This window comes from Azospirillum endophyticum (assembly GCF_016595245.1).
In the GTDB taxonomy this organism is placed as follows: domain Bacteria; phylum Pseudomonadota; class Alphaproteobacteria; order Azospirillales; family Azospirillaceae; genus Azospirillum; species Azospirillum endophyticum.
In genome coordinates, this window is record NZ_JAENHM010000077.1 from 1 (window position 1) to 111,894 (window position 111,894).

The 111,894-nt window shown below is 66.8% G+C and carries 104 protein-coding genes and 1 tRNA gene; 51 read left to right on the forward strand and 54 right to left on the reverse strand.

What is annotated here, in order from left to right; genetic code table 11:
- Positions 1 to 605: 605 nt before the first annotated feature.
- Positions 606 to 1,064 carry a large conductance mechanosensitive channel protein MscL gene (gene mscL / locus JHL17_RS31615; RefSeq protein WP_200198635.1) on the forward strand — a complete coding sequence of 153 codons (459 nt, stop codon included), beginning with the start codon at positions 606 to 608 and terminating at the stop codon, positions 1,062 to 1,064.
- A gap of 136 nt (positions 1,065 to 1,200) precedes the next feature.
- Positions 1,201 to 3,963: an EAL domain-containing protein gene (locus JHL17_RS31620; protein ID WP_247893957.1), complete on the forward strand. Its 2,763-nt coding sequence runs from the start codon at positions 1,201 to 1,203 to the stop codon at positions 3,961 to 3,963.
- Between the two features lie 168 nt (positions 3,964 to 4,131).
- Here JHL17_RS31620 and JHL17_RS31625 read toward each other — a convergent pair whose 3' ends face one another.
- Both JHL17_RS31625 and JHL17_RS31630 read right to left on the reverse strand, forming a co-directional pair.
- The gene (locus tag JHL17_RS31625) at positions 4,132 to 4,614 is read right to left on the reverse strand and encodes an SRPBCC family protein (RefSeq protein WP_200198636.1); all 483 of its coding nucleotides are present in this window, start codon (positions 4,612 to 4,614) and stop codon (positions 4,132 to 4,134) included.
- 54 nt (positions 4,615 to 4,668) lie between these two features.
- Positions 4,669 to 4,992, reverse strand: a complete 324-nt coding sequence (locus tag JHL17_RS31630; RefSeq protein ID WP_200198637.1) for a DMT family transporter — start codon at positions 4,990 to 4,992, stop codon at positions 4,669 to 4,671.
- Positions 4,993 to 5,205: 213 nt separating this feature from the next.
- Between JHL17_RS31630 and JHL17_RS31635 the strand changes: the two genes are divergently transcribed.
- The 3 genes from JHL17_RS31635 (at position 5,206) to JHL17_RS31645 (ending at position 9,493) form a co-directional block, all read left to right on the forward strand.
- Complete coding sequence (locus tag JHL17_RS31635) at positions 5,206 to 6,774, forward strand: lysine--tRNA ligase (RefSeq protein ID WP_200198638.1); 1,569 nt, start codon at positions 5,206 to 5,208, stop codon at positions 6,772 to 6,774.
- 482 nt (positions 6,775 to 7,256) lie between these two features.
- A complete protein-coding gene (locus JHL17_RS31640; RefSeq protein WP_200198639.1) occupies positions 7,257 to 8,177 on the forward strand; it encodes a hypothetical protein in 921 nt (306 codons plus the stop codon).
- A gap of 188 nt (positions 8,178 to 8,365) precedes the next feature.
- Positions 8,366 to 9,493, forward strand: coding sequence for a DUF2336 domain-containing protein (locus JHL17_RS31645; protein WP_200198640.1), 1,128 nt, complete (start codon positions 8,366 to 8,368; stop codon positions 9,491 to 9,493).
- Between the two features lie 15 nt (positions 9,494 to 9,508).
- On the opposite strand, the gene JHL17_RS31650 is transcribed toward JHL17_RS31645, so the two are convergent.
- A complete protein-coding gene (locus tag JHL17_RS31650; RefSeq protein WP_200198641.1) occupies positions 9,509 to 10,015 on the reverse strand; it encodes a hypothetical protein in 507 nt (168 codons plus the stop codon).
- 270 nt (positions 10,016 to 10,285) lie between these two features.
- Here JHL17_RS31650 and mdh point away from each other — a divergent pair, with 270 nt between their 5' ends.
- The 6 genes from mdh to JHL17_RS31680 all read left to right on the forward strand — a co-directional run bounded on the left by mdh (position 10,286) and on the right by JHL17_RS31680 (position 18,965).
- Positions 10,286 to 11,254 carry a malate dehydrogenase gene (gene mdh / locus JHL17_RS31655; RefSeq protein ID WP_045581684.1) on the forward strand — a complete coding sequence of 323 codons (969 nt, stop codon included), beginning with the start codon at positions 10,286 to 10,288 and terminating at the stop codon, positions 11,252 to 11,254.
- Between the two features lie 140 nt (positions 11,255 to 11,394).
- Positions 11,395 to 12,591, forward strand: a complete 1,197-nt coding sequence (gene sucC / locus JHL17_RS31660) for an ADP-forming succinate--CoA ligase subunit beta (RefSeq protein WP_200198642.1) — start codon at positions 11,395 to 11,397, stop codon at positions 12,589 to 12,591.
- A gap of 1 nt (position 12,592) precedes the next feature.
- Positions 12,593 to 13,468, forward strand: a complete 876-nt coding sequence (gene sucD / locus JHL17_RS31665; protein ID WP_200198643.1) for a succinate--CoA ligase subunit alpha — start codon at positions 12,593 to 12,595, stop codon at positions 13,466 to 13,468.
- 305 nt (positions 13,469 to 13,773) lie between these two features.
- Complete coding sequence (locus tag JHL17_RS31670; protein WP_200198644.1) at positions 13,774 to 16,728, forward strand: 2-oxoglutarate dehydrogenase E1 component; 2,955 nt, start codon at positions 13,774 to 13,776, stop codon at positions 16,726 to 16,728.
- 43 nt (positions 16,729 to 16,771) lie between these two features.
- Positions 16,772 to 18,025, forward strand: coding sequence for a 2-oxoglutarate dehydrogenase complex dihydrolipoyllysine-residue succinyltransferase (odhB, locus tag JHL17_RS31675; protein ID WP_200198645.1), 1,254 nt, complete (start codon positions 16,772 to 16,774; stop codon positions 18,023 to 18,025).
- A 214-nt stretch (positions 18,026 to 18,239) separates the two neighbouring features.
- Positions 18,240 to 18,965, forward strand: coding sequence for a Tle-like phospholipase domain-containing protein (locus tag JHL17_RS31680; RefSeq protein WP_200198646.1), 726 nt, complete (start codon positions 18,240 to 18,242; stop codon positions 18,963 to 18,965).
- A gap of 291 nt (positions 18,966 to 19,256) precedes the next feature.
- Here the strand turns inward: JHL17_RS31680 and JHL17_RS31685 are convergent, their stop codons facing one another.
- Positions 19,257 to 19,928 carry a YopT-type cysteine protease domain-containing protein gene (locus JHL17_RS31685; protein ID WP_200198647.1) on the reverse strand — a complete coding sequence of 224 codons (672 nt, stop codon included), beginning with the start codon at positions 19,926 to 19,928 and terminating at the stop codon, positions 19,257 to 19,259.
- 336 nt (positions 19,929 to 20,264) lie between these two features.
- Between JHL17_RS31685 and JHL17_RS31690 the strand changes: the two genes are divergently transcribed.
- Together JHL17_RS31690 and frc are read left to right on the forward strand one after the other, a co-directional pair.
- Complete coding sequence (locus JHL17_RS31690) at positions 20,265 to 20,726, forward strand: PAS domain-containing protein (protein ID WP_200198648.1); 462 nt, start codon at positions 20,265 to 20,267, stop codon at positions 20,724 to 20,726.
- Between the two features lie 137 nt (positions 20,727 to 20,863).
- A complete protein-coding gene (gene frc / locus JHL17_RS31695; protein ID WP_200198649.1) occupies positions 20,864 to 22,114 on the forward strand; it encodes a formyl-CoA transferase in 1,251 nt (416 codons plus the stop codon).
- A gap of 155 nt (positions 22,115 to 22,269) precedes the next feature.
- On the opposite strand, the gene JHL17_RS31700 is transcribed toward frc, so the two are convergent.
- Complete coding sequence (locus JHL17_RS31700; RefSeq protein WP_200198650.1) at positions 22,270 to 22,491, reverse strand: hypothetical protein; 222 nt, start codon at positions 22,489 to 22,491, stop codon at positions 22,270 to 22,272.
- Between the two features lie 181 nt (positions 22,492 to 22,672).
- Positions 22,673 to 23,089, reverse strand: coding sequence for an HRDC domain-containing protein (locus JHL17_RS31705; protein WP_200198651.1), 417 nt, complete (start codon positions 23,087 to 23,089; stop codon positions 22,673 to 22,675).
- 237 nt (positions 23,090 to 23,326) lie between these two features.
- On the opposite strand from JHL17_RS31705, the gene JHL17_RS31710 reads away from it, so the two are divergent.
- Both JHL17_RS31710 and JHL17_RS31715 read left to right on the forward strand, forming a co-directional pair.
- Positions 23,327 to 24,361 carry a hypothetical protein gene (locus JHL17_RS31710; protein ID WP_200198652.1) on the forward strand — a complete coding sequence of 345 codons (1,035 nt, stop codon included), beginning with the start codon at positions 23,327 to 23,329 and terminating at the stop codon, positions 24,359 to 24,361.
- 98 nt (positions 24,362 to 24,459) lie between these two features.
- Positions 24,460 to 24,672 carry a hypothetical protein gene (locus tag JHL17_RS31715; RefSeq protein ID WP_200198653.1) on the forward strand — a complete coding sequence of 71 codons (213 nt, stop codon included), beginning with the start codon at positions 24,460 to 24,462 and terminating at the stop codon, positions 24,670 to 24,672.
- 173 nt (positions 24,673 to 24,845) lie between these two features.
- Here the strand turns inward: JHL17_RS31715 and JHL17_RS31720 are convergent, their stop codons facing one another.
- Positions 24,846 to 25,319 carry a ferritin-like domain-containing protein gene (locus JHL17_RS31720; RefSeq protein ID WP_200198654.1) on the reverse strand — a complete coding sequence of 158 codons (474 nt, stop codon included), beginning with the start codon at positions 25,317 to 25,319 and terminating at the stop codon, positions 24,846 to 24,848.
- 177 nt (positions 25,320 to 25,496) lie between these two features.
- Between JHL17_RS31720 and hrpB the strand changes: the two genes are divergently transcribed.
- Complete coding sequence (gene hrpB, locus JHL17_RS31725) at positions 25,497 to 28,073, forward strand: ATP-dependent helicase HrpB (protein WP_200198655.1); 2,577 nt, start codon at positions 25,497 to 25,499, stop codon at positions 28,071 to 28,073.
- 194 nt (positions 28,074 to 28,267) lie between these two features.
- Here hrpB and JHL17_RS31730 read toward each other — a convergent pair whose 3' ends face one another.
- Genes JHL17_RS31730 through JHL17_RS31740 form a run of 3 tightly spaced genes read right to left on the reverse strand, consistent with a single transcriptional unit; the run spans position 28,268 to position 31,140 of the window.
- A complete protein-coding gene (locus JHL17_RS31730) occupies positions 28,268 to 29,302 on the reverse strand; it encodes an MBL fold metallo-hydrolase (RefSeq protein ID WP_200198656.1) in 1,035 nt (344 codons plus the stop codon).
- A gap of 2 nt (positions 29,303 to 29,304) precedes the next feature.
- Entirely contained in the window at positions 29,305 to 30,045 is a 741-nt protein-coding gene (locus JHL17_RS31735; protein WP_425599662.1) for a peroxiredoxin, read from the reverse strand.
- A gap of 54 nt (positions 30,046 to 30,099) precedes the next feature.
- Positions 30,100 to 31,140 carry an AraC family transcriptional regulator gene (locus JHL17_RS31740; protein ID WP_200198657.1) on the reverse strand — a complete coding sequence of 347 codons (1,041 nt, stop codon included), beginning with the start codon at positions 31,138 to 31,140 and terminating at the stop codon, positions 30,100 to 30,102.
- 220 nt (positions 31,141 to 31,360) lie between these two features.
- Between JHL17_RS31740 and JHL17_RS31745 the strand changes: the two genes are divergently transcribed.
- Positions 31,361 to 31,756, forward strand: a complete 396-nt coding sequence (locus JHL17_RS31745; protein WP_200198658.1) for a toxin-antitoxin system TumE family protein — start codon at positions 31,361 to 31,363, stop codon at positions 31,754 to 31,756.
- On the opposite strand, the gene JHL17_RS31750 is transcribed toward JHL17_RS31745, so the two are convergent.
- Positions 31,749 to 33,050: an NAD(P)/FAD-dependent oxidoreductase gene (locus tag JHL17_RS31750; RefSeq protein WP_211113646.1), complete on the reverse strand. Its 1,302-nt coding sequence runs from the start codon at positions 33,048 to 33,050 to the stop codon at positions 31,749 to 31,751. The two genes, JHL17_RS31745 and JHL17_RS31750, sit on opposite strands and share 8 nt — an antisense overlap.
- The gene (locus JHL17_RS31755; protein ID WP_200198660.1) at positions 33,047 to 33,673 is read right to left on the reverse strand and encodes a TetR/AcrR family transcriptional regulator; all 627 of its coding nucleotides are present in this window, start codon (positions 33,671 to 33,673) and stop codon (positions 33,047 to 33,049) included. The genes JHL17_RS31750 and JHL17_RS31755 overlap by 4 nt, the downstream gene beginning before the upstream one ends.
- A 259-nt stretch (positions 33,674 to 33,932) precedes the next feature.
- Here JHL17_RS31755 and lepA point away from each other — a divergent pair, with 259 nt between their 5' ends.
- Complete coding sequence (lepA, locus tag JHL17_RS31760) at positions 33,933 to 35,735, forward strand: translation elongation factor 4 (protein ID WP_200198661.1); 1,803 nt, start codon at positions 33,933 to 33,935, stop codon at positions 35,733 to 35,735.
- 57 nt (positions 35,736 to 35,792) lie between these two features.
- Here the strand turns inward: lepA and JHL17_RS31765 are convergent, their stop codons facing one another.
- The gene (locus tag JHL17_RS31765) at positions 35,793 to 36,398 is read right to left on the reverse strand and encodes a hypothetical protein (protein ID WP_200198662.1); all 606 of its coding nucleotides are present in this window, start codon (positions 36,396 to 36,398) and stop codon (positions 35,793 to 35,795) included.
- Between the two features lie 229 nt (positions 36,399 to 36,627).
- On the opposite strand from JHL17_RS31765, the gene JHL17_RS31770 reads away from it, so the two are divergent.
- Entirely contained in the window at positions 36,628 to 37,200 is a 573-nt protein-coding gene (locus JHL17_RS31770) for a hypothetical protein (protein WP_200198663.1), read from the forward strand.
- Positions 37,201 to 37,267: 67 nt separating this feature from the next.
- Here JHL17_RS31770 and JHL17_RS31775 read toward each other — a convergent pair whose 3' ends face one another.
- Together JHL17_RS31775 and JHL17_RS31780 are read right to left on the reverse strand one after the other, a co-directional pair.
- A complete protein-coding gene (locus tag JHL17_RS31775) occupies positions 37,268 to 38,353 on the reverse strand; it encodes an asparaginase (protein ID WP_200198664.1) in 1,086 nt (361 codons plus the stop codon).
- Between the two features lie 51 nt (positions 38,354 to 38,404).
- Positions 38,405 to 38,638, reverse strand: coding sequence for a hypothetical protein (locus JHL17_RS31780; protein WP_200198665.1), 234 nt, complete (start codon positions 38,636 to 38,638; stop codon positions 38,405 to 38,407).
- A 158-nt stretch (positions 38,639 to 38,796) separates the two neighbouring features.
- On the opposite strand from JHL17_RS31780, the gene JHL17_RS31785 reads away from it, so the two are divergent.
- The 3 genes from JHL17_RS31785 (at position 38,797) to JHL17_RS31795 (ending at position 42,549) form a co-directional block, all read left to right on the forward strand.
- Entirely contained in the window at positions 38,797 to 39,723 is a 927-nt protein-coding gene (locus JHL17_RS31785) for a LysR substrate-binding domain-containing protein (RefSeq protein ID WP_200198666.1), read from the forward strand.
- Complete coding sequence (locus JHL17_RS31790) at positions 39,720 to 40,673, forward strand: SH3 domain-containing protein (RefSeq protein WP_200198667.1); 954 nt, start codon at positions 39,720 to 39,722, stop codon at positions 40,671 to 40,673. The genes JHL17_RS31785 and JHL17_RS31790 overlap by 4 nt, the downstream gene beginning before the upstream one ends.
- Before the next feature lie 61 nt (positions 40,674 to 40,734).
- Positions 40,735 to 42,549 (forward strand): DUF3369 domain-containing protein, encoded by a 1,815-nt coding sequence (locus tag JHL17_RS31795; RefSeq protein WP_200198668.1) that lies wholly within the window; start codon positions 40,735 to 40,737, stop codon positions 42,547 to 42,549.
- Between the two features lie 184 nt (positions 42,550 to 42,733).
- Here the strand turns inward: JHL17_RS31795 and JHL17_RS31800 are convergent, their stop codons facing one another.
- The 5 genes from JHL17_RS31800 to rpmI form a co-directional block, all read right to left on the reverse strand.
- On the reverse strand, positions 42,734 to 43,147 hold the full coding sequence (locus JHL17_RS31800; RefSeq protein ID WP_200198669.1) for a response regulator: 414 nt from the start codon (positions 43,145 to 43,147) through the stop codon (positions 42,734 to 42,736).
- A 366-nt stretch (positions 43,148 to 43,513) separates the two neighbouring features.
- Entirely contained in the window at positions 43,514 to 45,925 is a 2,412-nt protein-coding gene (pheT, locus tag JHL17_RS31805) for a phenylalanine--tRNA ligase subunit beta (protein ID WP_200198670.1), read from the reverse strand.
- Between the two features lie 12 nt (positions 45,926 to 45,937).
- Positions 45,938 to 47,005 (reverse strand): phenylalanine--tRNA ligase subunit alpha, encoded by a 1,068-nt coding sequence (pheS, locus tag JHL17_RS31810; RefSeq protein WP_200198671.1) that lies wholly within the window; start codon positions 47,003 to 47,005, stop codon positions 45,938 to 45,940.
- A 135-nt stretch (positions 47,006 to 47,140) separates the two neighbouring features.
- On the reverse strand, positions 47,141 to 47,512 hold the full coding sequence (gene rplT, locus JHL17_RS31815; RefSeq protein ID WP_098740681.1) for a 50S ribosomal protein L20: 372 nt from the start codon (positions 47,510 to 47,512) through the stop codon (positions 47,141 to 47,143).
- Positions 47,513 to 47,547: 35 nt separating this feature from the next.
- On the reverse strand, positions 47,548 to 47,748 hold the full coding sequence (rpmI, locus tag JHL17_RS31820; protein WP_012975158.1) for a 50S ribosomal protein L35: 201 nt from the start codon (positions 47,746 to 47,748) through the stop codon (positions 47,548 to 47,550).
- A gap of 603 nt (positions 47,749 to 48,351) precedes the next feature.
- Here rpmI and JHL17_RS31825 point away from each other — a divergent pair.
- Positions 48,352 to 49,155, forward strand: coding sequence for a class I SAM-dependent methyltransferase (locus JHL17_RS31825; protein WP_247893958.1), 804 nt, complete (start codon positions 48,352 to 48,354; stop codon positions 49,153 to 49,155).
- Between the two features lie 6 nt (positions 49,156 to 49,161).
- Positions 49,162 to 50,700, forward strand: coding sequence for a 2-polyprenylphenol 6-hydroxylase (gene ubiB, locus JHL17_RS31830; protein ID WP_200198673.1), 1,539 nt, complete (start codon positions 49,162 to 49,164; stop codon positions 50,698 to 50,700).
- Positions 50,701 to 50,703: 3 nt separating this feature from the next.
- On the opposite strand, the gene JHL17_RS31835 is transcribed toward ubiB, so the two are convergent.
- Positions 50,704 to 51,630 carry an NAD(P)-dependent oxidoreductase gene (locus JHL17_RS31835; protein WP_200198674.1) on the reverse strand — a complete coding sequence of 309 codons (927 nt, stop codon included), beginning with the start codon at positions 51,628 to 51,630 and terminating at the stop codon, positions 50,704 to 50,706.
- Between the two features lie 79 nt (positions 51,631 to 51,709).
- Here JHL17_RS31835 and JHL17_RS31840 point away from each other — a divergent pair, with 79 nt between their 5' ends.
- A complete protein-coding gene (locus tag JHL17_RS31840; protein ID WP_200198675.1) occupies positions 51,710 to 52,369 on the forward strand; it encodes a pseudouridine synthase in 660 nt (219 codons plus the stop codon).
- Here the strand turns inward: JHL17_RS31840 and JHL17_RS31845 are convergent.
- The 6 genes from JHL17_RS31845 to JHL17_RS31870 form a co-directional block, all read right to left on the reverse strand.
- Positions 52,311 to 54,128, reverse strand: coding sequence for an acyl-CoA dehydrogenase family protein (locus JHL17_RS31845; RefSeq protein WP_200198676.1), 1,818 nt, complete (start codon positions 54,126 to 54,128; stop codon positions 52,311 to 52,313). The genes JHL17_RS31840 and JHL17_RS31845 overlap by 59 nt on opposite strands.
- A 37-nt stretch (positions 54,129 to 54,165) precedes the next feature.
- Positions 54,166 to 55,092: an electron transfer flavoprotein subunit alpha/FixB family protein gene (locus JHL17_RS31850; RefSeq protein WP_200198677.1), complete on the reverse strand. Its 927-nt coding sequence runs from the start codon at positions 55,090 to 55,092 to the stop codon at positions 54,166 to 54,168.
- A gap of 56 nt (positions 55,093 to 55,148) precedes the next feature.
- Positions 55,149 to 55,898, reverse strand: a complete 750-nt coding sequence (locus JHL17_RS31855; protein ID WP_200198678.1) for an electron transfer flavoprotein subunit beta/FixA family protein — start codon at positions 55,896 to 55,898, stop codon at positions 55,149 to 55,151.
- A gap of 184 nt (positions 55,899 to 56,082) precedes the next feature.
- A complete protein-coding gene (locus JHL17_RS31860) occupies positions 56,083 to 57,723 on the reverse strand; it encodes an acyl-CoA synthetase (RefSeq protein WP_200198679.1) in 1,641 nt (546 codons plus the stop codon).
- Positions 57,724 to 57,895: 172 nt separating this feature from the next.
- A complete protein-coding gene (locus JHL17_RS31865) occupies positions 57,896 to 58,618 on the reverse strand; it encodes a response regulator transcription factor (RefSeq protein WP_200198680.1) in 723 nt (240 codons plus the stop codon).
- Between the two features lie 63 nt (positions 58,619 to 58,681).
- Positions 58,682 to 61,516, reverse strand: coding sequence for a cache domain-containing protein (locus JHL17_RS31870; protein ID WP_247893959.1), 2,835 nt, complete (start codon positions 61,514 to 61,516; stop codon positions 58,682 to 58,684).
- A gap of 179 nt (positions 61,517 to 61,695) precedes the next feature.
- On the opposite strand from JHL17_RS31870, the gene JHL17_RS31875 reads away from it, so the two are divergent.
- Positions 61,696 to 62,019 carry a DUF485 domain-containing protein gene (locus JHL17_RS31875; RefSeq protein WP_200198681.1) on the forward strand — a complete coding sequence of 108 codons (324 nt, stop codon included), beginning with the start codon at positions 61,696 to 61,698 and terminating at the stop codon, positions 62,017 to 62,019.
- The gene (locus JHL17_RS31880; protein WP_200198682.1) at positions 62,016 to 63,686 is read left to right on the forward strand and encodes a cation acetate symporter; all 1,671 of its coding nucleotides are present in this window, start codon (positions 62,016 to 62,018) and stop codon (positions 63,684 to 63,686) included. The genes JHL17_RS31875 and JHL17_RS31880 overlap by 4 nt, the downstream gene beginning before the upstream one ends.
- A gap of 62 nt (positions 63,687 to 63,748) precedes the next feature.
- On the opposite strand, the gene JHL17_RS31885 is transcribed toward JHL17_RS31880, so the two are convergent.
- Together JHL17_RS31885 and JHL17_RS31890 are read right to left on the reverse strand one after the other, a co-directional pair.
- The gene (locus JHL17_RS31885; protein ID WP_200198683.1) at positions 63,749 to 63,970 is read right to left on the reverse strand and encodes a hypothetical protein; all 222 of its coding nucleotides are present in this window, start codon (positions 63,968 to 63,970) and stop codon (positions 63,749 to 63,751) included.
- A 38-nt stretch (positions 63,971 to 64,008) separates the two neighbouring features.
- Positions 64,009 to 66,126 carry a sensor histidine kinase gene (locus JHL17_RS31890; protein WP_247893960.1) on the reverse strand — a complete coding sequence of 706 codons (2,118 nt, stop codon included), beginning with the start codon at positions 66,124 to 66,126 and terminating at the stop codon, positions 64,009 to 64,011.
- Between the two features lie 229 nt (positions 66,127 to 66,355).
- Here JHL17_RS31890 and JHL17_RS31895 point away from each other — a divergent pair, with 229 nt between their 5' ends.
- Both JHL17_RS31895 and JHL17_RS31900 read left to right on the forward strand, forming a co-directional pair.
- The gene (locus JHL17_RS31895; RefSeq protein ID WP_200198684.1) at positions 66,356 to 66,598 is read left to right on the forward strand and encodes a hypothetical protein; all 243 of its coding nucleotides are present in this window, start codon (positions 66,356 to 66,358) and stop codon (positions 66,596 to 66,598) included.
- Positions 66,595 to 66,837, forward strand: coding sequence for a hypothetical protein (locus JHL17_RS31900; protein ID WP_200198685.1), 243 nt, complete (start codon positions 66,595 to 66,597; stop codon positions 66,835 to 66,837). Before JHL17_RS31895 ends, JHL17_RS31900 begins: the two co-directional genes overlap by 4 nt.
- A 13-nt stretch (positions 66,838 to 66,850) precedes the next feature.
- Here JHL17_RS31900 and irrA read toward each other — a convergent pair whose 3' ends face one another.
- From irrA to JHL17_RS31915, 3 genes are all read right to left on the reverse strand, one after another.
- A complete protein-coding gene (gene irrA / locus JHL17_RS31905; RefSeq protein ID WP_425599665.1) occupies positions 66,851 to 67,270 on the reverse strand; it encodes an iron response transcriptional regulator IrrA in 420 nt (139 codons plus the stop codon).
- Positions 67,271 to 67,478: 208 nt separating this feature from the next.
- Positions 67,479 to 68,876 (reverse strand): NAD(P)H-dependent flavin oxidoreductase, encoded by a 1,398-nt coding sequence (locus JHL17_RS31910; protein WP_200198687.1) that lies wholly within the window; start codon positions 68,874 to 68,876, stop codon positions 67,479 to 67,481.
- Between the two features lie 268 nt (positions 68,877 to 69,144).
- Complete coding sequence (locus tag JHL17_RS31915) at positions 69,145 to 69,888, reverse strand: glycerophosphoryl diester phosphodiesterase (protein WP_200198688.1); 744 nt, start codon at positions 69,886 to 69,888, stop codon at positions 69,145 to 69,147.
- A gap of 66 nt (positions 69,889 to 69,954) precedes the next feature.
- Between JHL17_RS31915 and JHL17_RS31920 the strand changes: the two genes are divergently transcribed.
- Positions 69,955 to 70,992: a lysine-2,3-aminomutase-like protein gene (locus JHL17_RS31920; RefSeq protein ID WP_200198689.1), complete on the forward strand. Its 1,038-nt coding sequence runs from the start codon at positions 69,955 to 69,957 to the stop codon at positions 70,990 to 70,992.
- Positions 70,993 to 71,002: 10 nt separating this feature from the next.
- On the opposite strand, the gene JHL17_RS31925 is transcribed toward JHL17_RS31920, so the two are convergent.
- From JHL17_RS31925 to JHL17_RS31950, 6 genes are all read right to left on the reverse strand, one after another.
- Positions 71,003 to 71,311 carry a GIY-YIG nuclease family protein gene (locus tag JHL17_RS31925; protein ID WP_247893961.1) on the reverse strand — a complete coding sequence of 103 codons (309 nt, stop codon included), beginning with the start codon at positions 71,309 to 71,311 and terminating at the stop codon, positions 71,003 to 71,005.
- A gap of 113 nt (positions 71,312 to 71,424) precedes the next feature.
- Positions 71,425 to 71,955, reverse strand: coding sequence for a tryptophan-rich sensory protein (locus tag JHL17_RS31930; RefSeq protein WP_200198691.1), 531 nt, complete (start codon positions 71,953 to 71,955; stop codon positions 71,425 to 71,427).
- A gap of 36 nt (positions 71,956 to 71,991) precedes the next feature.
- Positions 71,992 to 73,017, reverse strand: a complete 1,026-nt coding sequence (holA, locus tag JHL17_RS31935) for a DNA polymerase III subunit delta (RefSeq protein WP_200198692.1) — start codon at positions 73,015 to 73,017, stop codon at positions 71,992 to 71,994.
- 18 nt (positions 73,018 to 73,035) lie between these two features.
- Entirely contained in the window at positions 73,036 to 73,593 is a 558-nt protein-coding gene (lptE, locus tag JHL17_RS31940) for an LPS assembly lipoprotein LptE (RefSeq protein WP_200198693.1), read from the reverse strand.
- Positions 73,580 to 76,150, reverse strand: coding sequence for a leucine--tRNA ligase (gene leuS / locus JHL17_RS31945; RefSeq protein ID WP_200198694.1), 2,571 nt, complete (start codon positions 76,148 to 76,150; stop codon positions 73,580 to 73,582). Before leuS ends, lptE begins: the two co-directional genes overlap by 14 nt.
- 84 nt (positions 76,151 to 76,234) lie before the next feature.
- Positions 76,235 to 76,771 (reverse strand): DUF3576 domain-containing protein, encoded by a 537-nt coding sequence (locus JHL17_RS31950; protein WP_200198695.1) that lies wholly within the window; start codon positions 76,769 to 76,771, stop codon positions 76,235 to 76,237.
- 334 nt (positions 76,772 to 77,105) lie between these two features.
- On the opposite strand from JHL17_RS31950, the gene JHL17_RS31955 reads away from it, so the two are divergent.
- The 3 genes from JHL17_RS31955 (at position 77,106) to JHL17_RS31965 (ending at position 81,142) form a co-directional block, all read left to right on the forward strand.
- A complete protein-coding gene (locus JHL17_RS31955; RefSeq protein ID WP_200198696.1) occupies positions 77,106 to 78,269 on the forward strand; it encodes a porin in 1,164 nt (387 codons plus the stop codon).
- A 312-nt stretch (positions 78,270 to 78,581) separates the two neighbouring features.
- Positions 78,582 to 79,682, forward strand: coding sequence for a porin (locus JHL17_RS31960; RefSeq protein ID WP_200198697.1), 1,101 nt, complete (start codon positions 78,582 to 78,584; stop codon positions 79,680 to 79,682).
- 371 nt (positions 79,683 to 80,053) lie between these two features.
- Entirely contained in the window at positions 80,054 to 81,142 is a 1,089-nt protein-coding gene (locus tag JHL17_RS31965) for a porin (RefSeq protein ID WP_200198698.1), read from the forward strand.
- A gap of 72 nt (positions 81,143 to 81,214) precedes the next feature.
- On the opposite strand, the gene JHL17_RS31970 is transcribed toward JHL17_RS31965, so the two are convergent.
- Complete coding sequence (locus JHL17_RS31970) at positions 81,215 to 81,802, reverse strand: hypothetical protein (protein WP_200198699.1); 588 nt, start codon at positions 81,800 to 81,802, stop codon at positions 81,215 to 81,217.
- Between the two features lie 157 nt (positions 81,803 to 81,959).
- Between JHL17_RS31970 and JHL17_RS31975 the strand changes: the two genes are divergently transcribed.
- On the forward strand, positions 81,960 to 82,703 hold the full coding sequence (locus JHL17_RS31975; RefSeq protein WP_211113647.1) for a YggS family pyridoxal phosphate-dependent enzyme: 744 nt from the start codon (positions 81,960 to 81,962) through the stop codon (positions 82,701 to 82,703).
- Positions 82,704 to 82,715: 12 nt separating this feature from the next.
- Here the strand turns inward: JHL17_RS31975 and JHL17_RS31980 are convergent, their stop codons facing one another.
- The 3 genes from JHL17_RS31980 to ribA form a co-directional block, all read right to left on the reverse strand.
- Entirely contained in the window at positions 82,716 to 83,264 is a 549-nt protein-coding gene (locus JHL17_RS31980) for a L,D-transpeptidase family protein (RefSeq protein WP_200198700.1), read from the reverse strand.
- Positions 83,261 to 84,205 carry a hypothetical protein gene (locus tag JHL17_RS31985; protein WP_200198701.1) on the reverse strand — a complete coding sequence of 315 codons (945 nt, stop codon included), beginning with the start codon at positions 84,203 to 84,205 and terminating at the stop codon, positions 83,261 to 83,263. Before JHL17_RS31985 ends, JHL17_RS31980 begins: the two co-directional genes overlap by 4 nt.
- A 212-nt stretch (positions 84,206 to 84,417) precedes the next feature.
- Positions 84,418 to 85,689 (reverse strand): GTP cyclohydrolase II, encoded by a 1,272-nt coding sequence (ribA, locus tag JHL17_RS31990; RefSeq protein ID WP_425599663.1) that lies wholly within the window; start codon positions 85,687 to 85,689, stop codon positions 84,418 to 84,420.
- A gap of 278 nt (positions 85,690 to 85,967) precedes the next feature.
- Between ribA and JHL17_RS31995 the strand changes: the two genes are divergently transcribed.
- Positions 85,968 to 86,504 (forward strand): glycosyl transferase, encoded by a 537-nt coding sequence (locus JHL17_RS31995; protein ID WP_345773921.1) that lies wholly within the window; start codon positions 85,968 to 85,970, stop codon positions 86,502 to 86,504.
- A 128-nt stretch (positions 86,505 to 86,632) separates the two neighbouring features.
- On the forward strand, positions 86,633 to 87,337 hold the full coding sequence (locus tag JHL17_RS32000; RefSeq protein WP_200198702.1) for a response regulator transcription factor: 705 nt from the start codon (positions 86,633 to 86,635) through the stop codon (positions 87,335 to 87,337).
- Between the two features lie 14 nt (positions 87,338 to 87,351).
- On the opposite strand, the gene JHL17_RS32005 is transcribed toward JHL17_RS32000, so the two are convergent.
- Positions 87,352 to 88,131 carry a hypothetical protein gene (locus tag JHL17_RS32005; RefSeq protein ID WP_200198703.1) on the reverse strand — a complete coding sequence of 260 codons (780 nt, stop codon included), beginning with the start codon at positions 88,129 to 88,131 and terminating at the stop codon, positions 87,352 to 87,354.
- Positions 88,132 to 88,473: 342 nt separating this feature from the next.
- On the opposite strand from JHL17_RS32005, the gene JHL17_RS38055 reads away from it, so the two are divergent.
- From JHL17_RS38055 to JHL17_RS32020, 3 genes are read left to right on the forward strand one after another with little or no spacing between them, the layout of a single operon-like run.
- Positions 88,474 to 88,881: an MBL fold metallo-hydrolase gene (locus JHL17_RS38055; RefSeq protein ID WP_425599664.1), complete on the forward strand. Its 408-nt coding sequence runs from the start codon at positions 88,474 to 88,476 to the stop codon at positions 88,879 to 88,881.
- Between the two features lie 30 nt (positions 88,882 to 88,911).
- Positions 88,912 to 89,742 (forward strand): YcbK family protein, encoded by an 831-nt coding sequence (locus JHL17_RS32015; protein WP_247893962.1) that lies wholly within the window; start codon positions 88,912 to 88,914, stop codon positions 89,740 to 89,742.
- A gap of 42 nt (positions 89,743 to 89,784) precedes the next feature.
- Positions 89,785 to 90,366, forward strand: a complete 582-nt coding sequence (locus JHL17_RS32020; protein ID WP_200198705.1) for a histidine phosphatase family protein — start codon at positions 89,785 to 89,787, stop codon at positions 90,364 to 90,366.
- A 39-nt stretch (positions 90,367 to 90,405) separates the two neighbouring features.
- On the opposite strand, the gene xth is transcribed toward JHL17_RS32020, so the two are convergent.
- Complete coding sequence (gene xth, locus JHL17_RS32025) at positions 90,406 to 91,200, reverse strand: exodeoxyribonuclease III (protein WP_200198706.1); 795 nt, start codon at positions 91,198 to 91,200, stop codon at positions 90,406 to 90,408.
- A gap of 10 nt (positions 91,201 to 91,210) precedes the next feature.
- The gene (locus tag JHL17_RS32030; RefSeq protein WP_200198707.1) at positions 91,211 to 91,894 is read right to left on the reverse strand and encodes a fumarylacetoacetate hydrolase family protein; all 684 of its coding nucleotides are present in this window, start codon (positions 91,892 to 91,894) and stop codon (positions 91,211 to 91,213) included.
- A gap of 424 nt (positions 91,895 to 92,318) precedes the next feature.
- Here JHL17_RS32030 and JHL17_RS32035 point away from each other — a divergent pair, with 424 nt between their 5' ends.
- Positions 92,319 to 92,813 (forward strand): MarR family winged helix-turn-helix transcriptional regulator, encoded by a 495-nt coding sequence (locus JHL17_RS32035; RefSeq protein ID WP_345773922.1) that lies wholly within the window; start codon positions 92,319 to 92,321, stop codon positions 92,811 to 92,813.
- Positions 92,814 to 93,019: 206 nt separating this feature from the next.
- On the opposite strand, the gene JHL17_RS32040 is transcribed toward JHL17_RS32035, so the two are convergent.
- Together JHL17_RS32040 and JHL17_RS32045 are read right to left on the reverse strand one after the other, a co-directional pair.
- Positions 93,020 to 93,110 (reverse strand) — tRNA-Ser (locus tag JHL17_RS32040).
- 96 nt (positions 93,111 to 93,206) lie between these two features.
- Positions 93,207 to 94,013, reverse strand: a complete 807-nt coding sequence (locus JHL17_RS32045; RefSeq protein WP_200198709.1) for an alpha/beta hydrolase — start codon at positions 94,011 to 94,013, stop codon at positions 93,207 to 93,209.
- 114 nt (positions 94,014 to 94,127) lie between these two features.
- Here JHL17_RS32045 and JHL17_RS32050 point away from each other — a divergent pair, with 114 nt between their 5' ends.
- Complete coding sequence (locus tag JHL17_RS32050; RefSeq protein ID WP_200198710.1) at positions 94,128 to 95,366, forward strand: glycosyltransferase family 4 protein; 1,239 nt, start codon at positions 94,128 to 94,130, stop codon at positions 95,364 to 95,366.
- Between the two features lie 55 nt (positions 95,367 to 95,421).
- On the forward strand, positions 95,422 to 96,300 hold the full coding sequence (locus tag JHL17_RS32055; RefSeq protein ID WP_200198711.1) for a TIGR01459 family HAD-type hydrolase: 879 nt from the start codon (positions 95,422 to 95,424) through the stop codon (positions 96,298 to 96,300).
- Positions 96,301 to 96,333: 33 nt separating this feature from the next.
- Here the strand turns inward: JHL17_RS32055 and JHL17_RS32060 are convergent, their stop codons facing one another.
- Positions 96,334 to 96,651 (reverse strand): ribbon-helix-helix domain-containing protein, encoded by a 318-nt coding sequence (locus JHL17_RS32060; RefSeq protein WP_200198712.1) that lies wholly within the window; start codon positions 96,649 to 96,651, stop codon positions 96,334 to 96,336.
- Positions 96,652 to 96,935: 284 nt separating this feature from the next.
- Between JHL17_RS32060 and JHL17_RS37795 the strand changes: the two genes are divergently transcribed.
- From JHL17_RS37795 to JHL17_RS32080, 4 genes are all read left to right on the forward strand, one after another.
- Positions 96,936 to 98,111 carry a hypothetical protein gene (locus tag JHL17_RS37795; protein ID WP_200198713.1) on the forward strand — a complete coding sequence of 392 codons (1,176 nt, stop codon included), beginning with the start codon at positions 96,936 to 96,938 and terminating at the stop codon, positions 98,109 to 98,111.
- Between the two features lie 394 nt (positions 98,112 to 98,505).
- Positions 98,506 to 98,997, forward strand: coding sequence for an SH3 domain-containing protein (locus tag JHL17_RS37425; RefSeq protein WP_247893964.1), 492 nt, complete (start codon positions 98,506 to 98,508; stop codon positions 98,995 to 98,997).
- A gap of 194 nt (positions 98,998 to 99,191) precedes the next feature.
- Positions 99,192 to 99,458 (forward strand): hypothetical protein, encoded by a 267-nt coding sequence (locus tag JHL17_RS32075; protein ID WP_063633438.1) that lies wholly within the window; start codon positions 99,192 to 99,194, stop codon positions 99,456 to 99,458.
- Between the two features lie 143 nt (positions 99,459 to 99,601).
- Positions 99,602 to 100,780 (forward strand): TIGR03862 family flavoprotein, encoded by a 1,179-nt coding sequence (locus JHL17_RS32080; RefSeq protein ID WP_247893968.1) that lies wholly within the window; start codon positions 99,602 to 99,604, stop codon positions 100,778 to 100,780.
- A 254-nt stretch (positions 100,781 to 101,034) separates the two neighbouring features.
- On the opposite strand, the gene ahcY is transcribed toward JHL17_RS32080, so the two are convergent.
- On the reverse strand, positions 101,035 to 102,333 hold the full coding sequence (gene ahcY / locus JHL17_RS32085) for an adenosylhomocysteinase (RefSeq protein WP_200198715.1): 1,299 nt from the start codon (positions 102,331 to 102,333) through the stop codon (positions 101,035 to 101,037).
- A 221-nt stretch (positions 102,334 to 102,554) separates the two neighbouring features.
- Here ahcY and JHL17_RS32090 point away from each other — a divergent pair, with 221 nt between their 5' ends.
- On the forward strand, positions 102,555 to 103,646 hold the full coding sequence (locus JHL17_RS32090; RefSeq protein ID WP_200198716.1) for a PA0069 family radical SAM protein: 1,092 nt from the start codon (positions 102,555 to 102,557) through the stop codon (positions 103,644 to 103,646).
- 109 nt (positions 103,647 to 103,755) lie between these two features.
- Here JHL17_RS32090 and JHL17_RS32095 read toward each other — a convergent pair whose 3' ends face one another.
- Positions 103,756 to 104,424, reverse strand: a complete 669-nt coding sequence (locus JHL17_RS32095; protein ID WP_200198717.1) for a hypothetical protein — start codon at positions 104,422 to 104,424, stop codon at positions 103,756 to 103,758.
- Positions 104,425 to 104,636: 212 nt separating this feature from the next.
- On the opposite strand from JHL17_RS32095, the gene JHL17_RS32100 reads away from it, so the two are divergent.
- Positions 104,637 to 104,939, forward strand: coding sequence for a type II toxin-antitoxin system HigB family toxin (locus tag JHL17_RS32100; RefSeq protein WP_200198718.1), 303 nt, complete (start codon positions 104,637 to 104,639; stop codon positions 104,937 to 104,939).
- A 142-nt stretch (positions 104,940 to 105,081) separates the two neighbouring features.
- Positions 105,082 to 105,450 carry a helix-turn-helix domain-containing protein gene (locus tag JHL17_RS32105; RefSeq protein ID WP_247893965.1) on the forward strand — a complete coding sequence of 123 codons (369 nt, stop codon included), beginning with the start codon at positions 105,082 to 105,084 and terminating at the stop codon, positions 105,448 to 105,450.
- A gap of 73 nt (positions 105,451 to 105,523) precedes the next feature.
- On the opposite strand, the gene JHL17_RS32110 is transcribed toward JHL17_RS32105, so the two are convergent.
- From JHL17_RS32110 to JHL17_RS32120, 3 genes are all read right to left on the reverse strand, one after another.
- Positions 105,524 to 105,913, reverse strand: coding sequence for an HVO_A0114 family putative DNA-binding protein (locus tag JHL17_RS32110; protein ID WP_200198720.1), 390 nt, complete (start codon positions 105,911 to 105,913; stop codon positions 105,524 to 105,526).
- A gap of 130 nt (positions 105,914 to 106,043) precedes the next feature.
- The gene (locus JHL17_RS32115; RefSeq protein ID WP_200198721.1) at positions 106,044 to 106,349 is read right to left on the reverse strand and encodes a hypothetical protein; all 306 of its coding nucleotides are present in this window, start codon (positions 106,347 to 106,349) and stop codon (positions 106,044 to 106,046) included.
- Positions 106,350 to 106,553: 204 nt separating this feature from the next.
- Positions 106,554 to 106,751 carry a hypothetical protein gene (locus tag JHL17_RS32120; protein ID WP_200198722.1) on the reverse strand — a complete coding sequence of 66 codons (198 nt, stop codon included), beginning with the start codon at positions 106,749 to 106,751 and terminating at the stop codon, positions 106,554 to 106,556.
- Between the two features lie 444 nt (positions 106,752 to 107,195).
- Here JHL17_RS32120 and JHL17_RS32125 point away from each other — a divergent pair, with 444 nt between their 5' ends.
- Both JHL17_RS32125 and JHL17_RS32130 read left to right on the forward strand, forming a co-directional pair.
- Positions 107,196 to 110,306 carry an N-6 DNA methylase gene (locus tag JHL17_RS32125; RefSeq protein ID WP_200198723.1) on the forward strand — a complete coding sequence of 1,037 codons (3,111 nt, stop codon included), beginning with the start codon at positions 107,196 to 107,198 and terminating at the stop codon, positions 110,304 to 110,306.
- Positions 110,303 to 111,034 carry a hypothetical protein gene (locus JHL17_RS32130; protein WP_200198724.1) on the forward strand — a complete coding sequence of 244 codons (732 nt, stop codon included), beginning with the start codon at positions 110,303 to 110,305 and terminating at the stop codon, positions 111,032 to 111,034. The genes JHL17_RS32125 and JHL17_RS32130 overlap by 4 nt, the downstream gene beginning before the upstream one ends.
- 227 nt (positions 111,035 to 111,261) lie before the next feature.
- Here the strand turns inward: JHL17_RS32130 and JHL17_RS32135 are convergent, their stop codons facing one another.
- Positions 111,262 to 111,792 (reverse strand): IS6 family transposase, encoded by a 531-nt coding sequence (locus tag JHL17_RS32135; RefSeq protein ID WP_200198725.1) that lies wholly within the window; start codon positions 111,790 to 111,792, stop codon positions 111,262 to 111,264.
- Positions 111,793 to 111,894 lie beyond the last annotated feature (102 nt).

Below are 111,894 nucleotides of genomic sequence, written 5' to 3' on the forward strand. Positions count from 1 at the left end.
CCATTCCAGCCAACCCATGAACAAGACAGTTGCTCATCCCGCCCCGCAAGGGGAGAAGGGCCGCTCGCTACCAGAGGATGCATTTCCTTCGCGGATGCGAGATCTGTGAATGCCGTAGCGCGACGGCGGGGATCCAGGAAACTCCGCAATGAAGCGGCTGGAACCGCTGGATTCCCGCCTCCGAGCCTGTGAAGAAATTGGTGACTCACTGAGAGAAGCCCCAAGTTCGAACCACATCGCGTTGGATCGCATCGTGCGCTTTTCTCGGCCGTCATTCCCGCGAAGGCGGGAATCCAGTCTTCACAAGCACTTGTGTTGGAAATCCTGGTTCTCCGCCTCCGCGGGGTGACGAGGGGGAGATGTGCACGCCTGCGAGATTAGGGCTTTCTCATATAAGTTCGATTTCTTCATAGGCTCCTTCGCGGGAATGACGGCCGAATAGATGTCGTTGCTCCAGGGGCTTAATGGCACATGAGTTGTGTGCATCCCGTAGCCGCCCGGTGGAGGGTTAGGGCGAATGCCCGACCCCGCCCCCATTCTCCCAATTGAAACCAACCCCCGTCCCACCCCGTTCCCTCTCCATCATCACGGAAGAACGGGACGCCATGCTCGAAGAGTTCAAGAAATTCATCAGCCGCGGCAACGTCGTGGAGCTGGCGGTCGGCATCATCATCGGTGCGGCCTTTACGGGAATCGTCAATTCCCTGGTCAAGGACGTCCTGATGCCGCCGATCGGCTGGATCATGGGCGGCATCGACTTCTCGAACTATTTCTTCAGCCTGTCCGGCGGCCATTACGACTCGCTCCAGGCGGCCGAGGCGGCAGGAGCGGCCACCGTCAATTACGGCCGCTTCATCAACGCCTGTATCAATTTCCTGATCGTGTCCGGCGCCCTGTTCATGATCGTCCGGCAGGTCAACCGGCTGCACATCCTGCACAAGGAGGTCCCGAAGACCCCGCCGCGGCAGGAGCAGCTGCTGGAGGAGATCCGCGACGCCCTCCGCGCTCAATCGGGCGGCGCCCAATCCGGCACCCGGCCGCCATCCGCCGACCGGACCTCCTGAACGCCAGCTTGGCCCTCTGACCTGCGACGACCGCCTTCCCTCGCTGCGGGAGCTTGTCACAGGACGGAAAGAACCGCTCGTTGCCGCAGCGCATCGAACGGGTTACCTTTTCCGATAAGCTGGCGATGGCGGTGGGATGGCGATGGCCTCGCACGCCTGCGCTGTCCATGACCTCGGCAAGGGCCATGTCCATGTCCGCCAAGCGCTGTCCGCCCCCCGCCCCTGCCGGGGCTTCGCCATGAGCCGCGGCCATGGGCTTTCCGCGGCTTGGATCTCCACCCGCCGGACGCTTGCCATCCTCCTGCCGGCCCTGCTGGCCGGCGCCCCGGCCGCGGCGATCAATCTGTCGGTGCCGGCACCGGCGGCGGGGAGCCCGGACGCCGGACGCCCCCCGGCCGAACTCCGAGTGACGCTGGACGACAATTACCCGCCCTACAGCTTCCGCACCCCGGACGGCGTGCATGTCGGCATCGTGAAGGATCTGTGGGCGCTGTGGTCGCAGAAGACCGGCGTCGCGGTCCAGATGATGCCCACCGACTGGGGCCTCGCCCGCCAGGCGGTCGACAGCGGAGCCGCCGACGTCATCGAGACCATCTTCCGCAACGACGCACGCGACCTGCTCTACGACTTCTCCAAGCCCTATGCCCGCGTCGACGTGCCGATCTGGTTCAGCGCCGACCTCAGCGGCATCACCGGTGTGGAATCCCTGCGCGCCTTCACGGTGGGGGTGAAGGACGGTGATTTCTGCCTCGAATGGCTGACCGATCACGGCATCACCGCGTTCCAGCGCTTTCCCGGCTTCGAGGCGATGGTGGAGGCGGCCTCGCGGCAGGACACCCGGGTCTTCTGCATGGACGACCCCTCGGCCCAGTATTACATGACCAAGCGAGGGGTGCAGGGACGGTTCCGCTACACCGACCCGCTCTATACGGGCGAACTGCACTGGGCGGTGCGCAAGGGCGACGCGAAGCTTTTCCGCCTGATCGCCGACGGCTTCGCCCGCATCACCCCGGAAGAGCGCAAGGCCATTGAGGAGCGTTGGGTCGGCCGCCGCCTCACCGGCATCAGCCCCCATCTGACGGACCTGCTGGTCAAGCTGCTGGCCGGATTGGCGCTGCTGGGCGTGGGCGCCCTGGTCTGGGTCCTGCTGCTGCGCCGGCAGGTGGAAAGCAAGACGGAAAGCCTGCGCGCCGCGGTCACGGCCCTGACCGCCAGCGAGGAGCGGGTCCGCACCATCTTCGACAACGTCACCGACGCCATCGTCATCCACGACCTGGACAGCGGCGCGATCCTGGAGGTGAACCGCCGGATGAGGGAGATGTACCGGGTGGGCGACATGCCGCTGTCGGACATCGATGTCGAGATGCTCAGTTCCGGCGAGCCGTCCTACACGGCGAAAACGGCGGCGGCCTGGCGCCGCAAGGCGGCCGACGGCGAACCGCAACTGCTCGAATGGCATGCCCGGCGGCTGGACGGCACCCAGTTCTGGGGAGAGGTCAGCATGCGGCGCGCCGTCATCGACGGCAACGACCGCCGGCTGCTGGTCCTGGTCCGCGACATCACCGACCGCAAGGCGGCGCAGGAGCGGATGGAGTATCTGTCGCGCCACGACGCGCTGACCCTGCTGCCCAACCGGGTGCTGGTTCAGGACCGCACCGAACAGGCCCTGGCCCGGTCGGAACGCAACGGCCGGCTGGTGGCGCTGGTCGCCTGCGGACTCGACCGCTTCAAGACGGTGAACGACAGTCTCGGCCATGCCGTCGGCGACGCCCTGCTGCGCGCGGTGGCGGAGCGGCTGAAGGCGGTGGTGCGCGATACCGACACGGTCAGCCGCGGCGGCGGCGACGAGTTCATCCTGCTGCTGTCCGGCCGGCCCGACATCGATACGGTGGTGGAGACCGTCGCCTCCCTGCACGAGGCGATGGCCGAGCCCTTCCAGGTGGACGGGCAGGAGCTTACCCTCACCCTGTCCTCCGGGGTGGCGCTGGCCCCGGCCGACGGCGAGGACTTCGCCACCCTGCTGAAGAACGCCGACACCGCCCTGCACCATGCCAAGGCGGCCGGCCGCGACACCCACCGCTTCTATGCCGAGGCGATGAACGCCGAGGCGGTGGCCCACCTCTCCACCCGCAGCGGCCTGCGCCGCGCGCTGGAGCGGGGCGAGTTCCTGATCCACTACCAGCCGCAGGTCAGCCTGGAGACCGGCGCCGTGACGGGGGCGGAGGCGCTCCTGCGCTGGAACCATCCGGAGAAGGGCATGGTCCCGCCCGGCGCCTTCATCCCGATCGCCGAGGATAGCGGCCTGATCGTGCCGATCGGCGCCTGGGTCCTGGCCGAGGCCTGCCGGCAGGCGGCGCGCTGGCGCGACCAGGGGCTCTCGCTGTCGGTGGCGGTCAATCTGTCGGCCCTGCAGCTTCAGCGCAGCGACCTTGTCCCCACGGTGACCCGGGCCCTGGCCGACAGCGGGCTCGACCCGCTGCTGCTGGAGCTGGAGCTGACCGAATCGATGCTGATCCAGAACACGGATCTGGTGATGGAGAATCTGCGCCGGCTGAAGGCGATGGGCGTGCAGATGTCGATCGACGATTTCGGCACCGGCTATTCCAACCTGTCCTACATCGGCCGCCTGGCAGTGGACAAGTTGAAGATCGACCGCAGCTTCGTCGCCGACCTCACCCGCAGCCACGACAGCGCCAAGATCACCGCCGCCGTCATCCAGATGGCCCACAGCCTGAACCTGACCGCGGTGGCGGAGGGCGTCGAGGATGCCGGGACGCTGGAAGCCCTGCGCGTCCTGCGTTGCGACGTCGCCCAGGGCTATTACCTGGGTCGCCCCGGCCCCGCCGAGGCGGTGGAACGCGCCGCCCGGCAGGTGAACCCGTTCAAGGTCGGGGTGTAATACCAGAGCCGAAAAGTTTCGACTTTTCGGCTCTGGTACGGCCGCGACTGCGGCCGCGCGGGCACATGCCCGCGAAGCCAAGGCCCGCGGAAGCGGGCCGCCCGGCGTCTGAGGGGCTGGAAAGTGCCGACCAAAGGTCGGAACTTTCCGGCAATGGTATAAGTCCCCTTACATCGTCTTCGCCAGCGCGACCATCTGGTCGAGCGCGGCGCTCCATCCGTGATGGAAGCCCATCTCCTCGTGCTGCGTCCTGGCGGCTTCGTCCTTGTGCAGCGCGACGGCGGTATAGAGCGTGCCTTCGGCCGTCGCCTCGAAGCTGACCGACGCGGTGAGGAAGCTGTTTCCGGTGGGGCGGTAGCCCGGTCCGAGAGCGGAGGTGAAGACCAGGAGCTTCTCCGGCTCCACCGCGAGATAGCAGCCGACGTTGTCGTTCTTCTCGCCGTTCGGCCCTTCCATCACCGTACGGAACAGGCCGCCGGGCTTCAGGTCGATCTCGCAGGCGGTGGTCCGCCAGGGGGCCGGCGTGAACCACTTCATCAGCAGCTCGGGCTCGGTCCAGGCCCGCCAGAGCAGCGCCGGCGGAACCGGAACCTCGCGCTTCAGTTCGAGGTCGAGCCGCGGATCGAAGGCGGCAGCGGTCGGAACGGTCATGATGTCTCTTCCTCCCATTCGTTCAGGTCCGGCGCCCCGGCCGTCCGAGTTCGTTTACGCCGGCCCGCTCGCCATATGCAGGCTGATGACCCCGGCGACGATCAGGAGGATGCCGACCACCTTCATCACCGTCAGCGTTTCCCCGAACACGAGGACACCGATGGCGGCGATGGCCGCCGTGCCCGTCGCCGACCAGATGGCGTAGGCGATGCCGACCTCCATGCTGCGCAACGCCTTTGACAGCAGCAGGAAGGCGATGCCGTAGCACACCACCACGACCGCCGCCGGGCCGAGCCGCGTCATCCCCTCCGACATCTTCATCGCCGAGGTGCCGACGACCTCGAACAGGATCGCCACCACCAGATACAGCCAGCTCATCGCCCCAAAACCCCGCCAACCCTGCCGATTCCCGCAAGGCCGATCCCGCGGGCCGCGCAGGATGGACCGGGCGACCGGGTGCCGCAAGTGGCCCGGAACACGTACCCCGCCGGATCTCACCGGACGCCCAAGGTTGACGCCACGCCCGGGCGGCCCTAGGGTCTTTGCCCTCATTCCCATATTTTATCTATCTGGTGTCGAAAGGGTCCGACGATGACCGGCGAACGGGATCTGGCGTTGCAGGCGAAGGCATGGCCGTTCGAGGAGGCGCGCAAACTGGTCGCGCGCTTCGCGAAAGCGCCGCCCGCCAAAGGCTATGTCCTGTTCGAGACCGGCTACGGCCCGTCGGGCCTGCCGCATCTCGGCACCTTCGGCGAGGTGGCGCGCACCAGCATGGTGCGCCACGCCTTCCAGACCATGAGCGACTTGCCCACCAAGCTGTTCTGCTTCTCGGACGACATGGACGGGCTGCGCAAGGTCCCCGACAACATCCCCAACAAGGAGATGGTGGCGGCCAGCCTGGGCAAGCCGCTGACGCAGGTGCCCGATCCCTTCGGCACCCATGACAGCTTCGGCGCCCACAACAACGCCCGGCTGCGCGCCTTCCTCGACAGCTTCGGCTTCGAGTACGAGTTCCAGTCCTCCACCGACTGGTACAAGTCCGGCCGCTTCGACGAGGCGCTGCTGGGCGTCCTGCGCCATTACGACGAGGTGATGGCGGTGATGCTGCCCACCCTCGGCGCCGAGCGTCAGGCGACCTACAGCCCCTTCCTGCCGGTCTCCCCCTCCACCGGCCGGGTCCTCCAGGTGCCGATGCTGGAGCGCAACGTCGATGCCGGCACCATCGTCTTCGAGGACGAGGACGGGAAGAAGGTCGAGCTTCCGGTCACCGGCGGCCATGTGAAGCTGCAGTGGAAGCCCGACTGGGGCATGCGCTGGTTCGGGCTCGGCGTCGATTACGAGATGTACGGCAAGGATCTGATCCCGTCGGCCGAGCTGGCCGGCAAGATCTGCAAAATCCTCGGCGGCACCCCGCCGGAAGGCTTCAATTACGAGCTCTTCCTCGACGACAAGGGCCAGAAGATCTCCAAGTCGAAGGGCAACGGCCTGACCATGGAGGAATGGCTGGCCTACGCGCCGCAGGAAAGCCTCGCCCTCTACATGTTCCAGAAGCCGAAGTCGGCCAAGCGCCTGTACTTCGACGTCATCCCGCGCGCCGTCGACGAGTATCTGACCTTCGTCGACAAGGTCCATGGCGAGGAGCCGGCGAAGAAGCTGGAGAACCCGGCCTGGCACATCCACAACGGCAAGCCGCCGGCGGTGCGCTCCGACGTGTCCTTCAACCTGCTGCTCAATCTGGCGGGTGCGGCCAATGCCGAGACCAAGGACAGCATGTGGGGCTTCATCCGCCGCTACGCCCCCGACGCCACGCCGGAGAACAGCCCTTTCCTGGACAGCATGGTCGGCTACGCCGTGCGCTACTACCAGGATCAGGTGAAGCCGACCAAGCGGTTCCGCGCGCCCACCGACGCCGAGCGCGCGGCCTTGCAGGATCTGCTGGCCAAGCTCGACGCCCTGCCGGCCGATTCCCGCGCCGACGTCATCCAGAACGAGGTGTTCGAGGTCGGCAAGGCCCACGGCTTCACCGAACTGCGGGCGTGGTTCCAGGCGCTGTACGAGGTGCTGCTGGGCCAGACCACCGGCCCGCGCATGGGCTCCTTCATCCAGCTCTACGGCGTCGATGAGACCAAGGCGCTGATCCGCGAGAAGCTGGCGGCCTGACGCCCGTCCGATCCGGGAACGAAAAGGGGGGGTGTCGCGAGACATCCCCCTTTTCGTTTGTGTACCCTTGCGAATGCGATGATTTTCGCAAATGATCGTTCGCCTGACCCGCGATCCGGCATCTGCCTGCGAAAAAGGCAAAAAACTGCCTCTCCGCACATCGGTTGGGCAGACCAAGCGATATTCCATACCGCGCTATGCGGGTGTCGCACCGCACCAATTCGAAAACCGTGGTACCGCTAACAGGGCGGCGGGCTTAAACTCCGTCTCGTTACTGCATTTTGCAGTGCGTTTCCTCCCTAGACTAAAGGCCGCGCCCGCTTGGGTCGCGGCCCTTTTTTTGTCTTCACCGACCGGCGCATGGGTCCCACTGTGACAGCCGTCACAGCCGGCATCGATAAAATACCGGATAAATTGATTCGGTAATCGTGGCCGCCCCGGATGGCTGGCCGGCTGGAATGCATCGGGAGGGAGGACATGCGATGACCGCCGATCCGCCGCCGTTCGAACGCCACCATCGCACGGCGCAGGCCCTGGTCAGCACCTTCCAGGAGGCGCTGGAGCCGCAATTCACCGCCAAGGGCGTCCTGTCGCGCGAGGAGTTCACCCGCGCGATGGGGCTGATGATGGCGCATTGGCCGTCAGTGCTGCCGCTGTTCGCCTCGATCTGCCACAGCTGCACCGCCGGTTCCAGTTCCCCATCCTGCCCCTCATCCTGTGGCGGCTGCCACGCACCGGGCGAGGAGCCCCCGCAGGTCCCGACGGATGGACGACGCCGCGATTTCGTCACCCGCCTGATGGTGTCGGCCCTGCGCGCCACGCTGCCCGACAGCATGGACCCGATCACCGGCGCCAGCTTTCCCCAGGTGATCGTCCCCGGCCTGCAATCGACCCTGACCGCCCTGTTCTACGAAAAGGAATGGGAGGCGATGAATGCCGGCGCCATCGCCCTGTTCAACCGGCTGGGGACCGACCGCGATGCCGAGGTCTGGCAGCGGTTGGCGCATGAGGAAACGCTGGCGGTGCTGGCCGACACGCCCTTCATCCGGGTGCTGCTGCGTTTCCGCCAGTTCCACCAGCAGCGCCAGACCTTCATGCGGCGGATGACCGACCGGCTGCGCGACCGGCATTTCGTCTTTGCCGAGGAGCATTTCCAGGTGCTGTTCGATGCGCTGTTCGGCCGCCTGCGCCAGGGCCTGCGCACCGAGCTGGACCGCGCCCGCACCGACATCCAGTATGGCGAGGGCACGGCGGAAGCGCTGCTGCGCATCTTCGACCAGTTCGACAAGCACCGGCTGGAGCAGTCGCTTCCCGTGCGCGTGCTGGGTGGCCGACAGATGCCGCGCCCGATGCTGGCGCAACGCAGCATGCTGGGCGCCACTCCGGCGGCCAAGCGGCGCTGACCGGCGCCTTATTAGGGGGCCGTTAACCAGGGAGGCGCTTCGATGGTCCGCATGACCCCACCACGGCCGCTCCGGCCCTGCCCCTGCGCAACCACGAGGCTTCGGGTCCGGTGACAGCCCGGCCCTCCCCCTCCCGCCCCGCTCCCCCTCTCCCGCCGGAGACGGAGTGCGGAGTTGCGCCCGAACTGATGGACTACCTGTTCGCCGAGTCGCCGGAGCCCCCCCTTTCTCCTCCGCCCAGCCGCGGCGTCGCCCGGCAGGTCGGCGACGCGCTGGTCGAATCGCGGCTGGCCGGGATGGGCGACGCCGACGTGCGCTCCACCCTGGCCCGCAAGCTGTGCCGGCTGCTGCCCGACCTGCCGCCGGGCGGGGCCGACACCGTCAGCGCCGCCACCGTCCGCGCCCTGGAACAGCTTGCCCGCGACCACATCGTCCGCGTGCGCGAGGCGCTGTCGACGGCGATCAAGGACATCGCCTGCGCGCCGCCGTCGGTGGTCGCGACTCTGGCGCGCGACGTCGAACGGTCGGTGGCGGAGCCGGTGCTGCGCTGCTGCGCGGCGCTCGGCGACGAGGATCTGCTGGACATCGTCGCCGCGGCCCCCGCCGGCTGGGCATTGTCGGCCATCGCACGGCGCCACGGCATCGGCGCCGCCCTGTCCGACGCCATCGCCGGCAGCGGCCATGCCGAGGCGACCGGCCTCCTGCTCGACAACAGCGGGGCAGTGATCGCCGAGCCGACCCTTGATCGCTTGGTGGAGCAGTCCGCCCACCATCCGGACTGGCGGGAGAAACTGGCCCGCCGCCCCGCCCTGCCGCGCCGGCTGGCGCTGCGGCTGGCCGATTTCGTCGATCTGGCGGTGATGGAGCATCTGCGCCGCCGTCCCGACTTCGACGACGCCACGGTGGCGGAGATCGCCGCCGCCACCCGCCGCCGCATCGACTGGGCGGAAGCCCCCGACCAGGCCGAACCGCCGGAACGCCGCGCCGTGCGCCTGCACCGGCAGGGCAAGCTGGACGAGACGGCGCTCGGCGATGCGATGTCGTGGAACGAGATGGGCTTCCTGCGGACGGCCCTGACGCTGCGCGCCCGCGTGGCGCCGGAGGTGGTGGACCTGATCCTGGACGCCCACGACCCACAGGCGGTCACCGCGCTGGTCTGGCGCGCCGGCCTGTCGATGCGCTGCGCCATGCAGATCCAGGCCCGCGCCGCCGGCATCCACCCGCGCGCCATGCTGAACGCCCGGCAGGGCAGCGGCTTCCCGCTGTCCCCCGCCGAGATGGCCCGACACCTGGAACGCTACGGCATCGGGCCTTGATACGCCCTTGCCCGGTCAGTAGGGCTGCGGCTGGGCACCGCCGCGCGGCATCGGCTGGCGCGGCGTGGCGCGGCCGGTGTGCGGGACCGGGGCGTCGGGCGAGGGCTCCTTGTAATAGGGGCCGCGGTCGGTCGGACCTTCCATCGCCTCGGCCGGGGTGACGATCTGCTCGCCGGTGCCGGCGTCGAAGGTGATCAGCGCCTGCTGGCGGACCTGCAGGCAGGCGTCGCGCTTGGCGGTCAGCTCCGCCGACTGCGTGCCGTCCAGCGTCACCAGCGGCAGCACCCAGCTCGCCCGCTGGTTCCCGGGGATCGAGGTGTAGACGTAGTTGGTCAGCGTCTGGCAATAGGCGACGCTGGGGGCCGCCACCGCGTCGGTGATCGGGGCGGCGGCCATGGCGGCGGTGTAGTCGCCGACCGTCTGGGCCTGGGCGCCACCGGCCCCAATGACACCGGCAAGGCCGGCGGCAAGCGCCAGCGACAGGGCCGGACCGGAAATGAAACGGGCCATGAGATTGGCCATCAGCGCTCTCCTTCGACCATCTTTGAACAAGGCAGGGACCGGACGCGAACCATACGTATAAAGCCGAACGGTCCGGGCGTTGGAAAGGATCATCGGGGGTGCGACGCAAAGCTGCAATGCCCCGCTGGCGGTCAGGCTTGCCCTCCGCGACAAAACGCGCTACCTACGCTTCCGAAATCTCGGGGCGCTGGATCCCTAAGACGTTAGAATGACCAACGGTTCTAGTCTCCCGCTGAATGGGGGACGCTCAAACGTTTTAGGGAACGCTCCATGGCTCGCAAGAAAATTGCGCTCGTCGGCGCCGGCCAGATCGGCGGCACGCTGGCTCTGCTCGCTGCCCAGAAGGAACTGGGCGACGTCGTCCTGTTCGACATCGCCGAAGGCATGCCGGCCGGCAAGGCGCTGGATCTCGCCGAAACCTCCCCGGTCGAGGGCTTCAACGCCAGCCTGACCGGCGGCAACGACTATTCGGTCATCGAGGGCGCCGACGTCGTGATCGTCACCGCCGGCATCCCGCGCAAGCCGGGCATGAGCCGCGACGACCTGATCGGCATCAACAGCGGCGTCTGCAAGACCGTCGGCGAGGCCATCGGCAAATACGCCCCCAACGCCTTCGTCATCGTCATCACCAACCCGCTCGACGTGATGGTGTGGGTGCTGCAGCAGGCCTCCGGCCTGCCGCCGGAGCGCGTGGTCGGCATGGCCGGCGTGCTCGACTCGGCCCGTTTCCGCTACTTCCTGGCCGAAGAGTTCAAGGTCTCGGTCGAGGACGTCACCGCCTTCGTGCTGGGCGGCCACGGCGACACCATGGTCCCGCTGGTGCGCTACTCCACCGTCGCCGGCATCCCGCTGCCCGATCTGGTCAAGATGGGCTGGACCACGCAGGAGAAGCTGGACGCCATCGTCCAGCGCACCCGTGACGGCGGCGCCGAGATCGTCAAGCTGCTGAAGACCGGTTCGGCCTTCTACGCCCCGGCCGCCTCCGCCATCCAGATGGCCGAGTCCTACCTGAAGGACCAGAAGCGCGTCCTGCCGGTCGCCGCCCACCTGAGCGGCCAGTATGGCCAGGACGACCTCTACGTCGGCGTCCCGACGATCATCGGCGCCGGCGGCGTCGAGAAGATCATCGAGATCGAGCTGAACGACGAAGAGAAGGCGATGTTCCAGAACTCCGTCGACGCGGTGAAGACGCTGGTCGACGTCGTCAAGAAGCTGGACGCCGAGAAGTCCGCTTCCTAAAGAACGAACAGCGCGGTCTCCGGCGCCGTCCCGATCCCCGATCCTCCTGATCGGGTCCGGGAGGGCGCCGGTGGTGCGCCCGTCTCGTCTTTCAGTCGACCCGTTCTCGTCAGCCGAACCAAAAAACAGATGGACGCCCGATGAACATCCATGAGTACCAGGCGAAAAGCCTGCTGAAGAAGTACGGCGTCGCGGTTCCCCGCGGCGGCGTCGCCTACACCCCGCAGGAGGCCGAGACGGTCGCCCGCGAGCTCGGCGGTCCGGTCTGGGTGGTGAAGTCCCAGATCCACGCCGGCGGCCGCGGCGCCGGGCGCTTCAAGAACAACCCCGAGGGCAAGGGCGGCGTCCGCGTCGTCAAGTCGATCGAGGAAGTCGGCAAGAACGCCGCCGAGATGCTGAACAGCGTCCTGGTGACCAAGCAGACCGGCGCGGAAGGCCGCGAGGTCAAGCGCCTCTATGTCGAGGAAGGCGCCGACATCAAGCGCGAGCTGTATCTCGGCATGCTGATCGACCGCGCCACCGGCCGCGTGACGATCATGGCCTCGACCGAAGGCGGAATGGAGATCGAAGAGGTCGCCCACAACACGCCGGAGAAGATCGTCAAGGTCGCCGTCGACCCGGCCACCGGCATCCAGGGCTATCACACCCGCAAGGTCGCCTTCGCGCTCGGCCTGGAAGGCAAGCAGGTCGGTGCCGCCGCCAAGTTCATCCAGGCTGCCTACAAGGCCTTCGTCGATCTGGACTGCGCCATCGTCGAGATCAACCCGCTGATCGTCACCGGTTCGGGCGACATCCTGGCGCTCGACGCCAAGATGAACTTCGACGACAACGCCCTGTTCCGCCACAAGGACGTGGAAGAGCTGCGCGACGAAGCCGAAGAGGATCCGTCGGAGATCGAGGCGGCCAAGCACAGCCTCAACTACGTCAAGCTCGACGGCAACATCGGCTGCATGGTCAACGGCGCCGGCCTGGCGATGGCCACTATGGACATCATCAAGCTGTATGGCGGCGAGCCGGCCAACTTCCTCGACGTCGGCGGCGGCGCCACGAAGGAGCGCGTCACCGCGGCCTTCAAGCTGATCCTGTCCGACAGCAACGTCGAAGGCATCCTGGTCAACATCTTCGGCGGCATCATGCGCTGCGACGTGATCGCCGAGGGCGTGGTCGCCGCGGCGCGCGAAGTGCACCTGCACGTTCCGCTGGTGGTCCGCCTGGAAGGCACCAACGTCGATCTGGGCAAGAAGATCCTGGCCGAATCCGGCCTGCCGATCCTCTCGGCCGACAACCTCGCCGATGCCGCCGAAAAGGTGGTCAAGGCCGTGAAGGAGGCCGCGTGAAATGGCTGTTCTCGTCGATAAGAACACGAAGGTGATCTGTCAGGGCTTCACCGGAGCCCAGGGCACCTTCCACTCCGAGCAGGCCATCGCCTACGGCACCAAGATGGTCGGCGGCGTCACGCCCGGCAAGGGCGGGGCCAAGCACCTCGACCTGCCGATCTTCGACACCGTGTCGGAAGCGGTCGAGAAGACCGGCGCCAACGCCTCCGTGATCTACGTGCCGCCGCCCTTCGCGGCCGACGCGATCCTGGAAGCCATCGACGCCCAGATCCCGCTGGTGGTCTGCATCACCGAAGGCATCCCGGTGCTGGACATGGTCCGCGTCAAGCGCGCCCTGGACGGCTCCGCCACCCGCCTGATCGGCCCGAACTGCCCCGGCATCATCACGCCGGACGAGTGCAAGATCGGCATCATGCCGGGCCACATCCACAAGCGCGGCAAGATCGGCATCGTCTCGCGCTCGGGCACGCTGACCTATGAAGCGGTGGCGCAGACCACGGCGGCCGGTCTGGGCCAGACCACCTGCATCGGCATCGGCGGCGACCCGGTCAACGGCACCAACTTCGTCGACAGCCTGGAGCTGTTCGTGAAGGACCCGGAGACCGAGGGCATCATCATGATCGGCGAGATCGGCGGCGACGCCGAAGTCCGCGGCGCCGAGTTCATCAAGGCGTCGGGCACGAAGAAGCCGGTCGTCGGCTTCATCGCCGGCCGCACCGCCCCTCCGGGCCGCCGCATGGGCCATGCCGGCGCGGTGATCTCCGGCGGCAACGACACCGCCGACTTCAAGATCGACTTCATGAAGTCGGTCGGCATCGCCGTCGCCGACAGCCCCGCCAGCCTGGGCTCCACCATGCTGAAGGTGTTCAAGGGCTGATCGCCTGCGGGCGTCACGGCGACGTGACGCCCTCGGCCTTCTGCCTTTGAAAAGAGGGTGCCTTGCAAGAGGATGACGGGCGGGACGCTACGGCGCCCCGCCCGCCGCCCCTTCGGAGTCCGCTCTTGGACGGATGGTCCTGGGAACCCATATGCAAGCGTCGGCGGTGCGTCCAGCCTCGCGGTCCGCATCCCACCGGCCGTTTCCGCCGGTTCTTGCACATGGGTATCCATCGATCCCCCGCCCTCCTTCGCCACTCGCCATCATCTCCCACAGGGACCCGGGTCCACGCCCGAGGTGAAACCATGTCGGCAAATCTGGAACAGACCTCGTTCCTCTTCGGCTCGAACGCCGGTTACGTCGCCGAGCTCTACGCCAGCTACCTGTCCAACCCGGCCGCCGTCGACCCCAGCTGGAACAGCTTCTTCCAGGATCTGGACGAGGATTCGCGCGCCGTCCTGGACGAGCTGCGCGGCGCGTCCTGGACCGTGTCCGATCTGGAAGACCCCAAGGCCAAGCGCGATCCGGTCGCCGAGAGCTTCATCGTCGGCGTCCCCAACGGCGCTGCCACGAACGGTGCCGCCGCCGCGATGAACGGCCCGGCCAACGGCGCCATGCTGGCCCATGCCCAGCAGGTCTATGGCGGCATCAGCCCGCAGCAGCTGCGCGCCGCCACGCTGGACAGCATCCGCGCCCTGATGCTGATCCGCGTCTACCGCGTCCGCGGCCACATGAACGCGCATTTCGACCCGCTGCGCCTCGAAAAGCGCGAGCCGCACCCGGAACTCGATCCGGCGACCTACGGCTTCGGCCCGGACGACCTCGACCGTCCGATCTTCCTGAACTACTCGCTGGGGCTGGAAACGGCGACCCTGCGCCAGATCCTCGACATCCTGGTCAAGACCTATTGCGGGACGATCGGCGTCGAGTTCATGCACATCCAGGATCCGGAAGAGAAGGCCTGGATCCAGGAGCGCATCGAGGGCGGCCGCAACCACACCGACTTCACGGTGAACGGCAAGCGCGCCATCCTGGAGCGGCTGACCGCGGCCGAGGGCTTCGAGAAGTTCCTGCAGCTGAAATACACCGGCACCAAGCGCTTCGGCCTTGAGGGCGGCGAGTCGATGATCCCCGCGCTGGAGCAGATCCTGAAGCGCGGCGGCCAGCTCGGCCTCAAGGAGGCCGTCGTCGGCATGGCCCACCGCGGCCGCCTGAACATGCTGACCAACTTCATGGGCAAGCCCTTCTCCGCCGTCTTCTCGGAGTTCCAGGGCAACCCGTCGAGCCCGGAGGACGTCCAGGGCTCCGGCGACGTGAAGTACCATCTCGGCACCTCGTCGGACCGCGACTTCAACGGCAACATCGTCCACCTGTCGCTGACCGCCAACCCGTCCCACCTGGAATGGGTCAACCCGGTCGTACTCGGCAAGGTGCGCGCCAAGCAGCAGCAGCGCCGCGATCTCGAGCGCGAGCAGGTGATGGGCGTGCTGATCCACGGCGACGCCGCCTTCGCCGGCCAGGGCATCGTGGCCGAGACGCTGGGCCTGTCGGAGCTTCGCGGCTACCGCACCGGCGGCACCATGCACTTCATCATCAACAACCAGATCGGCTTCACCACCAACCCGACCTATTCGCGGTCGGGCGTGTACTGCTCCGACATGGCCAAGATGGTGCAGGCGCCGATCTTCCACGTGAACGGCGACGATCCCGAAGCCGTCGTCCATATCAGCCGCATCGCCATCGAGTTCCGCCAGAAGTTCAAGCGGGACGTCGTGATCGACATGGTCTGCTACCGCCGCCACGGCCACAACGAGGGCGACGAGCCGGGCTTCACCCAGCCGCTGATGTACAAGAAGATCCGCGCCCACGCGACCACGCGCGAGCTGTATGCCAAGCAGCTGGTCGAGGAGAACGTGATCACCCAGGCCGAGGGCGACCAGATCACCCAGGACTTCATGAAGAAGCTGGAGGGTGAGTTCGAGGCGTCGAGCAGCTACAAGCCGAACAAGGCCGACTGGCTGGAAGGCAAGTGGGCCGGCCTGCAGGCCCAGGCCGCCGACAGCGCCCACCGCGGCGAGACCGGCGTGGACATCGACAGGCTGAAGCAGATCGGCTTCAAGCTCTGCGAATACCCGAAGGACTTCGCGATCAACTCCAAGATCGCGCGCCAGCTGGAAGCCAAGAAGAAGACGCTGGAGACCGGCGAAGGCATCGACTGGGCGACCGCCGAGGCGCTGGCCTACGCCACCCTGGTGGCCGAGGGCACCGGCGTCCGCCTGTCGGGCCAGGATTCCGGCCGCGGCACCTTCTCGCACCGCCATGCGGTGATGTACGACCAGAACACCGAAGAGAAATACGTCCCGCTCTGCCACGTCAGCCCGGATCAGGCGACCTTCGAGGTCCATGACAGCCCGCTGTCGGAAGCCGCCGTCGTCGGTTACGAGTACGGCTATTCGCTGGCCGAGCCGCACAATCTGGTGCTGTGGGAAGCGCAGTTCGGCGACTTCGCCAACACCGCCCAGACCATCATCGACCAGTTCATCTCGTCGGGCGAGTCCAAGTGGCTGCGCATGTCCGGCCTGGTGATGCTGCTGCCGCACGGCTACGAGGGCCAGGGTCCGGAACACTCGTCCGCCCGTCCGGAACGCTTCCTGCAGATGTGCGCCGAGGACAACTGGCAGATCTGCAACGTGACGACGCCGGCCAACCTGTTCCACGTCTTCCGCCGCCAGATCCGCCGCAGCTTCCGCAAGCCGCTGGTCCTGTTCACGCCGAAGTCACTGCTGCGCCACAAGCTGTGCATCTCCGACCTGTCGGAGATGGGTCCGGGCAGCAGCTTCCACCGCGTGCTGGGCGAGACCGCCAACGATCTGGCCGCCAACGACAAGATCCGCCGCATCGTGGTGTGCTCCGGCAAGGTCTATTACGACCTGCTGCAGGAGCGCATGAGCCGCGGCATCAAGGACGTGGTCATCCTGCGCCTGGAACAGCTCTACCCGTTCCCGAAGGACGCGCTGGCGGCCGAGTTCGCCAAGTATCCGAACGCCGAGCTGGTCTGGTGCCAGGAAGAGCCGGAGAACCAGGGCGCCTGGTTCTTCGCCGACCGCCGCCTGGAAGCGGTGCTGAAGGACGTCGGCCACAAGGCCGGCCGCCCGTCCTATGTCGGCCGCCCGGCCACCGCCTCGCCGGCGACCGGCCTGCTGAAGCGCCACAACAAGGAGCAGGCCAAGCTCCTGGACGAAGCCCTGACGGTCCGCTGACCCTCTCGCCCAAGCGAACAAGAAGACGAACGAGGAATAAGAAATGGCTACCGAAATCAAGGTCCCCACGCTGGGTGAGTCCGTCTCCGAGGCGACGGTCGCCCGCTGGCTGAAGAAGGCCGGCGATGCCGTCGCCATGGACGAGGCGCTGGTCGAGCTGGAGACCGACAAGGTCACGCTTGAGGTGAATGCGTCGGCCGCCGGCGTGCTGGCCGAGATCGTCGCTCCGGAAGGGGCGAACGTCGAGGTCGGCGCCCTGCTGGGCGTCCTCACCGAGGGCGGCGCCGGTGCCGCTCCGGCTGCCCCGGCCGCTGCTCCGGCCCCGGCCGCTCCCGCCGCCGCTCCGGCTCCGGCCGCCGCCGCCGCCACCACGACTCCGGGGGGCAACATCGCCGCTTCCGGCCCGGCCGCCCGCAAGCTGGCCGACGAGAAGGGCGTCGACACGTCCGCCATCGCCGGTTCGGGCAAGGACGGCCGCATCACCAAGGGCGACGTCATCGCCGCCCCGGCTGCCGCTCCCGCCGCCAAGCCCGCCGCTCCGGCTCCGGCGCCGAAGGTCCAGTGGGCCGCCGGCACCCAGGGCGACCGTCCGCGCGCCGCTCAGGAAGAGCGCGTCCGCATGACCCGCCTGCGCCAGCGCATCGCCGAGCGCCTGAAGGAGGCCCAGAACTCGGCCGCCATGCTGACCACCTTCAACGAGGTGGACATGTCGGCGGCGATGGCTCTCCGTGCCGAGTACAAGGATTATTTCGAGAAGCGCCACAAGGTGCGGCTCGGCTTCATGTCCTTCTTCGTCAAGGCCGCCGTCCAGGCCCTGAAGGAGATCCCGGCCGTCAACGCCGAGATCGACGGCACCGACCTCATCTACAAGAACTACTATGACATCGGCGTCGCCGTCGGCACGCCGCAGGGTCTGGTGGTTCCGGTGGTGCGCAACGCCGACCAGCTCGACTTCGCCGGCGTCGAGGGCACCATCGCCGCGCTGGGCAAGAAGGGCCGCGACGGCAAGCTGTCGATGGATGAGCTCACGGGGGGCACCTTCACCATCTCCAACGGCGGCGTCTACGGCTCGCTGATGTCGACCCCGATCATCAACCCGCCGCAGTCCGCCATCCTCGGCATGCACAAGACGATGGACCGCGCGGTCGTCATCGGCGGCAAGGTCGAAGTCCGCCCGATGATGTATCTGGCGCTGTCCTACGACCACCGCATCATCGACGGCAAGGAGGCGGTCACCTTCCTCGTCCGCATCAAGGAGCTGATCGAGGATCCGCGCCGTCTGCTGCTGGACGTCTGATCGAAAAGAACGGGCTTACCGCCCGTTCGATGAAGCAGGGAAGGGCGCCGCAAGGCGCCCTTTTCTTTTGCCGCCGCAGAAACCGCAACAGCTGTCGAAAGAGCAACACAACCCGGATTAAGACGCGGAAGCCGATAACAATCGTTCCGGTTCGTTGACAGCCCTGGCGTGCCAGTATTGTCTCAGGCTCCCGCTTACGACGAAGGGCGCCACCATGCCGGTCAACATTCTCGATTTGGCCGTTGCCGCGAACACCGTCTACAATTTCCAGAAGGGCCGCGGCAACGACGAGTCCGCCTTCAGCAAGGCGGAGGGGGCAAGACGGTCCCCGCCCGGCTTCCAGGTGCTCTTCACCCACGAGGATACCGACGTCGGCTTCTTCGGCGCCGTCTATCAGGAAAAGCATTCCGACCAGTACATCGTCGCCTATCGCGGCACGGCGGTCGGCAGCAGCACCTCCGGCCAGATGGCCGGCGGCAAGAACCTGAAGACCGACATCGCCCTCTACACCATCGAAAGCCTGCCTGCCGGCATCCGCGCCGCGCATCTTCTGCTGGAACAGGCGAAGATGATGCTGGGGGCCGACCGGCCGATCCTCTGCGGCCATTCGCTGGGCGGCGCCATCGCCACCATCGTCGCGGTCGAGGCCGGCCTGCCCTGCTGCGCCTTCAACGCGCCGACCGTGTCGAAGATGGTGCGCGGCGGCATCATCCACGGCCCCTATGTGCGGGTGACCAAGGAAGACCTGCCGGCCATCGAGAAGCAGATCGTCAACTTCAACCTGCAATGGGACCCGATCAGCAAATCGTCGAAGGCGGTCGGCAAGGTGATCAAGCTGCCGGCGACGATGATGACCGGCGGCCATTCGCAGGACAAGGTGGTCGCCAACATCAAATCCAGCAAATACGCCTCGATGCCCTTCTTCGACCTGGTCGGGTAGGTCGGGCTTTTCGGCGGTCGTCCCCGCCCCCCAAGAATCCCCCTCTCCCCCGGGGAGACTACGGGATGCACAGATCTCGCGCTTGCAACAATGCATGCAGTCTGGCGTTGAGCAAAGCCCCTCTCCCCTCGCGGGAGAGGGGTTGGGGTGAGGGGGATGCACGGCGTGGATTTTCGGTGAAGGGCTGCCGCGCAACCCTCTCCCCGCTTTCGGCTGACCGCAGGTCTACCCAGCGCGTCGGCGCAAACTCCGTGAGCGGGGGGATTCCCCCGCAGGTGCCGTGCAGCAGCCTCAGTTGAAGGAAATGCTCTGCACCACGAACTCCTTGACCTTGTAGTCGATCACCGACCCGTCCCGCTTCTTGAAGTTGCGGTATTGGCCGATCAGGCCGGAGAACAGGTCGGAGACGCTGCCGCTCGACGCCTTGTATTCGCCGAAGTTGGGATCGAAGAAATACAGGTGCGACCCCAGCCCGAAGGCCTTGCCGCCCGACTTGTAGCAGCAGGTGGCGTGCGCCATGCCGCGCTGTTCGAAGATCATGGTGACGACGTGATAGGTGTGGGGACCGGCGGTGGCGGTGGTGATCGCCTTCAGCACGTCCTTGACGCTTTCCTCACTGCTGACGCTCACCCACTCCGTCCTGGTCGCCGCGATCTTGAACCCGGCCTGCGCCATCGCCTGATTGCGTGATCCCAGCTGCTCGGACGAGGTGTCCACGTCATTGCTCAACTCGGCGCCGTAGAGGCGCTGCTTGATGCTGGCGTGCAGGATCGTGTTGTCCAGGTCGATGTAGGCGATGCGCGCCTTCGACGTCTCGCCCTTGCGCGAACGGTGGCGCGCGATCCACTCCAGGCTGAGACCGAAGCAAATCCCGCTGTTCACCTCGTGGTCGCTGGGAAACAGCCGCTGGATCGGCAGGCGCTGCTTGAAAGGCGCCACACAATAGCTGTCGAACGCGGCCATCCCATTCCCCATCGATTCCGGGTGATTGCAGGCTGTCGGCACCGTCCCGGGTCGGTACCGCCCTTGCACACTATGCCGGATAATCATTCGATTACAATTAATCGAAACTCCTGAACATCCCCGCAGACCTTTGCGGCGACTGGAAAATCCCCGGTCGCCCCAGCCCCGATCTGTTCGCATTCACGACAGTTCGCACCGCTCTCAAATTCCCTTGCATGGTCGATGGTATCTGGTATACCGTATCGATAATGTCAGTGCGGCACGGTTCACGGGCCACCGCCGCACCGGCTCCCCCGGCGCCCAATCCAAGAGGGGGCGGGCGCCAAGGAGATCGACATGGAAAAGACAGCAGCAGCGGGCACCCCCGCGGTTGTGGATTGCGAACAGTTGGTGGCGGTGATCGGCGATGCCGTCATCGTGTCCGACCCGACCGGCGCCATCATCCTGTGGAACGCGGCGGCGGAGCGGATGTTCGGCTTCACCGCCGACGAGGCGATGGGCAAGTCGCTCGACATCATCATTCCCGAACGCCAGCGCCAGCGCCACTGGGACGGCTACGCGAACACCATGGCGACGGGCGAGACCCGCTACGGCCACGACCTGCTGCGCGTGCCGGCGGTCCACAAGGACGGGCACAGCCTGTCGATCGCCTTCACCGTCGCGCTTTTGCGGGGGGCCGACGGTGCGGTGACCGGGATCGTCGCCGTGGTGCGGGACGAAACCGCCCGCTGGACCGAAGAGCGGAAATTGCGCCGCCGCCTCACCGAACTCGAAACGGCGACCGCGTCAGCCGGCTGACGCCGTCCGGCGGCGAAAATCGAATACCGGCCGGTTCCCGACCTTGATGCCCCCGATCTCCGGGCATGGGCCGGCCGGACTGATGAGCAGTCCAAGAGACGAACTGAAACAACGTGAATAAGGGAGTGTTTGCAGTCATGACCAAGCCGCTCGAAGGCATCAAGATCATCGACTTCACCCATGTGCAGGCCGGCCCCGCCTGCACCCAGCTTCTGGCCTGGTACGGTGCGGACGTCATCAAGGTCGAGCGTCCGGGCGCCGGCGACGTCACCCGCAGCCAGCTGCGCGACATTCCGGATGCCGACGCGCTCTACTTCACGATGCTCAACAGCAACAAGCGCTCGTTGACGCTGGACACCAAGACCGCCGAGGGTAAGGAAGTCCTGACCCGTCTGATCAAGGAATCGGACGTGCTGGTCGAGAATTTCGGCCCCGGCGCGCTGGACCGCATGGGCTTCAGCTGGGACAAGATCAAGGAACTGAACCCCGGCATGATCGTCGCCTCGGTCAAGGGCTTCAGCGACGGCCACCATTACCAGGACCTGAAGGTCTATGAGAACGTCGCCCAGTGCGCCGGCGGCGCCGCGTCGACCACCGGCTTCTGGGACGGCCCGCCGACCGTGTCGGCCGCCGCGCTCGGCGACAGCAACACCGGCATGCACCTCGCCATCGGCATCCTGACCGCCCTGATGGCCCGCACCAAGACCGGCAAGGGCCAGAAGGTCGCCGTGTCGATGCAGGACAGCGTGCTGAACCTCTGCCGCGTCAAGCTGCGCGACCAGCAGCGCCTGGACCGCGTCGGCTATCTGGAGGAATACCCGCAGTACCCGCACGGCAAGTTCACCGACGTGGTTCCGCGCGGCGGCAATGCCGGCGGCGGCGGCCAGCCGGGCTGGGTGCTGAAGTGCAAGGGCTGGGAAACCGATCCCAACGCCTACATCTACTTCACCATCCAGGGCCATGCCTGGGCGCCGATCTGCAAGGCTCTCGGCCGCGAGGAGTGGATCGACGATCCGGCCTACAACACGGCGCTGGCCCGTCAGGACAAGATCTTCGACATCTTCGCGATCATCGAGGATTGGCTGAAGGACAAGACCAAGTTCGAGGCCGTCGACATCCTGCGCAAGTTCGACATCCCGTGCTCGCCGGTGCTGTCGATGAAGGAGATCGCCAACGACCCGTCGCTGCGCGCCAGCGGCACCGTCGTCGAGGTCGACCACAAGCAGCGCGGCAAGTACCTGACCGTCGGCAGCCCGATCAAGTTCTCGGACATGACGGTCGAGGTCACCGGCTCCCCGCTGCTCGGCGAGCACACCGACGAGGTCCTGGGCCAGCTCGGCTACAACAAGGACCAGATCGCCGCCATGCACGACGCCAAGGTGGTCTGATCACCCGATCCCTCCGTCCCCCGCCTTCGACGGACCTTCGGTCGGCCGAAAGCGGGGGACAGGGTCGGGACAGGACCGGTCGACACTCCCCGGAAAACGACAACGGCGCCCCACCCGGGCGCCGTTTCCTTTTTACCGTCACCCTGCTCCCGCCCTCACATCGTCCCGCCGCGGTCGAGGTCGCTGAGGATTTCCCCCGCCCGGCTGGTCAGGGTACGGGCCAGCCGGTCGTATTTGCCGTTGCCGGTCACGCGGGCGCGTTGCGCAGCCTCGGCGGCCAGCCGGGCCAGTTCAAGCGCCATCTTGCGATAGTCGGGAACGTCTGCCCACGCCATGTCCGCGGCGACATGACTCTTCGGATGCTGCTTCGAAGCCACGACCGCCTCATCCACCGCTGCGACTGAAGGGCGCAATCCTGGCACGCCGTGGTGCCGGAACCAACTGACGCTTACGGCAGCGTCAGCACAGCTTTTGGATGCGGATCGCTCCGCCGAACCGGATAGGACATTTCCGCCGGCTCCCTTGCCAGCTCCCGCGGCGGTTTCCCGTGCGGCCCGATCAGTCGATCAGCAGGTCGAGCGTCGAGCGGACGACCTGCACGATCTCCCCGCCATAGGGCGAGGCGGCCTGACCGCGGGCGTTGACGATGATCGACAGCTCATGTTCCGTCGTCGGCGCGAACCGGGCGATTTCCGACAGCAGGTCGTCCTGCAGAACGGCGTCGCGCGTCACGCCGGCCTGGGTGGCGGCCTTCTCGCGCCAGCCGTTCAGCGCGGCGGCGATGGCCGCCTCGATCTGCTGCGACTCCTCCTTGCGGCGAAGGTCGGTGAACAGCACCAGCACCCGCCACGCCCCGTCGGCATAGGCGGTCTCGATGCGCTGGACCTCGACCGTCCGCAGGAAGGCGGAGAGCTGCGTCTGCGCCTCTTCGGCGGCGGCGTCGGGAATGCTGAAACTGCGGATCTCGGTGCTCATCGCCAACCCTGCTGTGAGGCCTTCCTGGGTGGTTGGAGCCTACACACAAACGGCGCTTTCGGCAAACCGGGACCCTACGGCGGAGGTGCATCGGGACCTTGGGGATACCCCCAATTTCCGCCTGTCGATTCGCCTCCCCCGCGCGTTGTGGGAGAAGGCGTGAACGCGCCCGCGCCTTTCCGCTGCCTTCCGACCACCTCCCGACCGCCCCCGTCTTGACCGCTTGGAGACCCGCCGATGTCCAATCCCGAGCCGCAGGAGCCGCTGTCCGCCACCCCGTCCGACCGGATCGGGTCGGTCCATCGGGACTCCGCCCAGGACGACCCCGTTGCGCCGCGCAGCGGCCGGCGGCGCTGGTGGAGGCTGGGGATCGGGTTGCTGATGGCACCGCTGGCCCTGGCCGGGCTGGCGGCGCTTGCGGTGCTGTGGACCGGCTCCATGCTCTACGACCAGCCCTTCGCCTGGTACAACCTGAACCGCATCAACGTGGTCGCCGAGCGGGCGGCCCGGCATCCCGATTCGGTGCTGGTGGTGGCGCTGGGCGACACCGGGCTGCGCGACGCCACGCTGGACGAGCGCGGCATGTCCCGGATCGCCGCCGAGCGCGGCGTACCGAACCTTGAATTCCTGCGCATCGTCCACCGGCAGGCCCAGTTCGCCGATTTCGAGCCGTTGCTGGACCGGCTGATCGCCGTCAAGCCGACGTTGATTCTGCTCGACCGCAACCTGCTGACCGCCAGCCGCGGCCCGCTGGACGAGCTGCAGCGCTACGGCCACGGCCTGATGCGCCTCTATCGCGGCCAGACCTACGTCCAGGATCAGGTGGCCCTGCAATACCGGCGCGGCTGCAGCCCGACGCCGTCCGCTTGGCTGACCGGCGGCGCGCCCGGTGCCGCCGGCGGCTCCACCGCCACCGCGCGGCAGGTGAACGCCTTCATCGACCGTGCCTGGGCCGCCGGCATCCGCATCGCCCTGATCGAGGTCCACAGCCGCCCGGCCCCGCGCTCCCCCGGCCTGATCGCCACCGCGTCGGCCGCGGAACCGTCCGCCGCCAACATGCCGCTGTGGAACTACGAAAACACCGCCGCCGCCCAGGACGACGACGAGGATGCCGGTTCCCTCCCCGTCGCCGCCTGCGGTCAAGCCAGCGCCGACGGGCGCAGCGCCTTCTCGGCCTGGCTGACCGGCGGCATCGCCGGGGCGCTGGCCGGCGCCCAGCCCGATCGCATGCCGGGCGGCGCCCGGGTGACCGAGGCCGCGGCACTGCCCTGACGCCCCCCTGCATCCGTCCCCGTTCTTTCCGCCTTCCGGTTAAACCACTTTTTGTTTATGGTTTTGCCGTCGGGCGAGTCGCAACAGGAGACGGATGCATGGCTTCCATCATGATCAAGAAGGCCGGCGAAGGGTTGGTCTCGCAGGCCCACCGCAACGCCGACGTCGGCCCGACCAGCGGCAGCTCGGTCGTCTACGAAATCCAGAACGTGCCGGGCGGCGTCAGCGTCGACGACGTGATCGCCGCCTTCAGGACCTACCAGCCGGCCGACAAGGTGTACGAGATCGACTGGGCTTCGCTGTCGAAGTAAGCGGCCGCCTCCCCCCGCCAGAGATCCCCTCTCCCCCCCCGGGGAGAGGGTTAGGGTGAGGGGGACGCGCAGCGAGGATCTTCAAGAGTCGCGCACTGCCCGCTCCCCACCAAATTCTCGCTTTGCATCCCCCTCACCTCGACCCTCTCCCCGGGGGAAGAGGGGGAAGCCCCCTATCCCTGCAAAGCCGGATAGCGCTTGGCCCAGACCTCCAGTTGGGCGACGTGCTCGGCCTCTTCGGCGGCGAACTCCTCGGCCATCATGCGGACCTCGGCGTCGGTGGTGGTCTTCGCCACCTCGGCGTAGAAGGCCTGCCCGCGCCGCTCGCTGTCGAGCGCCAGTTCCAGCGCGTATTCCACTGTCATCAGATAATGCGAGCCTTCCATCGAGGCCGCTTCCGGGCTGTCGCCGTCCGGCCATTGGAAGTCTTCCGGCGCCAGATCGGGGATCTTGCGGAAGCCCGACCGTTCCCGCGCCTCGGCCAGATGCAGGCGCGAGAATTTCGCCATCTGGCCGAAGAAGGCCGCGACCTCCTGGTTGCCATAGGTCTTCATCGCCTCCGACAGGTCGGCGAAGCGGTTGGCGGCGTCCTCCTCCAGCGCGCAGGCGTGGGCGAGGAACAGGGCGGCGTCGTGGATATCGGTCATGGATCCCTGCGAAATACGAATGAGCCCGACGACGGCAAAACCATACAGCCTATACGGTCATCGGTCCCGCCCCGCCGTGCCCGTCCCCGTCCCTGCGACCTTTTGGCGCGTGCCACTCCGCCGGCCTCGCGAAAACCATTGCCTTTCCCAGCGGTTCACGGCAGCAGACTTCCCCTCATGAGCAAGCCCGCCTTCCCTGCCCTTCCCATCGACCCCGTCCTGCCCGCCCTCTTGGAGGCGTTGGACCGCCGCGGCACCGCCGTGCTGCAAGCCCCGCCCGGCGCCGGCAAGACCACGCGGGTACCGCTGGCCCTGCTCGACGCCGCTTGGGCAAAGGGCCGCAAGATCCTGGTGCTGGAGCCGCGGCGCCTCGCCGCCCGCGCCGCCGCCCGCCGGATGGCGTCGATGCTGGGGGAGGCGGTGGGCGAGACCGTCGGCTACCGCGTCCGCCTCGACACGAAAATCGGCCCGAAGACCCGGATCGAAGTGGTGACCGACGGCCTGTTCCTGCGCCAGCTTCAGGAGGACCCGGAGCTTCCCGCCGTCGGCGCCGTCCTGTTCGACGAGTTCCACGAGCGCGGCATCGACAGCGACCTCGCCCTCGCCCTGGTGCAGGAGGCGCGCGGCGCTCTGCGCGACGATTTGCGCCTCGTCGTCATGTCGGCGACGCTGGACGCCGCCCCGGTCGCCGCCCTGCTGACAGACTCCCATGGTCCCGCCCCGATGGTGACCAGCGAAGGCCGCGCCTACCCGGTCGAAACCCGCCACCTCGACGCTCCGACCCAGGGCACCCGCATCGAGGACGCGGTGGCCGCCGCAATCCGCCGCGCCCTGCGCGAGGAGCCCGGCAACGCCCTGGTCTTCCTGCCCGGCGTCGGCGAGATCCGCCGTGTCCAGTCGCTGCTCGACCAGTCCGACCTCGGCCCGAACACCATCATCGCCCCGCTCTATGGCGACCTGTCGGCCGAGGCGCAGGACCGCGCCATCGGCCCCGCCCCGCCCGGCCAGCGCAAGATCGTGCTGGCGACCTCGATCGCCGAGACCAGCCTGACCATCGAGGGCATCCGCATCGTGGTCGACAGCGGGTTGATGCGGGTTCCGCGCTTCGACCCGCGCGGCGGCATGACCCGTCTGGCGACGGTGAAGGTCAGCCAGGCCTCGGCCGAGCAACGCCGTGGCCGCGCCGGCCGTCTGGAACCGGGCGTCTGCTACCGCCTGTGGCCGGAGGCGACGCACAAGGCGCTGGCCCCCTTCACCACGCCGGAGATCGCCGACGCCGACCTCGCCCCGCTGGCGCTGGAGCTTGCGGTGTGGGGAGTCTCCGACCCCGCCAGCCTGTCCTGGCTCGACCAGCCGCCCCCTGCGGCGATGGCCCAGGCACGCGAGCTGCTGACCGGCCTCGGCGCTCTCGACGGGGCCGGCGCCATCACCCCGCACGGCCGCCGCATGGCCGGTTTCGGCGTGCATCCGCGTCTGGCCCACATGATGCTGGCCGGCAAGGCGATGGGCCAGGGCGCGCTCGCCTGTCTGGTCGCGGCCCTGCTGGGCGAGCGCGACATCGTCCGCGCGCAACCGGGCTTCCGCGACGCCGACCTGCGCCTGCGCGTCGATCTGCTGCGCGGCGAGGAGCGTGGCGGCCAGGGCGCGGCGCGTGGCCTCAGCGTCGACCGCGGCGGGGCGCAGCAGGCGGTGAAGCAGGCCCGGCAGTGGCGCCGCCAACTCGGCGTGCGCGACGACGACGCGATGGACTCGCATGCCGTCGGCCTTCTGGTGGCGCTGGCCTATCCCGACCGCATCGGCCAGCGCCGCCCCGGTAGCCAGGGGGGCGGCCAGCCCGGCGGAGTCGCGGCGCAGTACCGCCTGTCGGGCGGGCGCGGCGCCTATTTCCAGCAGGCCGAGCCGCTGTCGGCCGAGGAGTGGCTCGCCATCGCCGACCTCGACGGCGCCGCCCGCGAATCGCGCATCTTCCTGGCAGCCCCGGTGACGCTGGCCGATCTGGAGGAGAGCTTCGCCGACGACATCCGCAGCGAGACCATCGTCGCCTGGGACGCGCGCGAGCAGACGGTCCTGGCGCGGCGGCGCCGCATGCTGTTCGCCCTGATCCTGAAGGACGAGAAGCTGGCCAAGCCGCCGGCCGAGGCAATGACCGCCGCGATGATCGAGGGCATCCGTGCGCTCGGCCCGACCTGCCTGCCCTGGACCGACGAGCTGCGCAAATGGCGCACCCGCGTGATGTTCCTGCGCAGCCGCGAGGGCGACGCTTACGACTGGCCCGACCTGTCCGACGCCGCCCTGATGGACAGCCTGGAGGACTGGCTGGTCCCCTTCCTCGACGGCGTGTCGCGCCGCGCCCATCTGGAGCGCATCGACCTGTCGAGCGCCTTGCGCGCCCTGCTGCCCTGGGAGTTGAAGACCCGCCTGGACGCCGAGGCCCCGACCCACGTCGAGGTGCCGAGCGGCTCCCGCATCCCCATCGACTATGACGGCGAGGAGCCGGTGCTGGCGGTTCGCCTGCAGGAGATGTTCGGCCTGGCCGAGACCCCGCGCATCGCCGGCGGCCGGGTGCCGTTGCTTCTACACCTTCTGTCCCCCGCCCGCCGCCCGGTCCAGGTCACCCGCGACCTCGCGAGCTTCTGGGCCAACGCCTACAGGGCGGTGAAGGCGGATTTGAAGGGCCAGTACCCGAAACACTACTGGCCCGACAACCCGCTGGAAGCCGAACCGACCGCCAGGGCAAAGCCGAGGGGACGGTAACGGCCCGTCCCTCGGTAAGGCTCAATCCCCTCTCCCCCCTGGGGAGAGGGTCGGGGTGAGGGGGAGCAAAGGCGCCAGCCTTTGNCCAGCCTTTGCCAGGGGATCGCGAAGGGGCAGCATGCCCCTTGGCGGCGCGCCGAAGCGCGCCCGTCACCCTCTCCCGCCCCGGGAGAGGGCAAGGAGCCTGCACTGGGTCAGCCACTTGCCTCCAGGGCGCGTCCCGCCTCCCGCCACGCTGCGATGCCGCCGTCGAGTGCCGCTGCCCGCATATAGCCGAGTTCGCGCAGGGTGGCGGCGGCGAGGATCGATATCTTGCCGAATTCGCAGCAGGTGATGATCCGCACCGTCGGGTCGGGCAGCTCGGTATTGACGCGAAGCTCCAGCTGTCCCCGCGGTAGATGCTTCGCGCTGCTGATGTGCCCTGCCTCGTAGGCGTCTTTCTCGCGAAGGTCGATCACCACGAAATCGCGACTGTTGTCGCCCAGCCGGCTTTCCAGCTCATCCATCGACATGAAGGGTACGCCGGACGCCGCCTCGGACAGGAGCTGTGCCACGGTCTTGCCGCCGCTCATGTTGGTGCGCAGCGCTTCGGTCAGATGGGTGGGCGCCGCCAGATCGAGAGAACGCATCATCGCCACAAAGGCAGTCCGCTCGGTCTTCTGCAGGCGGGGATTCGATGCGATCTCGTCGGCGATGGTCGAATGATCGCGGCCCTTGTAGTCATGGCCCGGGTAAACCAGGGTCTCGCCCGGCAGTTTGAGCACCTTGCCGAACAGACTTTCATGGAGGTCGTGCGGATCGCCCGTCGGCAGATCCGTCCGCCCCGTCCCGCCGATCAACAGCGTATCGCCGGTGAAGATCCGGTCCTCCATGACAAGGCAAAGGGAGTCGCGCGTATGCCCCGGCGTGTGCATCGCCTTGATCTTGAGGCGGCCCGCGATCAGCATGTCGCCATCGTCAAGCCGCAGTCCTGCATGAGGCGCAGGGCTCAGCCGGTGCATCACCACCGGCACGTCGAGCGCCTTGCCAAGTTGACGGGTGGCCGAGAAATGGTCCGCGTGCGTGTGCGTGTCGATCAGATAGCGAAGCGTCAGCCCATGCTTCGACAAATACCCGCGATAGCGGTGGGCGAGGCTGAGTTCCGGATCGATCACCACGGCGGCACAGGAGCTTTCGCAGCCGATGAGGTAGGAGCGGCATCCGCCCGCCGCAAAGGTCTCGAACAACATGGCTATTGCGGCTGCGGCACGAGCCGCAGATAGGGGCGCGGCGCTTCCCAGCCGTCCGGATAAATGGTCCTGGCTTCCTCGTCCGAGACGGAGCCGGCAATGATGACCTTGTCCCCTCGCTGCCAGTTCACAGGGGTCGCCACACGGTGCTTCGCGGTCAGTTGAAGCGAATCGAGCACCCGCAGGATCTCGTCGAAATTGCGGCCCGTGGTCATCGGATAGCTGATCATCAACTTGATCCGCTTGTCGGGCCCGATGATGAAGACCGTGCGGACTGTCGCGTTGTCCGCCGCCGTGCGACCGTCGGAACCGCCTTCGATCTCGGCCGGCAGCATGTTGTAGAGCTTGGCCACGGCGAGGTCGGTATCGCCGATCATCGGATAATTGGGGGCGGTCCCTTGCGTCTCGGCGATGTCCTGCGCCCATTTGGCATGGTTGGCGACCGGGTCGACGCTGAGACCGATGATCTTGGCGTTGCGCTTGTCGAATTCCGGCTTCAGCTTCGCCATGTAGCCGAGTTCGGTGGTGCAGACCGGCGTGAAGTCCTTGGGGTGGGAAAACAGGACCGCCCAGCCATTGCCGATCCATTCGTGAAAATTGATCGTTCCCTCGGTGGTCTCGGCTGTGAAGTTCGGCGCCTCGGCGTTGATGCGCAGTGTCATTCCCCGGTTCCTTTCATTGTGCTTGAGCCGGGGCGGATGTCTTCGACGGGCATCCCCGGCCGGATCGCGCCGGCGCGCCAAGACGGTGGGCGGGTAGGCGCATGCCGTGATCCTAGGAACCGTTCCGGTGACTGACTATGCGATTCCGGCATGAATGGAGCGATCCATCCTTCTGCCCTGCCCGGCGCCGCGCCGCAGGGTTTCGGACGGGCGTTCTCCAAAGCGGATCCGATAGGCCTGGGCAAAGCGGCCGAGTTCCCAAAAACCGTAATGCATGGCGACCCCGGTGACGTTGGTTTCCGCCGGGTCGGACGTCAGCAACGTCTGGCGGACGAGATCGAGGCGACGCCCGCGCGCATAGTGCATGGCGCTCTGCCCGAGAAACTCCTGGCAGGCAAGATTGAGCGTTCTCTGAGCCACGCCGGTCGCGGCGCAGATGGCCGACAACGACAGCATCTCCTCGGGACACTCCCGCAAGGCCTGCTCGAAGCGTGCCACGATCTGGCGGTGGCGCCCGAGAGCACCCCTGTCCTGCCTGAGATTGCCCTGGGTCAGGCAGGTCAGCAGGGTTTCCATGATGGATCCGGCCAATGCGATCACCGGTTTCGGCGTTTCGAGAATCCAGGGGGCATCCCTCGCCAGGCGTGCCGTGTCCCTCATCAGGGCGATGAGCCGGGCCATCGCCGTTTCGGGCACCTGGAACATCCGGTCGTCATTCAGCGGCACATCAGGGTCGAATCCCGTCATCTGCCGGCTCTGCGTGGCGAGCACATCGAACGGGAGCGCGATGATCCCGAACGCCCAGGGCATTCCCGGTGGGGAGGAGGTGGCGGTCTTCTCGTTGGGACGGAAATGGAAGATCTGCTGCCAACCGAGAGTCCAGCCCGAGACGCGGCGAACGATGGCAGGCTCGGTGGCGAACATGAATGTGTGAACGTTCGCGATCCCGGCGGTCTGCGGAATCCCTTGGGCGAAACAACCGATTCCGATGCTGAGCCGGTCGAGCGTCGCCCGTGCGAACGTTCCGTGAAAAGTCTTTCGAACCGTCCTGATGGGATAGGGGCCGACGGTGCCGGGGTCGATGGCTCCCACGGCCCGCGCCATTGCGGCCGGATCGGAGAAGGTGCCGAAATAGCTTCGGCGATGGGCGGAAACGGTTTCCGGATCCGGCCTCATGACGGCACTGGCATCGCAAGGCCCTCCCCATATCGCCGAGGGCGATTCTGAACGCTCGGCAATGCGCGGCTTTGGTGCGCGAGAGGAGAATCGCGCCCGATGACATCCTCAGCTTTGGCAGAGAATTTCCTGCGGAGCGTACGATGATCGGCGACGTCTGCCTAGGTATCGCGCGGAAGTACCACTCCGGCGGGAAACGGCCACAAAAGTCGCAGAGTGGATGGAAGCCGGACAGATCATCGCCTGGAACCGCAAGACAGGTTCTTGGCGATGGTTTGGCCATGATGTTGGTGAGCGATATATGGTCGATGAATCGATTGAGCGCCTTCTCGGGTATCACCGCCGGAGCTACTGGCTGGAAAATGGTTGGAGCCTGCGGTTTCTCGTCTGGCGAACACCGGTCACTGCGGAAAAGCCCCACGGCATGCGCTATTCGCTGACCCTGCACGATGTGGACGGCACCCGCCTGATGGGTTTCGACAACGCGCATGGGATCGGCCGGGAAACGCGGTTCGACCATGAATACCGTTATGGCCGCGTGAGCATCGCCGGCTACCGGTCTCATCCACCGCTCGCCATGCCCACTTCGGGACTGCGCAAAGTCCGGTTCAGGTGATGCGGATCGAGGGCTGGGTGAGGGCATTGAGGCGTTCGGCCATCCACAGCAGCCCCGCATGCGCCGGACCATGCAGGGCCAGTTGATGCCGCCGGTACAGGGCTGCGTGGCTCAACTGCGCGAAGCGCCCTTCGACGAAGCCGCCGGGGAAGAGGCCGAAGCGGCCCAAGGTGCCGAAGGCATTGTATTCGCCAAGCGACACCAGGGCGCCCAGATCCCGGAAGACGAAGGGGGGAACCGGCCGACCCTCACCCACCCAGGACGGCAGGTGCCCGACGAGATGCAGCGCCTGCTGATTGGCGACCTGCGCCGTCGATGGCAAGGGACGCTCGGCCCCCTCCGGGATGAGGCTGCTGCAATCCCCGACGGCGAATATGGCCTCGTCGTTCCGGGCCTGGAGGTTGGGCGCCACCACGATCTGGCGTGCACGGTTGAGGTCGAGGCCGCAATCTCCGACCGCCTCGGACGCACGGATGCCGGCGGCCCAGACCTTCAAATCCGCCTCGATCCTTTCCCCGCTTTCCAAACGATAGCCGCCGGCGTCGGCACCGACGATCTTGACGCCGACACGGACATCGACGCCAAGTCCGCGCAGTTGCTCGGTGGCGGAAGCGGCGACCCGCTCGGGAAAAGCCGCGAGGATGCGCGGTCCGCTTTCCAGCAGGGTGATGCGCAGGCGGCTCCGGATGTCCACCTCGCCATACCCCCCGGCCAGCTCGACCATCCTGGTCAGTTCCGCCGCCAGTTCGACCCCGGTCGCCCCGCCGCCGCCGATGGCGATGCGGATCTCGTCGCCATGCAGGAAGCTGCGGCCGACATGGGTGCGCAGTTTGTCGTTGAAGGCGTCGGCTTCCCTTTGGCTGTCGATGAAATGGCAATGCTCGGCGACGCCGGGGATGGCGAAATCATTGGCGCGGCTGCCCGTCGCAAGGATCAGAAGGTCGTAATCGAGATCCCGCGCATCGGCGATCGTCTCGCCGTTCGCCTGCAGCGGCGCCAACCGGAGTCGTCGCCCCTCGCGATCGAGGCCCGCCATCTCTCCGGGGATATATTTGAAGTGATGCGAACCGGCATGGACGAGGAACTGGACCTGCTGCTGGTAGATGTTCCAGGTGCCGGCCGCGAAGGTGTGCAGCATCGGCTTCCAGACATGGGTCGGGCTGCGGTCGATCAGGCTGATCCGCGCGGTTCCCCGCCTGCCCATGACATGGCCGAGGCGCGTCGCCAGGATCAGCCCGGCGACGCCCCCGCCGACGATGCGGATGTGGGGAGTGGCGGAAGACGACGGCTTCATGCGGTGGGTCTCCACAGGATGGTAAGGACCGCCTTGATGGATCGTGCGATCCGCGGCCGATCGATCGCCGGGCTGTAGACCGAACGCAGGGTCAGGCCGGAGAGCAGCAGGGCAAAGATTTCCAGGCGCACGCGGCTCTCCGGGTCGTCGACGGCCGCAATCGCCGTCTCCCCCCGCGCCTCGGCCAGGGCGGCGAACTGCTGGACCAGCCGACGGTCGCTCTCCTGCAGCATCGCCGCGACCCGCGGATTTCTTGCGGCTTCCGAGGCGATCTCAAGCATCAGTGCGACCCGTTGAGGGTCGAGGATACGGTTCAGGAGGTCATCCATGAGCCGATACAGCGTATCCAGGAAGTCCCCGTCCGCCTCATCCCGTGCAAGCAACTGCAGAAGCTCGGAGAAGTCGCCCTCCTCCTGCTTGACGATCGCCTCGACGATCGTCTCCTTGCTGTCGAAATAGTGATAGATGTGGCCTGAACTCATGCCGGCCGCCTGCGAGATGCGGGCGATGCTCGTGCCATGGAACCCTTCCCGGCGGAAACACTCCGCTGCCGCATCGATAACCTGGCGGCGGCGCATGTCGGCCTTCGGTTCGGCCCTGGGTTCGGCTTTCTGCAGCCTCATCACGATGCCCTTCCTGACGTGGTCCGTTGCCCGACAAAGTTAGAGTGTTCATTCTAGAATGAACGGTCAACCTAATTTTCCGGAGTATTGGGAGGCTGAACACCCCACCGAAAGACGTTCCATCCCGTTCCACCCGCCCCCCGCCGCGCCGTTCCGCAACCGCCCGTACGCCCTCCACGGCGCCGGCCGACACACCATCATTGCGCCCATCCCCCGTCCGCCCTATGTTCCCGGCAAACTCTCGCTTGTTTGGGCCCCGATGACTGACCTCTCGCACATCCGCAATTTCTCGATCATCGCCCACATCGACCATGGCAAGTCGACCCTTGCCGACCGGTTGATCCAGCAGTGCGGCGGCCTCGACGCGCGCGAGATGCGCGAACAGGTGCTCGACAGCATGGACATCGAGCGCGAGCGCGGCATCACCATCAAGGCCCAGACCGTCCGCCTGCTCTACAAGGCGGAGGACGGCAAGCAGTACACGCTGAACCTGATGGACACCCCCGGCCACGTCGACTTCGCCTATGAGGTCAGCCGCAGCTTGGCCGCCTGCGAGGGCTCGATCCTGGTGGTCGACGCCTCCCAGGGAGTGGAGGCGCAGACGCTCGCCAACGTCTATCAGGCGATCGACAATAACCACGAGATCATCCCGGTCCTCAACAAGATCGACCTGCCCGCCGCCGAGCCGGAGCGGATCAAGCAGCAGATCGAGGACGTGATCGGCCTCGACGCCTCCGACGCGGTGGAGATCTCGGCCAAGTCCGGCCTCAACATCGGCGCGGTGCTGGAGGCGGTGGTCAAGCGGCTGCCGCCGCCCAAGGGCGATGCCGACGCCCCGCTGAAGGCGCTGCTGGTCGACAGCTGGTACGACCCCTATCTCGGCGTCGTCATCCTGGTGCGCGTGGTCGACGGCGTGCTGAAGGTCGGGCAGAAGGTGCGCTTCATGGCCGCCGGCTCGGCCCATGACGTCGACCGCGTCGGCGTCTTCACCCCGAAGGCGCTGCTGACCGGCGAGCTGCGGCCGGGCGAGATGGGCTTCATCACCGCCGCGATCAAGGACATCACCCAGACCAAGGTCGGCGACACCATCACCGACGAGCGCAAGCCGGCGGCCCAGGCGCTGGAGGGCTTCAAGCCGTCCATCCCCGTGGTGTGGTGCGGCCTGTTCCCGGTCGACGCCGCCGATTTCGAGCGGCTGCGCGACAGCTTGGGCAAGCTGAAGCTGAACGACGCCAGCTTCCATTACGAGGCGGAGACGTCGGCGGCGCTGGGCTTCGGCTTCCGCTGCGGCTTCCTCGGCCTGCTGCATCTGGAGATCATCCAGGAGCGGCTGGAACGCGAGTTCAACCTCGACCTGATCACCACCGCCCCTTCGGTGGTCTACAAGCTGACGATGACCGACGGGACGGTGCGGGACCTGCACAACCCGGCCGACATGCCCGATGTGATGCGGATCGACCACATCGACGAGCCGTGGATCAAGGCCACCATCATGCTGCCCGACGAGTATCTCGGCGGCGTCCTCCAGCTGTGCACCGAGCGGCGCGGCCAGCAGATCGAGCTGACCTATGCCGGCGCCCGCGCCATGCTGGTCTACCGCCTGCCGTTGAACGAGGTGGTGTTCGACTTCTACGACCGGCTGAAGTCGATCAGCCGCGGCTATGCCAGCTTCGACTACCAGATGGACAGCTATGAGGAAGGCGACCTCGTGAAGCTGTCGATCCTGGTGAATGCCGAGCCGGTCGACGCCCTGTCGATGATCGTTCACCGCAGCCAGTCCGAACGCCGCGGCCGCCAGCTCTGCGAACGGCTGAAGGAGTTGATCCCGCGCCAGCTGTTCAAGATCGCCGTGCAGGCCGCCATCGGCGGTAAGGTCATCGCCCGCGAGAGCATCAGCGCCATGCGCAAGGACGTGACCGCCAAGTGCTACGGCGGCGACATCAGCCGCAAGCGCAAGCTGCTGGACAAGCAGAAGGAAGGCAAGAAGCGCATGCGCCAGTTCGGGCAGGTCGAAATCCCGCAGAGCGCCTTCATCGCGGCGCTCAAGATGGGCGACGAATAAGACCGGAAAAGGCGGGCTTCGGCCCGCCTTTTTCTTGCCGGTGATCCCCGCCGCCGGTCACGGCGGAAAATCGCCCTCTTCCCAATGGGTCGAGTTCTTCCGCAGATACTCGCGCAGGTGCTTCGGGTAGCTGTGCTTGGCATCCAGATTGATGAACAGCGGATTGGTCTGCTTGGTCTTCTGCGCATCGTCCATGAAGGCCAGCTGGTAGCAGAGAATCACGAATTCCGAACAGAAGACGTTCTTCACCACGCCCTGATGTTCGGTATGGGACAGGCGCTCCTTGTATTTCTGCAGCCGCCCGAACGCCCCTGTGCCGAAGCTGGTCGAGCCGGCCCAGGCGAAGACCGCCCGGGCAGTGCCGTAGGAGGACGAGGCCAGCTGCAGCCGCAGGGCGGTGGCCTGCAGGGCTTCGGCCTGGGGGTCGGTCATCGTGCGCGACCGGAACAGGCGCCCCCGGCCCATGTTGGTCAATTCCCCCTTCTTGATGCCGTCGCGCGGATGCTCGCTGCCGAAACCGGTGGCGTGAAGCGTCGCCCAGTCGGTCCGGAACCGGCCCGGCATGTATTTCACCTTCTCCCCAATCACCAGGGCACAGTGCGAGATGGTTCCGTCACTGATGATGATGTCGCCCGGACGGTATGCCGGAGAAAGAGAAGCCATGGGAACGATCCGTCGGTTTGCGCCAAGATGCCGGCAGTATCAGTCCGGTTCCGCTTAAGCTCAAAACGAACAATGATGTCCTGGTTGTAATCCGGCCGGGATTTTGCCTTCACGCTGGAAAAATCCCGGTCCGGGCGAAACAAACCGGCCTCCCGCGTGTCATCAAGCAGGGGCGCGGGCGTGCGACGGCACGCGGCACCCCTCTTCGAGTTCACTCCGGGAGGATGACATGCGCAAGTTTCTCGCCGCCGCGGTTCCGGCCCTGCTGCTGATGGCCGTCGCTGCGCCCGGCCACGCCCAGAGCGGCGGCTCCGCCAAGTCCAACGCGGTCGCCAACGGCACGATGGACACCGGCGCCCGCGACGTCCAGGCCAGCCGCGACATGATCGGCAAGCGGGTGGTCCACCGTCATGGCGGCCCCATCGCCGGCACCATCCAGAACGTCACCACCGGCGCCGACGGCCAGGCGATGGTCGAGCTGAAGCTCGCCAAGTCCGGCCAGACCGTCCTGCTTCCGCCCGCCTCCTTCGAACGGCGCGGCAAGCAGGTCGTCGTCATGCAGGATCAGACGGAGCTGCAGCAGCTCGCCCAGTACAGCAGCCAGGCCAATACCGGCTACGGCAGCTCGACCGGCGGCGCCATGGGCGGCCAGATGGGCGGCTCCATGGGCGGTATGGGCTCCGGCTCGATGAGCAACTCGACCGGCACCATGAACCAGGGCACGATGGGCAACGGCACCATGGGCAGCGGCACGATGAACCGCGGCACGATGGCACCGAACCAGCCCGTCATGGGCCAGTGATCCGCTGCCGGAGGCGGAAGGCTCTCGGCCCCCGCCTCCGGACCGTCGCGTCACCCCTCGATCACCGTCAGTCGATCACCGTCAGCTCGCCGGCCTGCGGCACCGGCATCGCCGCCTTGACCGCGGTGGCGTCGAGCCCGCCGGCGAGCAGGCAGACCAGCTTGGCGTAGCTGGCCTCCGGCGTCATGTCATAGGCGCCGATGGCTCCCACGGCGCCCAGCCCGGTGGAGTAGGCGCCGGGCAGCACCGCGCCGCGCTGCACCTGGGTGTTGTCCATCAGCACGACCCCGGCGGTCACCGCCGCCGACAGCGCGGCGAGGAAGTCGGGATCGGTCGGCCCGTTGCCCTCGCCGAAGGCCAGCAGCACCGCCCCCTTCGCCGCCGGGCTGGTGGCGGTCAGCATCGCCGACACCGTGCTGGCGCGGATGCCGGGATAGAGCCACAGCATGACGACGGAGAAATCCGCCAGCGCCGCCGGCAGGGCGTCCAGTGCCGCCAGCCGCTTGGCCCGGTTGTCCGGATCGGCCAGCGAGACCGCGGCATCCGGCATCGGCAGCCAATAAGGCTCGTTGCGGGCGATCACGCTGCCGACGCTGGCCAGCGGCGGGAAGTTCGGCGAATCGAAACCGGCGAAGCGGTTGGCGTCGACCTTGGACGAGCGGTTGCCGCGCAGCAGCTTGGTGTCGAAATAGACGCAGACCTCCGGCACCGGCAGGGTTCCCGCCACCACGACGGCACCGACCAGATTGGCCGGCGCGTCGCTCAGGGTGAAGGACAGCGGCACCTGCGATCCGCTGAAGATCACCGGCTTCGACAGGCCGGGCAGCAGGAAGGACAGGGCCGACGCGCTGTAGGCCATGCTGTCGGTGCCGTGCAGCACGACGAAGCCGTCATACTGGTCATAGACCGACAGCAGCCGCCGGGCGATGGCGACCCAGTCCGCCGGCGTCATGTTGGAACTGTCGAGCGTGCGGTCGAACCAGCCCATGGTCCAGCTCAGATCCGGATAATCCTGCACCCGGTGGTCCGACAGGCCGGGCGTCGCCAGCACCCGCCGCTCGAACGCCGCGCCCGGCACCGGGGCCAGCGCCCCGTCGGGATTGGTCACGCACCCGATGGTGCCCCCGGTGTACAGAACATAGACCCGCGCCATCGCCCATTCCTCCCGGCTTTCCTGTCGGCGGCAGGATAGGCCGCTCTCCGCCTACTTCTCAAGACGCAGCCGGCCGCCCCTCGACGACGGGGGGATGCGGGCCGAGGCCAAGGCCGGCTCCGCCACCGGACCGGCGCGGCGGGCCGGGGCGGACGGCGTCGGGAGGACCGGATTGTAGGCGAGGCGGAAACGCCGCGGCTCCGGCGCCGCGGGCGGGCGGGCGGCGGGCTGGTCGAGGCGGGCGGCCCCGAGAACCGTGCTGCTCCAGGCGGCGAACAGGGACATGACCGGAAACTCCAAGGGGATCGGAGACCGACAATGGGACGGGCGCCATTCCCTTGGAAATGAATAGGCATTATGCCGTCATCACGATTCGTAATGACCGGAACGTTGCGGACCGGCCGGCGCTCTGCTTGAATAAGCGGCAACTTCCGGTTCCCGTCATGCCCACCAATCTCGATACCGACCTGCTGCGCGCTTTCGTCGCCGTGGCCGACAGCGCCAGCTTCACCCGTGCCGGCGAAAGGCTGGGCCGCACCCAGGCGGCGGTCAGCCAGCAGGTGCGCCGGCTGGAGGACACGGTGGGCAAGCGCGTCTTCGAACGCGACACCCACGGCGTGCGCATGACCCGCGACGGCGAGGTGCTGCTGGCCTATGCGCGGCGCATGCTGACGCTGAACGACGAGGTTCTGGCCCTGATGCACCGCAGTCCGACGGTGGCCAGCGTGCGCATCGGCACACCCGACGACTACGCCACCATGCTGCTGCCCGAGGTGCTGGCCCGCTTCAACGCCGCCTATCCCGACGTGATGGTGGAGGTGGTCTGCGACAACAGCCCCGACCTCGTGGCGGAGATCGAGAAGGGCCGCTACGACCTGGCGCTGGTCACCCGCAAGGCCGGCGAGGCCGGCGGTGAACTGGTGCGGCAGGAGCCGGTGTCCTGGGTTGCGCCGCCGCCCTATCCTTTGCCCCCGCCGGGGCACCGGCCGGTGGAAAGCCTGGACCCGCTGCCACTGGCGTTGTTCCCCAAGGGCTGCGTGGTGCGCGACCTCGCGGTGGCGGCGCTGGACGGGATCGGCCGCGACTGGCGCGTCGCCTTCACCAGCAAGAGCGTCGTCGCCGTCCATGGCGCGGTGATGGGCGGGCTGGGGGTGACGGCGATGGAGGCCTGCACCGTCCCGCCCAGCCTGCGCCGCCTCGGTGCGGCGGAGGGGTTCCCCGACCTGCCGGATGTCGACATCGCCCTCCACCGCGCCCGCGGCACGGCGCCGAAGCCGGTGCGGCTGCTGGGCGACGCCATCCACGACCTCGTCGGCCGGCAGATGCTGGGCCGCAGGAGACCGGTGGCCGCCGGGGAGGCCAGAGCATGACCGCCGCACCCGCCCTCCGCCGCCTGCTGCCGGCGCTGGCCGCCGTTGTCCTGTCGCTCGCAGGCGCCGTCGCCGCCCCCGCCCGGGCGCAGAGTCCCGTCGCCATCGGCGCTCCGCTGACCGGCGAGGTGGTGCTGAACCGTGATATCGAGGTGCGGATCGGCCCCAGCGAGGATGCCCGCATCGTCATGACCCTCAAGCAGGGCAAGGCGCTGAACGCGCTGGGAACCCCGCGCGGCACCTATTGGACGGAGGTCGCCATCGGCGGCCAGCCCATCGGCTATGTCCCCGCCGATTCGCTGGACCCGGCGCTGATGGTGACAGGCCGGCCGGCGGTGGGCGGCGAGGGGCCGCGGTCTTCCAAGCCGAGTTCCCCCGCCAACCAGCCGGCGGACGCTCCCCCACCCCACCGCAGTGCCGCCGTCGTCCCGCGCGCGGCCTGGGACAAGGCGGCCCAAACCCCGGCGGAGGGCTATGTCGTCGCCGCCGGCCCGATTTCCGCGACCGAGCTCCTGACCAACCGCAAGCGGCGCGGCTTCACCCTGCGCAAGGGCGACGTGGTGGCGCTGATCGGTGCCGCGAACGGCGAGGCGACGCTGGCCCTGCCCGCCGGTACCCGCGCCCTGGCCCCGGTCCAGGGGCTGGTCGGGGTGGTGGCACCCTATCCGCTGCCGGGCATGCCGCCGGTCGAACCGGGCATGCTCTACGGCATCAAGCTCGGCGAATATGTCAGCTACGCCGAAGGCCTGCGTGCCTGGAAGGAGTTCACCGCCGGACCGGGCAGCGCCTATCGCGACCTGCCGCCGATGGTCTGGCCGGTGTTCCGCAAGGGACGGCTGCTCTACGAAGTGGGGGTGGCTCCGTTCTCGCGGTTGCAGGTTGACACCGCCTGCGGCACGCTGGCGCAACGCGGACTCGATTGCACGGTGATCGAGTTGGATACGTTTTGACAGGTTTGCACCACGCGGGCCGGCCGTGCCCGTCTCATGACCCTTTCACCACCGAAGAGCCATGACCGACGCCGACCCGAATGGACCCCAGGACGAAGCCCGAACCGATCCGGCCCCGGAGAGCCCCCCGGAGGACACCGACGACGAGGATCTGGTGTTCCTGGACGATGCGGATCCGGAAGACGGCCCCGCGGATGGCGCCAAGGACGGCCGGACCGCGGAGGAACCGCCCGGCAGCCGCTGGACCATGCTGATCGTCGACGACGAGCCGGAGATCCATTCGATCACCAAGCTCGTCCTGTCCGACTTCGTCTACAAGGGCCGCAAGGCGCGCTTCCTGTCCGCCCATTCGGCAGCGGAGGCGCGGCGGATCCTGGCGCGGGAACCCGACATCGCGCTGATCCTGCTGGACGTGGTGATGGAGACGGAGGACGCCGGCCTGCGGCTGGTCCACCACATCCGCGAAGAGCTGCAGAACCGCAACGTCCGCATCATCCTGCGCACCGGCCAGCCGGGGCAGGCGCCGGAACGGGCGGTGATCCTCGATTACGACATCAACGACTACAAGGCGAAGACCCAACTGACCGCCCAGCAGCTGTTCACCACCACGGTCGCCGCCCTGCGCTCCTACGAGGACATCGTGGCGATCGACGCCAACCGCCGCGGTCTGGAAAAGATCATCGAGGCGTCGTCGTCGCTGTTCCGCGTCCGCTCGATGAAGCTGTTCGCGGCGGGCGTGTTGACGCAACTGTCGGGCCTGCTGGGGGTGGGACCGGACGCCATCCTGTGTGTGCAGCGCGGCGGCACCGGCGGCACCGGCGGCAGTCAGGCCGATGGTTCGGTTGATGGTTCCGCCGGTGGATCGGGTAGATGCAACGGAGAGGGTAGCTGCAACGGCCTGTATGTGCTGGCGGGATCGGGCCGCTTCGAATCGCTGATCAACGAGCCGGTCGCCGGCCATGTCGATCCGGCGGTGCTGGCGGCCATGACCGCCTGCCTGGAAAAGCGGGCGCATGTCTATGCCGGGGACCATTGCACGCTCTACATCCAGCCGCCGAACGACCGCGAGACGGTGGTCTATCTGCGCTCCAATCGGCCTCTTTCCGATCTGGACCGCAAGCTGATCGAGGTGTTCTGCGGCAAGATCTCCGTCGGGTTCGACAATCTGCACCACTACGAGCAGCTCTACCGCGCCCAGCAGGGCACGCTGGCGGCCCTGGCCGATCTGGCCGAGCGCGGCTGCGGCACGCTCATCGACGCCACTCCGCCGGCGGCGGCGCCGATGGAGCGGGAGCGTTTAAGCCGGTCGCTGCGGATCGCCGCAATCACCGAGCGGATCGCCCGCCGCCTGCATGCCGACGGGCTTTTCCCCGATGCGCTGGATGTGACGACCCTGGAGGTCATCGGACTGGCGGCCATTCTGCACGACATCGGCAACGCCGCCGTCGATCCGGTGATGCTGTCCAAGCCCGGCCCGCTCGACCCGGCGGAACGCAGCGCGATGCAGACCCACACGGTTGCCGGCGCCAATCTGCTGAACCAGGCGAGCCACCTTGCGGACGGTCTCACCCACCTGCATCTGGGGGCGACGGTGGCGCGCTGGCATCACGAGAATTGGGACGGTACCGGTTATCCCGACGGTCGCGCCGGGGCGGCGATTCCGCTGTGCGCCCGCATCGTCGCCGTCGCCGACGCCTATGACGCGATGACCCGGGACCGGCCCTATCGTCCGGCACTGGACAGCGGGAAGGCCGTGGATGAGATCCGGCGGCTGGCCGGGCGGCGCTTCGACCCGACGGTGGTCGAAGCCTTTCTTTCCATCCTGCCGGATATCGAGCGGCCCGTCGAAAGCGACGGTGGCGGGATAGCGATCTAGGCGGTCTGCCGGAGCAGGTCTTCCGAAGCGGCAGGCTTGCGAGCCGACCCTTCCCCAGGGAGCAAGCCTCGGCTACGTGGCTCCCGAGTCCATCAGATGCCTATCGAAGCGTCCGATGGACCTTAAGTTTTTGATCTTCCATGCGAGTCACGCTTCAGCCGATTCCGCCTGAACCGATCGGGCCCTATCGGCTGCACAGCGCCTCGACGGCCTCGCGCAGCGGCCCGACCTGCACCGGCTTCAGCAGCAGTTGGCAGCCCAGCAATTCGGCTTCGTCCCGGCGTTCGGGCGTGCTGTCACCGGTCAGGATGATGGCAGGGGTCTGCTGCCCGGTTTCGGCACGGACGCGCTCCACCACCTCGCGCCCGGTGCGTCCGGCCGGCAGGTAATGATCGGCGATGATCAGGTTCGGCGCCCGGTCGAGGCCACCGAGCTGCGCTTCCAGGGCGGCGGCGCTGAGCGCCTTCACCACCTCGTATCCCCAGCCATCCAACAGGATCGCCAGCCCTTCGACGATCGAACGGTCGTCGTCCACCACCAGGATAAGCGGCCTGACAGACTCCGGTTTGGTTGCCTGATCGTCTGTTGGCTCAGCCATCGATTTCCCCCGTTCCGTCATTTGCAATGTGATGGACATCGGACCTGCCGAGGCAATGCAAGCACCGCCTGTGCCGTAGTCGTGACATCGAGTGCGTCGTGGGCTTGCCAGGGACAAACGATCCCGGAACCCAATCTTCCCACAAAACAACGTGCTGCCGTCAAACGTTGAATTGCAACAAACAGCACAGGGTTTTCCCTTAGCGAATGCACTCCAGATCCTTCAATCAGCGATTCAGCATATGATTGTGCGTTCGTTATCCGGGAAGCACCCTTTCGTGACTCTTTGGATGCGCACAAAAAAGCCTCCGCCGAAGCGGAGGCTCTGTGCTGACGCAACAAAAATTTCAACTTCCAGAGGTTTTTCTCACGCGCGAAGCGTGCCGCCGGTCGCCTTGACAACCGAAGCGACGATTTTCTGGCCGACGGCCTCGATCGCCTCGTCGGTCAAGGTTGCGGTGGTCGGCTGGTAGGTGACCGATACCGCGACCGACTTCCGCCCGTCTTCCACGCCCGGTCCTTCGTAGACGTCGAAGACTGCGACATCCTTGACCAGCGCCTTGTCGGCGCCCTTGACGGCACGGAGGATCTTGTCGGCCTCGACCTTGTGGTCGACGACGAAGGCGAAATCGCGCTCCACCGGCTGGAAGGCGGAGAGTTGCACCATCGGCTTGGCGGTGCCGCCCTTCTTCTTGGGCATCGGCACGGCGTCGAGCATCACCTCGAAGCCGACGACCGGCCCCTTGACGCCCAAAGTCTCCAGAACCGACGGGTGGATCTCGCCGAAGCGGGCCATCACGGTGGGCCCGAGTCGCAGCACGCCGGAGCGGCCGGGATGGTACCAGCCCGGCGCGTCGGTGGTGACCTGCAGGTTGGCGGCGGGGGCGCCGACCGCCTCCAGCACCGCCAGCGCGTCGGCCTTGGCGTCGAACAGGTCGACGCCGCGCGCCTTCTCCGCCCAATGGCGCGGCACCGCCGCACCGGTACGGATGCCGGCGGCGACGGTGTCCTGCCCGTCCGGCGCCGGGGTGCGGAAGGCCGCCCCGACCTCGAACAGCCGGACATCGGCATAGCCGCGGTCGGCGTTGCGGCCGGCAGCCTGGATCAGGTTGGGCAGGATCGACGGGCGCATGACGTCGAGGTCGCTGCTGATCGGGTTGACCAGCCGCAGGCCGGGCTGGCCGCCGCCGAACAGCTCGGCGACCGGACCGGCCAGGAAGGACCAGGTCACCGCCTCCGACAGGCCGCGGGCGGCCAGCGTGCGCTTGGCCAGCGCGACGCGGCGCTGCTTCAGCGTCAGGGCCGGACGGGTCAGCACCGTCTCGCGCGGCAGCGGCGTCGCCGGGATGGCGTCGAAGCCGTGGACGCGCAGCACCTCCTCGACCAGATCGGCCTCGCCATGGACATCGGCACGCCAGGACGGAACGCCGACGACCAGCCGGCCCTCGGCATCCTCGCCTTCCATGGTGAAGCCCAGATCCGTCAGGATCCGGACCTGACGCTCGCTCGGCAGATCGACGCCCCCCAGCGCCGCGACCCGGCCCGGACGCAGGGTCAGGCTGCGCTTCCAGTCCGGCTCAGCCCCTGCCACCACCAACTCGGACGGCTCGCCGCCGCACAGCTCCAGGATCAGGCGGGTGGCGCGTTCCATCCCGGCGGAGACCGCGGCCGGATCGACGCCGCGCTCGAAGCGATAGCGGGCGTCGGAGTCGATGCCCAGCCGGCGGCCGGTCTGCGCCGTGCGCACCGGGTCGAACAGCGCGGCCTCGACGAAGACGTTGACGGTCGACTCGGTGCAGCCGGTCGGCTCGCCGCCGACGATGCCGGCCAGAGCCTCCGCCCGCTCGTCGTCGGCCACCACGGTCATGGCGCCATCCAGCGCGTATTCCTTGCCGTTCAGCGCCGCCAGCGTCTCCCCCTCGCGGCCCATACGGACGGTGATGTTGCCCGTCACCGTGTCGGCATCGAAGACATGCAGCGGACGGGCGGCGTCGAAGGTCAGGTAGTTGGTGATGTCGACCAGCGCCGAGATCGGGCGCAGGCCGATGGACACCAGCTTGTCCTGCAGCCACTTCGGCGACGGGCCGTTCTTCACGCCGCGGATATAGCGGCCGACGAACAGCGGGCAGGCCTCGGGCGCCGCAATGCTCACGCCGATCGGGCTGGCGAAGCGGCCTTCGACCGGGGTGGTGTCGAGATGCCCCGCGGTCAGCGGCTTCAGCGTGCCGAGCCCGGATGCTGCGAGGTCGCGGGCGATGCCGCGCACCCCGGCGCAGTCGGCACGGTCGGGCGTCAGGTTGATGTCGATGACCGGATCGTTCAGCCCGGCATAGTCGGCGAAACCGGCGCCCACGGGAGCGTCGTCCGGCAGCTCGATGATGCCCTCATGCTCGTCCGACAGCTTCAGCTCGCGCTTGGAGCACATCATGCCGTTCGACTCGACGCCGCGGATGACGCCCTTCTTCAGCGTGATGTCGGAACCCGGGACATAGGTCCCCTCCGGCGCGAAGACGCCCTTCATGCCGGCGCGCGCGTTGGGGGCGCCGCAGACCACCTGCAGGGTGCCGGCGCCGGTGTCGACCATCAGCACGCGCAGCTTGTCGGCGTCCGGGTGCTTCTCGGCCGAGACGACATGGGCGACGCGGAAGGGTGCCAGCTCCTTCGACCGGTCGTGGACGCCTTCCACCTCCAGGCCGAGGGCGGTCAGCTTCTCCGTGATCTGGTCGAGCGAAGCCTCGGTCTCCAGATGGTCCTTCAGCCAGGACAGCGTGAACTTCATGGGTCCGGCTCCTTAGCGCGTCAGGCCGTGGGCGATGTTGGGAATGTCGAGCGGGACGAAGCCGTAATGCTTCAGCCAGCGCAGGTCGGCGTCGAAGAAGGTGCGCAGGTCGGGGATGCCGTATTTCAGCATGGCGACGCGCTCCACCCCCATGCCGAAGGCGAAGCCCTGGTACTTGGTGCTGTCGATGCCGCAGGCTTCCAGCACATTGGGATGGACCATGCCGCAGCCGAGGATCTCCAGCCAGTCGCCGTAATTGCCCAGCTTCAGCTCGCCGCCCTTGCGCGAGCAGCCGATATCGACCTCCGCCGACGGTTCGGTGAAGGGGAAGAAGCTGGGGCGGAAGCGCAGCGGCAGGTCGTCCACGTCGAAGAAGGCGCGGCAGAACTCGACGAGGCAGCCCTTCAGGTGCCCCATGTTGGTCGCCTCGTCGATGACCAGCCCCTCGATCTGGTGGAACATCGGGGTATGGGTCATGTCGTAGTCGGAGCGGTAGGTCCGTCCCGGCGCGATGATGCGGATCGGCGGCTTGTTGTTCAGCATGGTGCGGACCTGCACCGGGCTGGTGTGGGTGCGCAGCAGCATCTTCTTGTCGGCCGAATCCGGCAGATAGAAGGTGTCGTGCATGTCGCGCGCCGGATGGCCGGGCGGGAAGTTCAGGGCGGTGAAGTTGTGGAAATCATCCTCGATGTCCGGCCCTTCGGCGACCGAGAAGCCCATCTCGGCGAAGATGGCGACCATCTCGTCCATCGTCTGGCTGATCGGGTGGATGCGCCCCTCCGTCTCGGGGCGGACCGGCAGGGTGACGTCGACCCGCTCGGCCTCCAGCCGCGCCTTCAGGTGGGCGGCGGCGAGGTCGGCCTTGCGCGCGTCGATGGCGGCGGCGATCTCGTCCTTCAGCGCGTTCAGCGCCTGGCCGCGCTCCTTGCGCTCGTCCGGCGTGAGGGTCCCCAGCTCCTTCATGAAGCCGGTGATGCGCCCCTTCTTGCCGAGCGCGGAGACCCGCACCTCGTCCAGCGCCGAAAGGTCGGCGGCGGCGTTGACCTGCGACAGAAGTTCGTCTTTCAGCGCGTCGAGCATGGCGGTTCCCGGCAAGCGTGGGGAAGAAAACGGTGCAAAAAGAAAAAGGGAGCCGGCCCAGCGGCCCGGCTCCCTTCTCTTACAACTGACGCCGTGACGGCAAGCGTTCCCTGAACTCAGGAAACGCGAGGCGCGTTACGCGGCGGCCTTGGAGGCGAGCGCGGCCTGGGCCTGGTCCACCAAGGTCTTAAAGGCCTCCGGCTCGCGTGCGGCCAGATCGGACAGGACCTTGCGGTCGATCTCGATGCCGGCCAGCTTGATGCCGTTGATGAAGCGCGAGTAGGTCAGGCCGTACTGACGGACGCCGGCGTTGATGCGCTGGATCCACAGGCCGCGGAAATCGCGCTTCTTGTTGCGGCGATCGCGATAGGCATAACGAAGCGCCTTCTCGACCTTCTCGACCGCAATGCGGAAATTCTTGGAGTTGCGACCCCGGTAGCCCTTGGCGAGCTTCAGGATCTTGCGGTGACGGGCGTGCGTCGTGACGCCGCGCTTAACACGAGCCATGGTTCAGTCCTTCCGAAATTCTAGATGTGCCGAGATCAGGCGTTGCGCAGCCAGTTCTTCAGCACCGTGCGGGCGTTGGAGTCGCACAGGGTCATCATGCCGCGCGCGTTGCGCTTCATGTTCGGGGACTTCTGTTCCAGGCAGTGGCGCTTGTAGGCGGCCTGAGCGCGGACCTTACCCGTGGCGGTCACCTTGAAGCGCTTCTTGGCGCCGCTCTTCGTCTTCAGCTTGGGCATTTTCGTTTCCTGGGTGGAAATGAGGCGGAATTCCAGCGGACGGGTGGGCATGCCCTGAGCCATACGGCCCAGCCTCGCCGCCCGTGGAAGGCTGGGCTTATACGCGCGGGAGCGGCGCGATGCAAGGGGGATGTGGCGGAAAGGCCCTTTGCAACGCAGCGGACCCACGGCGCCTCTTCGGTCGTCATTCCCGAGAAGGCGGGAATCCAGTCCGCTCGGCAACGGAACCATAACGTTTCCCGGAGCCCCTCCCCACCCGCTCGTCCCTCATGTTAGGATTTCAGACCCAGTCCACGTCATGGAGTGTCGGATGGAACATCGGCGGAAAACTGTTTCACCCCGTTGCATCCCGTCCCGAACCGCAGTCACAACCCTGAACCGCACCCGATGGAACAGCCTCCCGAGGAGCGTTTCACCCTGTTCCAGGCTGCATCGAACCGCAGACGCACTGCCGGGCCGCACCCCATGGAACAGACTGCGGAAAGTGTTTCGCTGTGTTCCATCTCCCGGCCGGAGATACTCCCCTATGCCAATCGACGCAGCGCCTCCCGCGGCGCACGCCCCCGCTGGCGCATGGCCCCTGCCCGCGCTATGTTCCCGGCCATGAGCGACCGCACCCCCCCATCCTCCGCCGATCCGCAGCAGCCCGCGTCCGGTGCCGCCCCCTCGGGTGCCGAAGGCAACTGGTTCGGCTTCACCCCCGTCGATCCGTCCGCCAAGTCCGGGCTGGTCCGCGCCGTCTTCGACAGCGTGGCGACCAACTACGACCTGATGAACGACCTGATGTCGGGCGGCATCCATCGGCTGTGGAAGGACACGCTGATGGATCTGGTGGCGCCCAAGCCGGACATGACCCTGCTGGACGTGGCGGGCGGCACCGGCGACATCGCCTTCCGCTTCCTGAAGCGTGGCGGCGGGGCGGCGGTGGTCTGCGACATCACCGAGGCGATGGTCCGGGTCGGCCGCGACCGCGCCGTCGACCGCAACATCCTGTCCGGCGTGCAGTGGACGGTCGGCGATGCGGAACGCCTGCCCATCGCCTCGCGCTCGGTCGACGCCTACACCATCGCTTTCGGGCTGCGCAACGTGACGCGCATCGACGAGGCGATCAAGGAGGCCCACCGCGTCCTGAAACCCGGCGGCAAGTTCTATTGCCTGGAGTTCAGCCACGTCGTGCTGCCGGTGCTGCGCAAGCTGTACGACGTCTATTCCTTCCAGGTGCTGCCCTTCATGGGCCGCATGGTGGCGAAGGACGAGGCGAGCTACCGCTATCTGGCCGAGAGCATCCGCCGCTTCCCGCCGCAGGCCGATCTGGCGAAGCGGATCGAGGCGGCCGGCTTCGGCGCGGTGCGGGTGCGCAACCTGTCGGGCGGGATCGCCGCCATCCATTCCGGCTGGCGGATCTAAGGTCCCGTGTTCCGCATCCTGCGCAACCTGATCCGGATGGCCGTCATCGGCCGGACGGTCGCCCGTCACGACGCTCTGCCCATCAGCCTGCTCGGCACCGCCCCCGGCCTGCTGTGGCTGTGGCGCCGCGTCGCCCGCAAGGACGTGCCCGGCCGCGAGGGCGAGCGGCTGGCCCGTGCGCTGGCCGAACTCGGTCCAACCTACATCAAGCTGGGCCAGCTTCTCTCCACCCGCTCCGATCTGGTCGGCGAGCGGATGGCCGTCGATCTGGCCGAGCTGCAGGACAAGCTGCCGCCCTTCCCCGCCCATCAGGCCCGCGCCATCATCGAGGCGGAGTTCGGCCAGCCGGTCCATGCCCTGTTCCAGAGCTTCGACGACAAGCCGGTCGCCGCCGCTTCCATCGCCCAGGTCCATTTCGCCGTCACCGCCGATGGGCAGGAGGTGGCGGTCAAGGTGCTGCGTCCGGGCATCGAGCAGGCCTTCGAGCGCGACATCGACCTGTTCTACCGGCTGGCGGCGCTCGCCCAATGGGTCCTGCCCAGGCTGAAGCGGCTGCGTCTGACCGAAATCGTCGACACCTTCGCCCGCACCTCGCGGCTGGAGATGGATTTGCGCATGGAGGCGGCCGCCGCGTCGGAGCTGGCGTCGAACTTCAAGGACGACGACACCTTCAACGTGCCGAAGGTCGATTGGGAGCGCACCGGCGGCCGGGTGCTGACGCTGGAGCGCATCCGCGGCTTCAAGGTCGACGAGCCGGCCCGCATCTCCGCCGCCGGTTTCGACCGCGACGAGATCCTGGCGATGGCCTCGGCCAGCTTCTTCAACCAGGTCTTCCGCGACGGCTTCTTCCACGCCGACCTGCATCCCGGCAACCTGTTCATCAACGAACAGGGCACCATCACCGCCGTCGATTTCGGCATCATGGGCCGGCTGGACCGCGAGACCCGCTATTACCTCGCCGACATGCTGATCGGCTTCCTGACCGGCGACTACCGCCGCGTCGCCGTCGTGCATTTCGAGGCCGGCTACGTCCCGCGCCACCAGTCGATCGAGATCTTCACCCAGGCCTGCCGCGCCATCGGCGAGCCGTTGCAGAACAAGCCGCTTGCCGACATCTCGGTCGGCCGGCTGCTGGCCCAGTTGTTCGCCGTCACCGAACAGTTCGAGATGGAGACCCAGCCGCAGCTGCTGCTCCTGCAGAAGAGCATGCTGACGGCCGAGGGCGTCGGCCGGCTGCTGAACCCCAACATCAACATGTGGGAGTTGGCCCGGCCGCTGATCGAGGAGTGGATGCGCGAGAATCGCGGGCCGGAGGCGCAGTTCATCAACGATGCCGGCGCCATCCTGTCCACCGTCCGCCGCATCCCCGCCCTGGTCAGCGAGGCGGAGCGGGTCACCCGCGACATGGCGGAGGGGGGGGTGCGCCTGCACCCGCAGACCGTCCGCCAGATGCTGAACGGCTGGGAAACCCGCCGCCGCTCGGACCGCGCCGCCCTGTGGGTGATCGCGGCCCTGCTGGCGGTGATCGCGCTCCAGATGCTGTGAGGCTCAATAGCCCCGGCTGCGGTCCACCAGATTGGGCAGCGGCCGGCCTTCGCGGAGCGCCTTCACCGCGGTGGCCACCTGATCGGCGCAGCGCGACGGGTGGGTGACCCCGGCGACATGGGGAGTGACGCGGACCCGCGGATGGCGCCAGAGCGGATGGTCCGCCGGCAGTGGCTCCGTCGCGAAGACGTCAAGGCTGGCGCCGTGCAGATGGCCGCTTTCTAGCGCGCCGAGCAGGTCGGATTCGACCAGATGGCCGCCACGCGCGGCATTGATGACCACAGCCCCCTTGGGCAGGGCGGCGAACAGCGCCCCACTCATGATGCCGCGGGTTTCGTCGGTCAGCGGCAGCAGGCAGACCAGGACATCGCAGTGCGGCAGCATCGCCGCCAGCCCGTCGGGACCGGAGAAGCTCTCCACCCCCTCGATGCTCTTGGGGCTGCGGCTCCAGCCCATCAGCCGGTACTCCAGCGTCCTCAGCGTGCGGGCCGAAGCCGCTCCCAATTCACCCATGCCCAGGAAGCCGACGGTCACCTCGGAGGCCGGGCGATGGTCCAATTGCTCCCACCGCGCCTCGGCCTGGAGGGCGGCATAGTCGTTCATCAACCGGTGCCAGTACAGAACCTGGAAGACCACATAGCCGGCCATGTCGACCGTCAGACCGTCCGACACCATACGCACCAGCGGCACGTCCGGCAGGGTCGGGTCCTGTAGGATCGGCTCCACCCCGGCGCCCAGCGACACGATCAGCTTCAGGTTGGGCAGGGTCGCCAGCATGCCGGCCGGCGGCTTCCACACCACCGCCACCTCGATGTCGGCGACATCGCCGGTCTCGGGCCAGACGCGCATCTCCAGCCCAGGAAGATGGCGGGCGATTTCCCGGCGCCAATCCTCGGCGCTGTCGCTGGCGGAGCAGAACAGAAGCGTCACGGCCGAACCCCTGCTATCTAGATCAATGTTGGGGTGCGAACGATAGCGCCTTTCCCGAACTCCGCAAGGAAGCAAGCCAGTGCCACGCCTGATCCTGCTGAACAAGCCCTATGGCGTGCTGCCGCAATTCACCGACGACCAGGGCCGCCCGACTCTGGCGGAGCTGGTTCCGGTGAAGGGGGTCTATGCCGCCGGCCGGCTCGACCGCGACAGCGAGGGGCTGCTGGCGCTGAGCGACGACGGTCCCCTGATCGCCCGCATCGCCTCGCCCGCCAACAAGATGCCCAAGACCTATTGGGTGCAGGTGGAAGGCGTGCCGACCGACGAGGCGCTGGAGGCGCTGCGCCGCGGCGTGACGCTGAAGGACGGCCCCACCCTGCCGACCGAGGTGCGGCGGATGGAGGAACCCGAGTCGCTGTGGCCGCGCGACCCGCCGGTGCGCTACCGCGCCGCCATCCCCACCAGTTGGATCGCGCTCACCATCCGCGAGGGACGCAACCGGCAGGTCCGCCGCATGACCGCGGCGGTCGGCTTTCCCACCCTGCGGCTGATCCGCTGGGCCATCGGCGACTGGACATTGGACGGGCTGGCGCCGGGGCAGTGGCGGGAGGTCCCCCAACCGCCCGCGACACCCACTGCGGGGCCAAAGGCCCCGGCACCGGCCCGTGGACGCGGCCCCGTCAAGCCGCGCCGAACAGTTGCTCCTCGCTCAACGCCATCACGCTCGCGGAGCCGTTGATCACGGTCGCCCGCAGCGCCGCCGCCTTCGGCAGTACATGGGTGGCATAGAAGTGGGCGGTCAGCGGTTTGGCCGACAGGAAGGCGGTGTCGGCATCGCCCTCCGCCAGCCGCCCCACCGCCACCTTGGCGGCACGGGCAAGCTGCCAGCCGCCGGCGACCACGCCCATCAGTTCCAGCAGCGTGACCGATGCCGCGGCCGGCAGGCGCGGGTCCTGCTTCGCCGCGGTCAGCACCCAGGCAATCGCCTGCCTAGCCTCATGGACCGCGCTGACCAGTTCGGCACCGGTGACGCGCAGTGCATCGTCGGCATGGCCGGACAGCTCGCCGCCCAGCGCCGCGATCTCGTCCAGCAGCCTGTTGGCCGTTACCCCGCCGTCACGCAGGATCTTGCGGTTGATCAGGTCGTTGGCCTGGATGGCGGTGGTGCCCTCGTAGATCGTGGTGATGCGGGCATCGCGCAGGTGCTGGGCGGCGCCGGTTTCCTCGATGAAACCCATGCCGCCATGGACTTGCACGCTGTCCGAGGCCAGCTGCTGGCCGGTCTCGGTGCACCAGCCCTTGGCGATGGGTGTCAGCAGGTCGACCAGCAGGGCTGCGCGGTCGCGGGCGGCTTCATCGGCATGGTGGTGCGCAACGTCGACGGCGGCGGCGGCGGTGTAGAGGATGCCGCGCATCGCCTCGATCCGCGCCTTCATGCCCATCAGCAGGCGGCGGACGTCGGGATGGTTGACGATGCCCTTGGACTGGCCCTCGCTCCAGCCCAGCGGCTTGCCCTGCACGCGGTCGCGGGCATAAGCCAAAGCCTGCTGATAGGCGCGCTCGGCGATCGCCAGACCCTGCATGGCGACGTTCAGCCGGGCGTGGTTCATCATCGTGAACATGTATTCCAGGCCACGGTTCGGCTCGCCGACCAGGAAGCCGGCCGCTCCGCCCTCGTCGCCGAAGGACAGCACGGCGGTCGGGCTGCCGTGGATGCCCAGCTTGTGCTCCAGCGACACGCACTTCACCTGGTTGCGGGCGCCCAGGCTGCCGTCGGGCTCGACCAGGAACTTCGGCACCACGAACAGGCTGATGCCCTTCACGCCCGCAGGCGCATCGGGCAGGCGGGCCAGCACCAGATGGACGATGTTCTCCGTCAGGTCATGGTCGCCGTAGGTGATGAAGATCTTCTGCCCGGTGACGAGGTAATGGTCGCCGTTCGGCACCGCCCGCGACCGCGTCGCGGCGAGGTCGCTGCCCGCCTGCGGCTCGGTGATGTTCATGGTGCCGGTCCACTCGCCCGAGATCATCCGGGGCAAATAGAGGTCCTTCAGCGCCTCCGAGCCATAGAGCTGAACCGCGTTCACCGCCCCCTGCGTCAGCATCGGGCAGAGCGCGAAGGCCATGTTGGCGGAATGCCACATCTCCTGCACCGCGGTGTTCAGCAGGTTCGGCAGTCCCATGCCACCGTGCGCCGGGTCGAAGGGCAGCCCGTTCCAGCCGCCCTCCACCAGCGCCTGCCACGCCACACCCCAGCCTTCCGCCGTGTGGGCGACGCCATCGGTGCCGAGCTTGGCGCCCTGTATGTCACCGATCCGGTTCAGCGGCGCCAGGACGTTCTCGGCGATCTTCGCCGCCTCACCCAGGATGCTGTCCACCATGTCGGGGCTCGCATCCTCGAAGCCCGGCAGCGCGGCCACATCGGCCATGCCGGCGAGGTGGTCGAGGACGAAGCGGATCTCTTTCTGCGGCGGGGTGTAGGGGGTCGCGGCGGTCATGGGGGACCTCTTCGGGGAACGGAGGGGATGAACGGTGTCAGACGGCCTGCTGCAACTCGGGCAGCGCCTTGAACAGGTCGGCGACGAGGCCGTAATCGGCGACCTGGAAGATCGGCGCCTCCTCGTCCTTGTTGATCGCGACGATGACCTTGCTGTCCTTCATGCCGGCGAGGTGCTGGATCGCACCGGAGATGCCGACGGCGATATAGAGCTCCGGCGCCACGATCTTGCCGGTCTGTCCGACCTGGTAATCGTTCGGCACGAACCCCGCGTCCACGGCGGCGCGGCTGGCGCCCACCGCGGCGCCCAGCTTGTCGGCCAGCGCCTCCAGCAACGGGAAATTCTCGCCCGACTGCATGCCGCGGCCGCCGGAGATGACGATGCGGGCGGCGGTCAGCTCGGGACGCTCCGACTTGGTCAGTTCGGCCGAGACGAAGCTCGACGGTCCAGGGGCGGCCGGAGTGGTGACGCTCTCGACCGCGGCGCAGTTGCCGGCGGCGGCGGCCTCGAAGGCGGTGGTGCGAATGGTGACGATTTTGACCGGGTCGGCCGACTGCACGGTAGCGATGGCATTGCCGGCGTAGATCGGCCGCTCGAAGCTGTCGGCGGAGACCACGGCGGTGATCTCGGAGATCATCGCCACGTCGAGCAGCGCCGCGACGCGCGGCAGCACGTTCTTGCCCACCGAGGTGGCGGCGGCGAGGATATGGCTGTAGCCGGGGGCGAGCGACACCAGCAGGGCGGCGACCGGCTCCGCCAGGGCATGCTCGTAGGATGCATCGTCGGCGAGCAGCACCTTGGCGACGCCAGCAAGCTTGGCGGCCTCTTCGGCAGCGGGGGTGGCGCCGCGGCCGGCGACCAGGACATGGATGTCGGTGCCAAGTTTGGTGGCGGCGGTCACCGTATGGGCCGTGGCGGGCTTGAGGCTGGCGTTGTCGTGGTCGGCGAGGATCAGGATGGGCATGACGGAGTCCTCTGTCGGGCGGAGTGTGGAGAGTACAGGCGCGGACCGGCGCTTCGTCAGATCACCCGCGCCTCGTTCTTCAGCTTGTCCACCAGCACGGCGACGTCCGGCACCTTGATGCCGGCCTCACGCTTCGGCGGCTCCGCAACCTTCAGCGTCTTCAGCCGCGGCGTGACGTCGACACCGAGCGCGTCCGGCGTGACGGTCTCCAACGGCTTCTTCTTCGCCTTCATGATGTTGGGCAGCGAGGCATAGCGCGGCTCGTTGAGACGCAGGTCGGCCGTCACCACCGCCGGCAGCGTCAGCGACACGACTTCGAGCCCGCCGTCGATCTCGCGCGTCACCGCGACCTTGCCGTCGCCGGCGACGACCTTCGAGGCGAAGGTGCCCTGGGCCCAGCCGAGCAGAGCCGCCAGCATCTGGCCGGTCTGGTTGCAGTCGTCGTCGATCGCCTGCTTGCCGAGGATCACCATCCCCGGCGCTTCCTTCTCGACCAGGGCCTTCAGGACCTTGGCGACGGCCAGCGGTTCGGTCGCCCCGTCGGTCTGCACCAGGATGGCGCGGTCGGCGCCCATGGCCAGCGCGGTGCGCAGCGTTTCCTGCGCCTGGGCCGGGCCGATGGAGACCACGACGATCTCGGTCGCGGCACCGGCCTCCTTCAGGCGGACGGCTTCCTCGACGGCGATCTCGTCGAAGGGGTTCATCGAGAACTTCACGTTGGACGTCTCGACACCGGACTGGTCGGTCTTCACCCGGATCTTGACGTTGTAGTCGACGACGCGCTTCACGGCGCAGAGGATCTTCATGGCGCGGGTCCCTTGGAAAATGGGCGGCGTGCGGGCATGGCGGGGCGTTTGCCCCCACCCCATCCCTCCCCCGCTTCGCGGGAGAGGGGGCAGGACGCTTGCGGAAGTTTCGCAGAAGAGCGGCGGTGGTTCCCTCCCCCGCCCAGCGGGGGCGGGTTAGGGCCGGGGGTGGCGGCCGAGGCTGTTACAGCCCCTCGGTCTGCTTGCGCAGGACGTATTTCTGGATCTTGCCGGTGGAGGTCTTCGGCAGCGGACCGAACACCACCGTGCGCGGGCACTTGAAATGGGCCATGTGCGACCGGCAGAAGGCGATGATGTTGGCCTCGGTCGCAGTGGCTCCGTCCTTCAGGGTGACGAAGGCACAGGGCGTCTCGCCCCACTTCTCGTCATGGCGGGCGACGACCGCGGCCTCCAGCACGTCGGGATGCTTGTAGAGGACATCCTCCACCTCGATGGAGGAGATGTTCTCGCCGCCGGAAATGATGATGTCCTTCGACCGGTCCTTGATCTCGACATAGCCGTCCTCATGCCAGACGGCGAGGTCGCCGGTGTGGAACCAGCCGCCGGCGAAGGCCTCTTCCGTCGCCTTCGGGTTCTTCAGGTAGCCCTTCATGACGTTGTTGCCGCGCATCATGATCTCGCCCATGCTGCGGCCGTCTTTCGGCACCGGCTCCAGCGTGACCGGATCGGCGACGATCACCGCCTCCAGCATCGGGCCGCGCACGCCTTGGCGGGCCTTGATCGCTGCCTTCTCGTCCAGCGACAGCCCGTCCCAGCGGTCGTGCCAGACGCAGACCACGGTCGGGCCGTAGCATTCGGTCAGGCCGTAGACATGAGTGACGTCCCAGCCCATGCGCTCCATCCCGGCGATGACGGCGGCGGGTGGGGCGGCGCCGGCGACCATCACCTTCACCCTCTGCTCGATGCCCTGCTTCAACTCGGCAGGCGCATTGTTCAGCATGTTCAGCACGATCGGCGCGCCGCAGAAATTGGTCACCTTCTCGTCGCGGATCAGCGACAGCACGGTGTCGGGTCGGACCTGACGCAGGCAGACGGCGGTGCCGGCGGCGACCGCGATGGTCCAGGGGAAGCACCAGCCGTTGCAGTGAAACATCGGCAGCGTCCACAGATACACGGGCGCGTCGCCCATGTTCCAGGACAGCGCGTTCGACACCGCGTTCAGATAGGCGCCGCGATGGTGATAGACGACGCCCTTCGGGTTACCGGTGGTGCCGGAGGTGTAGTTCAGCGCGATGGCCTGCCACTCGTCGGCCGGCAAGCTCCAGGCATGTTCGGCCCCGACGTCGCCGATGAAGGCCTCATAGTCGCGGTCGCCGATCAGTTCGCCGCCGGTGTAGCTCGGGTCGTCGATGTCCACCACCGGGATCGGCGCATCGAGCAGCGCCAACGCCTTCTTGGCCACGCCGGAGAACTCGCGGTCGACGATCAGGATCTTCGCCTCGCCATGCTTCAGGATGAAGGCGATGGCCTCGGCGTCCAGGCGGGTATTGACGGCGTTCAGGACGGCACCGGCCAGCGGCACGCCGAAATGCGCCTCGAACAGTTCCGGCGTGTTGGCGGCCAGCATGGCGACGGTGTCGCCCGTGCCGATGCCCAGCGTCACCAGGGCCGCAGCCAGACGGCGCACGCGGCCGAAGGTCTCGGCCCAGGTCCGGCGGACCCCGCCATGGACGACGGCGAGCCGGTCCGGCCAGACGGAAGCGGCACGCTCCAGAAAGGTCAGCGGCGTCAACGCGACGAAGTTGGCGGGGTTGCGGTCGAGGTTGAGGTCATACGGATTGACCGCGACGGCAGAGTCACTCATCGGACCGTTCTCCCTAGAGTTCTTTGTTGTGCGCCGGCAATAGGCGCTGCGGTATTGGAAACAGCCTTTACCGGATCAGCTTTGCGCAAGTTTCTCAGGATTATGACCAATTGTTATCGGCGCCGTCGGGACGCGGGCGTGGTGCCGCCTCCCCTTTTTTCCCCGGCGGCGGTCACCGCACCCACGTCACGTCGCCGGCAAACAGGTATCCGGCGCCGTAAACCGTCTTGATCAGCCGCGGCGCGCGCGGATCTTCCTCGATCTTCTTGCGGATGCGCGAGACGCGAACGTCGATGCTGCGGTCATAGGGGAAATCGTCGCGGTCCTGGTCCGGACCCTGAAGATGCTCGCGCGACAGCACGCGCTTGGGCGCCTTCAGCAGCATCAGCAGAAGCGAAGCCTCCGCCGCGGTCAGGCTTTCCTGGCGACCGTCGTCGGCGGTCAGCGTCAGGTTGCCGAGGTCGAAGACCCAGGGGCCGAAACGCGCCCGGGCGGTCTCCGCGGTCGCCGTCGCGCTGGACAGCTGTTCGCGGCGGCGAATGGCGCTGTTGACCCGGGCAACCAGTTCCCGCGGCTCGAAGGGCTTGACGATATAGTCGTCGGCTCCCAGTTCCAGCCCGAGCACACGGTCGGAGGTCCCGCCGCGCCCGGACAGGATGATGACGCCGAAACGCACATCCTCCCACAACTCGCGCACCAGGGTCAGCCCGTCCATATCCGGCAGACCAAGATCCACCAGACACAGGTCGGGGGCTTGGCGCTGGATGGCCGCCCGTGCCTCGCGCCCACTGGCCCAGCCGGTCACCTGATAGCCGTAGCTCTCCAGCACCTCCGTCACCAGACGGCGGATGTCGGCCTCGTCCTCGATCACATAGATGCGCTTCTTCTGTCCCATGCGCGTTTCCCCTCAGCACGCGTCGCCCTGTTTTCCCAGGTGCGTCCTCTTGGCCCGACGATATCAGGCGGGCGCCGGTTCGGCGGCGTGGCCGATGGCCGCCACCAAGTCCCGCTTGTCCCATGGCTTGCGCAGTATGGCGGCATCGGCGGGAACGTCGCCATATTCCACGGCGAAACCACTGACCAGGACCACCCGCATGGCCGGGCGCAGCGACCGGGCGCGCCGCGCCAACTCCACCCCCGACAGGCCCGGCATGACGATGTCGGAGACCAGCAGGGACAGCCCGTCGATCTGTTCCACCAACTCCGCCGCCTCGTCACCGCTCGCGGCCTCGACCACCGAGAAGCCGAGGTCGACCAACTGCTGGCGCATCACCTGCCGGACATCGTCATTGTCCTCCGCCACCAGCGCCAACTGGCCGGACCAACCGCCTGAAGGCGGTTCGGCCTCCGCCGGGCCGGTATCCTGCAGGCGGGGCACCGGTTCGGCACGCGGCAGCAGCAGAGTGACGACAGTCCCGTCTCCCGGCCGGCTGTCGATGCGCAGATAGCCGTGCGACTGTTTGACGAAACCATAGACCATCGACAGCCCAAGCCCCGATCCCAAGGACTTAGTCGTGAAGAAAGGCTCCACCGCGCGGGCCAGCGCCTCCGGGGTGAAGCCGCAGCCGGTGTCGCTGACGCGGATTTCCAGGTAATCGTCCGGGCGGACCGGCTCGTCGAAGGATTGGTCGCCCACCAGCTTGCGGATGCCGACCGCGATGTCGAGCCGGCCGCCGCCGGGCATGGAGTCGCGCGCATTGATGGAAAGGTTGACCAGCGCATTCTCCAGCTGGGTCTGGTCGGCAATGGTCCAGCATTCGCGCCCCTCTTCGGGCACGCCGATGGCGATGGAACTGGGGAAGGACCGGCGCAGCAGCACCGCCATGTCGCGCAATAGGCCGCGCAACTCGACCGGCTCCGGCTTCAGCGGCTGCTGGCGGGAGAAGGCGAGCAGCCGGGCCGTGATGTCGGCACCGCGGCGGCCGGCGCGCTGGGCAGGCTCCAGATAGGCGTCCAGCCCCTCCACCTCGGCATAGCGGTCGCGCGCCGCCGACAAATTGCCGATGATGATCGACAGCAGATTGTTGAAGTCGTGTGCCAGCCCGCCGGACAGCTGGCCGACCGCCTTCAGCCGCTGCGCCTCCACCAGTTGGCGTTCGGTCCGCTTCTCGTCGGTGATGTCCAGGGTCAGCACGAACAGGCCGGTGACTGCGCCATCCTCCGCCCGCCCCTCGCCGCGATGGGGGATCAGCGTGGTCTTGGTCACCATGTCGTGGCCGTCGCGCGGGAATGCGTATTCGAATGTCACCACCTCTCCCGATAGGCAGCGGTCGAGATGGGGGCCGAGTGCCGTCATCGCCCGGCGGCCGACGATGGCGGCAAGCTCGCGGCCGATCACCTCAGCCTTGTCGCGGCCGACCAGTTCGGCCCAGCGCAGGTTGGCGAAGGTCAATCGGCCGTCGCGGTCCAACTCGGCGATACAAGCGGGGATGGCGTCGAGGATCACGCGCTGCCGGGTCTCCGCCTCCGCCAAGGCCGCCGTGCGGTCGCGCACCCGGCTGTCCAGCGTGGCGACGGTGTCGCGCAGCTGCCGGACCATGCCGTCGAAGGCGGCGGCGAGCAGTCCGATCTCGTCGCCACGGCGGATGCCGCTCCGGGCGTCGAGGTCGCCGGTCTTCACCTGCACCGCGGTGTCGGCCAGCCGGCGCAACGGCCGGACCAATCGCCCGACCGCGATGTAGCCCAGCAGGCTGCCGGCCGCCATCAGCACCATGCCGATGGCGAGGATGCGGTTTCCCAGCACCACCGACGACCGCCGCAGCTCCTCGACATAGACCGACGAGGCGATGTACCAGTCGAACCCCTCGAAATGCCGGACCCAGCTGATCTTCTCGTACGCATAGTTGCCGGGGTCGTCGGGCTTGTCCCACAGATAGGTCAGCGGAACCCCATTGGCCGCCGCGGCCTTCAGATCCTCGGCGATCGGGCGCCCGCTGGCCGGGTTGAGCCGGTCGCCGAAGGCCGTGCCCTCGATGTTCGCGTTCGGATGGATGATCATCCGGTTCGCCGAATCGAAGATGTACAGATAGCCGGTGCGGGCGATGCGCAGCTTGCGCAGGGCTTGGCGCAAATCGTCGATGGCTTCGGCCTTGCGCCGCTCCACCTCGGCGTCGACGTCGGCCAGATAGGCGCCGGTGCCGACGATGATCCCGCGCTTGGGCAAATCCTTGAAGAAGCTGAGCTTCGGTGCCCGCTCGTCCCCGTTCGGCCGCCACCACGGATAGGTTTGGAACCCTTCCCCCTCACGCTTGGCGGTGGCGATGATGGTGGGCAGGATGTGTCGGCCCAGATTGTCGCGCAGGTCGGACGCCTGCCGCCCCTGATAATCGGGCGAGGGGTGGGACAGGATCACCGAGTCGTAGTCGGTCGCCCAGACATAGTCGCCATTGCCGTAGCGGAAGGCCTGAAGCCCCTCCATCGCCTCGCGCCGCGCCTGCTCCATGGTGATTTCACCGCGGTCGGCACGGGCATAGACGTGCTCGATATAGCCGATCGCCAATTCCAGCACGTCCCGCAGGCGGGTCTTGTAGGAGTCCACCGTCGCCACACGCTGTTCCTCCAGACCGCCGCGAATGCGGCTGACCAGTTCGAACACGTTGTCGAGGATGGTGCGGCTGGCGTCGCGTTCGATCTCGTAGGCCTTCTCCTCGATGAAGGGAACCGAGAAGACATAGGCCGCCGCGGAGAACAGCCCGAGCGAAATCAGGATCGCCGAGAACAGTCGAAGGAACAGGGGCGAGCGGATCATTTCCGGGCGGAGCGGCGGATGAAGGATCGGGGAAAGGGTCATCATCCCAGCTTCTCCGCCATGGCTCAACGCGAATCGCGTGGGATTGTTACCGAAATCGCACTGAAACAATTCGTCATATTTCCGGGAAAATCCCGAAACAGTGTTTTGTTAGGTGAAAGACCATAAGCCCAGCCAGGGCATCACCCAAGGCATAACAAGGACGTCCAGCGTCCGGAGGAAACATGCACTCCCCTGCCCACAATCCGGTTTACGAGAGGGTCCGCCGGAACCCCAAATTCCAAGAGCTGGTGCGCCAACGCAGCCGGCTCGCCCTGATCCTGTCGGCCGTGGTGCTGGTCGGGTACTACAGCTTCATGATGGTGGTCGCCTTCGCGCCCGGCCTGCTGCAGACGCCGCTGTCCGACGACTCGTCGCTCAGCGTCGGCTTTCCCATCGGGGCCGGGATCATCATCCTGTCCTGGCTGCTGACCGGCGTCTATTCCCATTTCGCCAACGGCCGCTTCCAGGAGCTGACCGACGAGATCACGCGGGAGACGCTGCAATGACCACCCGCCGGATTCTCCTTGTCGTGGCTGCCGCCTCCCTGTTCGCCCTGCCGGCACTGGCTGCCGGCGACGTCGGGCAGGTTGAAAAGCAACCGGTCAACCTATCGGCCATCGGCATGTTCATCGCCTTCGTGGTGATGACGCTGGGCATCACCTATTGGGCGGCCAGCCGCACCCGCTCCACCTCCGACTTCTACACCGCGGGCGGCGGCATCACCGGCTTCCAGAACGGCCTGGCGATCGCCGGCGACTATATGTCGGCGGCAACGCTGCTGGGCCTGTCGAGCCTGGTGTTCGCCAAGGGCTATGACGGCTTCGTCTATACCATCAGCTTCTTCGTCGGCTGGCCGATCATCCTGTTCCTGCTGGCGGAACGGCTGCGCAACCTCGGCCACTTCACCTTCGCCGACATCGCCTCATACCGGCTGGACCAGGGTAAGATCCGTACCTTCGCGGCCATCGGCTCGCTGACCGTGGTGTGCTTCTACCTGATCGTCCAGATGGTCGGCGCCGGCCAACTGATCAAGCTGCTGTTCGGGCTGGACTACAACGTCGCGGTGATCGTGGTCGGCGTGCTGATGGTGGTCTACGTCACCTTCGGCGGCATGATCGCCACCACCTGGGTGCAGATCATCAAGGCGGTGCTGCTGCTGGGCGGCGGCGTCGTGCTGACGTTCCTGGCGCTGAAGCACTTCGGCTTCAGCCTGGAGGCCATCGCCAGGAGCGCCATCTCCTCGCACAAGGACGGCGTGAAGATCATGGGGCCGGGCACGCTGCTGGCCGACCCGGTGTCGGCGGTCTCGCTGTCGCTGGGCCTGCTGTTCGGCACGGCCGCCCTGCCGCACATCATGATGCGCTTCTTCACCGTCCCCAACGCACGCGAGGCCCGCAAGTCGGTCTTCTACGCCTCCGGTTTCATCGGCTTCTTCTTCCTGCTCGTCTGCATCCTCGGCATGGCGGCGATCACCATCGTCGGCACCGACCCGCAATTCTTCGAAGGGGGCAAGGTCGGCGGCAAGCTGATCGGCGGCGGCAACATGCCGGTGATGCATCTGGCCAAGGCGCTGGGGGGCGACCTGTTCCTGGGCTTCCTGTCGGCGGTCGCCTTCGCCACCATCCTGGCGGTGGTGTCGGGGCTGGCGCTGGCCGGTGCGTCCGCCATCGCCCACGACCTCTATGCCCGCGTCATCCGCAAGGGCGAGGTGACGGAACGCGAGGAGATGCGCGTCTCCAAGATCGCGTCGCTGGTCCTGGGCGTGCTGGCCGTCGTGCTGGGCATCGCCTTCGAGAAGCAGAACGTCGCCTTCCTGGTCGGCCTGACCTTCGGCGTCGCGGCGTCGGTGAACTTCCCGGTGCTGATCCTGTCAATGTACTGGAAAGGGCTGACCACCCGCGGCGCGCTGGCGGGCGGCATCGCCGGCCTGATCTCCGCGGTCACGCTGGTGGTCCTGTCGAACGCGGTGTGGGTCGTGGTGCTGAACAACCCGGCGCCCATCTTCCCCTACGAGCAGCCGGCCCTGTTCTCGATGACGCTGGCCTTCATCGTCACCATCGTCGTGTCGAAGCTGGACGGCAGCGCTGCCGCCCGTGCCGAGCGCGAGGCCTTCGAGGACCAGTTCGTCCGCTCGCAGACCGGCATCGGCGCCGCGGCTGCGGCAAAGCACTGACAATCCGACCCTTCGGCGGACGGCGCCCTTTCCCATCCCCGGGGGAAGGGCGTTCCCCTTTTTCACCCCGCCGAAACGCTGTTGTCCTTGCGGCGGGACAGTTGCACCTGACCGTCCAGGCATTTGACATATCTGGTCTTTCCCGGCTTCAGCCCATCCAGGATGGTCACCAGCGCGCGGGGGATCGCCGCGAATTCCTTGGAACCGCGCGACTGGCCGTTGTAGGCGGCGATGTGCTTGCGCAACTCCTCCTTGGACACCGGCTTCCCGTCATTCCCGATCATCTCCTGCGCCTTTCGATCCGTCCTACCGCCGACAAGGCTTACGCCGGCAAGCCGTCTGCCGCAACCGGCCGGCCGGTACGGGCAGCGGGAAAATGGATGGTGACGGCGGTACCGCGGCCCGGTTCGCTGTCGACGGACAGGCTGCCGTCATGCAGGGCCATCAGGTCGCGGCAGATCGACAGGCCCAGCCCGGTGCCGCCAAACCGGCCGGAAATGCTGCTGTCGGCCTGCTGGAAGGGTTCCAGGATTCGGGCCAGCGCGTCGGCGGCGATGCCGATGCCGGTGTCGCGCACGGTGATGGCGATCCCGCCGCCGGCTTCCTGCACCGCGCTTACCGTCACCCGGCCGCCCTGCGGGGTGAATTTTACCGCATTCGACAACAGGTTCAGCAACACCTGCCGCAACGCCCGTTCGTCGGCCAGCAGGTCGGGCAGGCCTGAGGGGCAATCGACCGTCAGCACAACCCCGCCGGCATCGGCCGGCACCGCGGCCAGCGCACGGCAATTCTCGATGGCGATGAGCGGCTCCAGCCAACTCTCATCCAGCGTGTAACGCCCGGCCTCCAGCTTCGACATGTCGAGGACGTCGTTGATGAGGTCGAGCAGGTGGCGACCGCTGTTCTGCACATGGCGGGCATAGTCGCGATAACGCGGACTGCCCAGCGGGCCGAACAGCTCATGCAGCATGATGTCCGAAAAGCCGATGATGGCGTTCAGCGGCGTGCGCAGCTCATGGCTCATGGTCGCCAGAAAGGCGCTCTTGGCACGGTTGGCGGCCTCCGCCTGGTCGAGCGCGGTGGCGAGCCGTTCGGCCGCCTCGACCCGCTCGGTGATGTCACGCGCCTCGACCACCAGCACCGTCACGGTCCCCCGATCATCGAACACTGGCTTGATCGTCACGTCCATCACCCGGGTGACGCCGTCGGCGACCACGTCGGTCTCATAGCGGACGAGGCGTCCCGAAGCGGCCTTTTCGATGGACTGGCGAAAGGCTTCGGCCAGTTCGTCCGTGCGGGCCCAGCCGCGGAACTCCCAGGCACGGTGCCCGACCAACGCCTCGATCGGCAGGCCGGCCAGGGCGCAGGCCGGCCGATTGAGCGCCAGCACCCGGCCGTCGGGAGACAGCAGGCCCATGATCTGGAAACTGCTGTCGAACAGCGCTTGCGATCGCCGTTCGCTGGCCCGCAATGCCTGCGTCGTCGTCTCGAGCCGTCCGAGCTGACGCAGCGCCAGCAGAGCCAGCAGCGTCATCACCACCGACACCGCCGCGGTTTCCAGAATGCGCTTCCAGCGGTCGTCGTACCAGCCAGCCAGTACGTCGTCGGTTCTGATGCGGACATAGACGTAAAGCGGCAACCCCGCCACGCGCCGGACCGTTCCGATGCGGTCCCGCCCCTCCGCCGGATCGAAACCGGACAGCGTGCGTGCGGCCTCCCCGGCGGGCAGACGAGGCAGGATCGCGGCAAAGGCGGCACGGTCCTGGTCCAGACGCAGGCCGGCCCGCGAATAGGCCAGAACCACCCCGTCTTCGCCATAGAACAGGATGATGCTGAGCGGTCCGATATCCTGGGTCGCATAGAGCCGGGCGAAACGGTCGAGATCGAGCACCGCCACCGCCACGCCGCTTCCATCGGCCAGTGGCCGGACCATGGCGCTGCGCCAGCCGCCTCCTGCTTCACGGTAGGGCCTTATCAATCCTCCCGCTCCGGCGCGCGCGGCATCGGCCAGCAAGGATTCCGCCGCTGACGCGGAGCCGTTCATGCCGGCTGTCTGCCGCACCCTCCCGTCGCGCTCCAAGATCAGCAAGGTTCGCAAAGCCTGCCCCGGACCGCCGTCCATACCCGGCGCCTCAGCCGTGTCGTCCAGGAGGTGGTCGGGGATCCGCCCGCCCTCCGCCATCGCATGAAGGGCATGGCCGGCCACGACCATGGCGCGGCGGGCATCCTCTTCCAGCAGGCTGGACAGATTGGCGGTCTGGCGCAGCCCGTCCTGGATCGCCCTGTCCCGAGCGCGTTCGAGGTCGGCATAGGCCACCAGCCAGAAGCCGGCGATCACCGCCACCAACAGGCCGATGCGGATCGCGGCGACGGGCGGCAGGGAGGATAAGCGCCACCATCTTTTGTGTGCGCCATCGTCCGGTTCGGAGAGATCCGTCAAAGGAAATGGCCCGCCGCAGCTGAATTCCGGGAATGCGTCAAGCCGCTTTGGCCGGACGTGGCAAACTGTAGCATGCCGGAATGAACCTTTTCACGTTCGCATACTCCTGAATCGGGTCGGACCGGGGAGGCGGCGGCCCCTCTTCCGCCGCGGGAAAAGTTTGGCTCGACAAAGCCGTCCACCCGCGCTTCTCTGCCCCGCGACGATGTGGAGGAAGGTCCGGACCGGCATGCCGCAGGATTTAATCGATACCCTGTCTCAAGGACCGCTCCTGGGGCTGATGCTGTTCCAGGTCGCCATCGTCTGGCCGATGTCGCGCATCCTGCGGCGGGCCGGATTCTCGCCGCTGTGGGCCCTGTTCTCGCTGGTGCCGCTCGGTCACGTGGTCCCCATCGGTGTGATGGCGCACAGCCGCTGGCCGGTTCTGCCGGCGCGTCAGACACGCAAGGTCAAGGCACGGAGGACGGCATGACCGAGTCCATCATCCATCTGGGCTTCTGGGAACTGCTGATCGGATCGGTCGTCACGACGTACATGCTGATCGCCGGTGGCTGGGTTCTGGCCAAGGCCGGACGCAGCCCACTGTGGATCCTGCTGCTGCTGTTCCCTTACCTCAACATCCTGGCAGTCTGGACCTTCGCCTTCATCCGCTGGCCCTTCGTTGACCGCAGGCCCGCCTCTACCGAGACGACGCCAGCCGACGGGAGCTGAGCGCGGAACGAAATCAGGCGTCCTCGATCAGGCGCACGATCACGTCGACTCGGGCGACGCGGGTGCCGGCGGGAGCCGCCGGCAGGTTCTGCACCGTCAGCCGGTCGGCGGGAATGTCCTCCAGCCGGCCGGTGGATTCGACGAAGAAATGGTGATGGTCGCTGGTGTTGGTGTCGAAGTAGGACTTGCCCGCCTCCACCACCACCTCGCGCAGCAGGCCAGCGGCGGTGAACTGGTTCAGCGTGTTGTAGACGGTGGCCAACGACACGGGCATGTCGGCGGACAAAGCCTCTCCATGCAGTTGCTCCGCGGTGACGTGCCGGTCGCAGCCTTCGAACAGCAGCCGGGCGAGGCCGAGGCGCTGACGGGTCGGGCGCAGCCCCACACCGTTCAGCCGATCGAGGGCTCGCTTGAAGGGGCGTTCGGCGGTCATCATGGGCAATGCCCCCGTACTGTCGGCATCAGGAGCGGACACAAGGTCCGAGACAGTGCCGCGGCACTAGGCCGCAGTCCGTTCAACTGTAAAACCATTCGGAAAGGCGGTGCAAGTCATTGTCGCACCGGCGTCAACCATTTCGGCGAAATGCAAAGGCCACCGGCAGTCTCCCGCCGGCGGCCTTTGCGTCGAACGGTGCACCCGGTCAATAACCGGTGGCAATCCGTTCGACCAGTTGCTTCACCGTGGGGATGAAGCCGTCGTTGTAATAGGGATCGCTGGCGAAGCGGTAGGCATTGTGCCCCGCGAACATCAGCTGGTTTTCACAGTCATCAGTGTGGCTGACCGCCTGGAGCGTCTTCTGGATGCAGAAGGATCGCGGATCGGCGCGCTTGCCCGTCGTCCCCGCCTCGTTCTCCATCCAGTTCGAGAATCCGCAAGCCGACAGGCAACCCATGCAGTCGACCTGATCGTGCAGGATCCGGTCGGACTGCTGAGGCGTGACGAAGACCAGCGTGCTGTCCGGGGTCTTCAGCGCGGTGGTGAAGCCCTGGGACAGCCAGCCTTCGGCGCGCTGCTTGTCGCTTTCGGTGACATAGACCGGGCGGCCGCGCGGCCCGACCGGGAATTCGGCCGAATGCTCGCCGACCGGCTTGGACAGATAGGCGACTTGGCGTTCCGACCGGGCCATCAGGTCCAGCAGGAAGGGGTTCTTCACCGCCGACGAATAGAAACCGGTGGGGGAGAAGCGGTTCAGGAAGACGTCACCCGGCTGCAGCGCGACCAGCTTGCGTTTCCACGCCATGGAGATCGGGCTTTCCTGCGTCAGCAGCGGACGGGTGCCGAACTGGAAGGCGATCGGCCCCAGGTCGGGGTTGTCGAGCCAGTCCTCCCACTCCGACAGCCACCAGACGCCGCCCGCCATCACGATGGGGGTGTCGTTCAGACCGAAGCTGTTCATCATCTGGCGCAGGGCCAGCACGCGGGGGAACGGATCTTCCGGCTTCTGCGGGTCTTCGGAGTTGGACAGCCCGTTATGGCCGCCGGCCAGCCACGGATCCTCGTAGACCACGCCGCCCAGATGGTCGCGGAACTTGTGGTAGGCGCGCAGCCAAAGCGCACGGAAGGCGCGGGCCGACGACACGATCGGGTAGTAGTGGACGCCGTAGCTCACCGCGATCTCGGCAACCTTGTAGGGCATGCCGGCGCCGCAGGTGACGCCGTGGATCAGGCCCTGGGCCCCTTCCAGCACACCGTGCAGGATGTGCTCGGCCCCGCCCATTTCCCACAGGACGTTCATGTGGATGCGGCCGTTGCCGTTCGACGTCTCGTGCGCGATGCGCGCCTGGGCGATGCCGCCCTGGATGCCGAAGGCGATCAGTTCGTTGTGGCGCTCGCGCCGGGTCTTGCCCTTGTAGATCTGCGGCAGAAGGTTGCCGTTCTCATCATAGCTGTCGGCGTTGACACCCGAAAAGGTGCCAATCCCGCCGGCAGCCGCCCAGGCGCCGGAGCTTTCGCCGTTGGACACGGCAATACCCTTGCCACCCTCGACGAGCGGCAGAACCTCCCGGCCGGACATCGGCAACGGCTTCAACGCCTTCAACGAACCCTCCAAAGACCGAACGTGGCATCCCGTGGGACGCCGGACCAAAGCGGCGGACAATCAGACGACGAAAAGCTCCACCGGAATCCGCTAGGGTTCCGGCGGGATCGCCAATGCGGTTCTATATATGAGGAATTGGCCCGCCCTACGAGCGGATTCATCCCCCCGCGCAAAAAACGTTCACGATTTGCCGCAGTCGCGAACGGAAGCGTCAGCGTATGGGCCGGCGTCTCCGCCGATCATCGGACATCTCCATCGGTCCCCGTCGTCAAAGGGCCGCACCCAATTCCCGTGCCATGCGGCCGGGCGCGTCGGTGAAGACCGCCGACACGCCCCAGCCGAACAAGGTCCGGGCGCGCGCCGCATCGTTGACGGTATAGGCCAGAACCGGCCGTCCGGTAGCGCGGTATTCGGCCACGCTTTCGGCAGTCTGGCGGCCATGGTCGACGTTCAGGGTGGTCGCTCCGATCCGATCGGCGATCGCCGCCCAATCGGCTGGAGGCTCCCACAGCAAATAGCCGCGCGGGATCTCCGGCCACAGGCGCTGCGCCACTTCCAGGCAGGGCACCTCGAAGCTGGAAAGCAGGAGCGGCAAGTTCGACGGCCAGAGCGGCCGCAACCTGTCCAGCGTGACCTCCGCCGTGATCTCCTCCTGCCCCGGATAGGGCTTGATCTCCAGGTTCAGGCCAAGACCCAGTTCTTGGATCAGCGCCATCGCCTCCTCCAGAGTCGGCACCCGTTCGCCGACGAAGGCGGCATCGAACCAGCGTCCGGCATCCAGACCCTGCAGTTCGGCCAGATCAAGCAGAGGAACGGGACCGGTGCCGGTGGTGGTGCGGTCCAGCGTATCGTCATGGATCAGCACCGGCTGCTGGTCGCGGGTCAGCATGACATCCACCTCCACCCAGCGGGCGCCCTGGCGGGCGGCTTCGCGGATCGAGGCGAGGGTGTTTTCCGGAGCGCTTTCCTTGGCGCCGCGGTGGCCGATCAGGCGGGGAAGAGTCGACAGCATGGGTCTCGCAGGAGTAAGAGCGGTCGCTTTCCTACATGACCCATTCCGTCGAGACGGGAAAGAGCGATGAAGGCCCTGCACAGCGTTTCCGATCTGGTGGCCGCCGGGCTGATGACGCCGGAGGCCGGCGACGCCGTGCGTACGGTGGCCGACCGTTACGCCGTGGCGCTGACCCCGTATCTGCGCGAGACGCTGGCCGGACGTACGGATCCGCGAGACCCGCTCTATGCCCAGTACGTTCCCTCCCCCGCCGAGGCATACAGCACGCCGGAGGAGCGCGAGGATCCGATCGGCGATGCGGCGCGCAGCCCGGTGAAGGGCATCGTCCACCGCTATCCAGACCGGGTGCTGTTGAAGCCGCTGCATGCCTGTGCGGTCTATTGCCGCTTCTGCTTCCGCCGCGAGATGGTCGGCCCGGGGGGCGAGGCGCTGACCGCCGACGAACTGGAAGGGGCGCTGGCCTATATCCGCGAGCATCAGGAGGTCTGGGAAGTCGTCATCACTGGCGGCGATCCGCTGCTGCTGTCGCCGCGCCGGCTGCGCGGGATCATCCAGGCGCTATCGGCCATGCCCCATGTCGGCGTCGTCCGCCTGCACAGCCGCATTCCCGCCGCCGACCCCGACCGCATGACGCCGGACTTGGTGGAGGCGCTGATCGCCCCCGACCTCGCCACCTGGGTTGCGGTCCACATCAACCATGCCGACGAGCTGACCCCGCCGGTGCGGACCGCCCTTGCCCGGCTCGTCGAGGCCGGGATTCCGCTGGTCGGCCAGACCGTTCTGCTGAAGGGGATCAACGACAGCCATGCGGCGCTGGAAGCGCTGTTCCGCGGAATGGTCCGCAACCGTGTGAAGCCCTATTACCTTCACCACCCCGACCTTGCCGCCGGAACCAGCCATTTCCGCCCGACCCTGGCGGAGGGGCAGGCGCTGGTGACCGGTCTGCGCGGCCGACTGTCCGGCCTGTGCCAGCCCACCTACGTCCTCGACATTCCCGGCGGCTACGGCAAGGCCCCTGCCGCACCGGCCTGGATCGAAGCGGAGGGCGAAGACCACTACCGCGTGACCGACTTCACCGGCCGGGCTCACGACTACCAGGGCTGAGCGTTCCCGGTCAGATACCCTCTGCCCCCAGCACCGCGACCCAATGGGCAACCCGCGCCTTGAGAGCAGCGGCGCGGGCGAAGGCAAGCCTCTCGTCCTCCAGCCGCTCGACGATTTCAAAGGACAGCGACTCGGCGCCATGAACGTTCCATGCCGCCTGCAGGCTGCGGTGCGGACAGCCGCCCAACTTCATCTGGAACCAAAGGCGATTCTGGATCTTGTCGAGATCAGGCGCGCCGCCCACCCACACCGCTCCGCCAGATGCGCAGCGGACGGCGAACACCCCGGCCACGCTCTTGCGCTCCTTGTAGGCCGCCATCGCCGCCTTGCGATCCTCTTTCCCAACCACGTTCGCCGCCCTCCTCCGCATGGATCCTCGATCCCGGCTTATTATACCCGGGTGATATTCTGCGCAAGGTTTTTATCCGGGTTTTATCCCCAGAGTGCCGGGATGCCGAACAGTGGATCGGGATTGATGAGCGCGTTGTGGATGCCGACCACCGAGGCGAAGCCGGTCCATAGGATCAGCGGCGTCCAGATCAGCGCGATGCCGCGGTCATCCCGCACCACCAACGCGATGCAGATCGACGTGATGATGAAGAAGGACACCGTCCAGGCCGCGGCAAGGATCGAGCTTCCCAGCGTGAAGTAGACGAGACTGAACGTGGCGTAGATCACCCAGGTCACCCCTTGGAGCCCAATCAGCAGAGCACGGCTGCGGACTCGCCGCGCCGGGTCGAGCAGGCGGATGTCGCCCCAGATCTGGAAGACGTTCAGGGTGAACCACATCACCGGGAATACCCAGCCGGGCGGCTGCAGAGGCGACGGCTGGTGCCCTGGGAAGGGTTGGCCGCCGCGTTCGACGAAGCCCCAGGCATTGACGATGACCCAGAACAGCAGAGGTTGCCACCAGCGCACCCGGAAGGGGGCGGGCGCTGGTGACGTGCGTGTGGCGTCGTTCATGCCCCGCCAGATAGCGCGCGGCCCCGAACGGTCAAGTCAGCGCCGCGCACCCAGCGAAGCGAGTTGGAAGAGCACGCGGGCACACAGGGTCTCGTCCGGCATATTGGTACGCTTGCAGTCGGCCTCGGCATCGACCAGCCGCTCCAGCGCCTGGCGGACATGGCCGGGCGACCAGTGGCGGGCCTGTTTGACCAGCCGGGTCTTCAGCTTGAAGAAGGCGGGCGGGCGCAGCGACTCGACGGCGGCCTCCGCCGACTTGCCGGCGGCGACCTGGGCGGTGAGCAGTTGCAGGCGCTGGAAATGGCGCTGGGCACCGCGCAGGATCGGCACCGGCGAGGTTCCCTCGGCGAACAGCCGTGCCAGCGAGCGGTCGAGCGTGGCGAAATCGCCCTCCGCCGCCGCCCACACCGGCTCGTCCATCGACAGGGCGGCGCTGTCGCCGATGCAGGCTTGGGCATCCTCCAGCCGCACGCGCTTGCCGTCGCCCATGTAGAGCGCCAGCTTCTCCGCCTCGCCACGGGCGACCATGCGGTCGCCGACGAGGTTGGCGGCCAGGAAGCTCAGCACGTCGGGGTCGGCGGTCAGCCCGTGGCCATGCAGGATGTCGGCGATGACACGGCCGAGCGACGCCTCTTCCTCCACATAGCAGGGAATGGCGGCGCCGGCATCCGCGCCCTCGAACAGAAGCCGCAATTTCGAGCGGGCCGACAGGTCGCCCGCTTCGACCACCACGAGGCTGTCGCCCGGCGGCGGATCGTCGAGGAAGGCGGCGAAGGCAGCGGTGCAGTTGTCCTCGGCGTCGCGGACACGGATCAGGCGCCGGCCGCCGGTGAAGGAGATCGCCGCAGCTTCGTCCGCCAGCCGCGCCGGGTCGTCGGCCAGCGCACGGCCCAGGAATTCGGCGACTCGGAAGGGATCGGACAGGTCGGGCACCACCGTCTTGCCCAGCGTCTGGGCGCGGTCGCGCACGAGCCCCGAGTCGGGGCCATAAAGCAGCACCGCCCGAACCTTGCGGTCCGGGCTGCGCAGGAAACCGTCGATCGCCTTGGGCTGAAGCTTCACTGGAGCATCCCCGGACGATCAGGACCCGCGGCCGAGATGCATGGCGACGCGGGTGGTGATGTCGTTGGAGATGTCCTCCAGCGCCCGATCATAGGCGTTCTGCATCGTCACGATGGCGGCGTAATGCTGTTCCAGCGTGTTGTAACTGATCATCGAGCGCGAGCTGGACTGGAACACCACCTGTCCCGTCTGGGTGTCGGTCAGCCGGTAGGGCGCGTTGACCAGCAGCTGGGCGCGCACCGCGGTGGCGTCCTTCTGCAGGGCCAGCTTCTGTTCCGACGCCGACAACGCCACGTCCAGCCTGTAGCGCGGGTTGCTCGGCCGCTCCGACGGATAGAAATTGTCGATCAGCAGGTTGCGGAGCTTCTGCCCCTCCCGGTCGGGGATCGACGCGATGTCGACCTCCATCAGCCGGTCCGCCGCAGCGACCCCGACACCCTTGCCGCCATAGAGCGGCTGGAAACCGCAACCCGACAGGGAGACCGCCGACAGGCCGAGCGCAAGGGCGAACAGCCCTCGCGCCGTGGCCTGACGGAGCTGACTCCGGCGGAACGATCTGGGATCAGACGACGACATTGATCACCCGGTTCGGGACGACGATGACCTTGCGGGCCGGCTTGCCGTCCATGACGCGCTGGACGTTGGCATCGGCCAGCGCCGCCTGCTCCGCCGCATCCTTGTCCATGTCGCGCGGCAGTTCCAGCGTGGCGCGCAGCTTGCCGTTGACCTGGACCGCGACCTTGACGCTGTCCTCCACCACCAGGGCGGGATCGGCGTCCGGCCAGGGCTGGTCGGCCAGCAGGGTCGAGTGCCCCAGCTGCGCCCACAGCTCCTCGCCCAGATGCGGCATCATCGGGCCGACGAGACGGACCAACGACTCGAAGCCCTCGCGCAGGACCCAGGACTCGCCCTCGCCCTTGCCGTCCAGTTCGCCCAGTGCGTTGGACAGCTCGCGGACGCGGGCCACCGCCTTGTTGAAGCGGAACTTGTCGAGATCCTCCGACACGCCGGCGATGGTCTTGTGGACCAGACGGCGCGCCGCCTCGGCCTTCGGGCCGAACGATTCGGGCTGGGACGTCCCCGCGGGGGGCAACTCCACCGGCGCCTCGGTCACCATCCGCCACAGACGGTTGATGTAGCGCCAGGCGCCGTCGATGCCGGACTCGGTCCATTCCAGGTCGCGTTCCGGCGGGCTGTCGGACAGCATGAACAGGCGGGCGGCGTCGGCGCCGTAGGTGCCGATGATGTGCGCCGGGTCCACCACGTTCTTCTTGGACTTCGACATCTTCTCGACGCGGCCGACATTGACCGGCGCGCCGCTGTCGGCGCGGACCCAGTCGCCCTTGTCGTTCTTGGTCAGATCCGTCGGGGCCAGCCAGGCGCCGGTGCCGGCATCCCTGTAGGTCTCGTGGTTGACCATGCCCTGGGTGAACAGGCCGGTGAAGGGCTCGTCCAGGTTCAGGTAGCCGCAGGTCTTCAGCGCGCGCGTCCAGAAGCGGCTGTAGAGCAGGTGCAGGACCGCATGCTCGATGCCGCCGATATACTGGTCGACGCCCAGCCAGTAATCGACCGAGTCGCGGGTGAAGGCCGCATCCTCGGTCTTCGGCGAGCAGAAGCGGGCGAAATACCAGGACGACTCGATGAAGGTGTCGAAGGTGTCCGTCTCGCGCAGCGCCGGCTTGCCGCAGCTGGGGCAGCTGGCGTGCTTCCAGGTCGGGTGGTGGTCCAGCGGGTTGCCGGGCTTGTCGAAGGTCACGTCCTCCGGCAGCACGACCGGCAGCTGGTTGTCCGGAACCGGAACGATGCCGCAGGACTCGCAATGGATGACCGGGATCGGACAGCCCCAATAACGCTGGCGCGACACGCCCCAGTCGCGCAGGCGGTACTGGGTGGTGCGCTCGCCCTGCTTTACCGCCTCCAGCCGCTTGCCCGCCTCCTCCTTGGCCGACTCGGTGTCGAGTCCGTCGAGGAAGGCGGAGTTCCGCAGCACGCCGGGACCGGTATAGGCTTCTGTCCCGACGTCGAAGCTCGCCGGATCGGCATCGGCCGGAATCACCACCGGACGCACCGGCAGGCCGTATTTGCGGGCGAAATCCAGGTCGCGCTGGTCATGGGCCGGGCAGGCGAAGATGGCGCCCGTGCCGTATTCCATCAGCACGAAGTTGGCGACGTAGACCGGCAGCTCCCACGACGGGTCGAAGGGATGCACGACCTTCAGGCCGGTGTCGAAGCCGCGCTTCTCCGCCGTCTCGATCGCTTCCTCGCTGGTGCCCAGCCGGTTGCACTCGGCGATGAACTCGGCCAGTTCCGGGCTGGACGCAGCCAATTCGGCCGCCAGTGGATGATTCGGGGAGATCGCGGCGAAGGACGCGCCGAACAGCGTGTCCGGGCGGGTGGTGAAGACCTCCAGCTCGTCCTCGCGTCCCTTGATGCGGAAACGGAAGCGGACGCCGGTGGACTTGCCGATCCAGTTCTCCTGCATGATGCGGACGCGCTCGGGCCAGCGGTCCAGCGTCTCCAGCCCCTTCAGCAGGTCTTCGGCATAGGCGGTGATCTTCAGGAACCACTGCGACAGCTTGCGCTTCTCGACCAGCGCGCCGGTGCGCCAGCCGCGACCGTCGATCACCTGCTCGTTGGCGAGAACGGTGTTGTCCACCGGATCCCAGTTCACCCAGGATTCCTTGCGGTAGGCCAGGTCGGCCTTCAGGAAATCCAGGAACATCTTCTGCTCGTGGCGGTAGTACTCCACGTCGCAGGTGGCGAGCTCGCGATCCCAGTCGATCGACAGGCCCATCGTCTTCAGCTGCCCGCGCATCGTCGCGATGTTCTCGCGCGTCCAGGCGGCGGGATGGACCTTCTTCTCCAGCGCGGCGTTCTCCGCCGGCAAGCCGAAGGCGTCCCAGCCCATCGGGTGCAGGACGTTGAAGCCCTTGGCGCGCTTGAAGCGCGCGATCACGTCGCCGATGGTGTAGTTGCGGACGTGGCCCATGTGGATGCGCCCCGACGGATAGGGGAACATCTCAAGCACATAGTATTTGGGCCGGGAGGCGTCCTCGCGCGCGGTGAAACAGCCCTTGCCGTCCCACACGCCCTGCCACTTCGCCTCGGTTTCCTTGACATTGTAACGCGACATGAGCGCGACGCCGTTTTCCGTTGTACCAGATGCTCGAAAGCCCGGAGGACCGCCTGGGGGCCGTCCGAGGGGCGGGTCGCCGCCTCAGCGGGCGGCGGCGTTCTGCGACACGCGGATCTGGCGGGCGCGGGTCAGCACCGCATCCTCCAGGGTGCCGGCGGTCTCCGGCCCGACATTGATGTCGCGCCAGTCGTTGCCGGTCCGCTGCTGCTTGAACACCGACACCCGGACGCCGTCTGCGCGCAGCTGGCGGTCCATGATGTAGAGGTTGACCTTGAACCGCTCGTTCGGCGAATCGGGCGGGGTGTACCAGTCGGTCAGGATCACGCCGCCGAACGGATCGGCCGAGGCGATCGGCATGAAGGACAGCGTGTCGAGCGAGGCGCGCCACAGGAAACTGTTGACGCCGATGCCGCCGGCGTTGTCCTGGTCGCCGCGCTTGTTCTTGCCGAACAGGTTCAGACCGCCCTCGGTGCCGAGCAGGCTGCCGAACTTGTAGTCCTTGTTCTTCATCTGCTCTTCGACGGTTTCGGTCTTGCCGCCCCAGCTCGCGCAGCCGGCGATCGAGACGGAAGCCGCGAGCAGTACAGGAACAAGGCGAAGGGCGGTCGAACGGCGCATGGTCGGGAACCCGGTTTAGAAAAGGGATTGCCGCGCGCGAGTCACGCGCGGAATGCCGGTGAACAGACCATAAGTCGACGGCACCACGCAACAGCGGAAGCGTCTTTGCCCCGCCTCCCGACGACAGCATGACAACAGACGGGACCTTCCGGCTTCGACTGTGATCGGCCGTGCAGGCGACCCTTCTTGGTGTGCCCCGTGCGACACACTGTCCCCCCAATGCAGCAATCGGGGAGATTTGCCGCTTGCTGGCAACGGCGGGGGTGCGTACGAAAGTCTCAGCCAGGACGTCAACCAGGCTGAAACATCTGCTGCCAGGATGGAGGCAAAAATCATGACCCGTTATCTGCTGGCCGGCGCTGCCGCCGCTGCTCTCGCCCTCGGCGCTGGCGCCGCCAACGCCCAGGCCAAGTTCGAAGTCAAGGTCGGCGGCGACGCCTACTTCGAAGCCGGCTACGTCGATCAGGATCTGGACTCCGGCCTGCGTTCGACCGAATTCCGCAACCGCATGCGCATCAACATCATCCCGTCCGCCAAGGCCGACAACGGCCTGGAGTACGGTGCCCGCATGCGTCTGCGCGCCAATGCCGGCGCCAACAACGGCCGCAGCACCGACGCCGACCGCGCCTATATCTTCGCGCAGGGCTCCTTCGGTCAGGTGCGCCTCGGCGTGACCAACTCGTTCAACGACGAGACCTACACGACCGCCCCGCTCGACTACCTGCCGCTGGGCATCTATGACGCCCTGCCGACCTGGATCGGCAGCGCCGCCAACGGCGTGACCGGCGGCGCCGCCAACGTCGTCACCAACGGCAACACGATCATCACCCCGTCGCTGGTGGCCGAAGCCAATTCGACGAAGATCGTGTACTTCTCGCCGCGCTTCGCCGGCCTGCAGGTTGGCGCCAGCTACACCCCGCGCAACGACAGCTCGGCCACCGACGTCAACCGCGTCAAGCCGGTCGGCACGTTCGCCGGCGCCGCCGCGGGCACCTACACCGACATCGTCGAAGTCGGCGCCAACTACAACAACACCTTCGGCGGCGTGACGGTGAAGGCCAGCGCCGGCTACAACTGGGGCCGCGCCGTCGACGACGTCGCCGGCTCGAACTACAAGGACCTGAACGCCTGGCAGGCCGGTGCTCAGGTCGGCTACGCCGGCTTCAGCCTGGGCGGCGGCTACATCGACTACGGCAAGTCGGGCCAGAACAAGCGTCCGGGCATCTTCACCGAGAACACCCGCAACTGGGTTGTCGGCGCTCAGTACACCGCCGGCCCGATCGTGGTTGGTGCCAACTACAAGAACGGCAAGGACGCCGGTTCGTTCTTCGCCACCGGCGACCGCGAGCTGCAGGTCTACGAAATCGGTGTCGGTTACACCGTCGCTCCGGGCCTGACCATGCAGGCTCAGTACGACTACTTCAAGGTCAACAACGACTCCTCGCTGCAGGACGACAAGGGCAACGTTGTCCTGGTCCGTTCGGTCCTGGCGTTCTAATCGATCTTTCGATCGGACGTCCGGCAACGGACGAACTGGGCGGTGGCTTCGGCCACCGCCTTTTTTCTTGTCCACTTTCCAGGCACAAAGTCCAACTTTCGCCCCCGAATTGAGCCAAGAATTAGGCATCCTTGATTTTCTCTTTTAATTCAACTGGTTAGCTGTGTGTTTTTGTTGCAACTGTGTTGCGAATGCGAAAAGCCACCGCAGTTTGCCTCTTGTCGGAGTAATTGGTAAGCGGTTAAGTCTTGGGTACAAAGACAACCGATCGCTCCCGGCAAAAGGGAACGTACGCATAAGGATGGACAATCCATGAAGCGCTCTCTCGTCATCGGCTGCGCCGCCGTCGCTCTCGCCGCCGGGTGCGGCACCGCCTCGGCCCAGTCCAAGTTCGACGTCATCCTGGGTGGCGACGCCTTCTTCCAGGGCGCCTATGTCGACCAGGACAATGACAACAACCTGCGCAAGACTGAATTCGCCAACCGCTTCCGCCTGACCGTCACCCCGACGGCCAAGGCCGACAATGGCCTGGAGTATGGCGCCCGCCTGCGCCTGCGTGCGGCCGGCACCACCAGCAGCGGCAACAACCGCACCACCGACGCCGATCGTGCCTATATCTTCGTGAACGGCACCTTCGGTTCGGTGCAGGCCGGCGTGACCAACGGCCCGTCGGACGACACGGGCGTCATCAGCCCGAACGTCGACGGCATCTCGGGCAGCCCGGACGGCTTCTACGCCAACTACTACGGCGTGACCTCGCTGCCGTATGTCACCGGCTCGCTGCGCACGCTGGAATCGGGCGACGCCAGCACCAAGATCGTCTACTCGACCCCCAGCTTCGCCGGCTTCAAGCTGTCCGCCGCCTATACCCCGACCTACGGCAGCAGCAACACCGACGTGAACCGCCGCAAGAACGTCACCTACAACGACATGGGTGAAGTCCAGGCCTACTATAAGGGCGCCTTCAGCGGCGTCGGCCTGGAAGCCAGCGTCGCCTATCAGTTCGCTCAGGCTCCGACCGGCTTCGAAGACCTGTCGTCGGTCCACACCGGTGCCACCGTCAGCTTCGGTCCCTTCGCCATCGGCGGCAGCTATGCCTTCAGCGGCGACAGCGGCTACCGCAAGGGCCACACCGGCGTCGACGACAACCAGGTCTGGCTGGTTGGCGCCCAGTACACCGTCGGCCCGCTCATCCTGGCCGCCACCTACACCGACGCCAAGGGCGCCAATGTCGGCACCGGTGCCTTCACTGCCGCCGACTATGCCCGTGCCCACATCTACCAGGGCGGCGTGACCTACACCGTCGCCCCGGGCCTGACCACGGGTCTGGAATACAGCTATGTCGACAACAAGTCGGGCGGCGTGAACAACGACGCCAACATCGTTCTGTGGGACACCCGCTTCTCCTTCTAAGGGACGGGCTTCCTGGCAGCAAACGTGAAGGCGGCGGAGAAATCCGCCGCCTCTTTTTATGCGCGCCGTTATCTTGATTGGACCAAGGATTTCTACAGAGTGACGGAGCAACCCTGCCCCAATTGATTAATCATTTCGGATAAATTTCTTAGCGTGACTGTCCAAGACGGTCACAGAACCATCGATTGCTTAGTATCCGAAGATATACAATCCGAGAGTCCGTGCTTTCGTTGCTACTGTCCCCGGAATGCAATGACTTCTACCCTTTCCGGCCTCTTGCCCATGTGAAGGATGCGAGATTAATTCATGGTGCACGAAGATTCCGCGACCACCCCGCGCCAATAGGGGTGCACGCCTCAAGGATGACCCCCATGAAGCATTCTCTCGTCATCGGCTGCGCCGCCATTGCCCTCGCCACCGGCTGCGGCACCGCCTCGGCCCAATCCAAGTTCGACGTGCTGCTGGGTGGCGATGCTTATTTCCAGGGAGCCTATGTCGACCAGGATGACAATACCGGTCTGCGCAAGACCGAGTTCGCCAACCGCTTCCGCCTGACCGTCACCCCGACGGCCAAGGCCGACAACGGCCTGGAATACGGCGCCCGCCTGCGCCTGCGTGCCGCCGGCGGCACCGGCAACAACCGCAGCACCGACAGCGACCGCGCCTACATGTTCGTGAACGGCGGCTTCGGCACCGTCCAGGCCGGCGTGATCAATGGCTTGTCGGATGAATACGGCATCATCGGCCCGAACGTCGAAGGCATCGAAGGATCGCCGGACGCGCAGTTCCTGAACTACTACGCGAATGCCAATGGCGCTCCCTATGCCCTGGGCAGCCTGCGCACGCTGGAGTCGGGCGACGCCAGCACCAAGATCATCTACCTGACGCCGAGTTTCGCGGGCTTCCAGGTCGGTGCCGCCTACACCCCGGTATACGGCAGCAGCAACACCGACGTGAACCGCCGCAAGAACACCACGGCCTATCGCGACATGGCCGAGGTCCAGGCCACCTACAAGGGCGAATTCGGCGGTTTCGGCCTGGAAGCGAGCGCCGCCTACCAGTTCGCCAAGGCGGCCAGCGGGCTGGAGGATCTGTCCTCCGTCCATGTCGGTGCCAATGTGTCCTATGCCGGCTTCAAGCTCGGCGGCAGCTATGCCTTCAGCGGCGACAGCGGATATGCCACCGGCACCCGCGGCGTGGACGACCAGCAGGTCTGGATCGTCGGCGCCAACTACACCCTGGGTCAGGTGACCCTTGCCGCCAACTACACCGATGCCAAAGGCATCGACAGTAACTTCGCCGGCCTGAACTCTCGCGCCCATGTCTGGCAGGCCGGTGTGACCTACACCGTGGCACCGGGGCTGACCACGGGCCTGGAATACAGCTATCTGGACAACAAGGTCGGTGGCGTGAACAACGACGCCAACATCGTCCTGTGGGATACCCGCTTCGCCTTTTGAGCGAGGCCTCCGGCAGCGGAGCCAGCAAGGGCGGCGGAGGACTCCGCCGCCTTTCCCATTGTTCGGTCCGCCTTACTTCTTCGGAACGGATTTGGGCTGGTCGGCCTTGGCATCCTTGGGCGCCGTATCGCACATCATGAACAGAACCGACGATTCCAAGGGTGTCCAGGCCAGCAGGTAACGTTCCTTCTCGCGGTCGGCGAGGAAGACGATCGTTTCGGGATCGGTGACCGACTTGGGATGGATTTCGCCAAGCAGATAATCCATCCGGCCATAATTGGCCATCGTCCCTTGGAAGATGTAATCGAGCCGCTCCTGGTCGTCCTTCGCGACCTCCCAGCCGAACTGCTCCTGCCGCACGCAGCGGCGGCCGTACTCATCCAGGACCTTGTCCATGAAGGCGCGATAGGTGCCGTCATCGGTCAACGGGAAGGCGGGCTCGCTGAAACGCACCTTGGTCATCGGCGACCCGAGCATGACCTTGGCCTTGCCCTGCTTGCTGCCGGGCTTCGCCTGGGCCGTGGCCTTGGGGGCCGGCTTCGCATGCTCTTCGGCATGGGTGGGGCCGGCGACGGAGCAGACGGCGACCGCAGCGGCGAGCAGGCCGGCGGGAGCTGACGACCTCAGGACCGAAAGCAGGGAACGAAACGGACTCCGCATGCGGAGGTCTCCTCGATATGCAGAACGATGACGATACCCGCGCCGATGATCCGGGTTCAGCGGGCATGGTCGCTTGGGGCGCTTGCGTTTCCGCGGACCGTCCGCTAACACGCCGCGGAAGCGCTGTACACCCGCAGCGACCGGATTGGGGGCGGCCATGACGACGACGCAGGGCACTGGCAAAGATGCGGAAACCGGCGCCGAACCAAGCGGTGCCGCAATTGCGGACAGCGTGACGGCACGGCTCGACTCGGTGCGGCGCGCCATCGCGGAGACGGCATCCGCCTGTGGGCGCGGCGATGGCGCCGTGACACTGGTCGCGGTTTCGAAGACCCATCCGGCCGAAGCGGTGGAGGAGGCGCTCGCCGCAGGCCAACGCGTGTTCGGCGAAAACCGGGTGCAGGAAGCCAAGGCCAAGTTCCCGGCGCTGAAGGACCGCTTTCCCGACCTGGAACTGCATCTGATCGGTCCGCTGCAAACCAACAAGGTCAGGGACGCCGTCGCCCTGTTCGACGTGATCCAGACGCTGGACCGCCTCAAGCTGGCCGAAGCACTGGCGGAGGAGATGGCGAAGAGCGGCCACCGCCCACGCTGCCTCATCGAGGTCAACACCGGCGAGGAGCCGCAGAAGGCCGGGCTCGCCCCGGCGGAGGTGGAGGCCTTCCTGACCGACTGCCGTGACCGGCTGGGGCTGCCCGTCACCGGGCTGATGTGCATTCCGCCGGTGGACGAGGAGCCGGCGATGCATTTCGCCCTGCTGGCGGAGATGGCGGGCCGGCTGGGGCTGTCGGAGATCAGCATGGGCATGAGCGGTGATTACGAGACCGCCGTCCACTTCGGCGCCACCCATGTGCGGGTCGGCACGGCGATCTTCGGCGCACGCCCTTACCCAGCCCAATAGCTGGCCACGGCATCAAATGGTCGGGGCGGCGACGCCCAGCACGCTGCCCGGCTCACAGTCCTTCAGCAGGCGAAGCATGTCGTCAGGCGCCAATGCGACGCAGCCGGCAGTCGGCATACGGTCGGGACGGACGAGATGCAGAAAAACCGCGCTGCCCAGCCCGGGCACCACGGGTGCGTCGTTGTGCCCCAAGACCACGACGATGTCGTAGACATGGTCCTCCCGCCACATCTCCTCATGGCTGGCCGGATAAGGCAGAACGACCGGATGGTTGTAGGCGGGATCCTCCGGCGCATCGCACCAACCGTCATGCTCGGCGATGGGGTGGAGCGGCAACCCGGTTTCCGGCGGCGGCAGCCGGTCGGCGCGCCATAGCACACGGCGCAACGGAAACCGGCCGACGGGGGTGGCGCCGTCGCCTTCGCGCTTGTCGATACGGACGCCGCCACGGCCCAGCATGCAGGGCACCTCCCCGCCCGGCCATCGCAACCGTCCACCGGTGACCGGTCCGTCATCATCAGGATTGCCGGGATCCGGTGTCACGATGATGTCGATGGTCATCCCGAAATCCGCGTGGTGCCGGTGGCGGTCTGCGCCGCTTTGCGCGACTGCTCATACTTGGCCAGATTGCGCATCATCGTTTCCGACAGCATGTCCGGCGCGACCGCAGCCGGCCCGGAAGAGGATGCCGTGTCGGCCGGCTGGGAAGCCGGCTGGCCGGCGCCGAGTTGGGGTTGGGGTTGGGCGCCGTTGGCCGCCGCGCCGGCGCTGCGTGCATTGGCCGTCACTGTTCCCGGAACCGCCGCCGGAAAATGGGGAACGCTGTGTTTTGCCAGCGCGGAACTGGCCAGCGGCGTGTCGCGCGCCGGCATCTTGCTGGGATGCGGAGCGCCGCCGGCCGTAAGCTGCGCGCCCGGGATCGGCGAGGCATCGGCAGCGGAGATGGCCGCCGCAAGCCGGACCGGCTGCCCGGCGACAGGGTTCGATGACGATGCCGGCGCAAGAGCGGTGGGCTTGGCTGCGGCCAGCGCGGCGGCAAGCCCAGCGCCGGGCGCCTGTTGCAGGGAAGACGGCTCCCCGGGGGAGCCGGATGCCGCCGCCCCCCCCGAGGCGTCCGCGACGGCCGTGGGAGTTGCGGGATGGTCGCCTCCCCCAAAGCCGAGCGAGGCCATGACCGTTTCACCGACATCCTGACCGGTCGCCTGTTCGATCACCGCGTTGGCGATGGACGCCATGCCCCCGATGACGCCGCCGTACAGCATGTCCCCCATGATCCGCATGGATGGCTGGATGGTGTCGCCGGTGATCTCGCGATAGACGGTGCTGACGATCGGGATGTGCTGCAGCGGGTTGATGATGTCCAGAAAGTCCCAGAAAGACATGTCGCCCTGGATTTCCACCGGGCCGCCATTGTGACCGTCGCTGATGACCGGCGACGCCTTTTCGCGCGGCGCCGGACGCTGGACGGCGCTGCTGTCGATGGTGGTCGCGTCGATGGCCATGGGCGGTCTTCCGGCTCGGTGGTCATGACAGGGCGCAGCAAGTATCGTGCCAAAATCCTGCGCCCGATCCCGCAGGAAACACCCCAAGTCGCCGGGATCAGAACGGCCCGCACCCGGAATCCGATTCCCAGCACTGCGCAGGCGGCAAGAACTGCCGGGCCGACGGGACGATTCCTGCCTCGCGCCGCTTCAGCGTCATGATGCGGGGCGGGTCAAAACATGTGGCCGCTGCGTTCCGCCTTGGTGCGGAGATAGGCCTCATTGTGGCCGTTGGCGGGGAAGATATGGGCCACCCGCTCCACCACCGCGATGCCGCAACGGGCGAGCTGCCGCAGCTTCTCCGGGTTGTTGGTCATCAGCCGCACGGCTTCGAAGCCGAGCTGCCGCAGCATCTCCGCCGCCGGCAGATAGACGCGCTCGTCGGCTTCGAAGCCAAGGATCTCGTTGGCATCCACCGTATCGAAGCCGCGGTCCTGGATGCGGTAAGCGCGCAGCTTGTTGACCAACCCGATGCCGCGCCCTTCCTGCGCCAGATACAGCAGCACGCCGCTGCCCTGCCGCGCGATTTCGGCGATGGCGCCGCGAAGCTGGTCGCCGCAGTCACAGCGCAGGGAACCCAGCAGGTCCCCGGTGAAGCATTCCGAATGCAGGCGGGCCAGCACCGGCTGCTTCGGATCGGGATCGCCGATGACGATGGCCAGATGCTCCGGTCCGCCGTCGGCCGGGCGGAAGGCATAGATGCGCGTATTCTCAGAGCCCACCAACGGCACCCGCGCGTCGGCGACACGGCGCAGGGTCCGCACCACATGGACGCGGTAATCGGCGACGTCCGATGCCCGCACCAGCAACAGGTCATGCTTCGCCGCCCATTCCATGGCGCTGATCGCAGGCGATGACGGCAGGTCTGCTGTGATGGCGGCGGGCAGCAGCCGGGCCAGCCGGGCGAGGTCCACCGCGGCGGCCTCGCGGCTACCGGGACAGGCTTCGGAAGCGCTCAGGCCGGCCGGCAACGCATCCTGCGCCTGCGGATGCTGTTCGGGATCGGCCAGCGCATGGGACTGATCGGCGGTCAGCCCGCCGGGCCGATCGAGCGTCATGGCACCGAATGCCTCGGCAGCAGCGCCGGGGGCCTGATCGTCGGCGATGTCGCTCACCGGCCGCGCCGCATCGGCGGCCGCCAGCCCAAGCACGACGGCGCGGCGGCGGGTAACCGCCAGACGGGGAGTACCGCCGGTCAGCGCCTTCAATCGCTCCACCGCGTCGAGCGTCACCGACTCCACCGACACTGCGGCACCGACGGTACCGTCGGCGGTCTCGATCGCCACCACCTCTCCCCGGCGCAGGGCGGCCAGCACGCGGTCGACGGCGCGTACGGCGGCCTCGTCAATGGGGGCCGCTGCTGGCGTGACCTTCGCCGCCGGAGCCCCCGAGGGCTTGGGCGGGGCGGCCATGATGGTGGTGGAGGAGGGGCGTTCGGCTTGCATCGTCAGCGGCTTTGCGTAGCGGGAGCGCCGGATCCGGCGCGAAAACGGGACATGGTGCGTTCGGCGGGCGAAGCAAAGCGCAGGTGGCGCGCCCCTGTCCAGCAATTCCCGCGCGTCACACCGTTGCCCAGGGCGCAACGATCCCCCGCCTTGTCGGCCCAGGGCCTATCAGGGACCGCCGTCCGGCCGTGTCGCCCCCTCCGACGAGTTGCTCCGACATCTGGGGTCGGACGCGCTAAGATACGAACAATAGTCTTTTATCCGGGAGCATTTCCTCCGTGACGATCCCCCCGACACCTTCATTCTCAGATCAGGGGCAGGAGCTGCATGGATCCCTGCATCTGCTGATGCCGGCCGACCTTCCGGCCGATGCCTACGGCCGTCAGATGATCGAGGCATTGCGCGCAGCCGGGGTCGGCATCACGCTTCATGCCCTGCCCGGCCCGCACCCACAGGTGGACGCATCGGCGATTCTAGCCGCCGACGTCGCGCTGACACGACTGCCCGACGGTGCCCCGGTCCTGCTGGACGGCAATGCCCTGCCCAATCTCGCCGCAGGCCTTGCGGCGGACAGCCGCCGCCTGCACTTCACGGCCCTGGTCGAACATCTGACCTGGACCGAGCCTGGACGGCCCGCCGACCAGGCGGCAGTGCAGCGCAGCCTGGAACAGGGTGCGCTGGCCCTGATGCGCCGCGTCGTGGTTCCGGACGCCGCTACCGCCGCCGCCGTGCGGGACCTGGGCGTGCAGGCCGACCGAATCGTCCACGCCGCCGCGGATACGAGCGGGGTGGCGGTGCTGCTGGCCAATCTGTAGAGGAACCGCGCCGTGTCGCCCCCGGCCGTCACCACAAGCCATCACGACAATCCGCCGGTGCCATGCTACTAAGGCGCGGCCCCGGTCAGCCGCCGGGCCTCCGCCTCCCGACCCAGTGCCGCAAGCCCATGACCATCGCAAAGCGCATCCTCCTGGTCGACGACGACACCGCCCTGCGCCAGTCGCTGGCGGAACAGCTTCGGCTGCTGGAGGAGGTGGAGACGGAGGAGGCCGGTGATGGCGCCGGAGCGTTGAACGCGGTCCGGACAGCCGGCATGGCGGGGATGGGGTTCTCCGCCATCCTGCTCGATGTCGGGCTGCCGGATATGGACGGGCGCGACGTGTGCAAGCTGCTGCGGCGCGAGGGGGTGCGCTGCCCCGTCATCATGCTGACCGCATCCGCCAGCGATGCCGATACCATCCTGGGACTGGAATCCGGCGCCAACGACTATGTGACCAAGCCTTTCCGCCTGGGGGTGCTGATCGCCCGCCTGCGCGCTCAACTGCGCCAGTACGAGCAGACGGAGGACGCAGTCTTCGCCATCGGTCCCTACAGCTTCCGCCCCGGCGCCAAACTGCTGCTGGACGAAGCCGCCAACCGCAAGATCCGCTTGACCGAGAAGGAAACCGCCATCCTGAGATACCTGTACCGGGCCGGCGATCTGGTGGTCGGACGGGAAACCCTGCTGGGGGAAGTCTGGGGATATAACGCCGCGGTCACCACTCACACGCTGGAGACTCACGTTTACCGGCTGCGCCAGAAAATCGAGGCCGACCCGTCCAACGCCCGCATCCTGGTGACGGAGCCCGGCGGCTATCGTCTGGTGCCTTGAGAGACATGCCTTGATCAGCGCCTGCCGAAGGGTGTCAGTCCCCGTCGGCTCCCCCGTTCGGCGATGGTGACCTCGCCAGCGAAGCCCAACCATCGCTTGCGCTCCTCTGCCTGGGGCTTGGCCGGGTGCTTGCCCAATCGGGCCGCGCCCAGGCCGCTGGCGGAGGGTCCACCCCACAGGCCGCGCCCACGCGGCACCACCGGCAGCAGCCGCAGCTTGCGCCCGACGATCGCCATCCGGCGGCGCCAGTGGCCAACGTCATGCGGCGACACGCCGACACGCCGCGCGATTTCACGGTCGGACAACAGCGCGCTGCCGGGATCCTGCAGCAATTCCAACACGGCACGGCGCTTGTCGGTGTCGGCATGGCGGGAGTGCTTGCGTTCCAGGGCCTTGCCCATGTCCCACAGCTTCTCCGCGGTTTCGCGCGCCAGGGTGCGCCAGCGGTCGGCCTCCTCGCGCTGGCGATCCGCATCGCCCGCCGCCTTGTCGAACTGCCGACGCAGGGTGGCGAGTTCCAGCTCAAGGTCCTTCACCTGCCGGCGCAGGCCACGGACCAGTTCGTCCGGTGGAGGCTGCGGGGCAGGCGCGCCGGCGGGGGCGGCGGAAGGCTGAGCAACGGGCGGTGGTTCGGGTACGGGAGGCACCGGCATGCGCGCCCGCTCCGCCAAGTCGCGGAAGGACAGTCCGGCCCGGGACAGCATGATACGGGCGGCGCGCAGTGCGGACAGCGCCTCGCCCTGATGTTCCGACTCGGCCATGGCGAGGACTTTGGCGAGCTTGTCAGGATCCATCCGCGTCGGGTTCCGCCGGAGCCGGTCCCCACCCGCGCGGGGACCCTTGGGGGGTCGTGCCACGCTATGCGCGACGAGCTCCAACTTACCACATCTTATGGGTTTGGACAGGTGCCCTTCGTAGGGCGCCGACTCGCGCCGTGCCGCTTTCAAAAGTCTTGCCCTGTAGCCTTGGGCTTCGCCCGGAAGGAATCGGCATGGGAGAGATTTGCCAGACTCGGAAAAGCGGGATCGCCACCATGGCGCCGTCATGACCATCCGTTCCACCATCAATTCCATGCAAGCGCCTGTCCCGGACGCGGCCGGCGGGTCTCCCATCACCGGCTGCGCAATGCCGACGTGATGGTGTATGACAGCACCTCCACCGACGCCGAATACCCATCGCGCGTCGGCTGGGTCCACTCGACCTGGCAGGAATGCCTGCGGTTGGCCGAAGTCGCAGGGGTTGGCCGCGCGGTGATCTTCCACCACGACCCGGCCCGCACCGACGATGCGCCGGACGCCACCGCGGCGGAAGCGGAAGCGATGCGCCCCGGCTCGCTGGTGACTTGGAAAGGGATGAAACTTTCCCTTCAGAACCGGAACGCCTCCGCACCGGTTGAACACGCAACAATCCGGTCTACCGATCAAAAGCGCTTGTGCGTGTTCAATGCGCCACAGGTTGCTTTGTCGCACTGGCCTCTTGTGACATTCTTGGTATTAGATCGGTGTGCAACCCCGCCACGGTTGGGGCGGGCGGGGGTCGTTTAAGCGTGCAAAGCTCGGGGGAAAGCGATGCGCATGACCGGTCGTGCCTTGGGGATGCTTGCCGTCCTGACCGTCGCGACGCAGCTCGGCGGCTGCGCCACCACGCCACCGCTGGAAGGCGCCAAGCTGGACGGCGAGCCGCGCAGCGTGATCCTGCAACATCCTGCCAGCGGCGAAACGGCGTCCGTCACCTATTGGCGCCCTGGCGACGGCTATGACCCGGCCGCGATGCGGCAGCTGGCCGTCCTGTTCCGCGACCGCCGCAGCGACGAGGTGATACCGGTCGATCCGGCCCTGATCGACATGCTGGTGGAACTGCGCCAGCGCGTCGGCGCTCCCCCTGAGTCGCCAATCCGAATCACCTCGGGGTACCGGTCGAGCATCACCAACGCAAGCCTCGCCCGGACGAACCCGAACGTCGCCGAGAACTCCTACCATATGCGCGGCCAGGCGGCGGACTTCTCCATCGCCGGCATCCCGCCCTCCCGGTTGGCAGAGGAAGCGGCGGCGATGCAGCGCGGCGGTTACGCGATGTACGCCCACACCGGTCATGTCCATGTCGACACCGGCCCCTTCCGCACCTGGACACCGAAGACCGGCGAACCACGCGCTCCGCAGATCCTCGAGGCGCAGGCCCGCGCCCGTACGAGGATTCAGGCATTGGCGCTTGCCCAGAAGACCACCGGCACCAAGGGCCGCGTGCAGGTGGCCGACGCCGCCGCCAAACCGGGCAAGCCATCGGCAAAGCCGGCCAAGGCTCCAGCCAAATCTGCCGCGAAGGCACCATCGCCCGATCTGTCGCGCGTCCGTGTGGCCCTGGCCCAGGTAAAGGAAATGCCGGTGCAGAAGACGGCGAAGCGCTAAACTCCGGGCGCATCGCCGCTCACGAGCATTGTCCGATCGTCCATGACCACTCTGCTGATCCTCCGCCACGGACCGACCGCCTGGAATGCCGAAGGGCGCATCCAGGGCAGCATCGACGAGCCACTGTCCGACGCCGGCCGCGCGCGGGTCGCCCGCTATCGCCTGCCCCCCGAGTCGGCCAGCTTGCGTTGGGTGGCCAGCCCCAAGCGCCGGGCCTGGGAGACCGCGCTGCTGCTCGGCCTCGCCCCCACGCCGGAACCGCGGATCGTCGAAATGGATTGGGGCGAGTGGGAAGGCCGGCGCACCGAGGATCTGCGTGCCGACGGCAGCATGCCGGCCCGTCACGACCGGCTGGGCCTGGATTTCAAGGCTCCCGGCGGAGAAAGCCCGCGCGAGGTGCAGGTCCGCCTGCGCTCCTGGATCGCCGATCTGGCGAAGGAGGGCCGCCCGACCGGCGCCGTCGCCCACAATGGCATCCTGCGGGCTCTCTATTCGCTCGCCACCGGCTGGGACATGCTCGACGATCCCGCGGAGGAACTGCGCAACGGCTGCGCTCACCTGTTCCGGCTGGCGAAGGACGGCAGAGCGGAGGTGGTGCGGATGAATATCGGCTTGCTTGAGTGAGGTTTTCTGGAACAGGGGGCGCAAAGGCCCCCTCCCCCATCAGACATCCAGATCGACGATCACCGGCACATGGTCCGACGGCTTGGGTTCCCAGCCGCGGGCATCGCGCAGGATCTTGATGCCCTGCAGCGCGCTTTCCAGCGGCGGGGTCACCCAGATATGGTCTAGGCGCCGGCCGCGGTTGGAGGCGGCCCAGTCCTTCGCCCGGTAGCTCCACCAAGTGTAGAGCTTCTCCTCCGGCGGCACGAAGCGGCGCATGGCATCGACCCAGCCGGCGGAGGTCTGCATCGCCGCCAGCTTCTCCACTTCGATGGGCGTATGGGAAACCACCGACAGCAGTTCCTTATGGCTCCAGACGTCCTGCTCCAGCGGCGCGATGTTCAGGTCACCGACCAGAACCATCGGGCGGTCGGCGGTACGCTCGGTGCCAAGCCAGTGGGTCATCTCGTCCAGGAACTGGAGCTTATGGGCGAACTTGTCGTTCACCGCCGGGTCCGGGACGTCGCCGCCGGCCGGAATGTAGACGCAGTGCAGTTCGATCCCGTCCGGAAGATGGGCCAAGGCGTGACGGCAATCCTGCTTGCCGCACCAGTGTTGGACGTCGTGCGAAGAGAAGGGCAGGCGCGACAGAATGGCGACGCCGTTGTAGCCTTTCATTCCGTGGATATGGGCGTGGACATAGCCCCGCTCGGCCAACGGGCCAAGCGGGAAGTCGGCGTCCACCACCTTGGTTTCCTGCAGGCAGATCACGTCCGGCCGCTCCTCCTCCATCAGGCGGAGGAGAAGGTCCAGACGCATGCGGACCGAATTGATGTTCCAGGTCGCGATGCGCATTGCCGGCGGCTCAGGCGATGGTCAGGGTCAGGGTGCCGACGCCTTCGACCTCTCCGGCCAGCACGTCTCCGGTCACCACCGGGCCGACGCCTTCCGGCGTGCCGGTGTAGATCAGATCGCCCGGCTGCAGGTCCACCAACCCGGACAGGTAGGAGATCGTCTCCGCCACCGACCAGATCAAATCGGACAGGTCGCCCTTCTGCCGCAGGTCGCCATTCACCTGCAGGGTGACGGCACCCTTGGCCGGATGCCCGATGTCGGCAACGGTGCGGATGGCGGAGCAAGGTGCGGATTGGTCGAAACCCTTGCCCATGTCCCAGGGCTTGCCTTCCTTCTTGGCGGCGTTCTGCAAGTCGCGCCGGGTCATGTCGAGCCCGACGGCATAACCGAACACATGTTCCAGCGCCCGATCGACCGGAATCTCGTGCCCACCGGTGCCGACCGCCACCACCAGTTCGATCTCGTGGTGCAGATTGGCGGTCTTGGGCGGGTAGGGAACGGTGGCGCCGTCGGCGACGATGGCGTCTGCCGGCTTCATGAAGAAGAAGGGCGGCTCACGATCGGGGTCCGCGCCCATCTCGCGCGCATGGGCGGCATAGTTGCGGCCGACGCAATAGATGCGGCGTACCGGGAAAGGATCGCCGCCCACGACGGGGACGGCCGGCTGGGACCACAGGGGAATGGCGAAGGCCATGGCATCGGCTCTCTGCTTGGGACAGTCTCGAACAGCTAACCCGAAAGCCGGTGACAGACCAAGCGCCCAACCATCCGCCCTGCCCTGCAAGACAACGCGGATTTTCCGGCTGGTCCGGGGGGACCGGAGATTTAACGGAGGCCGGAGACGAAGACGCCCGGTCTGGGGGGGGACCGGGCGTCGGAAGCTCCGATTCGGGAGCCCGCGCGCGGCAGGGGAAACCGCGGGGCGGGCGATCGGCGTCGAATCGGCGTCGATCACTTCTTGCCTCTTCAAGATGGAATTTGCGGGCCTTCCCACCAATACGCTTCACGCATATCTGATATGCATATCTTTTCGAGCGTGCAGTTCTTGCTGACAAATGGATGCCTTACCCGCATTTTATCCGTTCATCCGATAATTCATCCAAAATATGGCATCCACGGTGACTGACAACGAGCGCTCCACCCCCGCCGACCGGCGGTCGCGTCTGCGGCCCGGCAAGAACGGCAAGCTCGCCCTTGGCCCCCTTCCCGAACTCGTGGGTTACAACCTGCGCAAGGCTCAGGTCGCGGTGTTCCAAAGCTTTCAGAATGCGGTCGCTCCGCATGACATCACGCCCGGCCAGTTCGGCGTGCTGATCATGATCCGGGAGAACGAGGGCCTGTCGCAGTCCGACCTGGGCACGGCGGTCGGCATCGACCGGTCGACCATGGTCGCGGTGATCGACCGGCTCGAGTCGCGCGGCCTTGTCGTTCGCGCTCCCTCGCCCAACGACCGTCGCTCCTACGCGTTGCGCCTGTCGCCGGAAGGCCGGTCCCTGATGGACGAGTTGATCCCGCGCGTCCAGGCCCACGACCAGGGCATGGTCAAGGATCTGTCCCCGGAAGAGCAGGGGCAATTCATCGACTTCCTGCGCCGCGTGTCGCGGTCGAAGTAAGGAGGGGCGGCGCCCTCCCTGTTCCAGGCACCGAAAACCGACTGACAGCCCGCTCCACACCGGCATGCGCCGATATGGAGCGGGCTTTTCTATTTTGGGTGTTGAATGAGCGCGCGGCTTCGGATGCTCTGCTGCAGAACAGCGCAAATAGAAAAGGCTCAGCCGGTCAGCTGAGCCTTTTAGCCGGGAGATATCCCGGAAATTGATGGCGGAGGGAGAGGGATTCGAACCCTCGATACGCTTTTGACGTATACACACTTTCCAGGCGTGCGCCTTCAACCGCTCGGCCACCCCTCCGTAGAGGCCCGCGTTATAGCCAGAGGTTCGCGGCTATGCAAGCCTCCGTTTCACACGAGCGACGTTTTTTTGGCAGCCGGTCGAACCGGCCCGATTTCAACCACCAATCTCGTCCACAAGGGCGCCGACGGTGCGGCACAGCAGGTCCAGATCCTGGGGACGCGACAGGCGGTGGTCACCATCCTTCACCAGGGTGACGCGGACATCGTCGCCGGTCAGCGCCTCGGCGATGCGCAGGCTGAGCTGCCAGGGGACGTCGAGGTCGCGCTGGCCGTGCAGCAGACGGACGGGCCCGTCGAAGGCGATGGGCCCGCGCAGCAGCAGATGGTTGCGGCCGTCCTCGATCAGGGCGCGGGTGATCGGCTGCGGTTCGGGGCCGTATTCCGACGGGCGGTTCCAGACGCCCTCCTCCATGATCAGCCGGCGGACATCGGCATCGAAGATGTCCCACATCAGGTCTTCGGTGAAGTCGGGCGCAGGGGCGATGCCGACCAGCCCGGCGACCCGCTCCGGCCGGCGGAGCGCGGTCAGCAGCATCATCCAGCCGCCCATCGAGGAGCCGACCAGGATCTGCGGCCCTGTCGTCACCTGGTCCAGCACCGCCAGCGCGTCGTCGGCCCACAGGCCGATGGTGCCGTCGGCGAATCGCCCGCTGGAGGCGCCATGGCCCTGATAGTCGAAGCGGGTGAAGGACAGGCCGCGCTCCACTGCCCAGGCCTCCAGCGTCGTCGCCTTGCCGCCGGTCATGTCGGACATGAAGCCGCCCAAAAACATCACCCCTGGCATCACCCCCGGCTTGTCCTGCCCGGACGGGCCGGCAGGGGTGTGGTGATAGGCTATGGTCGTGGCACCGCGCGTTAGGCTATGGTGCGCGCCGCCCGGACGGGCTGCGGTTTCGGTCATACGGTCACCTTCGACAACGGACACCGGCACGCGGTCGGGCACCGAGCTCGACGGACGCCGGCATGCCGGGGCTCGCGGCCGCTCCCGGGCCGCCCCTTGCGAGCAGCCGGCATCATGGATTTCGACTCCCACCTTACCACCGAGCAATCCCCGCGCAATGCGGACGCCCATGGCACCAGTCCGGCCTTTCCCTGGCCGGGCGGGCGGGCGCCGACGGTGCTTCAAGTGGTGCCAACGCTGGTCACCGGCGGAGCGGAGCGTGGCTGCATCGACATGGCGCTCGCCTTGCAGGCCGCCGGCGGCACGCCCTTGGTGGCGTCGGAGGGCGGGCCGATGGTGCGCGAGCTGGACCGTGCCCGCATCCCCCACCTGACGCTGCCGCTGGCCTCCAAGAACCTGCTGACCATCCGCCGCAACGCCCGCCGGCTGGCCGCCATCATCCGCGAGCGCAAGGTGGACATCGTCCATGCCCGGTCCCGCGCACCGGCCTGGAGCGCGTGGCTGGCCTGCCGGGAGACCGGCGCGCGCTACATGACCACCTTCCACGCGCCCTACAATTTCGGCTCCGGACCGGTCCGCGGGCGGCTGAAGCGCTGGTACAACTCGGTGATGGCACGCGGCGAACGGGTGATCGCCATCTCCGGCTTCATCCGCGACCATGTGCTGGGCAACTACCCGGTCGATCCGCAGCGCGTGCGCGTCATCCATCGCGGCATCGACCGCGGCGTCTTCGCCCCCGACCGGGTCAGCCCGACCCGGCTGGTCACGCTCGCCAAGCAATGGAACCTGCCGGACGACCGGCCGGTGATCCTGCTGCCCGGCCGGCTGACCCGCTGGAAAGGCCAGATCGTGCTGATCGACGCGCTTGCCAAGCTGGGGCGCAAGGACGTGCTGGCGCTGCTGGTCGGCTCCGACCAGGGCCGCACCGGCTACCGGGAAGAGCTGGAGAACCGCATCGCCAGCACCGGCCTGCGCGGCGTGGTGCGGATGACCGACCATTGCAGCGACATGGCCGCGGCCTACCTGTTGTCGACGGTCGTCGTCTCCGCTTCGCGCGAACCGGAAGCCTTCGGGCGGGTGATCGTGGAGGCGCAGGCGATGGGCAAGCCGGTGATCGTCTCGGCCATCGGCGCCTACCAGGAGACCGTCGTTCCCGGCGAGACCGCCTGGGTGGTGCCGCCGGACGATCCCGATGCGCTGGCCCGGGCCCTGGACGAGGCGCTGTCGCTGACGCCGGACCAGCGCGAGGCGATCGGCGCCCGTGCCATGGCCTTCGTCGCCGACCGCTACACCAAGGACCGCATGTGCGCCGACACGCTGGCGGTCTATGCGGAGCTGCTGCAACCACGCTGAGACCGGCTTGTCGATGCAATCCGATCCCACCCTTCCATCAAACCGACCGGACACCATGGCCGATATCCGACAGATTTCCGGCATCGCCGAGGTCATCGACCGCTATGACGGGTTCATCCTGGACCTGTGGGGGGTCCTGCATGACGGCGAGCAGCCTTACTCCGGGGTGCCCGACTGCCTGGACCGCATGCGCGCCGCCGGCAAGACGCTCTGCCTGCTGTCCAATGCGCCGCGCCGCACCCCCGGCGTGATCGAGAAGCTGGACGGCATGGGGCTGGGGCGCGAGCGCTACCACCATGTCATGACGTCGGGCGAGGCGACCTACGAGGCGCTGCGCGACCGTGACGATCCCTGGCACGCCGCACTCGGCCGGCGGCTCTACCACATCGGGCCGGAGCGCGACACCGACGTCTATGACGGGCTCGGCTACGAGATCGCCGCGACTCCGGCGGAAGGCGATTTCGTCGTCAACACCGGCATCGTCACCTTCGGCGAGACGGTGGCGGACTATCAGCCGCAGCTGGACGCCTGTCTGGCCGCCGGCCTGCCGATGATCTGCGCCAACCCCGATCTGGTGGTGATGGTCGGGCCGATGCTGGTGATCTGCGCCGGCACGCTGGCCGCCCGCTACGAGGAGATGGGCGGCGACGTGCGCTGGCACGGCAAGCCCCATGCCCCCGTCTACGAGCGCTGCTTCAAACTGCTGGGCATCGCCGACAAGAGCCGCATCCTGGCGGTCGGCGACAGCCTGCGCACCGACGTCGCCGGCGCCAACGCCGCCGGGATCGACGTGGCGCTGGTCACCGCCGGCATCCATCAGGAGGAGCTGGGCGGTGCCGCCTGGGGTGCCGCGGTCGATCCGGTCAACCTGCGCGCCCTGGCCGACGCCTCGGGCCACTTGCCCAGCTACGCGCTGCCCAGCCTGCGCTGGTGAGACGCCGGAACGGGAGCGGCAGCCCCGCTCCCGTCAGTCCAGCGGCACGGCGTCGTCCATCGCCCTCTGCAGCAGGGGCGACATGCCGCCCTCGGAAAAGCCGCGGTTGCCGATCGCGGTGCGGTAATAGCTGACGATGAAGACGCGGATTGAGGCGGTCAGGTTCGACTCGCCGCGCCGCTCGTCGATCTGGGTGCAGATCTCATTCAGGCTCAGCCGTTCGCGCTCGCAGATTTCCTTCAGCGAATCCCAGATATACGGCTCCATCCTCAGGCTTGTCCGGCGCCCGCTCACCTTCACGTTGCGGCAGAGCAGTCCCGGTCCGTCCTTACCTCCGCCCGTGCCCCCCATCGGAAACCCCGTTCCCCATCCGTTGCGCGTCCCGATCTCTCGATGCGGGCCAATACATCCATTTGTGTGACCATATTGCAAGTGGCGTGTGCCATCCAAGTCCAATTCGACCCATGGCTGCGGCTGGCCGCGACGTTCCGGCGCAGGCGGGTATTGCGCCCGGCTGCCGATCGGCAGGTTGCCGGGAAAAGCCGCTTCCCTTGGCTCGTGCCTTCGCTGTACCAGTGCCGTGTCGCTGCGGCACGGATCGGCCGGACGGCAAGGAAATGGGAGAAGGATCGGCGATGACGCGACCGGGAAAGGGACGATTCGCGGCGCGCGGCGCGCGCCTGCTGGCCGCCTGGATCGCAGTCGCCATACCGGTCGGGAACCTCCTGGCCGCAGAGCCCCCGGAGCCCCTCAAGGTCCTTCCCGCCGAGACGATCCCCGACTCCATCCTCCGCCCCCGCATCGAAGCGCTGCTGCCGGCCCCCTGGCGCATCGAGTCGCTGACCGTGGAGCCATTGGCCGGCGCCGCTCCGCCGTCTCCGGACCCCCAGGTGGCGGTGCGGGTGACCGCGGCGGTGGTGCTGGCAGCCCCGACCTATCTGGTGGACAGCCGCGAGGGGCCGGTCACCTTCCTGCGCCCGGCGGCGGAAGCCGGGCTGGGCAAGAGCTGGGTCGCGACGGCGCTCGCCACCCGCGGCAGCGGCGGTTGGACGCTGGCGCTGACGGCGCAGAGCCCCGGCCTGCTCGACGGCATCGGCAAGCCCGCCGCCGAATTGCCCGGCCGGACGGTCGTGCTGGGCACGCCGGAGGCCAAAAACCTGCGCGAACAGCTGGACCGCGACGCCGCCCGGCGGCTGGCCGAGGATGGCGAACGCCGCCGGCGCGAAGAAGAGCGGCTGGCCCAGCAGACCGCCGCCGCCAAGGCCGAAGCCGCCCGCGCCGAGACCGAACGCCGGGCGGTCGAGGCGCGCATCGCCCAGATCGCCGACCTGCGCGGCAAGCTGGCCGGTCCGGACCGCGCGGCGCGGCTGGCCGCCTTCGAGGCGGCGCTGGGCGGCAACGACCCGGCGCTGCGCCAGACGGCGATGGAGGCGGCGCTGCAGAGCCGCGATCCGGTCGTCGCCAATCTGGCGCTGAAAGACTGGATCGCCCGCCACCGGGCGGTCCCGGTCCAGCTCTACGCCACCAAGGAGGATCCCAGTTCCGAGGTGGTGGTGCAGAATCTGGGGCCGATGACGCTGGAGATTGACGGCTTCAGCCCGGTCAGCGGCGCGCTGGCCGGCAAGCTGGGCGCCCCCGGCTACAGCATCGCCCGGCCGTCCAGCGTCGTCGGCACCCTGGCGCAGACCGAACTGGCGGTGAACGCCTTCGGCTGCGCGCTGACCCTGCGGCTGGCCGAGCACCAGACGATGGACGGGCTGCTGCGCTGCCAGACGCTGCCGACGCTGATCGCCCGCATCACGCTCGACTGAGGGGAAGGCGATGGGCCGAGCGCGGCGAAAAGCGCCCTTGCGGATCGCAGTGCCGGCCCTGCTGCTAGGCGCCCTGCTCCTCCTCCCGCCGGCGGGGGCGTACGCCGAATCTCCGGCCGATCGCCTGACGCCATCCGCCTCTCCCATCGTCTCCCTCCCGCGTCTGACACCGACGGGATCCGTCTCGCCGCCGCTGGCTCCCGGCGTCGTCTGGGAGCATCCGCCGGAGGCGCCGGCGCCATTGTCGCCACTTGGGCCACAAGCCGCCCCGGTCCGGCCTGCGGAGTCTCCACCAGCCGTCGTCGCCCTTCCGCCCCTGCCGCCGGCCAAGCCGCGAAGCGAGCCGCCGCCCCAGCCGGCCGCCAAACCGCCGAGTGCCGGTCCGGCGCAACGGATGGTGACCGCCACCGCCGGCATCTATCTGCGGGCGACCCCCGACGCCAAGGGCCGGGTCCTCGATACGGTGGAGAAGGGCGACCGGCTGACGGCCTTCGGCACGCCGGCCGATGGCTGGCAGCGGGTCGGCCGCACCGGGAAGCCGCAGGGCTACGTCACCGCCGCCTATCTGGCGGAGACCGCCCCGGAGACCAAGTCCACGCCCGGCCGCTACGCCAAGGCCGATCCGGGGGACCGCGGCTGCGCCCTGCCCGACGACCTGCCGGAGCGGGCGCGGCCCCCCCGCCTGTCCGAAGGGACCGTCGCCCGGCTGCGTGCCGCCGGCAACCTGCGCGTCGCCCCGGTCTGCGACGCCAAGGTCCTGGACGTGCTGGAGACCGGCGAGCGCGTCACCGTGCTGGAGGCCGCCGGCGGCTGGTACAAGGTCGGGCGGAAGGGCAAGGCGCCGGGCTATGTCGGCGCCGCCCTGCTTACCCCCGTCAAGCGGTGAAGGGGCAAGCCGTGAAGGGGGCTTGTTCGGCCGTGAAAAAGGATTCTACAACAAGGGGGAGGCCGAACCTTCGCAGGCGAACGGAGTCCCCGACGCACCCGTCCCGTCCGACGGTTCGACCACCCCCGCCGGCCATGCGGCGCCGGTCCGGCCGGGCGGGGACGCGAAGCACGACCGGGACAAGGATCCTCACGATGTCGACCCAACACAAACAAGCCATGGACGCGGTCCTGCAGGCCGCCGCGCACGACATCGTCGCCACCCTCCAGGAGCGGGACATCACCGACCGCCACAGCGAGGAAGGGGACCTCGTCGTCCTCGACGTCGCCATCCTGCACGCCTACCGCATCTTCATGCGCATCTGCGAGGAGAACGGGCTGGACGTCGACGCCGGCTATTTCGCCGACCTCGCCGCCGACCTTGCCGAGGAAGTGGCGCAGGACCAGGATTACGAGGATTAAGTCAGGGGACCGAGCCCGCATGCCCCCGTCCTTCCCCGTGCAGCCTGGGAGAGACGGGGGCAATTCCTTTTTTTTGAAAGCGTTTCCAAGTGTCCCATTCCACCCCTGACGTGGCGATCGTCGGCGCCGGCCCCGCCGGCTTGATGGCGGCGGAGATCGCCGCAGCCGCCGGCCTGCGGGTCGCCGTCTTCGACCACATGCCCAGCCCGGCGCGCAAGCTGCTGCTGGCCGGGCGCGGCGGGCTGAACCTGACCCATTCGGAGCCGCTCGACCGTTTCCTGCCGCGCTATGGCGCCGCCGAGCCGCTGTTCCGCCGCCTGCTCGCCGGCTTCTCGCCCGAGGACCTGCGCAGCTGGGCGGCCGGGCTGGGCATCGAAACCTTCGTCGGCAGCAGCGGCCGCATCTTCCCGGTGCAGATGAAGGCCTCCACCCTGGTGCGGGCGTGGCTGCGGCGACTGGACGGGCTGGGCGTCACCCTGCACAGCCGCCATCGCTGGACCGGCTGGGACGGGACCGGCGCCCTAACCTTCCGCCATGGCGAGGAGACCATCACCGTCGCCCCGCGCGCCACCCTGCTGGCGCTGGGCGGGGCGAGTTGGCCGCGCACCGGGTCCGACGGCGGCTGGGTGCCGCTGCTGGAGGGGCTGGGGGTGGAGGTGGCGCCACTGACGCCGTCCAACATGGGCTTCGAGGTGCCGTGGTCCGATCACCTGCGGGACCGCTTCGCCGGCCAGCCGGTGAAGAGCGTCGGACTGTCGGCTGCCGGCCGCCGCTTGAAGGGCGAGTTCGTCATCACCGAGACCGGGATCGAGGGCGGTGCCGTCTATGCGCTGAGCGCCCCCTTGCGCGACGCCATCGCGGCGGAGGGCTGGGCGACCCTGACGCTGGACCTGCTGCCGGACATGGCCGAGGCCGAACTGGTCCGGCGCCTGCGCCGCCGCGGTGCGGAGTCGCTGTCCACCTTCCTGAAGAAGTCGCTGTCCCTGACCGGCCCGCGCGCCGCCCTGCTGCGCGAGTTCGCCCCCGCCGCCGACCTGTCCGACCCGGTGGCGCTGGCCCGGCACATCAAGGGGCTGGCGGTGGTGCTGACCGGCGTCCGCCCGATCGAGCGGGCGATCTCCTCGGCCGGCGGGGTCCGGCTGCCCGAGCTGGACGAGCGGCTGATGCTGACCCGCCGTCCCGGCCTGTTCCTGGCCGGCGAGATGCTGGACTGGGAGGCGCCGACCGGCGGCTATCTGCTGCAGGGCTGCTTCGCCATGGGCATGGCGGCCGGCAAGGGTATGGTGGAGTGGCTGGGGACGAAGACCCCAGGCGCAGATTGACTTCGGCTTCGAGGGTGATCCGGCGTACCGAGGCAACATTTACACGGATGTCACGGATTTAGACACGGATTACACGGATTTTTCTTATGGCTTGCCAGCGCCGATGTCTTTTGGCCGGCGCAGTCTCGCCAGACGACATCCGTGAAATCCGTGTCGATCTTGCCTGACATCCCTGCTCCTCCCAAGAAACCGGCACCGCAAAGAAAAAGGGCCGCCCCACCGGAACGGCCCTTCTTTCTCAACCCCACATCCGATCAGTAGCGGTAGTGGTCCGGCTTGTAGGGGCCGGCGGCGTTGACGCCGATATATTCGGACTGCTTGGCGGTCAGGGTGGTCAGCTTGGCGCCGATCTTGTCCAGATGCAGGCGGGCCACCTTCTCGTCCAGGTGCTTGGGCAGGACGTAGACCTTGCGCTCGTAATTGGCGGCGTTGGTCCACAGCTCGATCTGGGCCAGCACCTGGTTGGTGAAGCTGGCGCTCATCACGAAGCTGGGGTGGCCGGTGGCGCAGCCCAGATTGACCAGACGGCCCTGGGCGAGCACGATCAGGCGCTTGCCGTCGGGGAACACCACCTCGTCGACCTGCGGCTTGACCTCTTCCCAGGTCAGGTTGCGCAGGGCGTCGATCTGGATCTCGCTGTCGAAGTGACCGATGTTGCAGACGATGGCGCGGTCCTTCATCGCGCGCATGTGGTCGATCGTGATGACGTCGACGTTGCCGGTCGCCGTGACGAAGATGTCGCCCAGCGGCGCGGCCTCGTCCATGGTGATGACCTGATAGCCTTCCATCGCGGCCTGGAGCGCGTTGATCGGGTCGATCTCCGTCACCATGACGCGGGCGCCCTGCGAGCGCAGGCTGGCGGCCGAACCCTTGCCGACGTCGCCATAGCCGGCGACGACGGCGACCTTGCCGGCGACCATCACGTCGGTGGCGCGCTTGATGCCGTCGACCAGCGACTCGCGGCAGCCATAGAGGTTGTCGAACTTCGACTTGGTGACGCTGTCGTTCACGTTGATGGCCGGGACCTTCAGCGTGCCCTTCTTCATCATCTCATAGAGACGGTGGACGCCGGTGGTGGTCTCCTCCGACAGGCCGCGGACCTCGTCCAGCATCGCCGGATACTTGTCGTGCATGATCTGGGTGACGTCGCCGCCATCGTCCAGGATCATGTTCGGCGTCCAGCCGTCCGGACCGCGCAGGGTCTGCTCGATGCACCACCAGAACTCCTCCTCCGTCTCGCCCTTCCAGGCGAAGACCGGGATGCCGGCGGCGGCGATGGCGGCGGCGGCCTGGTCCTGGGTCGAGAAGATGTTGCAGGACGACCAGCGCACGGTGGCGCCGAGCGCCGTCAGCGTCTCGATCAGCACGGCGGTCTGGATGGTCATGTGCAGGCAGCCGACGATGCGGGCGCCGGCCAGCGGCTTGGCATCACCGAACTCGGACCGCAGGGCCATCAGGCCCGGCATCTCGGTCTCGGCGATGGTGATCTCCTTGCGGCCCCAGTTCGCGAGGCTGATGTCCTTGACCTTGTAGTCCGTGAATTCGGCGGCCATGAGGGATGACTCCTGGTGGGCGGTGATGGTTCGGGCAACGGTGTTTCAGGCGTGCCGGATCCCCGGCCCTGCCGCTGTGATTGGCCAAGGGTGTACCAGCGGCATCGGAACCATGCAAGCATAAAGATATCTTTATGTTTGTTTGGTAGAGGGAGCGATGGGTCCGGACCCGCCCCGTTTGTTCCCTTTACGTTCCTATCAGCCACGGCTAAGCTGCGGCCATGGACGAGATAAAGCGATCCCCGATCAAGGGCCGCGGCGCGGTCAGCAACGCCACCGGGCGGTACGAACGCGAGACCCGCGTCCTGACCGACGACGGCTGGACCGGCTATGCGGAGAGCGGCAACGAGGCGCTGTCCGACCCGGTACGCACCACCGTCTCCCCGGCCTCGGCCAAGTCGATCATCGCCCGCAACCAGTCGCCCGACGTCGCCTTCGACCAGTCGGTGAACCCGTACCAGGGCTGCGAGCATGCCTGCATCTACTGCTTCGCCCGGCCGACCCACGCCTATCTCAACCTGTCGCCCGGGCTGGATTTCGAGACGAAGCTGTTCGCCAAGCGCAACGCGGCGGAGCTGCTGGCGAAGGAGCTGCGGGCGAAATCCTATGCCTGCCGGCCGCTGGCGCTGGGGGCCAACACCGATCCCTACCAGCCGGTCGAGCGGACGGAGGGCATCACGCGGCGCGTGCTGGAGGTCTGCCGCGCCTTCAACCAGCCGGTCAGCATCATCACCAAGTCGGCGCTGGTGCTGCGCGACCTCGACATCCTGGCGCCGATGGCGGCGCAGGGATTGGCCTCGGTCGCCGTCTCCGTCACCACGCTGGACCGCGACCTCGCCCGGGTGATGGAGCCGCGGGCCAGCACCCCGCCGCGCCGGCTGGAGGCGATCCGCGCCCTGGCCGGAGCGGGCGTGCCGGTGGCGGTCCTCGCCAGCCCGATGATCCCCGCCCTGAACGACCATGAGCTGGAGGCGATCCTGGAGGCGGCGGCCGGCGCCGGGGCGAGCGCGGCCAGCACCATCCTGCTGCGGCTGCCGCTGGAGATCGCCGGCCTGTTCGAGGAATGGCTGCGCGTCCACGCCCCCAACCGCGCCGAGCGCGTGCTGAGCCTGATCCGGCAGAGCCGCGACGGCGCGCTCTACCGCTCCGATTTCGGCACGCGGATGACCGGCACCGGCCCCTATGCCGAGCTGCTGCGCCACCGCTTCGCACTGGCCTGCCGCAAGCACGGGCTGGGCGGCCGCAACTGGCGGCTGGACTGCACGCAGTTCCGCGTGCCGCCGGCGGCGGGGGACCAGCTCTCGCTGCTCTGAGGGGGGCGGGGTTGGTGGTGGAGGCCGGGTCGGACGCCGCGATGGACGCCGGAATGAAGGATGGAACATGGTGGAACGCTTTCGCGGCCGCCGTTCCGTCCGGGTCGCCTTAGAGGGACCGCGGGAAGGCGCCGGCCGCGCGGCGGCGCACCGGTCCCGGGACGAGGTTGGGGAAATGCTCATCCGGGTTGAGGGTCCAGGGATAGACGCCCTTCGGCCCCTCGCCCTCCGGCTGGGCGACGATGGCGGCAACGACCTCCGGGCTGCGCGGCGTGCGCTCGCGGAGCTCGCCGGGGATGTCGTCGTCGAGTTCGGGGACGGTGACGGCGGGAGGGTCGTCGGGACGCGGCGCCTGCGGCCTGATATCGGGTGCGGTCCGGGCGTCGGCGCCGGCGAACAGGCCGAGCCGGTCGGCCAACCAGCGCACGGTGGACGGATCGCCGATCGAGACCAGCCGCTCGATCTGCTCGGCGACCAAGGCGCGCAGCGAGGACAGCCGCAGTTCGGCCTCGCGGTTCAGCGCCTCACGCTCCCACCAGACGCGGATGCGGAGATCCTTCGCTCCGTAATAGGCCCGCCACAGGGTGGTGCGGCTGCAGCCCATGGCGCGGGAGACCTGAAGGAAGGAATTCCCGCGCGCCAGCATGCCGGCGGCCATGATCCACTGTTCCTCGTGGAACTGCGATCCGGGCACCAGCGAGCCTTCGGCGGGCACCGGCGGCTCTTCGGCCCAGCGGGGGAGACGGTCGCCGGCAAGGGTACGGGGATCGACGGGCATGGTGGGGCTCCGCAAGTGAGAAGGGACTGGCGGAGGAGCTTATAGGAATATTTTCTGGATTTGCGGCTTTTGTTCAACGGCGTTTCGGTGCTCGCTGAATTGCTTGAGATTTCGGCACAGGATCCGTTTCCGCGTGGCGTGGAGATCCCCAGCCTTCCCCATATCGGAAGATCGCACTTGTTCCCAAAATGGGAACACTCTATGATGTGGACATGAACATCATCAAGCGCTCGACCCTGATCGACGATTGGGAGCGACATCCGGAAACGGAGCAGCCATTGAAGGAGTGGTTCCGCATGGCTCGTAGCGCCGGCTGGTCGTGCATGAATGATGTGATGAAGAGCTATCCGAAAGCCAAGGTCTTGAATGCCGAGAGGGTACGCTTCGAGATTTGCGGCGGAAACTATCGCTTTATCGTTGCCTTCAAGTTCACGGCCAACATGGCATTCGTCAAATTCATTGGAACGCATACGGAATATGACAGGATCAACGCTCTGGACGTCGACCTATATTGAAGTCCGTCAGTCGCCTGTCGAAGCATCCGACGGACTGCAAGCTTCGGTTTTCCCGTGCGATGCACGCTTCGGACGCGTTCGTCCGAACCGATCGCCCTCCAGGCAATGGCGAGTCTCTCAGTAGAGGTGTGGAATGTATGAGATGAAGCCGATCCGCACGGATGCGGATCACGCAGCGGCGGTCGAAGAGATCGAGCGCCTTTGGGATGCCGAGCCCGGTACGCCGGACCATGACCGCCTGGAGATGCTGGGGACCCTGGTAAGCGCCTATGAGGATTCGCGGTGGGCCATCGATGCGCCCGACCCTGTCGCGGCGATCAAGGCGCGGATGGAGGCGGCCGGCTATACGCAGTCCGACCTCGGCAGGTTGCTCGGCTCCCGCCCGCGTGCTTCCGAAATTCTGAACCGGCGCCGTCCGCTGACGATGGATCAAGCCTGGACGCTGCACCGCGAGTGGCGTATCCCCGCGGACATTCTGCTTCGCCCCTACGATCTCCGGCAGGGAACCTGACAGGCCGTCTTTCAGCGTCCGAACGCCGTGACGCAAGCGAGATCGCTGATTGGTCTCATGACCAGGATCGGGGTCACGGCGCCTCCCGGTGTTGCCCTGCAGCGAGCAGCGGCAGGTCCACCGACACCCGGTCATAGACGGCACGCGGCACCAGGGTCCGCCCCTGGCGTCGCAGCTCCACCAGACCGAATCCGGCCAGCGTCTTCAAGGTGCGCGACAGGTTCGGCCCCTTCCTCCCACTCAAGCTCTCCAACTCGGCCACGGAGTTCGGCTCGGCTTCGGCGATCAGTTCCAGCAGCAGTTGGTTCTTGGTCGAAAGCACCTGGGCGAAGCTCTCGATCGACGAGAACCAGATTTTCGCATCATCCGAGGCCGGCTTGTGCTCGCCACGGGCGATCGCCATCAACCGCGCCTTCTGCTGTTCATAGGTGGCGATCCCCACCTTGACGATCCGTTCGGTCATGGCCGCATACCTCTTTCCTTCAATATCGCATCGACCTTGGCGAAGAAGTCAGTCAGAAGGTCTTGCGCCGATACGTACTCGTAGGCGCTCCTTTTTTGGATTTAACGTGCCTAAGCCGCTCATTTAACGGTCACATGCAGGGGGTCACACGGCTCTCCCAGATGTTCTCTGGGTACAAATTCCAATCCCCCTCCTTCAGGCCGAGCACCGTCACCTCGGTCCGCGATGGCGCGATTCGGCTGAAATCGACCATTGCCCCGTACGTCACGCCTTGCGTGAAGGACCAGATAGCTGTCCCTGCTTCCGGGTAAAGTTGCTGATAGCCTGGGTTGAACCCTCTGGCAACGAAGCAGCGGTAGATCTGCTCAAGCGGCTTTTCGACAATTCCGGTGCGACGGGCTGCAACCTTTCGGAAGTTGTCCTCCCCGGCGACCATAAACGTGCATCCTGTCAGGACAAGCGTCGCCAGAGCCACCAGCCTAACGCGAACCATAGCAGCCTCTTAATCATGCAAATGGCTGATGATAGTCGATGTAGCGCCATGGTGTAGTCAAGGTTGAGTTTGAGAGTGCCGAGGTGCAGCATGCTCTGCAAACGAGTCCGGGTGGAAGGTCACTGGCGGTCCGTAGAGCCTACCCTATCAGATGAGCGGCCCAGAAGAAGCGTCGCTACCCGCCTCGTCCTCAAGATCGCGGTAATAATCTTCAAGAGCGCGAAGATGATCATCAAGGTCGCGAAGTGCACCGGCGACCTTATCCGCTAAGTCCCGCTGACCGCTCTCACGAAGCTCGCTTTCCACCTCGCCCAGATGGGCAATTGCCGTTTTCAAGCTCTGCATGTCCGTGTGTTGGCTCCTTAACCTCTTGCGATTCTAAGTGACATCACTATGATGTCAGACTGAAGCACTCCATGGGGGCAACTGTGTCGCGGCGAAAAAGCGTTACGCCAGAGCGGGTAGCCGTGACGATCAGGCTACCCGCGGTTCTCGTGACACAAATCGATCAAGCCTGCGATCTGCGCCAAATTCCGGTGTCGCGGAACAACTGGATTTTGGAGGCCGTGGTCGAGAAGTTGGAGCGAAAGAACGACAGAGGAACCAATGGTACGGAGTGACCAGTTCCTCTTACAAGCAGACATCGTGAGTAACAGGCGGGGCGCAAGGGCTGCGATTGAAGTGACCACTATCAGAGCGCGCTACAAACAGCGCACGAGCCTTCGCTGCTGGGCTTACGAACTCATGTCAGAACCCCCAGCCGCTTCCCAGGCGTGAGGGACGAAGCAGATGTCCACCGCACCGGGAACAGACTGGCGGACAGAGTTCGGGATCGAGGGCAGAAGCCCACCCGCCCTGTTCACTAGAAGAGAAGAGATCACCCCGTCGACGCCCCAGGCACATCTGCTAAAGCGGGCATTCGACACGCTTGAGATCGATGGTGTACTGTGCGTTGACCATTCGCCGCTTGCTTACTTCAAGATCGTCGAGCATGTTACACTGGAAGACGTTACCGACCTGCACCAGAGATTCTGGAACCATGGCGGCGCGGCACTGCTTGTCTTGGTGACGGATAAGCATGTCCACGTGTATTCGGGCATGATGCGACCGAAGGCCGTTGCGGGCAACCAGATCGACCCACCCAGCCTCGTGACGAAGCTCGAGCGGGTGGCGGGTGGCCTCCAGGAATTCATCGTCTCCGTCGAATCCGGAGAGTTCTTCCACGCTCATCAGCGCTCATTCGACCCGGACCAACGAGTTGATCGCGACCTGCTTGACAACCTTCGAGATACGCGAGAAGAGCTCTATAGCGCTACTTCCCCCTGCATTCCCGCTGACGTACTTGACGCACTTCTCTGCCGCCTCGTCTTTACTTGCTACCTTTTCGACCGTGGGGTAATCGGGGAGAGGTACCTCGCCAGCCTCGACATCCATGGCGCATCTGATTTGCGGGGCATACTCGGTCTTCCAGAGCGTGACCAAGCAAAGGACGCGCTCTACCGGCTGTTTGAGAAGCTTCGGGAGGACTTCAATGGCGACCTATTCAGCGACGACCTGACGCTTGAGAAGAATGCCATTCGAGATGTGCACGTTGAAACGCTGCATGACTTCTTCCAAGGGAAACAGGTGCGCACCGGGCAGGGAGCGTTCTGGCCCTATGACTTCAAGTTCATCCCGATAGAAACGATAAGTGCAATTTATGAACGATTCCTGACGGATGCTGAGAAGAAGCAGGGCGCATTCTACACTCCGCGATTCTTGGCGGAGGTCGTGCTGGATACTGCCCTCGACGGCATTCAATCATTGATCGGCGAAAAGTTCCTCGACCCGGCATGCGGATCGGGCATTTTTCTTGTGGGTCTCTTCAACCGCCTTGCTGAGGAATGGAAGCAGGCCAATCCAACGGCCCGGAACGATCGAGCGGCAACCGAACTGATGCGGCTCCTTCAGGAGAGCTTGTTCGGCGTGGACGTAAGCATGACGGCCTGTCGGGTCACAGCTTTTAGCCTTTACCTTGCCTACCTTGACCAACTTTCACCGAGGGACATCGAGATACTGCGACATAAAGGCAAGGCGCTTCCCCGACTGGTGGCACAGGGCAAAAATGGGGGGCCAGGGGAAGGAAATATCCGTTGCACCGATTTCTTCAGCAGCACAGATCCGATCCCGAAAGGCATGTCAATTGTCATCGGCAATCCGCCATGGGGAAGCATCGCCAACGAAGAGTCGCTAGCCGGCAAATGGTGTGCCGAGCACGATCGGCCGCTTCCGGACAAGCAAATTGCGGCCGCGTTTGTTTGGAAGGCAACCCAACACATTACGGAAGATGGCCGAGTTTGTCTGGTGCTACCGCATGGGGTACTGTTCAATCACAGCCCAAAAGCTAACCTGTTCCAGAAAGCCTGGATCAGGACGCACGCGATTGATCGGGTGCTGAACTTGGCCGACTTCCAGCGGTTCCTGTTCGAGAAAGCAGGACACCCCTCAATCGTTGTGCGCTACCGCGGGCATGCGCCAGCAAATAAAGCTCATCGCATAGAGTATTGGGGGCCAAAAGCTGACTGGACCGTGACAAAGGCGGAGGTTATCACCATCGCCCCGCAAGATCGGACTACACTCACGGTCGGGGCGGTGCTGCAAGATCTCGACGGGCCCGACGCGCCGCAACTTTGGAAGCACAAATTTTGGGCGACGCCGAGAGATTGGCGACTGCTCGATCGTTTGGGAATGTACCCAAGGCTGCGAGACTGCGTTCGCCGCGCCAAGGAAAAAGATTCTAACAAACCATGGATTATGGCTGTCGGCTTTCAGCCGCAGGGTGAGAACGATGACCCGAAAAAGGCTGAAACTATTTCGCTTCCGTCGCGACTCTTCATTCCGGCAAATAGTGAAAAACTTGACCTATTCCTGTTGGAGCGTGACTGCAGCGAATTGAGTGCGGCAGAAATTACTGTACGTAACGGATCTAATAAGATAACAGATATTTATTACGGCCCTCATGTGTTGATGGCGAAGGGCATAACAAGCACGGCTTTTGCCGATTTCAGTGTTTCGTTCCAGGACGCCGTCCGGGGGATTCGTGGTCCGAGTCAAGACCGCGAACTGCTTGTTTTCTTGGCTGCATATCTAAGATCACCATTGGCCCTGTACTTCTTGTTTCATACATCGTCCAATTGGGGGATTAGCCGCCAGGAAATCCATGTTGAGGAGGTGTTGCGACTACCATTCCCGCTGCCGGACCAACAACCCGATCCGAAGCGTTCCTGGCAAATCATTCAGGAGGTGGCGAAAATCGTCGATGCTGGGGCTCATGAAGCGGACACGGATTTTGTCGATCGCATCGGCATCGTACAGGCGACCAGCAACAAGATCGAGCCGCTGATTGATGAGTACTTCGACGTTCTCCCGCTGGAGAAGCTTCTGATTGACGACACAGTTCGCATCATCATCCCTAGCACCCGGCCGACTCGCACTCGACCGCTTGTGCCCACCGTCATGCCGGCGACCCGGGCCATTCGCCAAGCATATCTTGACCGGCTCTGCGGGATGCTAAACGGCTGGGCAAAGTCTAGACCCTACGCTGTCCGCGGCCAAGTTAAAGGGGCCGAGACACTCGGGGTTGGGATCGCCGTCATCGAAAAGGTCGAGCGTTCTCAGGTAACAGAGCCAATGCCATCTGTGAGCAGTGACCTGCTTCAGCTCTTAGATAAGGTGCGGAATGCCATACCGCGCAAGCATGCGACTCTTGATATCGTACGCGGAGTAATGGTCTTTGAGCGGGCCCGCCTCTATGTGGTGAAACCGATTGGCCGGCGGTTCTGGTCCCAGACTGCTGCTATGAACGATGCCGACGAAATTGCCGCCACCATACTTATGAGTTCTGTAGGGGAGAGCTTATGACGCATTACGGCTCACCCTCAGAATGGACCGACTTACTCGAATCACAGGTGCCTGTAATTCTCGATGTCGTTATCAGCACATGGGAGACGATGCCGCCACCGGCCGGCAACGAACTCGAAGATACCGTCTCTGAAGCTTTGTGTCGGGCTCTCCGCCAATCCCGCAACCGTTGCGACCTGCCGTTTAGGATCGATACACAGATGGTGGAACTCGACCCGGAAGCAGGTCAGGACCAGGGGCGGATGGACATTGTGTTCTCACCACCCGTACCACGGGAGGAGATTTACTTTTGTCTAGAGTGCAAGCGGCTCAACGTCCGCGAGGCAGACGGTGTCCGGCCGTACTTTGCAGAGTATGTCCGGTACGGCATGTTCCGTTTCGTACGTGGACAGTACAGTCGCTCCGTACAATCTGGCGGGATGCTTGCTTTCGTGCTTGACGGTGACTTAGCCCGTGCAATGGCCGGCGTCGAAAGTAACGTCGGCAATCATCATCGCGAGCTTGGCATGACCACGCCTGGGATCTTCCGGGCATCTGCGGCCCGCCCGAACGATGATCGCGTTCGGGAAACCGAGCACAACCGCGGAGCCAACCTTGGATCGTTCATAATTCAGCATTTATTCATGGCAGGTGATCCAAACACTCCCTTACGACCACCCCGTACGCCGGGTGCCATCACAAAACCTAAGAAAAAAAGATCAAGGCAAATGTCGAATATTACATCTTGAGCCCAACGAGCCGGCTGTCGCTGGCAGTCGAGTTAGTCACAGCAGCGGTAAAGGCGGCGGGATCGCCGATCAGCACGGCCTTCACATCGCCCGCATCATAGCGGTGTAGATCAGCGTCCAGTCGAGGTTCTGCGAGCGGAAGAGCGGAACCAGCACAGCCGGGAACTGGGTGCCCGGTTTTGTTGCAAAGTCTGGTCGAAGGTGATCGCGCGCCCGGCCCACCAACCTTAGGCGGCAACTCCGAACAGCGCGGCGACAAAGGTGGCCTGGGCCGACATGTCGTTGGCGGGAATGACGGCGACCTGCCCTTTGCGCACCGTCGCCATGACCTCGTAGCCAGCGATGGTCCGCCGCGCCGTGTGGAAGCTCTTGAACCCGAAACCGGGCCGGACCAGCCGTTTGATGCGCCGGTGATCTTGCTCAACAATATTATTGAGATACTTGACCTGCCGCAGCTTGGCAAAGCGCCAGAGCTCGCCATTGTTCTTCATTATCTTGGCCGCGCTTGGATAGGCGGCATTTTTGTCCACCGATAGCGTGCATGGGTTGACCGTGTGCGCCTGCTTCAGCGCCTTGCGGAAGAAGCGCCGGGCGGCCGCGGCATTGTGCTTAGCGCTGAGCAGGAAATCGATCGTCTGCCCGCGTGCATCGACGGCGTGGTACAGGTACATCCACCGACCCTTCACCCTCACGTAGGTCTCATCCCCCCGCCAAGAGCCGCTCGTCATCCGCAGGTGCGGGCCAAGGCGCAGGTCCAACTCCGGAGGCTCTGTTGGAACGGCCCGCGCTGCTCTGTGTGAATCGGCTCTGAAGCGAGACCCCTATCGGAGGCAATGTAACCTTCTGTAGATGAATGAATT

Excerpts from the sequence above, each read along its gene's own strand:
- mscL (WP_200198635.1), top strand. The coding sequence starts at position 606 with ATGCTCGAAGAGTTCAAGAAATTCATCAGCCGCGGCAACGTCGTGGAG.
- JHL17_RS31620 (WP_247893957.1), top strand. The coding sequence starts at position 1,201 with ATGGCGATGGCCTCGCACGCCTGCGCTGTCCATGACCTCGGCAAGGGC.
- JHL17_RS31625 (WP_200198636.1), bottom strand. The coding sequence starts at position 4,614 with ATGACCGTTCCGACCGCTGCCGCCTTCGATCCGCGGCTCGACCTCGAA.
- JHL17_RS31630 (WP_200198637.1), bottom strand. The coding sequence starts at position 4,992 with ATGAGCTGGCTGTATCTGGTGGTGGCGATCCTGTTCGAGGTCGTCGGC.
- JHL17_RS31635 (WP_200198638.1), top strand. The coding sequence starts at position 5,206 with ATGACCGGCGAACGGGATCTGGCGTTGCAGGCGAAGGCATGGCCGTTC.
- JHL17_RS31640 (WP_200198639.1), top strand. The coding sequence starts at position 7,257 with ATGACCGCCGATCCGCCGCCGTTCGAACGCCACCATCGCACGGCGCAG.
- JHL17_RS31645 (WP_200198640.1), top strand. The coding sequence starts at position 8,366 with ATGGACTACCTGTTCGCCGAGTCGCCGGAGCCCCCCCTTTCTCCTCCG.
- JHL17_RS31650 (WP_200198641.1), bottom strand. The coding sequence starts at position 10,015 with ATGGCCAATCTCATGGCCCGTTTCATTTCCGGTCCGGCCCTGTCGCTG.
- mdh (WP_045581684.1), top strand. The coding sequence starts at position 10,286 with ATGGCTCGCAAGAAAATTGCGCTCGTCGGCGCCGGCCAGATCGGCGGC.
- sucC (WP_200198642.1), top strand. The coding sequence starts at position 11,395 with ATGAACATCCATGAGTACCAGGCGAAAAGCCTGCTGAAGAAGTACGGC.
- sucD (WP_200198643.1), top strand. The coding sequence starts at position 12,593 with ATGGCTGTTCTCGTCGATAAGAACACGAAGGTGATCTGTCAGGGCTTC.
- JHL17_RS31670 (WP_200198644.1), top strand. The coding sequence starts at position 13,774 with ATGTCGGCAAATCTGGAACAGACCTCGTTCCTCTTCGGCTCGAACGCC.
- odhB (WP_200198645.1), top strand. The coding sequence starts at position 16,772 with ATGGCTACCGAAATCAAGGTCCCCACGCTGGGTGAGTCCGTCTCCGAG.
- JHL17_RS31680 (WP_200198646.1), top strand. The coding sequence starts at position 18,240 with ATGCCGGTCAACATTCTCGATTTGGCCGTTGCCGCGAACACCGTCTAC.
- JHL17_RS31685 (WP_200198647.1), bottom strand. The coding sequence starts at position 19,928 with ATGGCCGCGTTCGACAGCTATTGTGTGGCGCCTTTCAAGCAGCGCCTG.
- JHL17_RS31690 (WP_200198648.1), top strand. The coding sequence starts at position 20,265 with ATGGAAAAGACAGCAGCAGCGGGCACCCCCGCGGTTGTGGATTGCGAA.
- frc (WP_200198649.1), top strand. The coding sequence starts at position 20,864 with ATGACCAAGCCGCTCGAAGGCATCAAGATCATCGACTTCACCCATGTG.
- JHL17_RS31705 (WP_200198651.1), bottom strand. The coding sequence starts at position 23,089 with ATGAGCACCGAGATCCGCAGTTTCAGCATTCCCGACGCCGCCGCCGAA.
- JHL17_RS31710 (WP_200198652.1), top strand. The coding sequence starts at position 23,327 with ATGTCCAATCCCGAGCCGCAGGAGCCGCTGTCCGCCACCCCGTCCGAC.
- JHL17_RS31715 (WP_200198653.1), top strand. The coding sequence starts at position 24,460 with ATGGCTTCCATCATGATCAAGAAGGCCGGCGAAGGGTTGGTCTCGCAG.
- JHL17_RS31720 (WP_200198654.1), bottom strand. The coding sequence starts at position 25,319 with ATGACCGATATCCACGACGCCGCCCTGTTCCTCGCCCACGCCTGCGCG.
- hrpB (WP_200198655.1), top strand. The coding sequence starts at position 25,497 with ATGAGCAAGCCCGCCTTCCCTGCCCTTCCCATCGACCCCGTCCTGCCC.
- JHL17_RS31730 (WP_200198656.1), bottom strand. The coding sequence starts at position 29,302 with ATGTTGTTCGAGACCTTTGCGGCGGGCGGATGCCGCTCCTACCTCATC.
- JHL17_RS31740 (WP_200198657.1), bottom strand. The coding sequence starts at position 31,140 with ATGAGGCCGGATCCGGAAACCGTTTCCGCCCATCGCCGAAGCTATTTC.
- JHL17_RS31745 (WP_200198658.1), top strand. The coding sequence starts at position 31,361 with ATGGAAGCCGGACAGATCATCGCCTGGAACCGCAAGACAGGTTCTTGG.
- JHL17_RS31750 (WP_211113646.1), bottom strand. The coding sequence starts at position 33,050 with ATGAAGCCGTCGTCTTCCGCCACTCCCCACATCCGCATCGTCGGCGGG.
- JHL17_RS31755 (WP_200198660.1), bottom strand. The coding sequence starts at position 33,673 with ATGAGGCTGCAGAAAGCCGAACCCAGGGCCGAACCGAAGGCCGACATG.
- lepA (WP_200198661.1), top strand. The coding sequence starts at position 33,933 with ATGACTGACCTCTCGCACATCCGCAATTTCTCGATCATCGCCCACATC.
- JHL17_RS31765 (WP_200198662.1), bottom strand. The coding sequence starts at position 36,398 with ATGGCTTCTCTTTCTCCGGCATACCGTCCGGGCGACATCATCATCAGT.
- JHL17_RS31770 (WP_200198663.1), top strand. The coding sequence starts at position 36,628 with ATGCGCAAGTTTCTCGCCGCCGCGGTTCCGGCCCTGCTGCTGATGGCC.
- JHL17_RS31775 (WP_200198664.1), bottom strand. The coding sequence starts at position 38,353 with ATGGCGCGGGTCTATGTTCTGTACACCGGGGGCACCATCGGGTGCGTG.
- JHL17_RS31780 (WP_200198665.1), bottom strand. The coding sequence starts at position 38,638 with ATGTCCCTGTTCGCCGCCTGGAGCAGCACGGTTCTCGGGGCCGCCCGC.
- JHL17_RS31785 (WP_200198666.1), top strand. The coding sequence starts at position 38,797 with ATGCCCACCAATCTCGATACCGACCTGCTGCGCGCTTTCGTCGCCGTG.
- JHL17_RS31790 (WP_200198667.1), top strand. The coding sequence starts at position 39,720 with ATGACCGCCGCACCCGCCCTCCGCCGCCTGCTGCCGGCGCTGGCCGCC.
- JHL17_RS31795 (WP_200198668.1), top strand. The coding sequence starts at position 40,735 with ATGACCGACGCCGACCCGAATGGACCCCAGGACGAAGCCCGAACCGAT.
- JHL17_RS31800 (WP_200198669.1), bottom strand. The coding sequence starts at position 43,147 with ATGGCTGAGCCAACAGACGATCAGGCAACCAAACCGGAGTCTGTCAGG.
- pheT (WP_200198670.1), bottom strand. The coding sequence starts at position 45,925 with ATGAAGTTCACGCTGTCCTGGCTGAAGGACCATCTGGAGACCGAGGCT.
- pheS (WP_200198671.1), bottom strand. The coding sequence starts at position 47,005 with ATGCTCGACGCGCTGAAAGACGAACTTCTGTCGCAGGTCAACGCCGCC.
- rplT (WP_098740681.1), bottom strand. The coding sequence starts at position 47,512 with ATGGCTCGTGTTAAGCGCGGCGTCACGACGCACGCCCGTCACCGCAAG.
- rpmI (WP_012975158.1), bottom strand. The coding sequence starts at position 47,748 with ATGCCCAAGCTGAAGACGAAGAGCGGCGCCAAGAAGCGCTTCAAGGTG.
- JHL17_RS31825 (WP_247893958.1), top strand. The coding sequence starts at position 48,352 with ATGAGCGACCGCACCCCCCCATCCTCCGCCGATCCGCAGCAGCCCGCG.
- JHL17_RS31845 (WP_200198676.1), bottom strand. The coding sequence starts at position 54,128 with ATGACCGCCGCGACCCCCTACACCCCGCCGCAGAAAGAGATCCGCTTC.
- JHL17_RS31850 (WP_200198677.1), bottom strand. The coding sequence starts at position 55,092 with ATGCCCATCCTGATCCTCGCCGACCACGACAACGCCAGCCTCAAGCCC.
- JHL17_RS31855 (WP_200198678.1), bottom strand. The coding sequence starts at position 55,898 with ATGAAGATCCTCTGCGCCGTGAAGCGCGTCGTCGACTACAACGTCAAG.
- JHL17_RS31860 (WP_200198679.1), bottom strand. The coding sequence starts at position 57,723 with ATGAGTGACTCTGCCGTCGCGGTCAATCCGTATGACCTCAACCTCGAC.
- JHL17_RS31865 (WP_200198680.1), bottom strand. The coding sequence starts at position 58,618 with ATGGGACAGAAGAAGCGCATCTATGTGATCGAGGACGAGGCCGACATC.
- JHL17_RS31870 (WP_247893959.1), bottom strand. The coding sequence starts at position 61,516 with ATGATGACCCTTTCCCCGATCCTTCATCCGCCGCTCCGCCCGGAAATG.
- JHL17_RS31875 (WP_200198681.1), top strand. The coding sequence starts at position 61,696 with ATGCACTCCCCTGCCCACAATCCGGTTTACGAGAGGGTCCGCCGGAAC.
- JHL17_RS31880 (WP_200198682.1), top strand. The coding sequence starts at position 62,016 with ATGACCACCCGCCGGATTCTCCTTGTCGTGGCTGCCGCCTCCCTGTTC.
- JHL17_RS31885 (WP_200198683.1), bottom strand. The coding sequence starts at position 63,970 with ATGATCGGGAATGACGGGAAGCCGGTGTCCAAGGAGGAGTTGCGCAAG.
- JHL17_RS31895 (WP_200198684.1), top strand. The coding sequence starts at position 66,356 with ATGCCGCAGGATTTAATCGATACCCTGTCTCAAGGACCGCTCCTGGGG.
- JHL17_RS31900 (WP_200198685.1), top strand. The coding sequence starts at position 66,595 with ATGACCGAGTCCATCATCCATCTGGGCTTCTGGGAACTGCTGATCGGA.
- irrA (WP_425599665.1), bottom strand. The coding sequence starts at position 67,270 with ATGACCGCCGAACGCCCCTTCAAGCGAGCCCTCGATCGGCTGAACGGT.
- JHL17_RS31915 (WP_200198688.1), bottom strand. The coding sequence starts at position 69,888 with ATGCTGTCGACTCTTCCCCGCCTGATCGGCCACCGCGGCGCCAAGGAA.
- JHL17_RS31920 (WP_200198689.1), top strand. The coding sequence starts at position 69,955 with ATGAAGGCCCTGCACAGCGTTTCCGATCTGGTGGCCGCCGGGCTGATG.
- JHL17_RS31925 (WP_247893961.1), bottom strand. The coding sequence starts at position 71,311 with ATGGCGGCCTACAAGGAGCGCAAGAGCGTGGCCGGGGTGTTCGCCGTC.
- JHL17_RS31930 (WP_200198691.1), bottom strand. The coding sequence starts at position 71,955 with ATGAACGACGCCACACGCACGTCACCAGCGCCCGCCCCCTTCCGGGTG.
- lptE (WP_200198693.1), bottom strand. The coding sequence starts at position 73,593 with ATGTCGTCGTCTGATCCCAGATCGTTCCGCCGGAGTCAGCTCCGTCAG.
- leuS (WP_200198694.1), bottom strand. The coding sequence starts at position 76,150 with ATGTCGCGTTACAATGTCAAGGAAACCGAGGCGAAGTGGCAGGGCGTG.
- JHL17_RS31950 (WP_200198695.1), bottom strand. The coding sequence starts at position 76,771 with ATGCGCCGTTCGACCGCCCTTCGCCTTGTTCCTGTACTGCTCGCGGCT.
- JHL17_RS31955 (WP_200198696.1), top strand. The coding sequence starts at position 77,106 with ATGACCCGTTATCTGCTGGCCGGCGCTGCCGCCGCTGCTCTCGCCCTC.
- JHL17_RS31960 (WP_200198697.1), top strand. The coding sequence starts at position 78,582 with ATGAAGCGCTCTCTCGTCATCGGCTGCGCCGCCGTCGCTCTCGCCGCC.
- JHL17_RS31965 (WP_200198698.1), top strand. The coding sequence starts at position 80,054 with ATGAAGCATTCTCTCGTCATCGGCTGCGCCGCCATTGCCCTCGCCACC.
- JHL17_RS31970 (WP_200198699.1), bottom strand. The coding sequence starts at position 81,802 with ATGCGGAGTCCGTTTCGTTCCCTGCTTTCGGTCCTGAGGTCGTCAGCT.
- JHL17_RS31975 (WP_211113647.1), top strand. The coding sequence starts at position 81,960 with ATGACGACGACGCAGGGCACTGGCAAAGATGCGGAAACCGGCGCCGAA.
- JHL17_RS31980 (WP_200198700.1), bottom strand. The coding sequence starts at position 83,264 with ATGACCATCGACATCATCGTGACACCGGATCCCGGCAATCCTGATGAT.
- JHL17_RS31985 (WP_200198701.1), bottom strand. The coding sequence starts at position 84,205 with ATGGCCATCGACGCGACCACCATCGACAGCAGCGCCGTCCAGCGTCCG.
- ribA (WP_425599663.1), bottom strand. The coding sequence starts at position 85,689 with ATGCAAGCCGAACGCCCCTCCTCCACCACCATCATGGCCGCCCCGCCC.
- JHL17_RS32000 (WP_200198702.1), top strand. The coding sequence starts at position 86,633 with ATGACCATCGCAAAGCGCATCCTCCTGGTCGACGACGACACCGCCCTG.
- JHL17_RS32005 (WP_200198703.1), bottom strand. The coding sequence starts at position 88,131 with ATGGATCCTGACAAGCTCGCCAAAGTCCTCGCCATGGCCGAGTCGGAA.
- JHL17_RS38055 (WP_425599664.1), top strand. The coding sequence starts at position 88,474 with ATGGTGTATGACAGCACCTCCACCGACGCCGAATACCCATCGCGCGTC.
- JHL17_RS32015 (WP_247893962.1), top strand. The coding sequence starts at position 88,912 with ATGACCGGTCGTGCCTTGGGGATGCTTGCCGTCCTGACCGTCGCGACG.
- JHL17_RS32020 (WP_200198705.1), top strand. The coding sequence starts at position 89,785 with ATGACCACTCTGCTGATCCTCCGCCACGGACCGACCGCCTGGAATGCC.
- xth (WP_200198706.1), bottom strand. The coding sequence starts at position 91,200 with ATGCGCATCGCGACCTGGAACATCAATTCGGTCCGCATGCGTCTGGAC.
- JHL17_RS32030 (WP_200198707.1), bottom strand. The coding sequence starts at position 91,894 with ATGGCCTTCGCCATTCCCCTGTGGTCCCAGCCGGCCGTCCCCGTCGTG.
- JHL17_RS32045 (WP_200198709.1), bottom strand. The coding sequence starts at position 94,013 with ATGACCGAAACCGCAGCCCGTCCGGGCGGCGCGCACCATAGCCTAACG.
- JHL17_RS32050 (WP_200198710.1), top strand. The coding sequence starts at position 94,128 with ATGGATTTCGACTCCCACCTTACCACCGAGCAATCCCCGCGCAATGCG.
- JHL17_RS32055 (WP_200198711.1), top strand. The coding sequence starts at position 95,422 with ATGGCCGATATCCGACAGATTTCCGGCATCGCCGAGGTCATCGACCGC.
- JHL17_RS32060 (WP_200198712.1), bottom strand. The coding sequence starts at position 96,651 with ATGGGGGGCACGGGCGGAGGTAAGGACGGACCGGGACTGCTCTGCCGC.
- JHL17_RS37795 (WP_200198713.1), top strand. The coding sequence starts at position 96,936 with ATGACGCGACCGGGAAAGGGACGATTCGCGGCGCGCGGCGCGCGCCTG.
- JHL17_RS37425 (WP_247893964.1), top strand. The coding sequence starts at position 98,506 with ATGGTGACCGCCACCGCCGGCATCTATCTGCGGGCGACCCCCGACGCC.
- JHL17_RS32075 (WP_063633438.1), top strand. The coding sequence starts at position 99,192 with ATGTCGACCCAACACAAACAAGCCATGGACGCGGTCCTGCAGGCCGCC.
- JHL17_RS32080 (WP_247893968.1), top strand. The coding sequence starts at position 99,602 with ATGGCGGCGGAGATCGCCGCAGCCGCCGGCCTGCGGGTCGCCGTCTTC.
- ahcY (WP_200198715.1), bottom strand. The coding sequence starts at position 102,333 with ATGGCCGCCGAATTCACGGACTACAAGGTCAAGGACATCAGCCTCGCG.
- JHL17_RS32090 (WP_200198716.1), top strand. The coding sequence starts at position 102,555 with ATGGACGAGATAAAGCGATCCCCGATCAAGGGCCGCGGCGCGGTCAGC.
- JHL17_RS32095 (WP_200198717.1), bottom strand. The coding sequence starts at position 104,424 with ATGCCCGTCGATCCCCGTACCCTTGCCGGCGACCGTCTCCCCCGCTGG.
- JHL17_RS32100 (WP_200198718.1), top strand. The coding sequence starts at position 104,637 with ATGAACATCATCAAGCGCTCGACCCTGATCGACGATTGGGAGCGACAT.
- JHL17_RS32105 (WP_247893965.1), top strand. The coding sequence starts at position 105,082 with ATGAAGCCGATCCGCACGGATGCGGATCACGCAGCGGCGGTCGAAGAG.
- JHL17_RS32110 (WP_200198720.1), bottom strand. The coding sequence starts at position 105,913 with ATGACCGAACGGATCGTCAAGGTGGGGATCGCCACCTATGAACAGCAG.
- JHL17_RS32115 (WP_200198721.1), bottom strand. The coding sequence starts at position 106,349 with ATGGTCGCCGGGGAGGACAACTTCCGAAAGGTTGCAGCCCGTCGCACC.
- JHL17_RS32120 (WP_200198722.1), bottom strand. The coding sequence starts at position 106,751 with ATGCAGAGCTTGAAAACGGCAATTGCCCATCTGGGCGAGGTGGAAAGC.
- JHL17_RS32125 (WP_200198723.1), top strand. The coding sequence starts at position 107,196 with ATGTCCACCGCACCGGGAACAGACTGGCGGACAGAGTTCGGGATCGAG.
- JHL17_RS32130 (WP_200198724.1), top strand. The coding sequence starts at position 110,303 with ATGACGCATTACGGCTCACCCTCAGAATGGACCGACTTACTCGAATCA.